Raw genomic sequence first — 115,343 nt, 5'->3', positions numbered from 1 at the left:
TTTGCCATCTTGTTGAGGGGCTTCTCGTCCCAGTACTGGGAGTGCGCGGGCATCATGTCGCCGCCAGAGCCCGGAACCCTCCCATCGGGAACGTTGAAGACCACGCCGCCGAAATCGTCGGAGACCGGGTCGGTTCCGTGAACGATCGAGTGATCGTCGAAAAGCTCCATGTAAGCCTTCGGATTGAGGGGAGCCAGGGGGCCTGCCGGGGGCGGGGCGAGATTGATGAGGTCATTCTTGGCCGTGGCCGCGAAGACATGGTCCGCCGGGATGTTCAGGTCCTTCGCGTGCTCCACGCCCACGCCCGGACTACCCACCATGATCGCGTTGTCGACCGGCAGGTCTATGTGGGTGCTCATCGTCTGGCCTGCCACCAAGGACCCATAGCTGTTGGCCTCCTCAACGCCCTGCAGGAAGTTGCCCAGCGGCTCCTCAGCCTTGGAGACGCGTCCGGAACCCCGGCCCCGTACCCGGACCACCAGCGTCCGGCCGACCCGGCCCCAGGCCTTGGCCCGTGGCGGCCTCAGCTTGTTCTCCTTCTCCTTCTCCGCACGCAGGCACCATCACATCGTCGTCCGCCGTTCTCCCCGCCTACTGCCGGAACGGCTCGCTGGAAGACCAGAAGTCAGAACGCTCCCGCGGCCTCAACTCCTCCGCCTTCGGCCCGCCGGGGTGTCCGGGCGTCCCCGTCGGATAGGTCATCGCGGAGTTCACGGCACAACTGAGCCCCGCGCTGACGGAGACGTTGCCGATGCTGCCGACGTCCAGGGAGACGGTGAATCCCTCAGCATCCCTGGCCCGGATCCGTGGCATGTCCTTGTCGGAGTTGACGTCGACGATCCGGAAGCCCTGCCGCTCCCAATATCGCTGGACGAGTCCCAACAGATTGCCGCGCCGCTGCTCGGAGACCACGGTGAGGATGTTCCTGCTGCGAGTGACGGTAGTGGTGCCGGTCGGCTCGTTGAGACCGGTGCTGCACGCCGCTTCCACGGGTGCACCGTAGGCCCATTTCACAGGCGGACGGATGGCCGCCAGCGTGCCGTCGAGAATCGTTTCCGAGCGCTGCCCAGCCTGCTGCATGTCCATCGTGGGTGCCTTCTGTTTCTTCTTTCCCTGACCCTCTGTGCCATTTTGCCCATCGCCGGCCCCACAGGCGGCGAGCGCCGCAACCATGAGCGCGCAGCCCACCAGCCATGCCCGTCCGAACACACCCGTCACCTCGGTGCCGCAGTCTGGATCTTGTCACCGTGGCCAGCCACGACGCTTGCGATGTTGTTCAGAGAATCGCCGCCTTCGACCGGGTCGAAGTAGATCGAATGTGCAGGCAAGTCTCCGGTCGCGAGCCCAGCGAGGCCTGTGTCCCTACCGGGGGCCACGCTGAAGTGATGGCCTCCGAAATGGTTGTCGGCGGGGTCTGTGCCAAACCAGTTCTTCTTAGGACCGTACTCGCTCCCCGGAGCGACGTACTCCAGAGGATTGGACGTGGGCAGGTTGGTTACCTGATCGTTCTCCGCCGCTCCGACATAGACGTGGCTGGCCCCCACCCCGAGGTCGGAAGCCTTGTCGACGCCGACGCCCGGGCTGCCGACAAGGACCACGTCGTCGGCTGGGATTCCGCCAGGTTGCTGGGTGGCCTGACCCACGGTCAAAGATCCGTATGAGTGCCCGATGGCCGTCACATGCGGTGAGCCGGATTCATGGGTGGCCCGAATACCGCTCAAGAAGCTGTCGTAGGCAGGGGCGCCGGCCTTGGCATCGCCCTCCCGCATCACGTCGGTAGCCGACCACTTGAGGCCATCCAACTGGGGTGCGTCGTAGCCGAGCCAGACGATAGAGGCAGTCGTGGTATCCGGGTACATCTTGTTCGCGGCGTGTGCCACGTTCCTGGCCCGGTCCACGTCCGATGACGCAAAATGTTCGCTCAGCTTAGTGTTCAGGCCCGGCACATACGCAGAGACGTTCTTCGAGGTGTCCGGATTGCCGAACGACACGATGGCACGGCCGTTGCCTTCCGAGCCAATGCCGAGGAGATACGGGCGGGGCTCCCGGCCCCGGTCCAGTTGCTGCTGGATGCCTTTCACACCATCGATCTTGTCTTTAAGTGCTGCCTCCTCGTCCCCGACCGCCCCGGCATAGTCAGCCTCCAAGCTGCTCAACAGCAGTGGCAGGTAAGTCCGATTGGCCTTGTCGCGGTCAACTGCTGGAATCCCGTCGCGGTTCCCAATCTGCTGCGGGTAGTCGTGGATCAGCTCGGCCTGCAGGCTGGGGGAGAGCCCCGCCCACCATTTCTGCACGGCCTCGGGTGAGGCCTTCTCTTGCGGCATTCCGAGCTCGGACAACAGCTCACTGTTGAGTCCATTCGCGGTCGCCAACTCCAGCAGGCCAGCGCTCCAGTCACCTTTGGCGCACCGTTTGGCGGCATCAGTGAAGAGCTTGATCGCCGCCGCGTATTCCTTGTCGGCTGCCTGCGCCGCACCTAGGGCATCGCCAATTCGGTCGGCGTATTCCTGGGCGTGAGCCACGTGGTCACGATTCATCATCGCCACGTCGCCCGGCGCCAGGTGGCTGGTGTCGATAGTCGGGGCGGTGACCGCACCATCGTCGGCGACCTTGTAACCAGCCTCCGTGGCGTCTGCAACGGCTTCCCTGAGCCGGCCCTGTTGGGCGGCGAGCTCCTCACCGCAGGCCCTCAGCACGGTACCCACACCATCGAGTTCTTGCTTGGCAACGTTCAGGTCACGCTGCATCCGGGCGAGCCGATCGGCGGCGGACTCGGCAGCCACCCCACCCCAGATCCCTTCCTGCGAGATAGGCCGGTGCAGATACTTGCCGAAATCACCTGCGTGAGTAGTGAAGCGCTCTGCGAGCTTGTCCCAGGCATCGCCGGCGTCGGTCAGCAGAAGCGGCTTGGCGTCACGGAGTTCCGAGACTCGCATGCGTCAGCTTCCTCCGTTCGCCAGCGGTGGCACCGTGAGTCCAGGAGCATAGGGGCCAGGGGAACCCTGAGTGTAGGGGCTGAGGCCAAGGAACGAATTGCGACGTTCCTGGTCCTCTCGGGCGAAGCCCTTACTGGAGTTGCTCACCGCATCCGCAGCGCCCCCCACCATCCCCGCCAAAGAACGAAGTGCCTTCGTCCATGCTTCCAGACAGTCATCGATCGCTCGAGCGGACTGAAAACCGGCCAGCCCGGCGACCGCCGCGTCTGTCGGTACGAACAGAGCCTTGATGTCTTCCGGTATGTCCTGGGCAACCTTGTGTGCAGCGTCACCCGCTTTCCGTACCTCGCCTGGTTCGATCCAGAACCCCTGCGTTCCGCCGCCGATCGGTGTGGACATACATACCCCCTCAGAATTTGAACATCCGTAGGCTAACCACAGGGTCCTCCTTGGCCCTGAGTATGCGTACTCAGGGCCAAGGAGGGCAGGGAACCATCCCGAGATCCATGGGATACCTGAACCAAGGACGATCGCTATTCTCAGTCGATCCGTCGACCGCCCTGCTGCCAAATCTCATCTGCCGACTGAAGGCTCACGGGAACAGCAAGAATTTCCGCATGGAATCAGCGCCCCGGCTCCCCGCCATATGGAGGGCCGCCATGCGGTGAGTTGGATCCAGGAGGGAGTGTGGAAGGCGCCCCGAAGTAAGGTGGCGTGGTCGGCTGGTGCGGGTTGGGATTCGGAAGATCGTACGTAGCCGCAGGCAACGCGGCTGCGGTATCGGAGCGCCGACGAGAGCGAACGACCAAGACACCGGCGATTACACCGATTAGCGCGATCACGCCAATGCCTAGTCCGATCCAGAGACCAGTGTTCCCGCTGCTGCCATCGGAAGCGGGGGCTGCTGCGCCCTGCTTGTTGGCGTCCGCTGAACCCCCGGTCGCCTTGGAGGGCTTGACGGAAGGACTGGGGCTCGGGCTTTCGGCCGCCGCGAGGTCGGGGAGCGGGTATACGTCGGGCGGGCCGGGGTCGCCCGGGGTCTTCAGGGCGATGCGGGGGCGGACCGCACCGTATCCGACGTAGTCGTCACGCTTCGCGCCACTCTTCGGCTTGCCGGCTGTGTTCAGCATGACGCGGAGGACCTGGTTGTTGGTCCAGTCAGGATGCTTGGACCAGATGAGGGCGGCAGAGGCGGACGCAATGGCGGTGGCGTCGCTGGTTCCGCTCGTCTTGCACAACTGTGTTCCGCCTGTGCAAGGGTGGACCATGTTGATTCCAGGGGCCGTGAAATCGATCTGCGGACCGTACTGAGACTCGTCAGTCTTCCTCGCGTCGCGGCCGAGGGCGCCAACGCCGACGACCCCAGGCGTACCAACCGGATATTCGATCAGGTTGGCCCCCTCACCGCTGTTACCTGCCGCCGCAAAGATCAACGATCCCTTGTCGAGTGCATACTTCACCGCATCTGTGAGCGCCTGTGAACCCGCCTGTGCGCCCAGTGAAATATTGATGACCTTTGCACCGCGCTCAACCGCATACCGAATCGCCACAGGGGCGGCCATGTTGAATTGCTCGTCAGCTTCTGCCTGATTAGCTCCGGCTCCAGGTTCAGGCATGCGAATTGGGAGAATCTTGGATCCCGGCGCAAGCCCGAAGGCCCCATTTCCTCCGTTGCTCTGCCCCGTTCCTGCAATCAATCCTGCCATGCTAGTGCCGTGACCGTCATTGTCTGTATGCTCGTCACCTCGGGCATTCTGCGCCAGGTCCTTTCCTTTGAGAACCTGGCCCAAAAGATCGGGATTCTCCGGGTCCACACCGCTGTCGATCACAGCAACGACGACACCCTTTCCCGTACTCGTCTTCCATATCTCGTCGGCTTTCATGGCATCGAGATGCCACTGCATGGAACGCGTGGAGTCGGCAAAGGCGGGCCCAGCAGAGCCACCCATCAGGAGTAGGCCCAGTGCGGCCGACACCATCGTTCGCCGCCGTGTGAGTCCCCTGTTCCTGATGCGCATCCGAGTCCTTAGTGAGTTAGTTGTCGATCAGTCGATGACCGGCGGGACAACGCGTCGACTGCCTTGCTGCCAGGTCTCATCGTCTTCGACCAGATAGTCCGGCCGGTCACCTTTCTCATCTCGCCCTGTCGTGTGCGCCCCAGAGCCTTTACGCATCGAGCCTTTTGAGGCTCCGCCCCTCACCAAGCCGGATCCTCCGGCAGTGAACGGGCGCGTGGTCCCGTGGCCCTGCTGTTGGCGACCACCAACCACGCCACCCGCCTCCCCGGCCAGTCGGCGACCGCTGCCGCCTGCATTTGGAGAGACTCCGGGACCGACGCCGCCGCCCATGCCTGGGGCGCGCCCCATGGGCGCTGTGCCGTGGGTGTTCTCGCTGCCGATGACCGTTCCACGAGGAATGCCAACAGTAGAGCGCCCTGGTCCTGGGGGTACAACGCGGCCACCGGTGATCCCGTTGGGCCCGGGGGCACGACCCACCGGCCCGGGGCCCAGCGGAGTCGCCCCCGGAGCAGACACTGACGGACGTGGCAGACCTGTCGCCCTGCCTCCTCCACTTGTGCTGCGTGGCGCGGAGGGGCTGATGTTGGGAGCTGGCGGAATGATGGCCGGCGTCAGCGAGGGAAGGCTGTCAGGCCTTGGCCCGGTTGGCGGCACTACTGGATTCGCGACTGGCGGAGGCAGAGTTTCCGGCAGCATGGCCACCCCGTCGATCCCCATGCCAACCGGTCTCGAGGCGGAGGGCGACGCTGTGTGGGGGGAGATGCCCACACTCCTGACGGGCGAGGTCACGTCAACTGGTGCTTCAGCGCTGCGCCCTGGTCCGAAGACGTGCGCCGTACCACTGGCAGGAGATCCAGGTCCGACATGCCCGCCCTCTTCCCCTGCATGCTTCTGGGTTGCGTACGGCGCCATGGACTCCGGCATCGCCGGAAACACCGGCTTCTCCAGAGAAGTCATCTGCGACGACGAGAAGGCGTACGTCTGCGACAGCCTCCGCATCTGCGCGGCCGCCTCTTCGCGGTTCTTCTTTCCGGACTCGATCAACGTCTCCGCGGACTTCTTCGCAACCGCCGAAGTATCCGGATCGTTCCGTGCCGCGAGAGCCGCCTCCAGGTTCGCCTGCGCACCCGCCTCCGTCCGGGGAATCGACGCCTGCGCCGACGCGACCGCGTTCGACGCCTCGCTGAGCCACTTGGAGACGCCCTCGCTGTAGTCCCCGAGGCGCAGCGTCGCATTGGCCAGATCCGCACTCCACGTGCGGAATGCATCAGCCCCTTTGCCCTTCCACTCCACCCACTGCGGGCGGACCTTCAGGTCCTCAGCGATCTTGCGGATCTCGGAAGCCGCTCCCACGAGACGATCCGCCGCGGCCTGGATCTCGCCGCTGCTGGCGTGGTCCAGCCACTCCAGCATCTCTTCGTGCGTCTTTTTGTCGAAATCCGTACCCATGACGCCGTCCCTCTCCCCGTCCCCGTCATCCGCCTGCAGAGCACATCAACGTCGGTGTCAGAAGTCAGCGCCACCGGACGTGTGCTTCTGCTCGGCCTTGTGGTGGGCATTCATGCTGCCCCGGATCGCGCGCATGCGATCTCGGACATCCAAGTCGACGTTCTCGTAGCCCTTGTGGGCTCCGAGGACAGCGATACTCATGCCCTCGATGGAGTCGGACAGCAGCTGGGACAGCTCCTCCAGCTCCTTGATGACCTTGGAGTACGAGCCGTGGAGGGTTTCGGCCTCCACCCACCCCTTCTTGCCCCCGCCGAACTTCTCCCGCCCCATCGTGTCCTCGCCGACCTTCCCAGGGCCAGCCGGAGAGGCCTTGAGGTCGTGGAGGAGTCCGTCGATGCGGTCGCGGAACTTCGTGAACGACGAGAGTTCGGTGAACAGTTCGCTCGCGGCGCCCGGGGAGATCGCCCCGGCTGCTCCTACGGCACCGATGACGTCCCATGGGTACGCCTGTGATTCCGCCCCCGGATCGCTCTGGCCCACAGTGCCCTCCCCCGATTGGCAACAGCCTTTTTTCGCTTCGGGGTTCACCTTAGCCAGCAGGGGTGACACGGTGCACCTCCGGGTTGCACCTGCAACCCGGATCACGCCATCCGTGCGGGGCTCAGGAGTTGGGGGCCGCCACCGCCGCCTGGGGTCTGATGGGGAGGCGGTTTATCGGGCGGCCGGTGGCTGCGCGTACGGCTGCGGCCACTGCGGCCGGGGACGTCACCACGGGGATCGCCGAGGCGGGCTTGGCGCCGAAGGGGGCCACCACGTCGCGCTCCTCGATGAGTTTGACGATGCGAATTTCGGGTGCGTCCAGGGCGGTCGGGAGCGCGTAGCCGGTGAGGTCGGGGTGGCGGATCAGGCCGCGGGCGCTGCGGAGGTTCTCGGTGAGGGCGGCGCCGATGCCCTGGGTGATGCCGGCCTCGATACGGGTCGTCAGCTGGGACGGGTTGAGGATCCGGCCGACGTCCTGGGCAATCGCCATCTCCACGACCCGGACGGAGCCGAGTTCGATGTCGACGTCCACCACCGCGCGGATCGCGCAGAAGGCGAGGCCGACGAAGGCGTCGCCCTGGCCGGATTCGTCGAGGGGTTCGGTCGGATGGGGGCGGCACTGGGCGGTGGCCCAGAGTTCCTTGCCGTCCATCGCTTCCGTGACCGTCGTGGACAGCACACCGTCGTACGAGGTGATCTTGCCGTCGGCGATCTGCAGCAGCTCCGTGGACATGCCGAACTTGTGGGCCAGGGGCTGGAGGAGCTGGGTGCGGACCATCTTGGCGGCGCGTTCCACCGCCCCGGCCGACACCCAGGTGTGGCGGCCGTGCGTCGCCGGACCCGCCGGGGGCTGGTCGGTGTCGACGGACGCCACGTGGACCTCTTCGATGCCCAGGGTCTCCTGGACGACCTGGCGGGCGAGGGTCGAGAAACCCTGGCCCGTCTCGACCGCCGCGCAGATGACCGTGGCGATGCCGTCGTGGACCCTGACCGTGGCCGTGGAGACCTCGTCGGCGCCCTCCGCGCCGAGCATGTGGACCATGCCGAGCGCGTAGCCGACCCCTCGGCGCACCGCACCGGGTTCGCCCGCGCCCTCGGGGCCGCCGGGCAGCAGCCAGTCGTCCTCCGGGGCGTCCTTGGGGAGGGCGGGGAGGGGGAAGTCCCGTACGGAGGTGAGGAGTTCGGAGACAGGTGCGGGGCAGGTCACCGTCTGGCCGGTGGGCAGGATGTCGCCGGTGGACAGGGCGTTGCGCAGGCGCAGTTCGGCCGGGTCGATGCCGAGCTTGGCGGCCAGCTTGTCCATCTGGCCCTCGTACGCCGCGCAGACCTGCATCGCGCCCTCGCCGCGCACATGGCCCGAGGGCGGGTTGTTCGTACGGACCGCCCAGCCCTCGATGAACGCGTGCGGGACGACGTACGGGCCGCAGGCGAACGCGACCGCCGCGGCCAGCGACTCGGACGACGAGTCGGCGTACGCGCCCGCGTCGAGGAGGATCTGCGCCTCGACCTTCACCAGCCGCCCGTCGGCGTCCGCGTGGTGGCGGTAGCGCAGCAGCGTCGGGTGGCGGTGGGAGTGGCCGAGGAAGGACTCCTCGCGGGTGGCGGCCAGTTTGACCGGGCAGCCGGTGCGCAGGGCGAGCAGGCCGAGCGGAAGCTGGAAGCCGGGTTCCTCGCGGTCGCCGGTCGCGCCGGGGACACCCGTGACGACGACCTTCACCCGGTCCGGTTCGAGACCGAAGCAGGCGGCGGCGAGATCGCGGTCGGTGTGCGGGTCGGTGGAGGCGGTGTAGATCTCCACCCCGCCGTCGGGACGGGGCACGGCGAGTCCGGCCTCGGCACCGATCGGGGCCGGGTCCTGACGGCCGATGCGGTACAGGCCCTCGACGACGACCTCGCCGGTGGCGTCCGGGTCCCCGTAGCGCAGCGGGATGTGGCGGATCAGATTGCCGTCGGGGTGCAGCGGTTCGGCGGCGAAGGCCTTCTCCGGGTCGGTGACCGGTTCGAGGACCTCGTACTCGACGGCGATGGCCGCGGCGGCGAGCCTGGCCGTGTCGGGATGGTCGGCGGCGACCGCGGCGATCGGCTCGCCGTGGTGGCGGACCAGGTCGGAGGCGAAGACCGGGCGGTCGACGACTCTGCGGCCGTACGAGCCCTCCCCCGGGATGTCCTCGTGCGTGATGACGGCCCGTACCCCCGTCATCTCGACGGCGGCCGAGGTGTCGATGGACAGGATGCGGGCGTGCGGGTGCGGGGAGCGGAGGACCGCCGCCCAGAGCAGGCCCTCGGCCCAGAGGTCGGCGGCGTACGGGAAGGTGCCCTCGGTCTTGGCGCGCGCGTCGGCGGGCGGCAGCGAGACGCCCAGGCCGAGTGCGGGCGGCTCGGTCTCGGGGCCTTCGGTCGCCGGGGTGGTGATCCGTGTGCTGGTCGCGTTGGCAGCGGTGGCTGCGTCGTTGCTCACGCCATGCCTCCGTCCTGCGGGTGCGACTGGACGCTACCGGCGCCGGGGGCCGCCTGGTGCGGGATGCGGGCCTCGTCGGGCTCCGGGGACGTGGAGTCCGACGAGGCGGGGTCGGTGGTCGCCTCGCGGCCTGCGACGACCTCGTTGACGGCGTCGAGGACGCCGCGGTAGCCGGAACAGCGGCAGAGGTTCCCACAGAGCGCCTGGCGCGTCTCCAACTCGCTGGGGGCGTGGTTGCCCTCCAGCAGATCGTGGACGGTCATGGCCATGCCGGGGATGCAGAAGCCGCACTGGACGGCGCCGCACTTGGCCAGGGCGCGCTGGACGTCGGACGGCTCGCCGTCCACGGCGAGGCCCTCGACCGTACGGACCTCGCTGCCGGCCGCGGTCGCCGCGGGGACCAGGCAGGAGGCGACCAGCCGGCCGTCCACCTGGACGTTGCACGCGCCGCACTCGCCCTGCGAGCAGCCGTCCTTGGCACCGGCGAGGCCGAGGCGCTCACGGAGCACGTAGAGGAGCGACTCGCCGATCCAGGCGTCGGTGACGGGGCGGTCGGCGCCGTTCACATGCAGGACGTAGGAGGCGGCGGGGTGATCGCTGGGGGCGCCGAGCAGCCCGGTATCGGCCTGCTCGGAATCGGCCTGCTCGGAATCGGCCCGCCCGGCTTCGACCGGCTCGGGTTCGACCGGCTCGGGTTCGACCGGCGGGAAATCTGGCGGCTGGGACTCGGCCGGTCGGGAGTCTGACGGTTGGGATTCCGGGGTGCCGGTGTCGGGCGGCCCGGATTCCGGGAACTCGGTGGCGGTGTCGGCGGCGGTGTCGGCGGCGACTTCGTGCGACTCGTCGAGGGCCGTCTCCGGTGGCTGTGCGGCCGGGTACGGCTCGGGCGCGGCCTCCGCCGGATGCTCGGAGGGAGCCTCGCCCGCGGCGGTGGCCGGGGCGGTGCCGGGGGCGATGGCGGGGGCCGTCCCCTGCGCGAGGTCCGCTCCGGGGACGGATACGGAGCCGTCCTCGACGGGCTCCGTCTCCGGTGCTGCTTCGGGGACCCGTGCCGCCTCGGGGGCCTGCTCGAATTCGGCTCCCGGCGCGTGCTCCGGCTCGATATCGGCCGGGGGCGCCGGTTCCACCACGAGCTCGGGCTCAGGACCGGGCTCCGCGGTGGGCTGCTGCGTCGCCCACGGTGCGGGCGCCCCGCCCGGCAGCGTGGCCGGCGGAGTGCGGTCCCCGTACCACTGGGCAGCCAGGGCCGAGGCGGCGAACTCGCCGGACTCCTCCGGGAGATCACCGTCGGCGACCGGGATCGTCCACTGACCGGTGTGGCCATCATGGTTGGAGTGGCCGGTGTGGCCATCATGGTTGGAGTGGCTGGCGTGGCCGGTGTGACCGGCGTGGTCAGCCTGGTCGGCTTGGCCCACGTGCCCCACGTGCCCCACGTGACCCACGTGGTCGGCCTGACCGTCCTGACCTGCCTGACCGGCCTGACCGTCCTGACCTGCCTGACCGGCCTGACCGGCCTGACCGGCCTGACCGGTGTGGACGCCGAACTCCGTGGACTCGGTGAAGTTCCACTGGCCCGTGGCCGCCGACGTCTCCCGGTACTGCTCCTGCGAGAACGGATCGTGAGGGGCCTGAGGGGCCTGAGGCCCATCAGGGGACTGCTGGTACTCGTACCCGTAGTCGTACGGGCCCTGCTGCTGGTTCGGGTCCGGCCAGTGCACCGTCCCGGGTGCCGGCTGCTCCGCTGCCGTGCCGCGCTCCTGCTGGCTCTGCGTCTGCACGACCCAGCTGCCCGTGGCCGACGGGTCGAGCCCGGCCGCCGGTGTCAGCGGCAGGATCATCGGCGGTACGTAGCCCTGGCCGGGCGCGGCCAGCGGGATGTTCGCCAGGTCCTCCGGCGGCAGGTGGACGAAGGCGGTCGCCTCGGCGTCGTACTCGCCGCCCTGCGGCGTCGGCTGCCAGCTCCCGTGCTGCAGGTGCTCCTGCTGCCCGTGCTGTTCGTTGTGGTCCTCGTTGCTCACGACAGTGCCCTCCCCAGCGCGCGTCGGGCCAGCGCGGCGACGGTCCGCCGCAGATGCAGTACGGCGGGGGGCAGCGGTGGCGCCTCTCCCCCGTCGGCGGGCGGTACCTGGTCCGGGATGCAGGCCGCGGCGACGTACTCGCCGAAGGCGGCCAGCGCGTCGGGAGCCAGGCCCCGTTCGCCGTCCCAGTCGATCAGTGAGGCGATCCAGCGCTCGGCCTCCAGCGGCCGCAGCGGCATCGGCGCGATGGCGCCCACCGCGCAGCGCACCCCGCGCCGGGCCGGGTCCAGGACGATCGCGACGGATGCGGTGGCCCGGCCGGGACCGGTGCGGCCGGTGGCCTTCAGGAAGACCTGGGGGGCGTGCAGCAGCGGGACCCGGACGAAGCCGATGAGTTCGGCGGGTTCGAGCATGTCGCGGCCGGCCAGCAGGTGCGAGACCGGAATCTCGCGGCGGGCGCCGCCCGGACCCGCGATGACCAGCTCGGCCTCCAGCGCGGCGAGCACCGGCAGGGCGTCGCCGGTCGGGGCCGCGGTGGCGATGTTGCCGCCGAGCGTTCCGGCGTTACGGATCTGGGGCGGGCCCGCGGCGCGTGCCGAGGCGGCCAGCGCGGGGATGAGGGCGGCGAAGTCGGGCCGCCCCATGCGTGCGTGGGTGAGTCCGGCGCCGAGCAGGGCGTGGCCGTCCTGGTAGTGCCAGCCGCGCAGCTCGCTGATCCGGCCGAGGCCGACCAGGCCGGAGGGGCGCAGCAGCCCCTTGTTGACGGCCGACATCAGGTCTGTACCGCCTGCCACGGGAACGGCGGCGGGCATGGCGCCGAGCGCCGCCACGGCCTCGTCGAGCGAGGCCGGCAGCGTCACGGACTGCGTCGCCTGCGGTGCGTGCGTGGTCAACCCAGCTGCCCCTTCCCGGTGTCCCGGCTGTCCGGCTGTTTCGCCGTACGGTACGTGCTCAAAGCCTGGACGTGGCAACTCTGGCACATCTTCGGATCGGACCGACGCGAGGGTCCGCGAAGGGCGCATCCATCCCTGATCAGGGGAATGTTCCCGTTTCGGCCTGCTTCGGTCCGCTTCGGCGCGGAGTGTGAATTGTGACTCTTCGCCACGCCTTGCCGTCGATTGTTCCGTTGCGGTGGCCGTTGCGGTGTTCCGTTCCGGCAGGGCGAGTTCCGGCAGGGCGAGTTCCGGACAAAAAACTGCCGGCCGGCACGCCCGCTTCGGGGTGCGCCGGCCGGAGTCCGGGTGCGGTCGGGATCACACGTTCGGCGGCGCGCCGTCGATGGGTCGTCCCAGCACACCGGGGCGCTGCTGCCGGGGCAACGGACCACTCGGCGGCCGGTAGTCGACACCGAGGGCGTCAAGCCGGGCGTAGTGCGTGGTCATTCGGCGCTCGAAGCCCGCGAAGTCCCGGTCGCCGGAGGCGGGCAGCGGCGACCAGGCGACCTCCGCGAACGCCGCGAGGCGCGGGAAGACCTGGTAGTCGACGCGGGCCCGGTTCTGCATCACCTCGGTCCAGACATTGGCCTGGGTGCCCAGGATGTGACGGGCCGCCTCCTCGGAGAGGCCCGCCGGCACGGGTTCGAAGCGGTAGACGTCCTCCAGGGTGCGGACGAAGCCGATGGGCATCGGCTCGTCGGGGCCGCCGTCCTGACGGTGGTCCAGGTACACGTGCTGCTCCGGGCACATGACGACGTCGTGGCCGGCCTCGGCGGCGGCCATGCCTCCGCCGTAACCCCGCCAGGACGACACGGCGGCGCCCGCCGGGAGGCCGCCCTCCAGGATCTCGTCCCAGCCGATCAGCCGGCGTCCGCGGGCGGTGAGCCAGGTGTCGAAGTGCCGGATGATCCAGGACTGCAGCTCGTCCTCGTTGGCCAGGCCGAATTCGTCGATCCGGGCCTGGGCGACCGGCGACTCCTTCCACTGGTCCTTGCGGCATTCGTCGCCGCCGATGTGGATGAACGGCGAGGTGGCGGCGGGGAAGAGGTCGAGCACCTCTTCGAGGACGCCTTCGAAGAAGCGCAGGGTGTTGTCAGTGGGGGCGAGTACGTTCGCGTTGATGCCCCAGGTGTCCCAGACGGAGAGGGTGGTGGTGTCGATGACGTCGGTGTTGCCCAGTTCGGGGTACGCGGCGATGGCGGCCTGCGAGTGGCCCGGTACGTCGATCTCGGGGACGACGCGGATATGCCGCTCGGCGGCGTACGCGACGATCTCGCGGATGTCGTCCTGCGTGTAGTAGCCGCCGTGCGGGGTCTCGTCCCACAGCTCGGACGCCCGGTGGCCGTGCTTGGTGCGGGGCCGCCAGGAGCCGATCCCGGTGAGCCGCGGGTAGCGCTTGATCTCGATGCGCCAGCCCTGGTCGTCGGTGAGGTGGAAGTGGAAGACGTTCAGCTTGTGCGCGGCGAGGAGGTCGAGATAGCGCAGGACGTCGTCCTTGGGCATGAAGTGCCGTGCCACGTCGAGCATCATGCCGCGCCAGGCGAAGCGGGGGCTGTCCTCGATGTCCGTGAAGGGGATCGTGCGCCGCGCGCCGGGGCTGACGGGCGCTCGGCGGAAGGCTTCGGGGCCCAGGAGCTGACGGAGGGTCTGCGCGCCCCAGAAGACCCCGGCGGGGCTGCCTCCGGTGATCTCGACGCTCCCGCCGGTGCCGGTGCTCAGGCGGTAGCCCTCCGGCTCCAGTGCCGGGTCGATGGCCAGCCGGACGGTGTTCGCGGCGGGCCGGCCGCTCGGGGCGGGCTCGCCGCCCGCGGCAGCCGGCTGCGGGGCGAGCGGCAGGCCGAAGGCGGCGCCGAGCGTGGTACGCAGCCAGCGTTCGGTGCTCTCCGTGCCGGGGGCCGCCGTGATGGTGGTGGACGGGTCGAGCCGGAAGCCGCACCGCCCTTCACCACCGACACGCACGGGTGCCGGAATCAGGTCGGCGATCGGGGCGGCAGTCCGGTCGGTGGTCGGGTCCATGTCCATGTCCATGGCGTCAGTCCTTTACCGCTCCGCCGAGTCCGGAGACCAGGCGGCGCTGTACGAGTACGAAGAAGACCAGCACGGGAATGGTCATCACCGTCGAGGCTGCCATGATCCCTCCCCAGTCGTTCTCATCGGGTTTGAAGAAGACCAGCAGCGCCATGGGAAGCGTCGACTGGGAGGTGTCGCTGATGATGAACGACTTCGCGAACAGGAAGTCGTTCCAGGTGGAGATGAACGAGAAGACGCTGGTCGCCACGAGGCCGGGGAAGACCAGCGGGAAGAGGATCTGCCACAGGAAGCGGGTGCGGCTCGCCCCGTCGATGTACGCGGCCTCCTCCAGCGCGTCCGGTACGGCCTTGACGAAGCCACGCAGCATCCAGATCGCGAACGGCAGCGAGAAGGCGAGGTGCGGCAGGATCAGCGAGCCGAGCGTGTTCAGCTGGCCGAAGTCCCGCATCAGGAAGAACAGCGGGATGGTCAGCGCCTCGACCGGCACCATCTGCGCGACCAGGAACATGATCAGCAGCGTGGTGCGGAAGCGGAACCTGAACCGGGTCACCGCCGTCGCCGCCAGGAAGGCGATCAGCGCGGAGGCGATGACGACCGTCCCGGCGACCAGCAGGCTGTTGAGGAAGTACCGCCCGAAGTCGTTCTGTTCGAAGACCCGGCGGAACGAGTCCAGGGACGGCGACAGCGTCCACGGGCGGGGGTCGGTGGACTGGATCTCGCCGGCCGGTTTGAGGGCGGAGAGCACCATCCAGTACAGCGGGAAGGCGACCGCGGCGGCGATCAGCAGGGCCGCGGCCTCGGCGGCCAGCCGGCCGGGCCGGCGGATGCGCAGCATGCTCCGCGCGCTCACAGTTCCTCCCCCTGGCGCCGCACCAGGCGCAGATGGACGAGCGTGACGGCCAGCAGGATCACCAGCATCACGACGCCGATCGCCGAGCCGAGGCTGTACTGCGAGGACGCGAACGCCTTCTGGTAGGCGTACACGTTGAGCACCAGGTTCTGGCCGGCGATGCCGCCGCCGTTGGTCATGACGTAGATCTGGGTGAAGACCTTGAAGTCCCAGATGATCGACTGGATGGTGACGACGACGAGGATCGGCCGCAGCATCGGGGCCATGACCGACCGCCAGATCCGCCACTGCGAGGCACCGTCCAGCGCCGCCGCCTCCAGCACCTCGGTGGGGATCGCCCGGATGCCCGCGTACACCGTCACCATGACGAACGGGAACGAGCACCACAGGACTTCCAGGAGCACCAGGGCGAAGGCGCTGTAGCGCCCGTACGTCCAGGAGAAGTCGCCCAGCCCCAGCACCCGGTTGACCGGGCCGAAGTCCGGGTCGAAGAGAAACACCCAGACGGTGGACCCGGTGATCGCCGGGGTCGCCCAGGCGCCGAGCGCGGCCATCATCAGCGCGAGCCGCGGCAGGGCCCGGATGCGGGTCAGCAGGACGGCGAGCGTGCAGCCGACGAGCAGGGTGGCCAGTACGCAGGTGGCGGCGAAGACCACGGTCGCCAGGAGCACCTGCCAGAACTGGCTGTCGCCGAAGAGCGTCGCGTAGTTCCCGAACCCCTGGAAGGTGGTCGGTTCACCGCCGCTGACCTGGGCCTGGGTGTACTCCAGGAAGGAGATCAGACCGAGTTGACAGATCGGGTAGACGAGCAGCCCGCCGAGGAGGACGAGTGCGGGCAGGAGATAGAGCCAGGGGGTCCAGCCGGAGCGGCGCGCGGGCGAGGCAGGGCGGCGCCGCCGGAGCGGGCGGGTGGAGGTGCCGCCCGCTCCCGACGTGCCGCCCGCTCCCGACGTGCCGCCCGCTCCGGACGCGCCGGGCGCTTTGTACGCCGTACTGTTCGCGGTCATGATCAGCCCGCGTCGGCGAACGCGGCGTCCATCTTCTTCGCCGCGTCGTCCGAGGCCTTCGCCACGTCCTTACGGCCGCTGACGATCTCCTGGAACATCGTCGGCAGGACCAGCGAGGAGTCGATCCGGCCCCAGCCGGGCGAGGCCGGGACGAACTTCGCCCCCGCGCCGAGCGTCTTGACGAACGGCTCGACGAACGGCTCCTTCTTCGCGGCCGCGGCCCGCACGTCGGTGTACGTCGGGAGGAAACCCATCGCGTCGAACATCTTCGTCTGCGTCCGCTTGCCGGTCAGGGACTTCATCAGGTCCACGGCGAGGGTGCGGTGCGAGCTGCTCTTCAGTACGCCGATGTTGTTCCCGCCCGCGAACGCGGGGGCGACGGAGCCCTCGGCGACACCGGGCAGCGGCACCACCGCGTACTTGCCCTTCACCGACCCCGCCTCGACGGCCGTGTGGCTGAAGTCGCCGCCGATCGCCATGGCGGCCTTGCCGGAGGCGAACGCGGTGACGGTCGCGTTGCCGCCCATGACCGCGCACTTGGCGGCCGGACAGTTGTCGTCGCCGAAGAGCGAGGTGTAGGCCTCGATGCCCTTGCGGGCCTTGTCGCTGTTGATGGCCGCCTGGTACGTACCGCCGCTCTCGTCGGCGAGTTCGCCGCCGGCCGCCCAGATGAACGGCATCGCGCCGTAGGTGTACGCGCCGCCGACCGCCAGTCCGTACAGGTCCGGCTTCTTCTTGTGGATCTTCTTCGCGGTGGAGATCAGCTCGGCCTGGGACTTGGGGGCCTCGATCCCCAGCTGCTCGAAGACGTCCGTGCGGTAGTACAGCGCCCGTACACCGACGAAGAGCGGGGCTCCGTAGATCTTGCCGCCGACCGTCACGGACTGCTTGGCGGTCGGGTCGGTGTCCTTGGCCTCGTCCCAGGCGGCGAACTCGGCGCTCACATCGGCGAGTCCGCCGTCCTTGACGTATCCGGCGGTGTCGGTGTTGCCGTACTCGATGAGGTCCGGGGCGCTCTTGGGGTCGTTGAACGCCGCCTTGATGCGCTGCGCCCGGGTGTCGACCGGTATGTACTCGATCTCGACCTCCGCGTCCCTGTGGGCCTTCTCGAAGTCGGCGACCGCCGCGTCGACGACCTGCTCCTTGGGCTTGTTGCCGACTTCCTGGAACAGCCAGACCCGCAGCGTGCCGGTCTTCTCGTCCCCCTTGGCTCCGGTGTCGGAGGTCTGCGGCGCACAGGCGGTGGCGGTGAGACCCGCCAGCACAAGCGCCGCGGCCGGGGCGGCAATTCGGGCAGACAGCTTCATCCGTGAACCCCTTACCGGTAGGCGTTGCAACATACGCAACATGCGTTTCGTTCTGCACAACTGGCAGGAGAGTAGGTGCGCACGCAGACGCCGACAAGTGGTCTCTACCACTCTGTGACCCGGGGAAGCAGTCCGTGCAACGCAAAGGGCCCCCGGGGCGCGCTTCAACGCGCGCCCCGGGGGCCCGAAGCAGTGGTCGCCGGACGGCTCCGGACTACTTCTTGTCCTTGCCGCCCTTGCCCTTGTCCTTGTCGCCACCGGCGCCCATGGACTCGTAGATCTCCTTGCACATGGGACAGACCGGGTACTTCTTGGGGTCGCGCCCCGGCACCCAGACCTTCCCGCACAGTGCGACCACGGGGGTGCCCTCCAGGGCACTCGCCATGATCTTGTCCTTCTGGACGTAATGGGCGTAGCGCTCGTGGTCGCCGTCGCCGTTCGACACCTGCGGCGTCGGCTCCACGAGGGTTCCGGTACCTGCCCCGCGCTCGGGCTCAAGAGTGCTCATAACCGCCAAGGGTACCGACAGCCCGGAGCTTCAGTTCAGCGAAGGGTCGTCCGGATACGTGGCGATCATCGCCAGTTCGCTGCGCTGACGGCGCAGGACCGCGCGCCAGAGGTGTTCCGGGCGCGGGGAGGAGACGTCCCCGGGCTCGGACTCGACCACGTACCAGGCGCCCTCGGTCAGTTCGGTCTCCAGCTGACCGGGTCCCCAGCCCGCGTACCCGGCGAAGATCCGCAGCGAGCCGAGCGCCGCGGCCAGCAGCTCCGGCGGCGCCTCCAGGTCCACCAGGCCGATCGCCCCGTACACCCGGCGCCAGCCGAGCGGCCCCTCGTCGCCGGGGATGACGGCCACGCCGAGCGCCGAGTCGAGCGAGACCGGGCCGCCCTGGAAGACGACGTCCGGTTCGCCGGTCAGGCCGGCCCAGGGCGTGAGGATGTCGACCACGCCGACCGGGGTCGGGCGGTTCAGGACCACACCGAGTGAGCCCTCCTCGTCGTGGTCGAGGAGCAGCACCACCGCGCGGTCGAAATTCGGGTCCGCGAGCGCGGGTGTGGCCACGAGCAGTCGCCCTGTGAGCGAGGACACCTCGGTCATGGCAGAAATGATCCCGCATCTTCGCTCCTTGCGGGGACCAAGTGGGCCGCCCGGTCCCCGGATGGGCCGCGGCGCAGCTCAGGGCGCACGGGTGCACGGGGAGCGCGCATTCCGGAGAACCATGCGGACGGTAACCCTCCGCAAGATCTGGAGAGCAGAGCGTGTTGTGGCGGATTCATGACGTTCGTACACCCCCTGTTCTCTTACGGAATGGGGGCAGTGGGCCATTACTCTTTCGTTTGGCCCCCTGCCCGACCACTCCGGAACGCGAGATTCATGACCGGCACAGACGATGTCCTGCTTGTCCACGGCGGAACCCCGCTCGAGGGCGAGATCCGCGTCAGAGGCGCCAAGAACCTGGTGCCGAAGGCAATGGTCGCCGCGCTGCTCGGCAGCGGGCCCAGCCGACTGCGCAACGTGCCCGACATCCGCGACGTGCGGGTGGTCCGGGGGCTGCTGCAGCTGCACGGTGTGACGGTCCGGCCCGGTGACGAGCCGGGCGAGCTCATCCTGGACCCGACCCATGTGGAGAGCGCGAACGTCGCCGACATCGATGCCCACGCGGGCTCGTCGCGCATCCCGATCCTCTTCTGCGGCCCGCTGCTGCACCGGCTCGGCCACGCGTTCATCCCGGGGCTCGGCGGCTGCGACATCGGCGGCCGGCCGATCGACTTCCACTTCGACGTGCTGCGGCAGTTCGGCGCGACCATCGAGAAGCGGGCGGACGGGCAGTACCTGGAGGCCCCGCAGCGGCTGCGCGGCACGAAGATCCGGCTGCCGTACCCGTCGGTGGGCTCCACCGAGCAGGTGCTGCTGACGGCGGTACTCGCCGAGGGCGTCACCGAGCTGTCCAACGCGGCCGTGGAGCCGGAGATCGAGGACCTCATCTGCGTACTGCAGAAGATGGGCGCGATCATCTCGATGGACACCGACCGGACGATCCGGATCACCGGTGTCGACCGGCTGGACGGTTATACGCACCGGGCGATCCCGGACCGCCTGGAGGCGGCCTCCTGGGCGTCCGCGGCGCTGGCCACCGAGGGCAACATCTACGTACGGGGCGCACAGCAGCGCTCGATGATGACGTTCCTCAACACCTTCCGCCGGGTCGGCGGCGCCTTCGAGATCGACGACGAGGGCATCCGCTTCTGGCACCCGGGCGGCGCGCTGAACGCCATCGCCCTGGAGACGGACGTGCACCCCGGCTTCCAGACCGACTGGCAGCAGCCGCTGGTGGTGGCGCTGACGCAGGCCTCGGGCCTGTCCATCGTCCACGAGACGGTGTACGAGTCGCGGCTCGGCTTCACCTCGGCGCTCAACCAGATGGGCGCGCACATCCAGCTCTACCGCGAGTGCCTGGGCGGCTCCGACTGCCGCTTCGGCCAGCGCAACTTCCTGCACTCGGCGGTCGTGTCCGGGCCGACGAAGCTGCAGGGCGCGGATCTGGTCATCCCGGACCTGCGCGGCGGTTTCTCGTACCTGATCGCCGCGCTGGCGGCGCAGGGCACGTCGCGGGTGCACGGCATCGACCTGATCAACCGCGGCTACGAGAACTTCATGGACAAGCTGGAGAAGCTGGGCGCGAAGGTGGAGCTGCCGGGCGGGGCGCTGGTCTGAGACCGGGCGCCGGACGGCTGCTGACGGGGGTTCGGGGCGCTGCCCCGGGCCCCCGTTTCCTTGCCGACCGGGCCCCGGCCCCTCGATACCGGGCCGTAGAGGCCCAGAACGGGGCCTCTCGGGCCGGTACACCGAAGGGCGGTCACCCTGGTGGGGTGACCGCCCTTCGTCGCGCCTGTGGGGCTTACTTACCCTTGGCGGCTTCCTTGAGCTTGGAGCCCGCGGAGACCTTCACGCTGTAGCCGGCCGGGATGTTGATCGGGTCGCCGGTCTGCGGGTTACGAGCGGTGCGAGCGGCACGGTGGGTGCGCTCGAAGGTCAGGAAGCCGGGGATGGTGACCTTCTCGTCGCCCTTGGCGACGATCTCACCGACGGTCTCGGCGAGGGCGGCCAGCACGGCGTCGGCGTCCTTGCGAGTCACCTCGGCGCGGTCGGCCAGGGCGGCCACCAGCTCACTGCGGTTCATGTTGTTACTCCCGTGTTCTTCTTGCCTGTGAGGCGTGAGATCGAAGCCGATGCTGCCAGGGCCCTCGGACAGTCCCCGGACCCGGGTCTGTCGTCAGACCCTCGCGCCCGATTACGCATCCTGCCCCCACCTGCGGCGGTAACGCCAATCCGGCACCCTCCGGAGTCACACGAAAAGCACCAGCGCCTCTTCGTGGTGACGTTCCGTCGACTCTCCGAAAGCGTTCCGCAGCGGTTGCGGGCCTCGGCGGGACGCGCCGCCCGCCCACCCTAAAGGGGCGTTTGGGGCGCCGCGACCCGCGACGCGCCGTAGTCCGGACCGACGTGCGGCGCCGGGGGCGCGGACGACGCCGGCAGGAGGCCTGCCGGGTCCTGCCGACGGAGGCGGGTCAGCCGAGGTCGCCCGAGGCCTTCGCGGTGCCGCCGGCCGCCCTCGCGGCGTCCCGGACGGCGCCGGCGACCGCGCCCGCGACCCGGTCGTTGAAGACCGACGGGATGATGTAGTTCGCGTTCAGCTCGTCCTCGGCGACCACGTCGGCGAGGGCGCGCGCCGCGGCGAGCATCATCTCCGTGTTGACGGTGCGGGACTGAGCGTCCAGCAGGCCGCGGAAGACACCCGGGAAGACCAGCACGTTGTTGATCTGGTTCGGGAAGTCGGAACGCCCGGTGGCGACAACTGCCGCCGTCTGACGTGCGATTGCCGGGTCCACTTCGGGGTCCGGGTTCGCGAGCGCGAACACGATCGCACCGTCGGCCATGGCGGCGACATCGGCGCCGTCCAGCACGTTCGGGGCGGAGACACCGATGAAGACGTCGGCGCCCACGACGGCCTGCTTGAGGGTGCCGGTCATGGACTCCGGGTTGGTGTTGTCGGCGATCCAGCGCAGCGGCGAGTCGGCGTCGGCGGAGACGAGGTCCTCACGGCCGGCGTGCACCACACCGTGGATGTCGGCGACGACGGCGTGCTTGACGCCGGCGGCGATGAGGAGCTTCAGGATGGCCGTGCCGGCCGCTCCGGCTCCGGACATGACGACCCGTACATCCCCGATTCCCTTGCCCACCACGCGAAGCGCGTTGGTCAACGCAGCCAGGACGACGATCGCGGTGCCGTGCTGGTCGTCGTGGAAGACCGGGATGTCCAGGGCCTCGCGCAGCCGTGCCTCGATCTCGAAGCAGCGGGGGGCGGAGATGTCCTCCAGGTTGATGCCCGCGAAGCCGGGGGCGATGGCCTTGACGATCTCGACGATGGCGTCGGTGTCCTGGGTGTCCAGGCAGATCGGCCAGGCGTCGATGCCGGCGAACCGCTTGAAGAGGGCCGCCTTGCCCTCCATCACCGGGAGGGCGGCCATCGGGCCGATGTTGCCGAGACCGAGCACGGCGGAGCCGTCCGTCACAACTGCGACGGAGTTGCGCTTGATGGTGAGGCGGCGGGCGTCCTCGGGGTTCTCGGCGATGGCCATGCAGACCCGGGCCACGCCCGGGGTGTAGATCATCGAGAGATCGTCACGGTTGCGGATGGGGTGCTTGGACGCCATCTCGATCTTGCCGCCGAGGTGCATCAGGAACGTACGGTCGGAGACCTTGCCCAGGACGACACCCTCGATGCCGCGCAGGCCCTCGACGATCTCGTCCGCGTGCGAGGTGGAGGTGGCCGCGATGGTGACGTCGATCCGCAGCTTCTCGTGACCGGAAGCGGTCACGTCGAGGCCGGTGACCGATCCGCCGGAGGACTCCACGGCCGTGGTGAGCTGGGAGACCGCTGTGCCGCTCGCGGGCACCTCCAGCCTGACCGTCATCGAGTACGAGACGCTGGGCGCCGTTGCCATGGCCGAGTCCTTCGCTTTCCTTAGCTTCATTGCCGCGTGACCGGGGCGCTCGCCTCGGACACGCTTCCCGATCGTCGCACCTACTGGCCGGTAGCCGGTAATGACTGCCACTCTTCGGAAAGCACTTTCCACCATACGAGATATGACCGCTTCAGCGGAACCCCCAACCGGCCCCGGCCGGATTCGGTACCGGCCATCGCGGAGAGGCGGGGCGCCCCCTGCGCGGGAACGGGGGCGCCCCCTGCGCGCGAACGGACTCCGCAAACAAGAACAGACCCGCGCCACCGGAAGGTGACGCGGGTCTGTCTTCTTGGTCGAACGGCACCGACCCGCCATGCTCGCCTCGCGGCAAGTGGTCGCTCGTAGCGACGAAGGTTGGGCCCGGGGGCTTGGATCGAGCCGGTGCCGACACCAGGCTAACAAAGACCCCGAAGAAGTGATTCCCCACAGCACAGGTTGACCCGAAAACAGTCCGCCCCGAGCGGCCCCGGGCCCTGTCCGACCCTGATCCGCCGGACAGGCCCCAGGTCCTCGCCGCCCCCGCCCGGCCCCGTCTCAGTCCCTCAACAGGTCCGGGACACCGTCCTCGTCGGGCAGGTCCCGCTCCCCCGAGACCACCGTCAGCTGCTGCGTCGCACGCGTCAACGCCACGTACAGCACCCGCAGGCCGGCCGGGGACTCGTCCGCGATCTCCGCGGGCGAGACGACCACCGTGGCGTCGTACTCCAGGCCCTTCGCCTCCAGGCTGCCCAGCGCCACCACCCGCTCGCCGAGCTCGGCGAGCCAGCCGCGGGCCTGGGCCCGGCGGTTCATCGCGACGACCACACCCACCGTGCCGTCGACCTCGGCGAGCAGCCGCCGCGCCTCCTCGCGCACCGAGGCGGCCAGATCGCCGTCCCGTACGGTCTCGAAGCGCGGCTTCACGCCGGTGGAGCGGACCGCGGCCGGTGACTCCATGCCGGGCATCGCCAGCGCCAGGACCTTGGAGGCCAGCTCGGCGATCTCCGCCGGGTTGCGGTAGTTGACGGTGAGGGTGAAGCGGCGGCGCGGCCGGTTGCCGAGCGCCTCGTCGCGCACGCGGGCGGCCTCGTCCGGGTCCGACCAGGAGGACTGCGCCGGGTCCCCGACGATCGTCCAGGTGGCGTGCCTGCCGCGGCGGCCGACCATCCGCCACTGCATGGGCGTGAGGTCCTGCGCCTCGTCGACGATGACGTGCGCGTACTCCGTACGCTCCGCCGCCAGCCGCTCGGCGCGCTCGCGCTGGGTCTCCTCGCGCTGCGGCATCAGCTCCTCCAGACCGGAGAGCTGGTCCAGCGGGTCGAGTTCGCGCTTCTTCTTCGGCCGGTGCGGTGTGCCGAGCAGCATCTGCAGCTCGTCGAGGATGGCCACGTCGTGCACGGACAGCGGCCCGTTCCCGTCGCGGTCGAGCCGCTTCAGGGAGCGGGCGAAGCGGCGCACCTCGCCCTGGTTGAGGACCCGGCGGGCCCAGCGGCCGAGCCGCTTCTCGTCGGCCATCGCGGCGAGCACCCCGCGCGGGGTGAGCTCGGGCCACCAGGCGTTCAGGAAGTCGAGGAAGTCCGTCTCGGTGGAGACGTCCTCGTCGAAGGAGGAGCGCAGTTCGGCGGCGAGCTCGGGGTCGGTGTAGCGGCCCCGGCCCGAGGACTTGTTCCACAGGGCGTCCAGGAGCATCCTGCGGGCGCGCGGGCGCAGCAGGTTGACCGGCGCGGTGCCGCCGAGGACGGACTGCCGGATGCGGTGCAGCTCGTCGGCGTTCAGCTCGACGCGGGCGCCGAACGCGACGACCCGCAGCCGGGTCGGGGTGGCGGGGGCCCGGTCGCCGGCTCCGTCCGCTCCGTCCGCCGCGTCGCCGAAGGACAGCTGGCCGTCCCGGTCCGCCGCCGCCCTGCGGGAGGTGCCGGGCTGTTCCAGCGCGCCGCGGGACGCCTTGCGCAGCACCTGGAGCATCCGCGATGAGCCCTTGATCCGGGCGACGGCGGGCTCGTCGTAGGTGGTGGCGCCCTCGACGCCGGCCGCCTCGTCGGAGAGCGAGCCGACCGCGCGGATCGCGACCTGCCCCTCCTCGCCCAGCGAGGGCAGCACGCCCTCGGTGTACGCGACCAGGAGCGGGGTCGGCGAGACGACGAGGATGCCGCCCGCGTAACGCCGCCGGTCCTGGTAGAGGAGGTACGCGGCACGGTGCAGGGCGACGGCCGTCTTGCCGGTGCCGGGGCCGCCGGAGACCTCGGTGACGGAGGCGGCGGGGGCCCGGATCACCAGGTCCTGTTCGGCCTGGATGGAGGAGACGATGTCCCGCATGGTGTGGCTGCGGGCCTGTCCGAGCGCCGCCATCAGGGCACCGTCGCCGATGACGGGCAGCTTGTCGCCGCCCAGGTAAGCGGTCAGCTCGGGGCGCATCAGGTCGTCCTCGACGCCGAGGACCTTGCGGCCCTTGGAGCGGATGACCCGGCGGCGTACGACCCTGCCGGGTTCCTTCGGCGTCGAGCGGTAGAACGGTGCGGCGGCCGGGGCGCGCCAGTCGATGACCAGCGGCGCGTAGTCGGAGTCGAGGACCCCGATCCGGCCGATGTGCAGCGTCTCCGCGATATCGGCCGAGTTGTCGTCGCGGACGGCGTCGTCGGCGGGTTCGACGGAGGTGTACGCGCCGTCCGGGCCGCGTTCGCCGTCCTTGCCGAGCAGCAGATCGATCCTTCCGAAGAGGAAGTCCTCGAACTCGCTGTTCAGCCGGTTGAGGTGGATTCCGGCCCGGAACACCTGGGCGTCGCGCTCGGCGAGCGCTCCCGGGGTACCGACCTGGCCGCGCTTGACGGCGTCATGCATGAGAAATTCCGCCTCGTGGATCTTCTCCTCAAGGCGGTGGTACACACGGTCGAGATGTTCCTGCTCGACACCGATTTCCCGGTCCCGCAACGAATCGACAGCGGCATCCTGCGCGGCCACCGAGGCCCCCTTCTGACGTGCATTGGGCAGCCGTCAACCTTATGCGAAGGGGGACCCACCGCGCACCTGCCACGCATATCGAAATGGTCCGCCGACGGTCTCGGTCAGGCATCGACCTCGACCAGCCGCCTGCCGTCGAACGTACGCACCTCGAAGTGGTCGATGTCGCCCCGGTCCATGGCCGCGCCGCCCTGGACACGGAGCGGGTATGTCGCGCCCGGGTGCCGGGAGTCCTCGATGCCGTATCCCCGCTCCGGTACGGACCAGGAGGTGACGACCTCCTCCTCGCCGGTCTTCGACACCGCGATCAGGCGGCATTTCCGCGGACCCGTGACATTCCTGAGCTCCAGCACGGTGCTGGTGCCCCAGGGCTTCCTCTCCATGCCGATCGTGGCGTCGGCCTTGGTGACGGGGTCCGTGGCCCGTACCTTCTCCGGCATGCGCCGGAGGGAGGTGACCTCGTCGGTGCCGGTGGGGTACGGGCCTGCCGCCCGCGTCGACGGGCCGTCGTTGCCGCTCGCCATGACCGCGACCACCGGGCCGCCGATGATCAGCGCCGCAGCCGCCGCCACCAGATACCCGGACCGGCGCCTGCGCCGGGCCCGCCCGGCCGCCACCTCGTCGACGAGCCGCTCCAGCACGCGGGGGCCGGGCGGGCCCGGTACGTACCGGACGGGGCGGGCGCCCGGCACGGCGGCCGGGGGCCCGGAGAGTGTCGCGAGCACGGGTTCCAGGCCGGCGAGCTCGTCGAGCCGGGCGGCGCACAGCTCGCAGCCGGCCAGATGCTCCTCGAAGGCGGATGCCTCGGCATCGTCGAGAACACCGAGGAGGTACGCACCGGCGGCGTCGTGCCCGGAGGGGGTGCGAGGGCTGGAGGGGGTGCGGGGGCTGGAGGGGGTGCGGGGACTGGAGGGGTTGTGGGGGCTGCGGGGGTTGGAAGGGACGGAGGGGGTGGGGGGGACGGAGGGGCCGGTCGGCCTGAGGCCGAAGGGCTCCCACTCGTGGTCGTCGTTCATGCCGTGATCCCCCTCTCCTCCAGGGCGAGCTTCATCGAACGCAGTGCGTAGAAGACCCGGGACCGTACCGTCCCGCTCGGGATGCCCAGCACATCGGCCGCCTCGTTGACCGTACGGCCCTTGAAGTAGGTCTCGACCAGGGCTTCCCGGTGCGCCGGGGTCAGATCGTCGAGCGCGTCGGAGAGCGTCATCAGCCACAACGCCTTGTCCATCTCGTCCTCCGCCGGAATGGCCTCCAGCGGCGAGGGATCGACCTCGGGCGGCCGGGCCTGCCGGCTGCGGTGGGCGTCGATGACGATGCGCCGGGCGACCGTCACCAGCCAGGGGCGGACCGATCCGGTGGCGCCGCCCAGCCGCCCGGCGTTCTTCCAGGCGCGGATGAGGGTTTCCTGCACCACGTCCTCGGCGCGCTGCCGGTCGCCGGCGACCAGGCGGAGCACGTACGCGAACAGCGGCCCGGCGTGTTCGCGGTAGAGCGCCCGCATCAGCTCCTCGTCCGGAACGGCGGAAGGCTCCGGGGGCGGGGACGAATGCGGCGGCGGATGCGGGGATGGGCGCGGCTCGTTGCGATGTCGAGCCCTGTGCGGACGGTCATCGGCCACGGCCGCTTCCTTGCGCACCCGCACCTCCCGGTCGGCCCTGTGGAGCTCTTCGGTCATCGAATACGGGGGCGGGCCGCGATCCGTTCAAAGCAGCCTCAGGATTCTTTACGGCACGGTCGCGTCCACCACCGGAACGGTCGCGTCCGGCACCGCCGCGGTCGCATCCGGCACCGCCGCGGTCGCATCCGGCACCGCCGCGCCCGCCGTTCGGCGCCGGTGCCTGGCCACCCGCTCGCGATTGCCGCACACCTCGCTGGAGCACCAGCGGCGACGGCGTCCGCGCGAGGTGTCCAGGTAGAAGCGGCGGCAGTTGTCGGCCTCGCAGCGGCGCAGCCCGGCCCGTGCCACGGGGTCGGTGAGGAGTTCCACGACGTCGCGGGCGACGGCGGCCAGCAGCGCCCCGCACTCGGGATCGGCGCTCAGCGTCCGTACCAGCTTGCCGCCCCTGCCGCGCACGGCCCGCAGCCCCGGCGGCGCCCCGGCGGCGAGCGCGTTGACCCGTTCCAGGGCGCTCCCGGCCCCGCGGCCGCCGAGCTCGGCCGTCAGCAGCCGGTCGACGCCGGTACGCAACTGCCGGAAGCGCACCACCCAGGACTCGTCCACGGCGTCGAGGCGGGTGCCGCCCGGTACGAGTCCGGCGGCGACCAGCCAGTCGGCGAGCCGCTCGGCGCCGTCGAGCAGTTCACATGCGCCGGTGGTCCCGATCCCGGTCGCCACCAGGTCGAGACAGGGCCGACCGGAGTCGAACCGCCAGTCGCACGAACTCTTGCCGGCCGCCATGCGCATGTCACCGCCTCGGGTCACCGGTGGGTCTCCCCCAGGGTGCCCCTCGCGGGGCCCACCCGGAACCCCTGCTGCCCCACGGGTCGTCGTGCGCGGGGCAGCCGTACGGTGGCCGGATGAGCGACGATCTCGGTACCACCGTCCTTTCGGCCGGCCCGCTGCTGCTCCGGCCCTGGCGGGCCGACGACGCCCCGGCCCTGGTCGAGGCGTACCGCGATCCCGCGATGCGCGCCATGCTGCTGACACAGGTCACGGACGAGGCGGGGGCAAAGCAGTGGCTGCGGGCGCAGCAGGAGGGCCGGGAGTCCGGCAGCCGCTTCGGTTTCGCGGTGGTGGACCGCGACCGCGGTGGTGCCCTGGTCGGCAGCGTGGCGCTCAAGTACCCCGCACCGGGCTCCGGCAGCGCGGAGGTCGGCTACTGGACGGCGGCGCCCGCCCGCGGCCGGGGGGTCGCGCCGCTGGCGCTCGGGGCGCTCGGCGACTGGGCGTTCGAGGTGTTCGCCGGGGACGGGCTGATGCGGCTGGAGCTGATGCACCAGCTGGGCAACGAGGCGTCCTGCCGGGTCGCGGAGAAGAGCGGGTACGGCTTCGTGGAGGTGCTTCCGGCGCGGCCGCCGTGGCCGCTGGACGGGCACCGGCATGTGCGCCTGCGTGCCGGGGGTGCCCGGTAATCGTCCACGGGTGTCCGGTGGCCGTCCATGGATGCCCGGTGGCCGCCCGTCCCCGGCCGGTCGCTCAGCCCGTCGGCGGACCGTCGTGCAGGATCCGCTGGAACAGGAAGTGGTCGCGCCACTCGCCGTTGATGTGGAGGTAGCGCGGGGCCGTCCCGTACTGCTCGAAGCCGCACTTGGCGAGCACCCGCTGCGAGGCGACGTTGTCCACCATCGTCCCCGCCTCGACCCGGTGCAGGCGCAGCCCGTCCCTGGCCACTTCGCAGATCCGCTGCACGGCGGTCGTGGCCAGACCGCGGCCCGTGTACTCGACATCGACCCAGTAACCGAGCGTCGCGCTGCGGAACGGCCCGAGCACGATGCTGTTCAGGTTGAACCCGCCGATCGCACGGTCCGCCTCGTCGGCGAGCACCCAGGGCATCCCACGCCCCGCGTCACGGTCCGCGAGCATCCCGGCCAGCCGCTCCCGCTGCCCCTGTTCGGTGTAGAAGGAGTCGGGCCGCACGGGCTCCCAGGGCTGCATGTACGCGCGGCTGCGGGTCAGCGAAACGGCGAGGGACTCGGCGTCGGCCTGGGCGGCGGGACGAAGTCGTACCTCCGCGTCGAGCCGGTGGATGTCTTGGATCATCCCCGCACGCTATCCCGGTGCGGTTCCGGCCCCACGGCCGGTGCGGTTCCGGCCCGCGCCTGCTCCGCGCCCCCTCACTGCGCCGTGTGCTCCCGCTCCGCCAGGGCCGCCAGCCGGTCGAAGGTGCGGATCAGCTCGGCGCGTCTGTCCTCCTTGTACTCCTGCTTGGGTCCCAGGTCGTCGATGGTCCGCTCCCACACGTCCATGAACTTCTTCTTCCAGCCCTCGACCACCGCCGCCTCCGGCACGCTCGCGCCGACGTGGCCCTGCTCCGCGATCAGGGACAGCAGCTCGACGTTGCACGGCACGGCGACGCCCCAGTATTCGTCGGCCTCCAGGACGACCGGGTCGTCGGCCATCGCCTCCTCGATCTCCGAGACGAGCCGTCCGGTGATGTCCGACAGATGATCCGCAGCCGTGTCACTGTCGAAATTCCCACTGCCCCAGGTACCCACGGGGCCCCCTTCCACTGGTCTTTCCATGGCCTTTCCCGCCTGCCTCCGTTCTAGCAGGGAGGACTGACAACGAGGACTGACAACAGAGTCGGCAAGGGGACCGGCAACGGGGCCCTAGCGGGCCGGACCGACCCCCGGACCGGCATCCGGGCCGTCCGTGGCCGCTGGGTCCAGCGCCAGCCGGTAGCCGCGTTTGACGACCGTCTGGATGAGGCGGGGCGCGCCCAGTGCCGTACGCAGCCTCGCCATGGCCGTCTCCACCGCGTGCTCGTCGGTGCCGCCGCCGGGCAGTGCGCGCAGCAGGTCGGCGCGGGCCACCACCCAGCCCGGCCGGCGGGCCAGGGCGTGCAGCAGCGCCATTCCGGCGGGCGGCACCGGGCGCGGTTCGCCGTCGACGATCACGGCGTGCCCCCGGATCTCGACCCGGTGTCCGGCGACCGGCAACGCGGGTGCCCTGGCGGGGAGTTCCTGGCAGAGCAGCTGGACGAGCGGGGCGAGCCGGAAGCGTTCCGGCTGGACGGTGTCGATGCCGCGGGCCTGCAGCGGCAGGGCGGTGACCGGTCCGACGCAGGCCACGAGGACGTCGTCGCGCAGCGCGCCCAGGAGTTCCGGGAGCAGTCCGCGTTTCTCGGCCCGGCCGAGCAGCGAGGTGGCGGCCGGGGCGCTGGTGAAGGTGAGCGCGTCCAGGTCGCGGGCGAGGGTGCTGTCGAGCAGCCGGTCGAGCGGGGCGATGTCCTCGGGGTCCGTCCAGCGGTAGACGGGTACGGAGAGGACCTCGGCGCCCGCGGCGCGCAGCGATTCGACGAAGCCGGGGAGGGGTTCGCCGTGCAGTTGGAGGGCGATGCGGCGACCCGCCACGCCCTCGTCCAGGAGCCGGTCCTGTACCTCGGCCAGGGACTCGGAGGCGGGTGACCACGCCTCGGTCAGCCCGGCGGCCCGGACGGCGCCCTTGACCTTGGGGCCGCGGGCCAGCAGTTCGGTACCGTGCAGGGCCTCCGGCAGCCGGTCGCCGAGGCCCCAGCCCCCGGCGGCCTCGACCCAGCCGCGGAAGCCGACCGCGGTGGTGGCGACGACCACGTCGGGGACGGTTTCGACGATTGCCCGGGTGGCGGCGAGGAGTTCGCCGTCGTCGGCGAGCGGCACGATCCGCAGGGCGGGCGCGTGCAGGACCGTGGCGCCCCGTCGTTCCAGCAGCGCGCCGAACTCCTCCGCGCGCCGTGCGGCGGTGACCCCGACGGTGAAGCCCGTGAGGGGCCCGTGCTGTTCGTCCTCGTGCATGTGGTCTTCCCGGCTCTCGTCCCGCTGCTGCCCGATGATGCCGAGGGGCGAGCCTGCCAATGATGCGTGACAGTGCTGGTTCACCCGTATTTCCCGCCCGTTACGTCACCTGACACCGAGCGGACACGATCCTGCCCCGACGCCGCTGAACAGCGACTTCCCGGCCACGGGTCCGGTGGGATCGGGTCCGGCGAAGGTATACGCGCGGTTGACGGCTCCCCGGTCGACGACCGGCGCGGTCAGCAGGGATTCACCATCAGGGACGCGTCGGGCCCGGGAAGCCAGCTGCCGCCGGGCCGGATCATCCAGCCTTCCTCGGCACCCAGTTGTTCCGCGGCTTCGCGCAGGGCGTCGAGGCCGGGGTGGCGCAGCCCCTTGCGCCAGACCAGCAGGAGCGGCGAGAGCGGCACGGGCCGGACCAGCGGTCGCACCACGGTGCCCGGAATCGGAGGGAAGTCGACAACGGCGAGCACCGGGTTCCGGGACTTGGCCATGACCCGCTGGAATTCGGCCACGCCTATCGCGAGCGGGGCGGGCGGCGCCAGTTCGATGCCCCATTCGGCGAAGAGCAGCCGGGCGAGGTCCGTCCACTCCTCCGTGCGCGGGTTCCCGGCGCCCGCGTAGACGGTCTCACCGGCCAGGTCGTCGAGCCCGACGGCCTCGCACGCGGCGAGCGGGTGGTCGTCGGGGAGCAGCACGGCCATCGGCTCGTACCGCACCGGCTGCACGCCCAGCCGCGCCCGTACCGCGGGGTCGAGTCCGGCGGCGCGGCCGAAGGAGACATCGAGCCGCCCGGCGAGGATCTCGTCCGCGGCCCAGGTCAGGCCGCTCTCGAAGCGCGCCATGAGTTCGCACGCCGGGGCCAGTTCCCGGGCGCGGGCGAGTACCCGGGCGGCGGCCATGCCGTCGGTGTTGAGGTCGACGAAGAGCGGCCGGGCCGCGGGGTCGGCGAAGGCCGCGGCGAGCTCGGCGTGCGCGTCCAGCACCCGTCGCGCGTAGGGCAGCAGCCGCTCGCCGTCGGCGGTGAGGGCGACCTGCCGGGTGGTCCTCACGAACAGCTCCGCGCCCAGCTCGCGCTCCAGCCTTCGGATATCGCGGCTCAGTGCCTGCTGGGCGATGTAGAGCCGGGCGGCGGCGCGGGTGAAGTGCAGTTCCTCGGCCACCGCGACGAAGGCGCGGAGCAGCCGGGGATCGGTGTGGGCGGTATGCGTCGGGGTGCCCGGATCGGCAGCGGAGGAGGCCACACCAGAATTTACAACACAGATGCGTCAATCGATACGGAGAAGGTGTTGGACCCCGGGGACCGAGCGCCCCGAGGCTTGGCCCATGCCGTACGAGAGAACCCCCGCCACCGCCCCCATGCTCGCCGTCTCCGGTGACCTGCTGGTCATCGCCCCGCGCACCACCCCCGCCCGGCGGGCGTCCACCAACCCGTACCGCAGGCTGCTCGCCACCCCGGGCGCCCGCGCCTTCACCGCGGGCAATCTGCTCGCCCGGCTGCCCATGGGGATGTTCAGCGTCAGCGCGGTCATCATGATCGCCGGTTCGCGCGGCTCGTACGCCCTGGCCGGAGCCGTCACGGCGACCGGACTCGCCGCCACGGCGGTGGTCGCCCCCTGGACGGCCCGGCTCGTCGACCGGTACGGACAGGCCAGGGTCGCGGTGCCCGCCACCGCAATCGCCGCGCTCGGCTCGCTGGCCCTGCTGCTCTGCGTGCACTACGGCGCCCCGACCTGGACCCTCTTCGCCTCCTACGCCGCGACCGCCACCACGCCCAACACCGGCGGGATGTCCCGGGCCCGGTGGGCCCATCTGCACCGGGGCGACCCGGCCGCCCTGCACACCGCGAACTCCTTCGAACAGGCCGCGGACGAACTCTGCTTCATGCTCGGCCCGGCCCTCGCCGCGCTGCTGTGCGCGGCGCTCTTCCCGGAGGCCGGAACACTCGTCGGGGCGGTCCTGCTGATGACCGGGGTACTGATCTTCGCCGCCCAGCGCGCCACCGAACCACCGGTGGCACCCCGCACCCACGCGGGCTCCCCGCTCCGTACCCGGGGCATGCCGGCCCTGCTCGCCGCCTTCCTCGCCACCGGCACGGTCTTCGGTGCGATGGAGGTCGTCACCATCGCCCACGCCGGGGGCGCGATCCTCGCCCTCCAGGCGGCCGGGTCGTGCGCGGCGGGGCTGCTCTACGGGTCGCTGCGCCCGGCCGCGGACATCCGTCGCCGGCTGCTGTTCTGCCTGACGGGGATGACGACGCTGATGTCCCTGCCCCTGCTCGCCGCCGCCTCGACCGACTCCCTGCTCGCCCTCGCCGGCGCACTGCTCCTGGCCGGCGCGGCGACGGCCCCGACCATGGTCACCGGCATGACCCTGGTGCAACGCCTCACCCCGGAGGGCCAGTTGAACGAGGGCATGACACTGGCCGTGACCGCTCTGCTGGGCGGCATCGCCGCGGGTTCGGCGACCGGCGGCTGGATGGTGGAGCACACGGGACAGGTGCCGGGGTACGTCGTACCGGTCTGCGCGGCGGCACTGGCACTGACCGTCGCGGCGGCCGGGGTCCGGACTCCCCAGAACCGATGACCGGCACAAGAACGAGGACCCCGTTGCCGGTGGGCAACGGGGTCCTCGTTCACATGGGAATTGTGGAGATGGCGGGAATCGAACCCGCGTCCAACGGTGCAGAATCAGGGCTTCTCCGTGTGCAGTTCGCTGCGCTTTTCTCAGCCCCGGAGATCACGCGAACAAGTCTCCGACGGGCTCAGCCACTGTTTGATTTCCTTCCAGGCCCCGTGACCGGGTCTAGAAGTTTAGATCCCTTGATGATGCCAGGATCCGGGTCGGGATCACCCCCGGGCTGACACTTCGCAAGTCGCTACTTAGGCAGCGAGGGCGAAGGAATCGCGCTTGGTGTTGGCGATTATTGGTTGCGACATATGGTTTACGAGATCATTGCCGCTTCCTCGACACGCTTCCCCTGCTTCGACATCCGCTGTCGAAACCGATCATCCCCATGTTGTTTTTTCAAATGCGCGCACCCGCTGTGGAGTGCAGTGCCATCGTACGTGACCAACGCGCGACGATGCCAGCCTATTCCTGCCGACGCCCGGCAGGACCCGGTCCTACGCGCTCCGCTGGCGCCTGCGCGCCGCCGAGATCGCGCGGTTGGTCTCCCTCGTGTCCTGCTTCTCGCGGAGGGTCTGGCGCTTGTCGTACTCCTTCTTGCCCTTGGCGAGCGCGATCTCGACCTTGACCCGGCCGTCCTTGAAGTACAGCGCGAGCGGCACGATCGTGTGGCCCGTCTCGCCCGACTTCGACTCCAGCTTGTCGATCTCGGCCCGGTGCATCAGCAGCTTGCGCTTCCGCTTGGCCGAGTGGTTGGTCCAGGTGCCCTGCACGTACTCGGGCACGTGGATGTTGTGCAGCCATGCCTCGCCCCTGTCGATCTGGACGAAGCCGTCCACCAGGGAGGCCCGGCCCAGCCGCAGCGACTTGACCTCGGTCCCCATGAGCACGAGGCCGCACTCGTAGGTGTCGAGGATGTGGTAGTCGTGCCGCGCCTTCTTGTTCTGCGCGATGAGCTTGCGCCCTGTGTCCTTTTCCTTAGCCATAGTGCGGCCATTTTCGCACTACGACCCACCCCCGAGGCCACTCAATACTGTCTCGGCCCGCTGCTCGGCCCCGGAGCCGACCGCGAGGTCCGGGGTGATGCCCCGGCCGTCGACGCCTCTGCCCGCCGGGGTGCGGTAGTGGCCGACGGTCAGCTCGGCCACCGAGCCGCCCGGGAGCTTGCTGGGCATCTGGACCGAACCCTTGCCGAAGGTCCGCGAGCCGACGGTGACGGCGCGGCCCCGGTCCTGGAGTGCGCCGGTGAGGAGCTCGGCGGCGCTCATCGTGCCGCCGTCGATCAGGACGACGAGGGGCCGGTCGGTGTCGCCGCCCGGCTGTGCGTAGAGGGCGCGCTGCTCACCGTGCACGTCGTACGTGGCGACCAGGCCGCCGTCCAGGAAGGCGGAGGCGGCGGTGACGGCCTCGGTGACCAGTCCGCCGGAGTTGCCGCGGAGGTCGAGGAGCACCCCGGCGTCCGACGGTGCGTCCCGGACCGCGTCACGGACCTTGGCGCCCGAGCCCCTGGTGAACGAGTCGACCTCGATCATGACGGCGCCGGACGGACCGGGGGGATCGGCGGAGTCGGAGTCGTCGGGAGAAGTGGAGGAGGCGGGACGGGTCGGTCCGATCCGTCGCACGGTCACGGCCTCGGTGGTGAGTCTGGCCCGGCGCAGCGCCTCGGTCCGCAGGCCCGAGCCGCGCTCGACCCCCAGGACGACGGTGCTGCCCGCGGCGGCCTCCGTACGGTCTCCGCGCAGCAGGGCGACGACCTCGGCGACGGGGCGCCGGTCGACCCGGTGGCCGTCGACCGTACGGAGCAGGTCGCCCGGCTCGATGCCGGCCCGGTCGGCCGGGCCGCCGGGCTGCACCCGGGCCACCTCGACCAGCCCGTCGGCGGAGCGCCTCGCGGCGATCCCGACGCCGGTGTACGAGCCGTCCAGGGCCTGCTCGAACTCCTCGTACTGCCGCTCGTCGTACACCGCGCCCCAGCGGTCGCCGCTGCGGCTGACGACCTCCGCGGCCGCCTCCTTGCCGGACTTGCCGTCGGCCACGGCTCGGGCGGCGGCGTCGGCCACCTCGTCGCGGTCGACGGTGGAGGCCACGGAACGGGTCGCGAAGTCCTCGGACTTCGTGCTGCCGCGCGGCAGCGCGCCGGTGACCGCTCCGGTGGCCAGCACGCTCGCGAAAACCAATGTCAGGGCAGCCCCGCGGCGCACGCCGCGGGGCCCGAAACACTGCGCGGGGCCCGACATGTCGCCGAGTCTAGGACAACGCCCCCTGGGCGCACGGCCGGTTGGCCGCGCGCCCAGGGGGCGCATGTCACACCTTGAGGTACTTGCGGAGTGCGAAGAGCGCGGCAACGGCGGGCATCAGCAGGCCGATTGCCAGGACCAGGGGCAGCTTGGTGAAGACCGCGTCCCAGCCGATGAAGTCGATCAGGTTCAGTTTGCTCTGGAGTGCCAGTCCGCCGTCGATCAGGAAGTACCGGCCGGCCAGCAGCATCACACAGGCCAGGACACCGCCGATGAGACCGGCGAACGCGGCCTCCATGATGAACGGCATCTGGATGTAGAAGCCGGAGGCACCGACGAGCCGCATGATGCCCGTCTCGCGCCGTCGGCTGAACGCGGACACGCGGACAGTGTTCACGATCAGCATCAGCGCAATGACCAGCATCAGCGCCATCACGAAGAGGGCGGCCACGTTCATGCCGTTCATCAGCTGGAAGAGGTTGTCCAGGATGCTTCTCTGGTCCTGGACGGACTGCACCCCGTCACGGCCGGCGAAGGCGGTGGCGACGACCTTGTACTTCTTCGGGTCGTGCAGCTTGACCCGGAACGACTCCTGCATCTGGTCCGGCGTGATGTTGCTCGCCATGGGCGAGTCGCCGAACTGGTCCTGATAGTGCTTGTACGCCTGGTCGGCCGACTCGTACGTGACCGTGTCGACGACGTCCATCTTGTGGAGGTCGCCCTCGATCTCCTTCTTCTGCTCCGCGGTCACAGCACCCTTGGCGCACTTCGGCGTCGAGGTCACATCGCTCTTGCTGCAGAGGAAGATCGAGACGTTGACCTTGTCGTACCAGTAGTCCTTCATCGTGCTGACCTGCTCGCGCATGAGCAGCGCGCCGCCGAACAGGGCGAGCGAGAGGGCGACGGAGACGACGACGGCGAAGGTCATCGTGAGGTTGCGACGGAGGCCGACGCCGATCTCCGACAGGACGAACTGGGCGCGCATGGCGTCCTTTCAGTGCTCGATGCTCAGTGCTGGTAGCCGTAGACGCCGCGGGCCTGGTCACGTACGAGACGGCCCTGCTCCAGCTCGATGACGCGCTTGCGCATCTGGTCGACGATGTTCTGGTCGTGGGTCGCCATGATCACGGTGGTGCCGGTCCGGTTGATCCGGTCCAGCAGCTTCATGATGCCGACGGAGGTCTGCGGGTCGAGGTTGCCGGTCGGCTCGTCCGCGATCAGCAGCATGGGGCGGTTCACGAACGCCCGCGCGATCGCCACGCGCTGCTGCTCACCACCGGAGAGCTCACCGGGCCTCCGGTCCTCCTTGCCGCCGAGGCCGACCAGGTCGAGAACCTGGGGCACCGCCTTGCGGATCTCACCGCGCGGCTTGCCGATGACCTCCTGCGCGAACGCCACGTTCTCCGCAACGGTCTTGTTGGGGAGGAGTCTGAAGTCCTGGAACACCGTGCCCAGCTGGCGGCGCATGTGCGGCACCTTCCAGTTGGACAGGCGCGCGAGGTCCTTGCCCAGGACGTGAACCATGCCCTGGCTGGCGCGCTCCTCGCGGAGGATGAGTCGCATGAAGGTGGACTTGCCGGAGCCGGATGAGCCCACCAGGAAGACGAACTCGCCCTTCTCGATATCGAGAGACACATCCCGTAGAGCGGGACGGCTCTGCTTCGGGTAGGTCTTGGAGACGTTGTCGAATCGGATCACGAATGCACCACGGTCGGCCGGGAGTAGGTGTGCGTGACCATACGCGAACCGGACTGAGGCGTGCAGGCGCGCGTCCGAGGATGGGTGATTTATGGCGGAACGGTACCGGCCGGAAGCGGGTCCGAAGTACGACGGAACGGGTGATCTCCGGCGGGCCGCGCCGAAATCCGCGCGAGCTGGCACAGTGGTAGGGGGAACGGTTGCGTTTCCATGAGCGTTGTGCGGAGACAGAGCGTATGCGGCTCCGCCGCGCGGGAGGAGGAAAGCGCATGACCTATGACCGACTGGTGTGCGCGAACTGCGCGGCGCCCGTCAACGAGGGCCGCTGCCCCGTCTGCCGGGCAAGCCGCGCGCGGCTGCAGCAGGAACAGGAGCAGGGAATGTTCGCCGGGCTGAACCCGGCGATGCTCGTGGCCCTGCTGGTGATGCTGCTGGGCGCGCTGGCACTGCTGGCGCACCAGACCGTGTAGCCGCGCGTCCCGCCTGTCGGCCCGCAGGCGCCGGTACGTGTACGTGGAGGGGCCCGGGATGCCGATCGGCACCCCGGGCCCCTCTGTGCGTAGCTGTGCAATTGTTACCGCGGGTGACCCTTAGGCGACCGTACGGCCGTTCATCAGGCGCGGCAGGATCCGGAAGCCGATGCCTCCGGCGATCATCGTCGCGGCGCCGACCAGCAGGAACGTGGTCTCGGCGGCACCGGTCTCGGCGAGCTCGTCCTTGCCCTTGCCCTGCTCGACCGGCTGGTTGCCGGCGGAGTCGGGGGTGGTGTTGTCCGCGCACTTCGCACCGTCGAGGTCGACGGTGCAGGTGTTGGCGTCGTCACCGCCGGTGGCGGAGCCTGTGGAGGCGTTACCGGTGGTACCGGACGAGCCGCTCCCGGAGGTGCCCGACGTACCCTCCGTGCCGGACGTGCCCGAGTTACCGGACGTACCCGACGTGCCGGAGTTACCCGACGTACCCGAGTTACCGGAAGAACCCTCCGTGCCCGAGTTACCCGACGTACCCGAGTTACCGGACGTACCCGACGTGCCGGAGTTACCCGACGTACCCGAGTTACCGGAAGAACCCTCCGTACCCGAGTTACCCGACGTACCCGACGTACCCGACGTGCCGGAGGTGCCCTCCGTACCCGACGTACCCTCGGTGCCGGAAGAACCCTCCGTACCCGACGTGCCGGAGGTGCCCTCCGTACCCGACGTACCCTCGGTGCCGGAAGAACCCTCCGTGCCCGACGTGCCGGAGGTGCCCTCCGTACCCGACGTACCCTCGGTGCCGGAAGAACCCTCCGTGCCCGACGTGCCGGTGCCAGACGTCTGTCCCTCGTCGACACCGCCCGGACCACCGCCGTCGGAATCGCCCTGCGGACCCTTGATGTCGGCGTCGATGCCCAGACCGCCCTCGTCGACCTCGGCCTTCGTGGACACGACGCCGAGGTCGACACCAATGCCGACCGCCGAAGCTGCACCGGCGGCGGTGAGCGAGGCGCCCGCGGCGATGACCGCGCCCGCGGCGATCCGCGCGACGCGGACTCGCGTCTTCTTCGTCATGTGCTGCTACCCCCAGTAGCTGTTCTCGTCAGTGGAGCAGCCATATGCGGGCCCCGGCTCTCCGGAGTTCGCTCCGAACGGCGCCACACAGAGCCGTGGTCATGCCGCCCGCCCCCGTTCACACCCGTCCCAGACATACGCATGCTGCCCTAGCACCCTGTCCACAGTTAAGGACTACGTCAAGGCCGTTCCGTGCAATATGCACTGGTTTGTTCGCAGTTGGCCTTCATTCGGAATCACGACTGTGACGCACTCACCACAGCTCCCGCGCAACCAGGAGCCCCAACTCCCCTTCGGGGCGGCCGGGTCATGAGGTCGCCCACGACGAAAACGGCGGTGCCGGAGACCCCGTGGGGTTTCCGGCACCGCCGTGAAAGCTTGTTTCTTCCTACTTCTCCCGCTGCTTGCGCCAGCGGATGCCCGCCTCCAGGAAGCCGTCGATCTCGCCGTTGAAGACCGCTTCCGGGTTGCCCATCTCGAACTCCGTACGCAGGTCCTTGACCATCTGGTACGGGTGCAGGACGTACGACCGCATCTGGTTGCCCCAGGAGTTGCCGCCATCGCCCTTGAGGGCGTCCATCTTGGCCTGCTCCTCCTGGCGGCGGCGCTCAAGGAGCTTCGCCTGGAGGACGTTCATCGCGGACGCCTTGTTCTGGATCTGCGAGCGCTCGTTCTGGCAGGAGACGACGATGCCGGTCGGGAGGTGGGTCAGACGGACCGCGGAGTCCGTGGTGTTGACGCCCTGACCACCGGGGCCCGAGGAGCGGTACACGTCCACGCGCAGCTCGGACTCGTCGATCTCGATGTGGTCGGTCGTCTCGACCACCGGCAGCACCTCGACGCCCGCGAAGGACGTCTGGCGGCGGCCCTGGTTGTCGAAGGGCGAGATCCGGACGAGCCGGTGGGTGCCCTGCTCGACGGAGAGCGTGCCGTAGGCGTACGGCACCTGGACGGCGAAGGTGGTCGACTTGATGCCGGCCTCTTCCGCGTACGACGTCTCGTAGACCTCGGTCTTGTAGCCGTGCCGCTCGGCCCAGCGGATGTACATGCGCTGGAGCTTCTCGGCGAAGTCGGCCGCGTCCACGCCGCCGGCCTCGGCCCGGATGTTGACCAGGGCCTCGCGGGAGTCGTACTCGCCGGACAGGAGAGTACGGACCTCCATCTCGTCCAGCGCCTTGCGGACGGAATCCAGCTCCGACTCCGCCTCGGCCAGGGCATCGGCGTCGCCCTCGTCCTGGGCGAGCTCGAAGAGGACTTCGAGATCGTCGATCCGGTTGCGGAGGGCCTCGGTCTTGCGGACCTCGGCCTGGAGGTGCGAAAGCTTGCTGGTGATCTTCTGCGCCGCCTCGGGGTCGTCCCAGAGGGAAGGCGCGGCCGCCTGCTCCTCGAGCGCGGCGATGTCCGCCCTCAGCGCATCCAGGTCCAGGACGGCCTCGATCGACCCCATGGTCGAGGAGAGGGACTTCAGCTCTTCGGAAATATCGACGACTGCCACGGGTCCAGCGTAACGGCTGTCGGCACGGACGTTCCTCGGGCCGCATGATCACGTCCCGGCGATCATGTGCGCGGCGCCCTCGCGGGCCCCCGGGTCAGGGCGTGCCCGGCGCCGAGTTCCCCGTGTCCTGGGCGGGTGCGCCCTCGTCGTCGCCGCTCAGCGCCAGCCAGCCGCCCACGCCCAGCGCCACCACCAGCACCAGGGCCGCGGCGCCCAGCGTGAGGCGGCGCTTGCGGACGGCGGCGGACTTGTTGCGGGCCGAGCCGGGGCGGGGCGTGCCCGGGGAACGGGGGGCCCTGGCCGTGCCGCGGGGGCCGCCGGAGAGTTCGTCGGGGGCCGGGACGCGCATGCTCGTGTGGGTGTCGCGGTTGGCGTCGGCGGACGATCCGGGCACCAGCGGGACCGCGCCGCGGCGGCGGGGCTCCTCGGGGGCGGGGGTGTACTGCTGCTCGTCGTACGTCTGGGGTTCCGGCTCGGCGTCCGGCTCGTCCACGTCGAGCGGCGGGATGCCGGCCAGCTGCGGGAGCTGCTCGCGCAGCCGGGCCGCGAGCTCGGAGGCGCGCAGCCGGGAGGCGGGGGCCTTGGCCAGGCACTGGACCAGGAGCTGCCAGAGCTCGTCGGGGATGCCGGGGAGCGGTACGACCGTCTCCGTGACGTGGCGGCGCAGGACGGCGCCGGGGTGTCCGCCGCCGAAGGGCGTGAAGCCGGCGAGGAGTTCGTACAGGACCGTGGCGAGGGCGTAGATGTCGACGGCGGCGCGCGGCGGCAGCCCCTCGACTATCTCGGGGGCCAGATAGTCCGGCGTACCGATGATCTTGGTGGCCTTGGTGCGGCGCGGGGTGTCGATCAGCTTGGCCACGCCGAAGTCGGTGAGCAGCGCCGGGTGCGAGTTGCCGGGTCCGAGCGGGCCCTCCATGTCGAGCAGGATGTTCTCCGGCTTGACGTCGCGGTGGACCACACCGGCGGCGTGTGCGGCGGCGAGGCCGTCGGCGACGTCCGCGATGATCGCCACGGCGGCCTCGGGCGCGAGGCGGCGTTCGCGGTCGAGGCGGGTGCGCAGGTCGGTGCCGCGTACCAGGTCCATGACCAGTGCCAGGTCGTTGCCGTCCACCACGAGGTCGCGGACGGCGACGACATGGGGATGGTCGAGACCGAGCAGGGCGGTGCGCTCCTGGACGAAGCGGCCGACGAGTTCCTGGTCGGACGCGAGGTCCTCGCGGAGCAGCTTGATGGCCACCGGGCCCTCGGGCCCTTCGCCGAGCCAGACCGTGCCGGCGCTGCCGCGCCCCAGGATCTGGTGTGCGGTGTACCGGCTGCCGATATTCCGTGCCAAGACTGCTCCCTCAGCGGCTGGCGATGGACCGTCGCTCATGACCCCCGGTCGACAAAGTTACGCGTCGGCCGGGGGGTTGAGTGCCCGGGATGGTGCCAACCTTCACTTCCGCGGGCGATATGCGGTGGAAACTGGCCCGCGGAAGTCGATATAGCTACAGAGTTGATGGTGGTGCGGCTGCTCAGGGGTTGGTGTTGCCGCCGCCGTCGCTGCTGCCGCCCAGTTTCGAGATCCAGTCGGTGACGGTGGAGACCGTGTCGCTGATCGCCTGCCAGTAGCTCTTGCCCTGGCCGATCCAGTCCTGCAACGGGGTCAGTTCCCAGATCAGCCAGCCCGCGACGAACAGCAGCACCACGGTGAACAGACAGCCCTTGAGGCAGCCGAGGCCGGGGATCCTCATCGGGTTGGCGCTGCGCTGCCTCGGCTCGCGGGGCTGACGCGGGGCCGGCGGCTGGGGCGCCACCGGCTGCTGCGGGGGCGCGTACTGCTGGCGCTGGGGCTGCTGTTGGGGCTGTGGCTGGTACTGCTGCTGGTGGTGCTGGGGGTACTGCTGTTGCTGCGGCTGCTGGTACTGCTGATGCTGCAAAGGCGGCTGCCGCCGCTGTGGCTGCTGTGGCTGCTGTGGCTGGGCGCGCTGGGGGCGGCGGCGCAGCGGGTCCTGGCCCGGGTCGAGGTACTGGACCTGGGTCTGCTCGTTGCGGTCGCGGGCCGCCTGGAGCTGGGACTGCCAGGGGTGCGGCCCCTCGGGCTGCGGAGAGCCGTCCGGACGCGGCGGCACGGGCGGCATGACCGAGGTCGGGTCGGCGTGCCCGCCCGCGCCCTGGCCCTGGCCGGGGGTGTGCTGCATGAGGCTGGTGGCGGCGTTGGGGTCGTACGAGCCCGCGTTGCTCGGCAGCACCTGCGTCGGGTCCGCCGCGCCGGGGGTCTGCGGAACGGCCGCGGGCGCCGGATCGGGTGCGAGCAGGGCGCCCACGCCGTCGGCCGCGGCGATCTGGGCGGAACTGGCGTGCACGCCGATGCCCTCCGCGACGACGCGCAGGCCGCGGGCCAGGTTCTCGGCGCTGGGCCGCCGGTCGGGGTCCTTGCTCAGGCAGCGCTCTATCACCGTCCACAGCGGGGCCGGGACGGTGCTGGGGCGGCGGGGCTCCTCGCTGAGGTGCCGGTGCAGCACTTCGAGGGCGGTGCCGCCGGCGAACGGCGGGCGGCCGGTGACCAGCTCGTACAGCAGGATGCCCGCGCCGTAGATGTCGACGGCGGAGGTCTGCGGGCGGCCCTCGGCGGACTCGGGCGCCACGTAGGCGGGCGTGCCGACGAACTCGTGGGTCCGGGTGAGCCCCGGGGAGTCGGCCAGGCGCGCGATGCCGAAGTCGGTGAGCATCGGGTGCATCTGGCCGTCGCGCTCGTCGAGCAGGACGTTGGCGGGCTTCAGGTCGCGGTGGACGACGCCGTCGGCATGGCTGGCGGCGAGCGCGTCGGCGATCTGCGCGGTGAGCAGTGCGGCGGCGACCGGGGTGAGCGGGCCGTTCTCGCGGAGGTAGCGGTGCAGGTCGGGGCCGTCGACCAGGTCCATGACGAGGGCGAGGAGGTCGCCCTCGACAACCAGGTCGCGGGTGCGCACGATGTTCTCGTGGGTGAGCCGGAGCAGCACGGAGCGCTCACGCAGGAACCGCATCACGACATCGGCGTCGTTGGCGAGCTCCTCCTTCAGGACCTTGATCGCCACGGTCTCGCCGGGCTCGCCGGCGACGGCCGCCTCGGCGCCCGCGGTCTCCCGCTGGCGGGCACGCCAGACGGTGCCCGTGGCGCCGCGTCCCAGCGGCTCCTCCAGGAGGTACTTGCTGCCTACCGGCCGCACGTCATGCGCTCCCTGCAGATCGTGGTGATTGCGGTGCTCCCGGATCCGCCCGGGAGTTCCGCCTACTCTAGGGCCTGTCCGGCGGGGCCAGGCAGCTCCGTCCGGTTGCCTTCGTCGCCCTGTCCGCCGTTGGCCGGATGCCGCCCCGAGGAGGCACCGGCCGGTCGTGGGACAAGACGCTCACATCGGACGGATGGTTGCCGCACTCATGTGCGACGAACCGTTTCGGACGCCCATCCGGAACGGTTCCGTCCCCGTGGACGACGTTCCAAGCAGGCACTTATGGGCGCACAGCCGACGTTTCAAGATCACTTAGCGGTGACCCCCGGGCGTGTTGTCGGTGGCAGGTGCGAGGATGCCTCCAGCACGGAACTGTGGGGTCGGGAGCCCTGCGGCACGTGACGAACCTGTACCGGACGACGCGTCCGTGTCGGGTGGGGGGAATCACAGGGCGTTTCCCCTGCCCGGCGCCCCGCGCAGAAGGGACCGCTGACGGCGATGCAGATCCGGCTGACCGTCCTCGCGCCGCGCAGCGGCCAGACCCCGGCGCGCGCGTGCGACGTGCTGGTCACCGCCCCGTCGGGGACGGCGCTCGCCACCGTGGCGTCCAACCTGGCCGCGGCCGTCCTGGGGCCCGACGGCTCGCTCGGCAGCGGCGCGGTGGTGCTGTTCGCCGGGCGCGAGCGGCTCGACGCCCAGCGGTGCGCGCTGGGCGAACCACCGCTGGTGGACGGAGCGATGCTCTCGCTCCAGGTCCCGGGCGAGGACGAGGCGGTGGACGACGCCGTCCCGGCGCGGCTGCACGTGGTCGCGGGGCCGGACGCGGGCGGGGTCCACCTGCTGCACGGCGGCCGGATCCGGATCGGCCGCTCCGCCGACGCGGACGTCCCGCTCGACGACCCCGATGTGTCCCGGCTGCACTGCGCGGTGACGGTCTCCGCCGACGGCCAGGTCTCGGTGGCCGACCTCGGCTCCACCAACGGCACCCTGCTCGACGGTACGGAGGTCCGCGACCGCCCGGTCAGGCTGAAGCCCGGTGCGCTGCTGCGGCTCGGCGAGTCCGCGCTCCGGCTGACCTCCGGCGCGCCCGCGCCGACGCTGGCGACGGCCCCGGACGGCGAGGGTCATCTGCGGGTGTCCGGCACGGCCTGCGCCGACGACGGCTCCGGTCACGGATACGCCCCGGCGGTCTCCCCCGGCCCCGGGCCCGTCCCCCACGAGGACTCCGGCACCGGTCACGCGTACGGGAGCGACGACGGGCGGACCGGTGCCCACCGGGCGTCCTCCTCCGGGCACCCCGCCCCCGTCCCGGACGACGGGACGCCGCGACGGGGCGGGATAGGCGCCTGGGCGCGCAGACTCGCGGGCAACAGGGGCGAGCCCGTGCACGAGGCGACGCCCGACGGCGCGGGCGCGGCCGAGCCGCCGTTCCCGGCCGCCCCGGCGCCGTCGGGGGCCGCCGCGCAGAGCGTCTGGCCCGACCCGGCGGCCGTGCTGCTGACCGCGCTCGGCCCCGGCCCCCGGCTGTGGGAGCGCGGCACCGCCCACCCCGAGGCGCTCGTGGTGCGCCTCGGGACGACGGACCGGGCCGAGCTGCCCGCCGTGCCGGTGACGGTGGGGCTGCGGGAGGCCGGTTCGCTCGGGCTCGCCGGGCCGCGGACCCGGCTGGCCGGACTCGCCCGTGCCACGGTGGCGCAGCTCGCCGCGCTGCACTCCCCCGCCGATCTGGAGATCGTCCTGATCAGCACGGACCGCGCCCGCGGCGCGGACGAGCGCAGGCGCGAGTGGGCCTGGCTCGGCTGGCTGCCCCATCTGCGGCCGATGCACGGCCAGGACTGTCGGCTGCTCCTCGCGTACGACCGCGACCAGGCCACCGCCCGCGTGACGGAGCTGGCGCGCCGGCTGGACGACGGTCCGCTCGGGCCCGGCTGGGCGAGCCTGGACCGCAGTACGGTCACCGAGGCCGCGGAGCGGTACACGGGTCCCTACACCGTGGTGATCCTCGACGGCGACCCGGGCTCGGCGGCGCTGCGCGAGAACACCGCCCGGCTGGCCGCCGCCGGTGCCGCGGCCGGCATCCATCTGATCTGTCTGGCCGAGACCCCGGCCGCCACACCCACCTCACCGGTCGCGGCGACCTACGAGGCCGCCTGCCACGCCTCGATCGCGTTCCGCGAGTGCGGGGCGGTGGCGATGCTCAGCGGCGACGTGGCGACGGCCCTGCGGCTGCTGCGGACGGCGGACGGCCGGGCCGCGGGCCGCGGCACGGTCGCCGCGGTGGACGCGGTGTCGGCGCACTGGGCCGAGCGGTTCGGGCGGGCGCTGGCCCCGTTGCGTACGGAGGGTTCGGCCACGGCCCACGGCCGATCGGCGTCGGCCTCGCTGCCGGCCACCGCCCGTCTGCTGGACGAGCTGGGCCTGGCCCGTGCCACCCCGGCCTCCCTGATGGCCCGTTGGGCCTCGACCGCGGACAACCAGCCCGGCGCCACGGTGCGCGGCTCGGGCCGCTGGACGGGCGGACCGGCGGGCGGCGGCGCGGACGACGGCGCCGATGCGGGCACCCGCGGTTCGGGCCGTACCGAGTACCCGCGCGGCGCGGGTCCCCGCGTGGGCGCCCAGCGCACGGGCGGATACGCCCCCGGCTCCGGCCGCACCCCCTACCCCGGCAGCGAGAACGCCACCCACATCGGCACCCCGGGCCACCCCCTCGCCCCCGACGACGGCCACGACACCCCCGGCTCCGGCCGCATCCCGTACCCGGACTCGGGCCGTACCCCGTACCCCGACTCCGGGCGCACCCCTTATCCCGGCGGTTCCGCGGGCCGGGCCGGCGGGCAGCGGTACGGCAGTTCGCCCGGGGACACCCCGAGTTCGCGGACCGTTCCCGGGACCGGTACCGGTTCCTGGGCCGGTGGTGGTGACCGCACCGGTGCCGGCGACGTCCAGGGCGCCGACAGTCTCCGTTCCGCCGGGTCCGGGCGCGGCTCGAACCGGGTCAGCGGGCCGCGCGGCGGCGACACTCCCCGGGTCGCCGCGCGAGGCGCCGAGAGCGCCGGGGCGGCAGCGGACGCGGGCGCCGACCCGGACACCGGCACACCCGCCGCCCCCGCGGCCGTCGGGCGGCCCGTGGTGGTGCTCGGCGCCGGCCCCCGGGGCGCGGTCAGCGTGGATCTGGCGGAGGAGGGCCCCCACCTCCTCATCGAGGGACCGGCCGGCAGCGGACGCACGGAGCTGCTGCGGGCCGTCGCCGCCTCGCTCGCCGCGGCGGCCCGGCCCGACCTGCTGGGCATCCTGCTGGTCGACGGCGCGGGCGGCGACCGCGGCGAGGGCCTTCGCCCCTGTACCGAGCTCCCGCACGCGTTCACGCACCTGGTGGCCTCCGATCCGGTGCGGATGCGGGAGTTCGCCCAGGCGCTGGGCGGTGAGCTGAAGCGCCGCGCCGAGCTGCTCGGCCCGTACGACTTCACCGAATGGCACCACCGGCACGAGGTGGCGCGGCAGATGGTCGGCCAGCGCCCGCCGACCACCGCGGAGCAGCGCGGTGACGTGGACGCCCCGATGAGCGGGACGCTCCGGCTGCGCCCCGCCGCCCGCTCCTCGGACCCCGGGCCGTCCCCGCTGCCCCGGCTCGTCGTCCTGGTCGACGACTTCGACGCGCTGGTCGCCCCGGCGCTCGGCAGCCCCGGCCGCCCCGCCGCGGGTTCGGTGGTGCGGGCCCTGGAGGCGGTGGCGAGGGAGGGCGGCCGGCTGGGCGTCCACCTGGTCGCGGCGTCCGCCCGCCCGGACCGTACGGAAGACACGGACCTGGCCCACGGGGCCCGGCTGCGCATCGTGCTGGACGCACCGGTGGTCCCGCCGTCGCCGGAGGGCCCGGCGCCCGGACGGGGCAGGCTCGGGCATCCGGACGGCCGGGTGACGCCGTTCCAGGGCGGCCGGGTGACCGGTCGCATCCCGCGCACCGCCACCCTGCGGCCCACCGTCGTGCCGCTGGAGTGGGAGCGGATGGGCGATCCGCCGACCCGGCGCCCGGTCCGTGAGCTGGGCAACGGACCGACCGACCTGGCGCTGCTGGCCAGTGCGCTGGAGCGGGCGGCCCGTTCGGTGAACGCCGAGCCGATAGCCCCGTTCGGGCCCGTCCACTCCTGAGGGAGACCGGGTCCGGACATCCACTGACATCACGTCACGAGCCCATCACGATCAAGGAGTTGACACGAGAAGCGGTATTGCGGCGTCCGTACACCGGGCGTAGGACTGTGCGCACACAACGATGTGAGAGACGGGGAAGCAATGCGCACAACCCTTCGGATCAGCAGGGCCGCCGCGGTGTTCACCGCCGTCGGCGCACTGGCCCTCACCGGTTGCAGTGACGACGGCGGAAAGGACAAGCCGGACAAGAGCTCGGGGAGCGGCAAGGGGAGCCCTTCCAGCGTCGCGCTGCCCAAGCTGGACGGCGAGAAGCTCTCGGTCGCGGCCGTCTGGACCGGTGCCGAGCAGGCCAACTTCGTCAAGGTCCTCAAGGAGTTCGAGAACCGCACGGGCGCGAAGGTCACCTTCGTCCCGGCGCAGGACCCGATCGTCAACTTCCTCGGTACGAAGATCGCGGGAGGTCAGCCGCCGGACGTCGCGATGATCCCGCAGGTCGGCGCGATCCAGCAGGCCGCCCAGAAGAAGTGGGCGAAGCCGGCCGGCCCCGAGGCCAAGGCCCAGCTGGCCAAGAACTACTCGAAGGTCTGGCAGGACCTCGGCGCGGTCGACGGCACCCAGTACGGCGTCTACTTCAAGGCCGCCAACAAGTCCCTGATCTGGTACAACGCCAAGGCGTTCGAGAACGCGGGCGCGGCCGAGCCGAAGACCTGGAAGGACTTCCTGAAGACGGCCGAGACGGTCTCCGCATCGGGTGTCACCCCGGTCTCGGTCGGCGGCGCGGACGGCTGGACGCTGACCGACTGGTTCGAGAACATCTACCTCTCCCAGGCCGGTCCGGAGAAGTACGACCAGCTGGCCCAGCACAAGATCAAGTGGACGGACCCGTCCGTCAAGGACGCGCTGACCACGCTCGCGCAGCTCTTCGGCAAGCCCTCGCTGATCGCAGGCGGCGCCGACGGCGCCCTGCAGACGGAGTTCCCCGCCTCGGTCACCCAGACGTTCACCGGCGGTGACCAGCCCAAGGCCGCGATGGTCTTCGAGGGCGACTTCGTGGGCGTCAACATCGCGCAGACGAAGTCGAAGATCGGGACGGACGCCAAGGTGTTCCCGTTCCCGGCGGTCGGCGCCGAGTCCCCCGTCGTGACCGGCGGCGACGCCGCGGTGGCGCTGAAGGACGGCAAGGGCGCCCAGGCCCTGCTGACCTGGCTGGCCTCCGCCGACGCCGCGAAGATCATGGCCGAGCAGGGCGGGTTCATCTCGCCGAACAAGACCCTGGACGCCTCCGCGTACCCGAACGAGGTGCAGCGCACGATGGCGCAGGCGCTGATCTCGGCCGGTGACTCCGTCCGGTTCGACATGTCCGACCAGGCGCCGCAGTCGTTCGGCGGGACGCCCGGCAAGGGCGAATGGAAGACCCTCCAGGACTTCCTGAAGAACCCGAAGGACATCGCGGGGACTCAAGCGAAGCTGGAGTCCGACGCGGCCAAGGCGTACAAGAGCTGACGGGATGACGACAGCCGCAGCGGGGGGCGCCGACGCGGTGCCCCCCGCCGACAAGCAATCGTCCGCGGAGCCGTCGGTGCCCGCGCCCAGGAAGCCGTCCGACCCGCTGTCCGGCGGCCCGGGACGCAGCCGCCGGAGCGTGACCGGCACCCGCCGGCTCTTCGCGGCCCTCTTCCTGGCACCCGCGCTGGTGCTGCTGGGCGCGCTCGTGGTCTATCCGATCGTGTACTCCGTCTACCGGTCGTTCCTCGACCAGGCGGGTACGGGCTTCGCCGGACTCGACAACTACAAGGCGCTGTTCACGGACGACACCATCCGTACGGCGGTCAAGAACAACGCGATCTGGGTCGTGCTCGCGCCGACGGTCTCCACGGCCCTCGGGCTGATCTTCGCGGTGCTCACGGAGCGGATCCGCTGGGGCACGGCGTTCAAGCTGGTCGTCTTCATGCCGATGGCGATCTCCATGCTCGCCGCCGGCATCATCTTCCGGCTGGTGTACGACGCCGCTCCGGAGCGCGGGGTCGCCAACGCCGTATGGGTGGGTGTGCACGACACGTTCTCCGAGTCGGCGGGATACCCGAAGGCACATCCGCTGCCCGTCCACCCCCTCAGGGCGGGCGACGGTGGTTCCTTCGTCACCAAGGCGCCGGTACGGGCCGGGCAGCCCGTGCAACTGCCGCTGGTCGGTGTGATTCCGGCGAACATGCCGAAGGACGCGAAGCCCGCGAAGGCCGCCGCGGCGGCGGACGGCGAGATCACCGGCACCGCGTGGCTGGACTTCACCAAGGGCGGTGGCGGGCGGCCCAATGTCATCGACGCCAAGGAGCTGGGGCTCAAGGGCCTCAAGGTCGAGGCGGTCAAGGACGGCAAGGTGGTCGCCTCGGCGACGGCGGCGGCGGACGGTACGTTCACACTGCCCGCGTCGGCGGACGGCGCCGGACTCCGGCTCCCCGCCTCGAACTTCAAGGAGCCGTACAACGGCGTCGAGTGGCTCGGCCCGACCCTCGTCACCCCCGGGATCATCGGTTCCTACGTCTGGATGTGGGCCGGGTTCGCGATGGTGCTGATCGCGGCGGGGCTCGCGGGGCTGCCCCGTGAACTCCTCGAAGCGGCCCGGGTGGACGGCGCGAACGAGTGGCAGGTGTTCCGCCGGATCACGGTGCCGATGCTCGCGCCCGTGCTCGTGGTGGTGCTGGTCACGCTGATGATCAACGTGCTGAAGATCTTCGACCTGGTCTTCATCATCGCGCCGGGTTCCTCGCAGGACGACGCGAACGTGCTGGCGCTCCAGCTCTACCGGTCCTCGTTCGGCACGGACGCGGACCTCGGGATCGGCAGCGCCATCGCCGTACTCCTGCTGCTGCTGGTACTCCCGGTGATGTACGTCAACATCCGCCGGATCCGGAAGGAGAGGCGCCGATGACGACAGCGTCGACCACGGCCACGAGCACGACGGCCGAAGACGTTCCGGTGAAGGCCGAGCGGTCCCTCGGCGCACGCCTCGCCGCCCGCGCCGGCGGCGGTGCGATGCGGATCTTCCTCGTGCTGGTGGGCCTGTTCTGGCTGATGCCGACGATCGGTCTGCTGCTGTCCTCGCTGCGCGGCGCGGACGACATCGCGGCGACCGGCTGGTGGAAGGTCTTCACGGCCCCGTCCCAGCTCACCTTCGACAACTACTCCCGGCTGCTGGACAATTCGACGATCACCCACTCCCTCCTGAGCACGGTCATGATCACCGTCCCGGCGACCGTCCTGGTCGTCGTGATCGGTTCACTGGCCGGGTACGCCTTCGCCTGGATGGAGTTCCCCGGCCGCGACTGGTGGTTCCTGGTGGTCGTGGGGCTGCTGGTGGTCCCGGTGCAGGTCGCCCTGGTCCCGGTCTCCAAGCTCTTCGGTGCGGTCGGGATCTTCGAGACGACCTTCGGCGTGGTCATCTTCCACACGGCCTTCGGTCTGCCCTTCGCGATCTTCCTGCTGCGGAACTTCTTCGCGGAGATCCCGAGGGAGCTGCTGGAGGCGGCCCGGCTCGACGGGGCGGGCGAGATCCGGCTCTTCACCCGGGTCGTGATGCCGCTGGGCGGTCCGGCAATCGCCTCGCTCGGGATCTTCCAGTTCCTCTGGGTCTGGAACGACATGCTGGTCGCGCTGATCTTCGCCGACTCGGACTCGCCGCCGATCACGGTGGCCCTCCAGCAGCAGGTCAGACAGTTCGGCAACAACATCGACGTGCTGGCGCCCGGCGCCTTCGTGTCGATGGTGATTCCGCTGGCGGTCTTCTTCGCCTTCCAGCGCCAGTTCGTCTCCGGCGTGATGGCGGGCGCGGTGAAGTGAGCCGCGAGCGAGCGGTGGCGTAATGCGCACGGCTGTACGTCAACACGGGGCGGGGTTACCCATCACGGCAACCCCGCCCCACCTGCCATTTCGTGGATTTGCCACGTTTTGACGTAACCCGGTCACTCCATGGGGCGTTTGCGGACCACCCGCCCGCGCAGCGAACGACCCATGGATGTGTTGTGCCCCGGTTCAGTGTCATCGTGCCCGCGTACCGGGTTCAGGCGTATCTGCACGAGAGCCTGGACTCGGTGCTCACCCAGTCCTTCGAGGACTTCGAGCTCATCGCCGTGGACGACTGCTCACCGGACGCCTGCGGCACCGTCATCGACGAGTTCGCCGCCCGCGACCGCCGGGTGCGGGCCCTGCACCTGCCGGAGAACGTGGGCCTGGGCCGGGCCCGTAACGCGGGGATCGCGCAGGCCACCGGCGACTACCTGGTCTTCCTGGACGGCGACGACACCCTGACCCCCGGCGCCCTGCGGGCCGTCGCCGACCGGATCGGGGCGGCCGGGGAACCGGACGTACTGGTCTACGACTACGCCCGGACGTACTGGACGGGCGAGAGCGTGCGCAACAGCTACGCCGAGCATCTCGCCGAGACCGGCCCGCCCGCCTTCACGCTCGCCGACCGGCCCGCCCTGCTGAAGGTGCTGATGGTCGTCTGGAACAAGGCGTACCGCCGCGCGTTCGTCCAGGCCGAGGGGTTCACCTTTCCGCCCGGCTACTACGAGGACACGCCCTGGACCTACCCGGTACTGATGGCCGCCGGCTCGATCGCGGTCCTCGACCGGGTGTGCGTGGGCTACCGGCAGCGGCGCCGGGGCAACATCCTGTCCACCACCAGCCGCAGCCACTTCGACATCTTCGAGCAGTACGACCGGGTCTTCGCGTTCATCGATGCCCGCCCCCCGCTCGCCCGCTGGCGGCCGGTGATCTTCCGCAGGATGCTCGACCACTTCTCCACGCTGTTCACCACCCGGGGGCGACTGCCGCGCGGCGGGCACGGCGAGTTCCTGCGCCGGGCCCGCGCCCACTGCCGCCGCTACCGGACCCCGGGCGCCCCCGTCCCGCTCCGCGCCCGGCTGCGCCACGGCCTGATCCGGCTGGGCGCCCACCGCACGTACCGTGCGCTGTGGAGCGCGCAGGCGCTCTGCGGCCGGCTGCGCCGGACCGCCGCGGCGGTCCGGCGGACGGTGCGAGCGGTCGCGCTCCAGGCCTACTACCGCGTCCAGTTGACGCTGCCCGTCCAGGCGGACCGGGCGGTGTTCGCCGCGTACTGGCACCGCGGCTACGCCTGCAATCCGGCGGCGATCGAGGCGAAGGCCCGCGAGCTCGTCCCCGGGCTGCGGACCGCCTGGATCTGCCGCCCCGAGGACGCGCACACCGTGCCGACCGCGACCCGCGGCCTCACCCCCGGGACGTACGGCTACTGGCGGGCACTGGCCCGCTCCCGATACCTGGTGAACAACGTCAACTTCGACCGGCGGCTGGTCAAGCGGCGCGGCCAGGTGCTGCTCCAGACCCACCACGGCACCCCGCTCAAGACCATGGGTCTCGACCTCCAGGACCGTCCGGCGGCGGCCCGCGCGACGGACTTCGGCCGGCTGCTGGCCAATGTCGACAAGTGGGACTTCTCCCTCTCGGCGAACCAGCACTCCACCCTCGTCTGGGAGAAGGCCTACCCGTCGGCCTCCGCGAACTGCGTGACGCTGGAGTACGGGTACCCGCGCAATGACGTCTACCAGCGGGCCACCGCCGACGACGTGGCGCGGCTGCGCGAGCTGATCGGCATCCCGGAGGGCCGGGTGGCCCTGCTGTACGCGCCCACCCACCGGGACTACCGCCGCGCCCAGTGCCCCGCTCTCGATCTGGCGCGCGTGCTGCGGGTCCTGGGTCCGGGCTACGTGGTCCTGACCCGCACGCACTACTCGTACGACGCCCCGATGGACCGCGAACCGCACCCCCGGATCATCGACGTCAGCGGCCATCCCTCCGTCGAATCGCTCGCGCTCGCCTCGGACGCGCTGATCACGGACTACTCCTCGCTGATGTTCGACTACGCCAATCTGGACCGGCCCGTCGTCCTCCACTGCGGCGACCGCGAGGCGTACGAAGCGGCCCGCGGCACCTACTTCGATCTGCACTCCTGCCCGCCCGGCGCCATCGCGCACAGCGAGGACGAACTGCTCGATGTCTTCGCCACCGGCCACTGGTGCGGCGCCCGTTCCGCCCAGCTGCGGGCGGCGTTCCGGGCGCGCTTTTGCCCGTACGACGACGGGCTCGCGGCGGAGCGGGTGGTGCGCCGGGTCTTCCTCGGCGACACCGCCGTGCAGCCGCCCGCGATTCCGCCGGAGCGGCGGAGTCCCGCGCCGGCGGCGGGGAACCCGGCGCGGTTCCCGGCCCCCGCACCGGCCACCGCCGCGGTGCCCGGTGACCGGCAGGCGTCCGCGGACCTCGGCCTCGCCGGTGCCCGGCCCACCAACCACCCCTGAGCGCGCCGTAGATCCGTCAGGCCCGTCGAATCCGCTGGATCCGTGTCCGAGAAAGAGCCCGTATGCCCCGGCTGAGTGTCATCGTCCCCGTCCGTCGTGCCCGAGGCCAGCTGCGCGAGTGCCTGGAGTCGGTGCTCACCCAGTCGTTCACGGACATCGAGGTGATCGGGGTCGACGACGGGGCGCCGGACGGTTCGGGGCTGCTGTTCGACGAGTTCGCCTCCCGGGACTGCCGGGTGCAGGCCATCCATCTGCCGCCGGGCGCCGGTGCGGACGGGCGGCGCAATGCCGGGGCCGAGCGGGCCCTCGGGGACTACCTCCTCTTCCTGGAGGGCGACTTCGTCCACCTGCCGGGCGCCCTCCAGGCCGTCGCCGACCGCCTGGACGCGACCGGTGACCCCGAGCTGCTGCTGTTCGGCCACCACCGGCGGCCCTTCCGCGGCCGCCCCCGGCCGACCCGTTCGCTGGAGCTGCTCGGCGGGCTGCCCGAGGGCCGGCTCACCCTCGCCGAGCACCCCGTACTGCTGGACATCGCGCCGGTCTCCTGGAACCGCGCCGTGCGCCGCACCCTCCACGAGAGCGAGAAGCTGAGCTTCGGTCCCGGGCAGCACGGGGAGCGGATGTACGCGTTCCAGACCCTCGCCGCCGCCGAGTCCGTCGCCGTGCTCGCCACCCCCTGCGTCGAGCACCGCGGCCGGCGCCGGCCGCCCGGGGCCGACGCGGCGGAACCGGCGGACGGCTCGGCACCGCACCAGCTCGTGGAGGCGTACGCCGCCCTGATGGAGTTCGTGCGGGACCGGCCGCCACTGGCTCCCGTACGGACCCTGCTCTTCGAGCGGGCGGTCCAGGAACTCCTTGCCGGATACCCGTCGGTGACCCGGCGGCGCAGGCGCTACGTACGCTCCGTGGCGGCGTTCCACCGTGCGCACCGGCCCGGGGAGCACCGCTTCCCGGGCGGCGCCCAGGGGCTTCGGCCCCGGCTGATGGGCGGCGGCCGGTATGCCGCGCTCGGTGCGCTCGACACGGTGCTGGCCCTGCGCCGGAGCCTGCGGGCGGCACCCGGCGCGGTCCGGGCGCGGGCCGGACGCAGCCTCCCCGGGCACTACTACTGGTGGCAGCGAAGGCTCCCGCTGGACGGCGGGCTCGCCGTCTACGCGGCCTACTGGAACCGCGGGTTGAGCTGCAATCCGGAGGCGATCTTCCGCAAGGCCCGGGAGCTGGCCCCGCAGGTGCGCGGGGTGTGGGTGGTGTCGCGGAACCAGGTGGGCTCGGTGCCCGAGGGCGTCGACCACGTGGTGCCGGGGACCCGCCGCTACTGGCAGGTGCTGGCGCGGGCCACGTACTTCTTCAACAACGTCAACTTCCCCGACCACCTGGTCAAGCGCCCCGGCCAGGTCCATGTGATGACGCATCACGGCACCCCGCTGAAGATCATGGGGCTCGATCAGCAGAACTACCCGGCGGCGGCCCAGGGGCTGAACTTCGACCGGCTGCTCCAGCGCGTGGACCGATGGGACTGGAGCGTCTCCGCCAATCCGCACTCCACCGAGGTGTGGGCCCGCGCCTATCCGAACGCGGCGCGGTCCCTCGAATCGGGCTATCCGCGCAATGACGCCCTTTCGACGACTCCGGGCGACCGGATCACGGCGATCCGCCGGGACCTCGGTGTCCGGCCCGGACAGCGCGCCATCCTGTACGCGCCGACGCATCGCGACTACGAGACGGCGTTCACCAGCCGGCTCGATCTGGCCCGGTTCTGCGAGGCGCTGGGCCCGGAGTCGGTGGTGCTGGTCCGCGCCCATTACTTCTACGAGGGTGCCGGGCTGCCGGACCACCCCTCGCTCATCGATGTCTGCGAGCATCCGCGGATCGAGGAGCTGTGCCTGGCGGCGGACGCGCTGGTGACGGACTACTCGTCGGTGATGTTCGACTACGCCCATCTGGACCGGCCGATCGTGGTGCACGCCCCCGACTGGGAGACGTACCGCACGGTCCGGGGGGTCTGTTTCGATCTGTTGTCCGGTGCGCCCGGCGACACCCCCGGGGCGATCTCCACGACCACGGACGGGCTGGCCCGGATCTTCCTCGACGGCAGCTGGCGGAGCCCGGAGAACGAGGCGCTGCGGGCCGCGTTCCGGGCCCGGTTCTGTCCGTACGGCGACGGCCGGGCCGCGGAGCGGGTGGTGCGGCAGGTGCTGCTGGGCGAGACGGAACCGGTCGTCGGACGGGCCTGAGGGGCAGCCCGTCCGACGGCGGCGCTCTCAGCCCTGCCGGCCCGCCATCACCGTGACGAGGCCGATGACCACGAGCAGCGAGCCGCCCCAGGTCCACATCGAGGTCCGCTCGTGCAGCACGGTCGCCCCGGCCAGCACGATCAGCAGATACCCGAGGGCGTTGAACGGATAGGCGATGGACAGCGGCACCTTGGCCAGGGTCGCCATCCAGGCGAGGGCGGACACCGCGAAGACCACCAGGCCCAGGACGACCCAGGGGCTGGTCGCGGCGCGCAGGGCGATGGATCCGCCGCCGTGCCCCGCGGCGGCCGCGGCGCTCTTCATCCCGTGCTTGAGCATGATCTGGCCGCCCGCCGACGAGAACACGGCGAACAGCAGCAGCATCAGACTGGGGAGGGTCAAGACCTTGCTCCTGACTGCGGCGGCCGGGGATTCCGACTCCGGGGTGGGGGTGGGACGGGGGACGGCGGCCTCAGACGCCGACCCGGTCGGCAGGGGCGTACTGTCGGTTGAGGATGTCCTGTACATCGACGTGCTCTCCAGCGATGATCGTCTCGGCCGCATGCGGGGTGAGCAGTGCGACGTGCTGATAGCCGAACAGCGTCGGCCGGATCCGGGTGAGCAGTTTCGACACTCCGCCCAGGACCGCGGGGAGCGGTCCGCCGCCGAGCAGCGCCCAGAACGGGGCCCCGGTCGACGCGATGTCGAGGACGTCGTAGCCCGCGTCCCTGACCGTGCGGCGCAGGCTGGCCCGGGTGAAGAAGCGCAGATGCGTTTCGTCGAGAATGCCGCGCCGGTCGTAGCCGAAGACTCCGAGCGCGACCCGCAGCCGTGAGTACCAGTGGCTGAAGTTCGGTACGGAGAGCAGCACATGGCCGCCGGGCCTCAGCACCTCGGCGACCTCGGCGAGCACCCGCTCGGGGCGGGAGAGGTGCTCGATGACGTCGCCGGCCACCACGTAGTCGTAGTCGGCGCCGATCTCGACCGGCAGCCCCTCCTCCAGGTTGGCGAGGTGGAAGTGGGTGCACTTCTCGCGTACGCCGGGGACCTCGATGTAGTCCACGCCCGTCACCTCGTGGCCGAGGGCTTCGAGGCGCTGGGCGAACAGGCCGCCCGAGCAGCCGAGGTCGAGGACGCGGCCGGGCGGGAGGCTGCGCATCTTCTCCAGGATGACGGCGTGCGAGGAGCCGTCGCCCTCCTTGAACGCGTACTCGACGGGCTTGGGGATCCAGCCGCAGGTGCCGAATCCCTTGACGGCGAGCCGGTATTCGAGGACGTCCTTGACGACGTCCTTCGCGTACTTCATGCCGTTGACGTAGCAGATCTCGTCGCCGTAGTAGGTGGGGACGGGGATCTCCTTGATCCGCATCCCCTCGTTGAGCAGCTGGACGATGATCTGGGTGTCGAAGTCGAACGCGTCGGTGTTCCGGTGGATCGGCAGCTTCTTGAGTGCCGCGACGCTGTAGGCGCGGTATCCGGAGTGGAATTCGGTGAGCTGCGATCCGAGAAGGGTGTTCTCCAGGCGGGTGAGAATGCGGTTGCCGAGCCATTTGTACATCGGCATGCCGCCCTTGAGCGCGGATCCGGATTTCATCATCCGCGACCCGAAGACGGCCTCGCATTCGCCGCGTTCGATCGGCGCGACCATGTCGGGCAGGAATTCCGGGGCGTACTGTCCGTCGCCGTGCAGCAGCACGATGATGTCCAGTCCGTGTTCGGCGGCCAGCGCGTATCCGGCCTTCTGGTTTCCGCCGTATCCGAGGTTCTTGGTGTGCCGCATCACCACGGTCCGCGGCATTCCCTCCGTCTGCGACCAGCGGCAGCCCGCGGTGAAGGTCGCATCATGGCTCGCGTCGTCGAGAATGAGGACTTCGGCGACCTTGGACCGGAAGTCCACCGGAATGCGGTCGAGGGTCCTCTCCAGCGTCGTCTCGGCGTTGTACGCGACCACCAGGATGCCGATCCTGGGGCTCGGGCTTTCCTTCACGGGGCGTTCTCCAGTTGCGCTCGGTGCTTGGTGCTCGGGGGCGGTCAGTTGGTGGCGGAACCGGTGGGCTGACAGGTGCGGGGCGCCATGAGCGGGGTCCCCTCGACGGGGGGCCGTCCGGGCGGGTCCGATCGCATGGCGAGGATCTTGCGGATTCCGCTGCCGAGACCCACGGCGAGAACCACCCAGCCGGCCTCGCCGAGGTGCAGCACCGTTTCGCTCCAGCGCACGGCGGAGCGTCCCTGGTAGCCGAGGACCGCCGTCAGGCCGAGCAGGCAGCTGTACGCGGCGCCCTCCCAGAACCCGACGACGAACAGCCCGGCGGCGGCCCAGGTCAGGTACTGCAGCGCGGACGCGGTGGAGAGCAGCAGCAGGAGGCTCATCGTGACGGCGACGACGACGGGCAGCTGCGCGGGCCGCAGCCAGGCGAGCCAGACCCCGGCCGCCACGCAGGCCAGCACGAAGAAGAAGTGGCCGTCGCCCTCGATGTAGGTGATGAAGGACTGCGGCAGGCCGAACATGTCGGCGAAGCGGACGAGTCCCCAGAGCCGGTAGCCGCCGCCCGCGTACTCCAGCACGTTCTGCTTGAGGTTCTCCGGCACGGTCACCAGGACCGGCCCCCAGACGAGGGCGACCAGGGCGGCGAACCCGGCGGAGAAGCGGACGAACGCCGGCCGGCCCGCCCGCAGCGCGACGAGGAACAGCGCCGGGATCACCACCACGGGGATGAACTTGATGCTGATCGAGAGCGCGGCGGCCACCCCGGCGGCCAGCGGTGCCTTCCGGTCGACGAGCAGATGGGCGGCGGCCAGGGCGAAGGTGATGGCGACCGCGTCGGTGTTGCCGTGATAGCCGGAGGTGGCGATCAGCACGGGGCTGACGGCCACGCCCACACCGCAGGCGACGGCGGCGCCGAGGGAAGCGCGCCGGCGCACGATCTCGAACACGATGAGCGCGCAGAAGAAGTCGGCGATCGAGGCGGGCGATCTGATCAGCGTTCCGAACGGGATGCCGAGTTCGGAGAGTTCATTGAGGCCGAGAAGCATCCAGCCGGCCAGTGGCGGGTGGTTGTAGACGGGCAGTCCCGGCAGCGGCTGTTCGTAAATCCGAATGGGCCCGTAACGCACGATCGCCTTTGCGAAACCATGAAAGATTCGCACGTCGGCCGGGCCCGGCATATTCGCCGCGATCAGCATTCGGGTGAGAAGACCCGCAGCCGCGGCAATGAGCACCGCCGCCCTTGCGCGTGGCACGTCCCAGGTTTCGCATCGCATTCGGATACCCATGAAAGCAGAACGTAGCAACCGGAAGACGCTGAGCAACGCAACGATGACCGCACTTGTATGGACCATTACTTGAATGCGCTGCATATTCGCGCAAACATTCGCACCTTTGGATCACTCGAACGGTTCAGGGAGGGCGCGGTGACTCCGGTCCCTTCGCCCGGCCGGGGGCGGCACCGGCCGGGCGGCGCGGATTACAGCATTCGGTCGACCACGCCCGCCGCCGCGTGCCCGTCGTCCAGGTCGCAGAAGTCCCGGCGGAATGCCGCGTACGCCTGCGCGTGTCCCGCGGTGGCCCGCTCCGGGTCGCGCAGCGCCTCGACGAGTCCGGTGGAACCGGGGATCAGCGGGCCGGGGGCGCGGGCCTCGAAGTCGAAGGAGAAGCCGCGCAGGGTGTCTCGGTAGTGCGCCAGGTCGTGGGTGTGGAAGAGCATCGGGCGGCCGGTCTGGGCGAAGTCGAACATCAGCGAGGAGTAGTCGGTGACCAGGGCGTCGCTGATCAGCATCAGCTCGCCGACGTCCCCGTAGCGCGAGACGTCCCGCACGAAGCCGCTGCCGCTGTCCGGGAGGCGGTCGGTCACCAGGTAGTGGCGGCGCACCAACAGGACGGTGTCCGGGCCGAGTTCGCGTTCGGCGGCGGCCAGGTCGAGTTGCAGGCCGAGGGCGTAACGGCCACCGCCGCGCGGCTGGTCCTCGCGCCAGGTCGGCGCGTACAGCACGATCCGCCTGCCCTCGGGGACCGCGAGCCGCTCCCGCACCGCTGCGGCGACCTTGGCCCGGTCCGGGGCGTGGAACAGGTCGTTGCGGGGGTAGCCGCACTCCAGGACCTCGCCCCGGTAGCCGAACGAGCGCCTCAGGACGGGGGTGGAGAAGCTGTTCGGGGAGACCAGGAAGCTCCACTGGCGGGCGCGCTGCTCGATGGTGGCGATGTAGGAGGCGTTGGCCCGCGCGGTGCCCGCGAGGTCGAGACCGATGCGCTTGAGCGGGGTGCCGTGCCAGGTCTGGACGACGCACTGGCCCTCGCGCCGCTCGAACCACTCCGGGAGCTGGGTGTTGGTGACGACGTACCGGCTGCGGGCCAGCGCCTCGTGCCAGGCGGCGGAGCCGTGCTCGACGGCCGTGGCGCCCGCCGGGACCCGGGCCTGCTGGTCGCGCACCACCCACAGCTGCTCCAGCTCGGCGCCCCGCCGGACCACTTCCTCGTGGATCGCGCGCGGCGAGTCGGAGTACTGGCGGCCGTCGAAGCTGCTGTACAGCACCGTGTCGCGCAGCGGTGCGGTGCGCCGGGTCCGGTACCCGTCGCGCAGCAGCCGCTCGCCGCGCGGGCCGCGTTCCCCGGCGGTGAGCACCGACGCGCAGTTGATCAGCAACTGGTCGTGGAAGCGCCGCTCGACGATGTACGTCCGGCCGGCGAGGGTGCGGGCGGCGGGCAGGGTGCGGTGGAGGGCGGCCGGGATGCGCAGCGGGGCGTCGTCCGCCTCGTCCCGGGCGCCCTGCTCGCGGAGGAAGAGGTACCAGTTCCCCTGGCCCAGCGGCAGTTTCCCGCCGGGGCCCTCGACGGCGTCCGGCCGGAGCGCGGCCCTGAACCGCCGGGCGTCGGCGGCCCCGGAGAGGGTGAGGGGGAGGACGGCCTCCTCGCCGTGTCCGCTGTGCCTGGCCACCAGCTCGACGGGCCGTTCCGGGAGGCCGGGGAAGCCGCCCTCCAGGAGGAGCTGTCCGTCCTCCGTCCAGGTCGCCAGGTCGACGGCGGGCTGTACCGTACGGTCGCTGATCAGCAGATTGCCGCGGGAGCTGGCGGTGAGACCGAGTTCGCGCCGTTCGTCGCCGCTCCCGGCCAGCGGGTAGCGGCCCGGCAGTACCGGCCCCGGCACGTCGACCGGCGTCCGGCGCCCGTCCGGTCCGACGAGGTGCAGGCTGTACGGGACCTGGGCGCGCCCCGCCCCCCGTGCCGTGTCCGGCCGGGCTTCGGCGAAGGCGCCGAGCGGGATGTCCGCGGTGAACCGCCGCCATCCCGCCGCCGAGGGCACGGCCCCCTGGTGCACCGTCACCGGACAGTCGAAGGAGGTGTCGGAGGGGCGGTGGGTCAGCGCGAGGCGCAGCGGCCCCTTGCCGAGGCGGTCGCGGATCATCCCGTCGATGACCACGGTGGCGGTTCCGTCGCCGGTGTCGCCCGCGCGGTGCGTCTCGAAGCGGGCGTCGATCCGCTCGGCGTGCAGCACCAGCTTGCCGCCGTCGAAGGCGGGCACGATCCGGTGGTCGCCGTCGGGGCGGTGCACGGGCGGCGGAGCGGCCGCCTCGTCCGTGGAGAGCTCGGAGCGGCGCAGCATGCCGTGTCCGGCGATGCCGATCTCCGGGCGCCAGGTGAGCCGTTCGAGGCTGCCGCGCGGGTCGATGCGGAGCCTGGCCGGGTCGACGACGGTCTCGAAGCCCGACCGGTCGTAGTCGTGCAGGCTCTGCCGGGACCGGGCGGTGGCCTCCGGCTCGTCGACCGTACGCAGCCGCAGCGGCACCACGTGCCGGCGCCCGGCCCGCAGCCAGCCCGCCCGGAACTCGGCGGCGCGCGAGCCGGCGGGCAGGTTGCGGATGTACGCGTACCCCTTGAGGTGCAGCTTGCCGCCCTGCCAGTAGGCGTCCCGCAGCCGGGCGGTGAGCGGCAGGTCCCGGTCGCTCACCCGCAGCACCGGGCGCGGCACCGGCCGGGTGACGGCCGGGAAGGAGGCGCTGCGGCGGCGCACGCCCCGTACCGCGAACGCGCCCGGCTCGGCCTTGTCGAAGGCGATCAGGTCCAGCAGTTCGTCGGTCCGCCGTTCGCGCACGAGGTGCCACATCAGGCGCAGCCGCAGCGGCAGCGCGTCGAGGACCGCCGGGTCGACCTGGTCGGTGAACTCGTTGGCGTACGTGGCGAAGGCACGCCGGTACTCCTCGTCGCCGTCGGGCAGCGCCTCCATGAAGTACCAGAGGTCGTTGGCGAGCACATGCGACTCGTACCGACGTTTGTCGTCGGCGCTGCGGTGCTCGTCGAGGAAGGCGGAGACGCCCAGCACGTGCGAGACCCGGTCCTGGACGCCGCGGACGACGGCGCGGCGGGTGGTGATCGAGCCCGGCCGGTCGCGCCAGTGGTAGACGGCGTCCTTCAGCACGTCGACGGAGCGGGCCAGGAAGTGGGCGGGCAGGACGACCGGGATGTCCTCGTAGAGGGCGCCGACCGGGAAGGCGAAGGCGTGCTCGTCCCAGAAGGACCGGCGGAAGACCTTGTTGCAGGCGATCCGGTCGGCGGCCAGGTCCCAGTCCCGGGAGATGTGGGTGCGCAGCCGGGTGGTCGCCATGGGCTTGCGGAAGTTGGGCGACTGCTGGAGCCGGCCGCCGGTCCGCAGCCGCAGCACATTGCCGGACGCGAGGTCCGAGCCGGTCTCGTCCAGGGCACCGGCGAGGAGTTCGTACGCGCGGGGCGGGAGCACGTCGTCGCTGTCGACGAAGGCGAGATGGCGGGCGCCCGGGTCGCAGTTGCGGACCCCGGTGTTGCGGGCGTGGCCGAGCCCGCCGTTCTCCTGGCTCACCAGCCGGAACCTGCCGTCCTGTTCGGCGAACTCGGCGGCCAGGGCCGCGCTGTCGTCGGTGGACCCGTCGTCGACCATCACCACCTCCAGGTCGGTCATGGTCTGCTCCGCGAGGGACTTCAGGCAGTCCGTCAGGTAGAGCTCGACGTTGTGGACGGGTACGACGACACTGAGCCGTGGCGACATGTTGAGCACGTCCGTTCATCGGGGCCTGGTTGGCCGTATGGCTCAACCCCGTGACGGGCCGGGGGTCACCGGTCGCGGTCTCTCCCGAACGGGTGACATCGGCTGTGCCCCGGTTGCCGCCCGGCCCCGCTCCGCGTCGCCCGGGAACCCCGTCCCGATCGGGATCCTCCTCTCGCCCAGGAACAGCCGGCGCACCACGCGCTCGGCCGCGTGCCCGTCGTCGTACGGGCAGAAGCGCTCCCGGAACGCCGCCCGCAGCCGGGTCGTCCGCGCCGAACGCCACTCACCGGTCCTGAACAGCTCCAGCAGCTCGTCCTCGGTGGTGGCGACGGCGCCCGGGGTGTCGCCGGGACGTCCCGAGAGCAGGTCGAAGTAGGTGCCGCGCGAGGCCCGGTAGGCGGCCCAGTCCGGGGCGTGGCTGATGATCGGACGGTCCAGGCAGGCGTAGTCGAACATCAGCGACGAGTAGTCGGTGATCAACGCGTCGGAGACCAGGCAGAGTTCCTCGACGGAGGGGTGTTCCGTCACGTCCACCACCCGGGCTCCGGCCGGCCGGGCCGCGCCGCCGTAGAAGTAGTGCGCGCGGACCAGCACCACGTACTGCGGGCCGAGTTCGCGGGCCAGGCGTTCCAGGTCGAGCTGGGGGACGAAGCCCTTGCGGTAGTCGCGGTGGGTGGGCGCGTACAGCAGCACGGTCCGGTCCGGGTCGAGGGAGAGTTGCCGCCGGATCGCGGCGGTCCGCTCCGGGGTGGCGGTGAAGAAGATGTCGTTGCGCGGGTAGCCGAGGTTCAGATGCTCGTACCCGGAGGGGTAGACCCGGTCCCAGATCTCGGTGGTGTGGGGGTTGGCGGAGAGGGAGAAGTCCCACTGGTCGGCGTGGGCGACGATCTTCTCGAAGCTGATGCCGTTGGTGAGGGCCGGGTAGCCGCGCTGGTCCAGGCCCATGGTCTTCAACGGGGTGCCGTGGTGGGTCTGGAGGTAGCACTGGCCGGGGCGCTTGGTGAAGCCGCCGGGGAAGCTGGAGTTGTTGATCAGGTACGTGGCGGTGGCCATGACCCGCCAGTAGGCGAGGGACCCCTCGATGACGTACGGGGTGCCGGCCGGCAGGCGGTCGCGGTGCCGGGAGGAGACGGCCCAGACGCCCTGGACGTGCGGGGCGAGTTCGAGGGCCTTGGCGTGGATCGCGGCCGGGTTGCAGGCGACCCCGCGGTTCCAGTAGGCGCCGTACACCGCGAGGTTCGGGTCCAGCGGGCGCAGCAGGTCGGCGCGGTAGACGGCGCGGGTGAGGCCGGCCCGGAGCGTCCTCCTGCCGCGGACCAGGGCGGCCCGGGTGCGGGTGCGGCCGGTCCCGGCGGCCTCCCGGACGCGGCGGACGGGGTAGCTGCCGGGGAGTGCGGCGGCGCGGTGGAAGGCGGCGCGGTCGCCGGGGGCGATCCGGCCGGGGTCGTCGAGGACGGCGAGCAGGTGGCGGGTGCGCGTTGCCCGGATCCGGGGGTCGTCGCCGGTCTCGGCGAGCAGCCGCCGGTACGCGTCCAGGATCGCGAAGTGGTGGCGGCCCGGCGTGGTGGCGGGGGTGCCGGAGCGACGGACCCGGTGGCGGACGCAGACCCGGTCGAGGGTGTCGAGCGTGCCGGCGTCGGCGGCGAGGAGGGTGGCCCGGTGGACGGGGAGCACGTCCGCGTAGGGGCCGTCGGTGAAGCGGAGCCCGTGCCCGGTCCAGAAAGCGCGGCGGAAGAGCCGCGGGACGGCGGTGGAGAGGCCGTCGGCCGCGGGGCCGGACCCCGTCGGCCGCGGGGCCGAGACCTCGCCCCACCAGTCGACGCGGTCGTGTCCGAGGAGGAGGACATCCGGATCGCTCGCGGCCAGCCGGCCGGTGATCGCCGCCAGTGCGCCCGGTCGCAGCAGGTCGTCGCCGTCGAGGAAGAGCAGATACCGTCCGCGCGCCACGGCCGCCCCGGCGTTGCGGGCCGGGCCCGCGCCGAGGTGCTCGGGAAGGGTGATCACCCTGACCCGGGGGTCGCGCCGCGCGAACTCGGCGGCGATCCGCGCGCCGCCGTCCCGGGACCCGTCGTCCACGACGAGCAGCTCCGGCTCACCGGGAACCTGGCCGAGCACGGACTCGCAGGTCGCCCGGAGGTAGCCCTGAACCCGGTGGACGGGCACGACAACACTGAGAAGCATGGCAGCCGAGGGTAATCGCGCCGTCACCGTGCGCCGAACCCGTGTTCACCCGTTCGGGGCAGTCCCGGTGACCCGGGGCGTCCGCCCCGGTTGACCGGGCATGAAGCCGCGCCTCAGTGTCGTCGTCCCGGTCCACAACGTCGAGGACTATCTGGAGGACTGCCTGCGCTCGGTGGCCGAGCAGTCGGTCACCGACATCGAGGTGGTCCTCGTGGACGACGGCTCGACGGACAGCAGTACGGCCATCGCCGAGGACTTCGCCGCCCGCGACCGCCGCTTCCGCTTCGTGCGCCGCCCCAACGGGGGGCTGAGCGCGGCCCGCAACACGGGGGTGCGGCACACCACGCCGGACGTGCCGTACCTGGCGTTCGTCGACAGCGACGACATCGTCGTCCACGACGCCTACGCGCGGATGCTGGGCTCGCTGGAGTCGACCGGCTCCGACCTCGCGACCGGCAATGTGTGGCGGCTGAACGAGCAGGGTCGCCAGCAGGCCTGGCAGTACCGGTGGCTGACCGGCACCCGGGCGCGCACCCACATCAGCCGCGATCCGCGGCTGCTCGCCGACCGGGTCGCCTGGAACAAGGTGTTCCGGCGCTCCTTCTGGGACCGGCACGCCTTCACCTTCCCGGAGGGGAAGCTCTACGAGGACACCCCGGTGATGATCCCGGCGCACTACCTCGCCGGCTCGGTGGACGTGCTGCACGAGCACGTCTACTACTGGCGGGTGCGGGAGGGTTCGATCACCCGGCGTCGTACGGACGTGGCCGGCGTACGGGACCGGATCGCGGCGTGCGAGCAGGTCAGCGCGTTCCTCGCGGGCCGGGGCAAAGTGGCGAACGGCGGTGCGCGGCGCCGCTACGACCTCTCGTGCCTGCGCGACGACTTCGTGTACTTCCTGGAGGGGCTCGCCCTGGGCGGACCCGGGTACCGGGAGGCGTTCATGGCGGACGCCGGGGCGTTCCTGGACCGGATGGAGCGGATGGACGGGGCGGGCCGCGCGGACCGGGCCGTGGCCCACGAGCTGCCGGCGGAGCTGCGGATCAAGTGGCGGCTGGTGAAGGAGCGCCGGCTTCCGGAGCTGCTGGAGGTGCTCGCCTTCGAACGGGCCAACGGCGCCGGGACGTTCACGGTCGGCGGCGTGCCGGGGCGGCGGCAGGGCGGTTTCCCCGGCATCCCGGACACCACCCGCCTGGCCCGTGCCGATCTCCCGGCCGTGGCACGGCTGCTGGAGGCGCGGTGGAGCGATGACGGGAAGCTGCGGCTGCGCGGTTACGCGTACATCCGCAATCTGCCGGCCGCGACGCCACGCCACTCGCTGAAGGTGGGCATGGTGCGGGCGGCCGGCGGACAGCAGCTGCGGACGGTGCCGGTACGCGGCGTGCCCGCGCCCGAGGCGACCGTCGACTCCGGCCAGCAGGTGCACGGTTACGACCATTCCGGCTTCGAGATGACCCTCGACCCGCGCCGGCTGCGGCCCGGCAGCTGGCTGGTGGGGATGATGGTGGCCGCCCAGGGCACGGTCCGCCGGGTGGCGGTGCGCGCCGTGGAGGCGGGGGCCGTCCAGCCGCTCGTCCACGACCTGGGCGACGGACGGCGGGCGGTGCTCGACTACCGGGGCGGGCGGCTCCGGCTGAATCTGGCGGAGCTGCCCGCCCGCTGCGAGACCCACCGCTTCGGCGAGGACCTGGAGCTGACGGGCCGGCTGTACGGGAGTGCCCGGCCGAAGGCCCTGGTGCTGACCTGCGACGGGGTGACGGACCAGGAGTTCGGCCACCCCGTCGAATGCCGGCCGGACGGCCGCTTCACGGTACGGATCCCGCTCGCCGATCTCGCCGGGATGGCGGCCGCGCCACCGGCGCCGCACCGGGCGCCGCGCGAGGTCGAGCCGGAGCCCGGCGGGCGGTGGCGGGCGCGGCTGGTCATGGCCGACGGATCCCGGGTACCGCTCGCGGCGGCCGGGGAGTCGGCTCCGCCGGTCGTGGCCGACGCGGCGGGCGAGCTGGTGCTGGACCTGAGCGGGCAGCCGTTCGTGGACGGGGCCGTGTGGACGCCGGACGGTGCGCTGCGGGTGGAGGGGGTGACCGGCGCCGGTACGGGCGTACGGCAGGACAAGGGCCCGGACCGTCTCGTCCTGCGGCACGAGACGCTGCGCGAGACGGTGTCGGTGCCCGTCACCCACGACGAGCGGCGCGCGCGGGGAGCGCGCGGCGAGGCCCGCGAAGGGGGCGGCGGGGGGTGCCGCTTCTCCGCGTTCCTGGCGCCGTCGGTGGCGGCCGGGCTGCACGAGGGCCGCTGGGACGCCTATCTGGGCGGCCGGCCGGTCCGGGTGCTGACCTCGCTCGCCGCCCGGCTGCCGTTTCGCGGAAGCGTCCCGGTCGCCGCGGCCCCCGTGCCCGGCCGGGAGTTCGCCCTGGACCGCCGGTCCGGCGACCGGCTGACCGTACTGGCCGGACCGGTGCTCGCGCCCGCCGAACGCGGCGCGTACCGCCGGGCCGAACTGCGCGCCGGGCACTATCCGGCCCGGCGCGTAATGCCGCTGCGGGACGCGGTCCTCTACACGGGCGGCGACTCGCCGCGCGCCGTCCACGCCGAACTCCTGCGCCGGGGGGTGGAGTCGGAGCACCTCTGGGTCACCGACGGAGTCCACGGACACGTCCCGCCCACCGCCGTCCCGGTCGTCGAGCACAGCGCCGCCTGGTACGAGGCGCTGGCGCGGTCCCGCCGCATCGTCACCGCCGAGCAGCTGCCCGAGTGGTTCGAGCGCCGCCCCGGCCAGACCGTCGTGCAGACCTGGCACGGCACCCCGCTCGGCCGCTTCGGCACGGATCTGGACGGCACCCTGTACGCCGACCACCAGGAGCTCGCCACGCTGGCGCACCGCTCGGCCCAGTGGTCCGTCCTGGTCTCCCCCAGCAGCCACTCCACCCCGCTGCTGCGGCGCGCGCTCGGGTACCGGGGCGAGGTCCTGGAGGCGGGCTCCCCCGCCAACGACCTGCTCTTCTCGGCCGACCGCGCCAAGACCGCGGAGCGGGTACGGCACAGGCTCGGCATCCCGGACGGCCGCCGGGTCGTGCTGTACGCGCCGACCTACCGCGACCAGCTGGCCCACCCCTCCGGCACCGACGAACGGCCCCGCTACCGCTGGGACCCGGCGCTGGACCCGGCCGCACTGGCGCGGTCCATCGGTGACGTCCACACGGTGCTGGTGCGCCGCCATCCCCGGGTGACCGGGAGCGTGCCGCAGCGGCCGGGCGTACGCGACGTGTCGGCGCACCCGGACACGGCGGAGCTGCTGCTGATCGCCGATGTGCTGGTCACGGACTACGCGGGCCTGATGTTCGACTTCGCGCACACGGGCCGCCCGATGCTCTTCCACACCCACGACCTGGAGCACTACCGCGACACGGTGCGCGGTTTCTGCCTGGACTTCGAGAGCCGGGCGCCGGGCCCGCTGCTCGCCGACGCGGACGAGATCGCGGTGTGCCTGCGGGACACGGGCACCCTGGACGCCTCGTCGGCCCGGCACGCGGCGGCGTACGAGAGCTTCCGCCGGGACTTCTGCGACCTGGACGACGGCGGGGCGGCGGCCCGGGTCGCGGACCGGCTGCTGGCCGAGGGCTAGCGGCTGTCGCTCAGGCCGCTTCGAGGGCGGCGACCGCGGAGGCCGCCAGGTCGTCGAGGTAGCCCTTGGGCAGCGGGGCGCGGACGACGGCGAGCCGCCAGTAGAGCGGGCCGACGATCAGGTCCAGCGCCCGGTCCGGGTCGCTGCCCTCGGGCAGCTCGCCGCGGGCCACGGCGTCCCGTACGACCACGGCGGCGATGCCCTGCTGCGGGTCCAGCAGGGCGGCCTTGATCGTGTCGGAGATCTCCGGGTTGCGGGCCGCCTCGACCAGGAGGTCCGGGATGACCTGCGAGGCGACGGGGTGGCGCAGGGCGTAGGAGGCGAGTTCGAGCACCGCCCGGACGTCCCCGTACAGCGAACCGGTGGCCGGAGCCGGCATGCCCTGGACCGCGACGGCGGACACCAGGTCGAGGACCAGGGCCAGCTTGGACTTCCAGCGGCGGTACACGGCGGTCTTGCCGACGCCCGCGCGCCGCGCGATCCCCTCCATCGACATCCGGGCGAAGCCCACCGCGGCCAGCTCCTCGAAGACGGCGCCGCGAATCGCATCGGTGACGTCCTCGCGCAGCACGGCGGCTCCGGCGGGGACACGGCGGCGGGTTCCCGGGTCGGTGGTCATGGCCGAATCATAGTCCGTAACGACGAAACGGTTGCGTTGCGACGCGGATGCGTCCTACCCTCGGCGTTGCGACGATACGGTCCCGTTCCGTCGATTCGCGTTCCTTGCCCTCCCGTCGAAAGCGATCGTGGTGAGCCAGACAGCAACCCCAGCGGCCCCGGCCGACACCCCTGCCGGTGCGCCCTTCCCGGTGTACGCACCGGGCGAGCTCGCCGCGCTCGCCGCCCGGCACGGACTGACGATGAGCGGGGCCCGGCCCTCACTGGTGGCGTACATCCGGCAGCTGTGGGGACGCCGGCACTTCATCACGGCGTTCGCCACCGCCAAGCTGACCGCCCAGTACAGCCAGGCGAAGCTCGGCCAGATCTGGCAGATCATGACGCCGCTGCTGAACGCGACGGTCTACTACTTCATCTTCGGCGTCCTGATGAACACCAAGCGCAACGTCGAGGACTTCGTGCCGTTCCTCGTCACCGGCGTCTTCATCTGGACCTTCACCAGCAGCTCGATCACCGCGGGCACCCGTGCGATCAGCGGCAATCTGGGGCTCGTCCGGGCGCTGCACTTCCCGCGCGCCTCGCTGCCGATCGCCCTGGCCCTGCAACAGCTCCAGCAGCTGCTGTTCTCGCTGGGCGCGCTGGTGCTGATCCTGGTGGGGTTCGGGCAGTTCCCCAGGCCGTCCTGGCTGCTGGCCGTCCCGGCGCTGCTCCTGCAGGCCGTGTTCAACACCGGTGTCTCCATGGTGGTGGCGCGGCTGGCCGCCCGGACGCCGGACATCGCCCAGCTGATGCCGTTCATCCTGCGCACCTGGATGTACGCGTCCGGGGTCATGTGGAGCGTGGACACGATGCTCAAGGGCGAACGGGTTCCGCACTTCGTGATGGTGATGCTGGAGTGCAATCCGGCCGCCGTCTTCATCGATCTGATGCGATTCGCGCTCATCGACAGCTTCGGCGCGTCCCACCTCCCGCCGCATGTGTGGGCCATCGCCGCGGGCTGGGCACTGGTGTGCGGGGTCGGCGGATTCGTGTACTTCTGGCAGGCGGAGGAGCGGTACGGACGTGGCTGACGACATGGCTGACAACAACGAGCGGGTACCGACCGTCGTCGTGGACGACGTCCACATCACGTACAAGGTCAACGGCGCCCGCACCGGAAAGGGCAGCGCCACCTCGGCGCTGAGCCGGATCGTCTCGCGCCGGCAGGCCCCCGGGGTGCGCGAGGTGCACGCCGTGAAGGGGGTGAGCTTCGCGGCGTACAAGGGCGAGGCCATCGGCCTGATCGGCTCCAACGGCTCGGGGAAGTCGACCCTGCTCAAGGCCATCGCCGGCCTGCTGCCCGCCACGAAGGGCCGGGTGCACACCCAGGGCCAGCCCTCGCTGCTCGGGGTGAACGCCGCGCTGATGAGCGATCTGACCGGCGAGCGCAACGTGGTGCTCGGCGGCCTCGCGATGGGCATGACGCGCGCCCAGATCCGCGAGCGCTACGAGGGCATCGTCGACTTCTCCGGCATCAACGAGAAGGGCGACTTCATCACCCTGCCGATGCGCACGTACTCCTCCGGCATGGGCGCCCGGCTGCGCTTCTCGATCGCGGCCGCCAAGAGCCACGACGTCCTCCTGATCGACGAGGCGCTGTCCACCGGCGACGCCAGGTTCCAGCGGCGCAGCAAGGAACGGATCATCGAGCTGCGCAAGGAGGCCGGCACGGTCTTCCTGGTCAGCCACAGCAACAAGTCGATCACCGAGACCTGCGACCGGGCGATCTGGCTGGAGGCGGGAACGCTGCGGATGGACGGTCCGGCGGACGAGGTCGTGGCGGCGTACGAGAAGTTCACCTCCGGCAAGAAGTAGGGCGCGGCGGCGTACGAGGAGTTCGCCCCCGGCAAGAAGCAGGGCGCGGCGGCCGGGGCGATAAACTCCCCTGCCGCACCACGGGGTTGCGTTCGAACCGCTCAGGGGGGCACATGCAGGACGGCGTACCGGGACCGCTGCGGGCGGACGATCCGCGGGAGATCTCCGGCTACGCCCTGCGGGCCCGGGTGGGCGAGGGCGGGATGGGCACCGTCTATCTCTCGCACACCCGGGGCGGCCAGCCCGTGGCCCTGAAGGTGATCCGCCGGGAGTACGCGCAGGACCCGGAGTTCCGGGTGCGGTTCGCCCGTGAGGTGGCCGCGGCCCGCCGGGTCTCCGGGTACCACCTGGTGCCCGTCGTCGACCACGACACCGAGGGGCCGCGGCCCTGGCTCGCCACCCACTACGTCCCCGGCCTGCCGCTGGACGCCGTCCTCGGCGCGCACGGACCGCTGCCGACGGCCGCGGTGCTCCGGCTGACCGGCGCTCTCGCCCGCGCGCTGGACGCCGTCCACACCGCCGGGGTCATCCACCGCGACATCAAGCCCGGCAATCTGCTGCTCGCCGCGAGCGGCCCCTGGCTGCTCGACTTCGGGATCGCACGGGCGGCCGGCACCCGGACCCTCACCACGGCGGGGCGGCTGATCGGCAGCCCGAAGAACATGTCGCCCGAGCACGCGCTGGGCCGAAGGCTCACCCCCGCGTCCGATGTGTTCGCGCTCGGGCTGCTGGCCGCCGAGGCCGCCACCGGGCAGCATCCTTACGGCCGGGGCCACGGCCTCGCCGTCGCCGCCCGGATCGCGGGCACCGACCGCGAACCCCCTCGCCTGGACCATCACCCGCAGCCGCTGCGGCAGTTGCTCCAAAGCTGCCTGTCCGCCCGGCCCGAGGAGCGCCCCGCCGCCCGCGAGGTCGCCGAGCTGTGCGAGCAGGCGCTCGGCGAGGACGGCGGACCGGGGCCGCGGAACTTCACCGGCTGGCTGCCGGACCCGGTGGCGTCGGCCGTGGCCCGGATCGAGGCGGCGACGCGGCCCCGCCCGTCCTCGTACACCCCCACCTATGTGCCGACCGTGCGTGACCCCTCGGCCGCCGACCGGCCCCATCGGTCGCGCCGAACGTCCGGCCCCCAATGATGAATTGACGGCCCGCCACCTGTCGTAGGCTCCATCCGGTCAGATTTCGGTCATGCGAGCGGGGGAGGCTCCCATCAGTACCGGCACGGGCGACATACTCACACCTCTGGGACCGGACGATCCGCGCGAGGCCGCCGGATACCGGCTGCTCGCCCGCATCGGCGAGGGCGGCATGGGGACCGTCTACCTCTCGCACACCCGCGGTGGCCAGGCCGTCGCGCTGAAGCTGATCCGCCGCGAGTTCGGCGACGATCCCGAGTTCCGCCGCCGGTTCGAGCAGGAGGTGCAGGCCGCCCGCCGGGTGCAGGGCTACCACCTGGTGCCGGTGGTCGACCACGACACCTCCGGCCAACAGCCCTGGCTCGCCTCGGCGTTCGTGCCCGGCATGTCGCTGCAAGCGGCGCTGACGGACCACGGGCCGCTGCCGCTGCCCACGGTCTTCCGGCTCATCGGCTGTACGGCCCGAGCGCTCACCGCCATCCACGCGGCCGGGGTCGTCCACCGCGATCTGAAGCCCGGCAACATCCTGCTCGGGGCGAGCGGCCCGTACGTCATCGACTTCGGGATCGCCCGCGCCGCCGACGCCACCCAGCTCACCCGCAGCGGCGGGCTGATCGGAACCCCGCAGTTCATGTCGCCCGAGCACGCGCTCGGGGAGCAGGTCGGACCGGCCACCGACGTCTTCTCGCTCGGTCTGATCGCGGCGCTCGCGGCGACCGGCCGTCATCCGTACGGAACGGGCGGGGCGATGACCGTCGCCGCCCAGATCGCCAACACCGAGCACCGGCCGCCCCGGCTCGACGGCTATCCGCCGGAGCTGCGCCCGCTGCTGGAACGCTGCCTGGCCGCGGATCCGCGAGCGCGCATCGGCACCACCGAACTCGCCGCCCTGTGCGAGCAGTCGGCGGGCCGGCCGCTGAGCGAATCGGCCGGCTGGCTGCCGGAGCCGCTCGCCGCGGAGATCGCCCGCCGCGAGCAGGCCGCGCAGCTGCCCCCGCCGCCGGCGGGCCCGGCGGCGGCACCCACGTACCCACCGAACACGGACCTGTCGCCGACCGGCGCCACCGCCCCCGCCGACCCGGTGCCGCCGGGCGCGCAGACCGGATTCGCGACGACCGCGCCGCACCGGCCGCCCGCGCACACCCTGTCGCACCAGCCGCCCACCCAGGCCCCGCCGCAGCCCGGCCACCCCACCGTGTCGCCGCCGGTGCCCGGCCCGGCACCGGCGACCGCTCCCGCCCCGAAGTCCCGGGGGCCGGTGCGGGTCGCGGTGGCCGCCGGGGTCGCGCTGCTGCTGGTCGCGGGGACGTGGGTGATCGCCACCCACGGCAACGACAAGGACGGCGGCACCACGGACGCCGACGACTCGCACAGCGACCGGCCCTCGCAGCCGGAGCCCGATCCGAAACCGTCGGACTCCACCTCGTCCGGATCGTCCGGATCGTCCGCGCAGCAGAGCAGCTACAAGGTGATCTTCAAGGACCGGCCGTTCGCGCTGCGGGCACCCGCCGAGCCGAGTGTCATCGGAGTCGATCTCGACGAACCACGGATCTCGGGCCCCAGCGAATTCACCGACAGCGACGACGAGCTGGAGCTGAGCGAGGTGTCGGGCGGCAGCTGGACATTCCGTACGCCGGCGGGCAAGAGCACCGGAGCCACCCCCGAACAGTGCCTCCAGGGCTCGCAGTCCGACGTACTGCCGTCCGAGATCAGGGAGAAGGAACTCCAGCGCGGCCAGACCCTGCCGGTGGGCACCCGGCTGTGCACGGTGACGTCCGACGGCAATCTCGCCATGCTGAAGATCACCAAGGTGGAGAAGCGCGCCACCAACGATCTGCCGGACTACTTCACCGAACTCACCCTGTGGCAGCAGTAGGCACACCGCCGCTGCGGCTCCACAGCCGCAGCAGTACCCGCTCCCGCGACTCCCCCGCCGCCAGCAGCGCCGCCGCCCGCGACCAGGTGGCGGCGGGCAGCCCGTGAGCGGTGATCATCCGGTGGAGCACGGGAGAGGGGCCGGGCAGCATCAGCAGTTCGCCGAGCAGCCGGGCGTCGGCGGGCGGTGCGTCGGTGGCGAGGACCAGGTCGAGCGCGTCCGGGCCGAAGCGCTCCACCAGCGCGAGCCCGTCCTCGCCCGCCGCGAGTAGCCACGGGGTGAGCCGGCCGCTCTGCCCGCCGTGCCGCTCCCGCTGCTCCACCAGCAGCCGCAGCACCCGCTCCCCCGCCGGGCCCGCCAGCAGCGGCAGCCAGCGCGGGCCCCAGACGGTGAGGGCGTCGGCGGCGCCCGGCAGCCGTTGTTCGACGACGCCCGCGGTGACGGCGACGCGCGGCCCGAACCGGACGCCGGCGGTCAGCACGGCCTCCAGCGAGGGTGGCGCCAGCACCCCGGTGAGCGGGGTGAGCCCGGCGAGGGTGCGGCGCTGTTCGGGGCTGAGCCGCAACCGGTCGGCGAACTGCTGGGCGATCACCCCGAGTCCCTCGCGCAGGAGGGTCCGCAGGGCGTCGCCCGGGTCCGGGGCGGCGAGGATCATCGGGAGTTCGCGACGGGCCCGCGGGTCGAGTACGGCCTCGGGCTCCGCGGCGTACAGGTCGAGGAGCGCGGCGCGCTGCCCCGGGCTGCCGAGGCCGGCGAGCAGGGGCAGCAGGGCGGGGGTGGCCAGCAGCGACTCCAGCACGGGCGCGGCCGTCCCGGGCGCGCCGAGCACCGCCTCGGTGACCCGGCGCCCCAGCCCCGTGCCGTCCACCGCCCAGTCGCGGATCTTACCGGGGCGCTCCACCACATTGCCGACGATCCAGCCCAGCGCCTTGCCCCGGCCGAGTTGCCGCCGCGACCACTCGACGGCCGCCGCGGTGGCGAACGGGCCCGCCTGCTCGCTCTCGTAACCCCGCTGCTGGAAGGCGACCAGCACCTCGTCGAGCGGGCGCCGCAGCCCTTCCGCGTATCCGCCGAGGATGCTCATCGCCCGTTGGTCCAGGCCGAGTTCATGGGCGTGCCGCAGTCCCTCGGTGCCGAGTTCGGCGAGGGCGTCCGCCGGATCGGGGAAGGCGGCGACGATCTCGGCGATGTCGAGGTCGCCCTGTTCGGCGAGCCAGCGGGCGGCGAGCAGCGGGTGCGCGCAGACGGTGGCCCAGTGCTCGGGTCCGGTGCCGAGCAGGGCGCGTACCGCGTCGGCTCCCGGGACCTGTGCGTCGGCGGCGATCCTCAGCAGCACCCGGGCGTCGACGGTGCCCGCCGGGTCCTGGGCGGCGATCTGGACCCAGCCGAGGCCGAGGGCGCCGAGGTGTTCGGGCTGGCGCAGCCCGTCGAGGAGCATCCGCCACATCTGCGGGGTGTAGCGGGACAGGAGGTCCAGGTCGTCGCCCTGGAGGTGCGGGCCGAGCAGTTCGAGCAGCTCGGGGTCCTCCAGCCGTCCGGCGAGGAACTGGAGGCTGGGCGCCGGGATCTCGGAGAGCACCGCGACCAGCGTGTCGTCCATCGAGGCGACGGCCGCGGCGAGCCTGGCGGGGTCGACCTCGGTGACGGCGGTGCACAGCCGCCCGTAGAGACCGACCCGGCGGATGCCGGGGCGCTCGCGCAGGGCGTCCTCCATCGGCAGCGCCCCGGCGGCGACGGGACGGTCCGGGTCGAAGACCGTCGCGAGCCGGGTGGCGACGGGGAGCAGCCGGCGGGCGGCCTCGTCGTAGAGGTCCTCGGCGGCGGGGCCCAGCAGCGCGGACATCAGGCAGTCGCGGAAGACGGAGCCGGGCACGCCGGACAGGGCGGCGACCAGGCGCCGCATCCGGGCCTCGTCGAGCAGCCGGTTCTGCTTGCGCATGCCGGGGGCGTTCTGCCGGGCGCGCACCGCGACGAGCAGTTCGGTGTTGGTGCCGAAGCAGTCGGTCATCTGGTCCAGGAGCTTGCCGCGCTGGCGGGGCGGCAGCTGGTCGGCGCCGCCCAGCGCCAGGGTCCAGCCCGCCGCGAAGGTCCGCCGCCGCATCGCCTGGCCGCCGACGCCGCCGAGGAGTTCGGCGGAGTAGGCGTCCATGTCCCGGTCGGTGAGGTAGGGCAGCTGGTCGGCGGGGCGGCCCGCGATGCGCGGTACGGCGCCCGCGAGGTCGTCCGGGTCGACGCGCTGGGCGCGCCCGCCGCGCACCGCCTCGATCCGCCGCAGGTCCTCAGCCCCGATCCGGCCCGCGACGACGAGCCGGGCCCGGGGCGCGGCGGCGGCGGCCCGGCAGACCTGGGCGGCGAAGTCCTTGGGGTTCAGCAGCACCCAGCCGGCGCCGGAGAGCAGGGTGGCGGTACGGGTACCCAGGCGCCGCTGCTCGAACGCGGCCAGCGCGATCACCTTGGGCCCGTGGTCGTGGAGCAGGCCCAGGCGCAGCACCTCGGGGTTGATGTCGAGGCGGTTGCCGCCGCCGGAGTCCTGGGCGGCGTCGTCGTACACGAGCAGCGCCTCGGCCTCCGCGAAGTCGCGCAGTGCGCGGGCCTCCTCCTCGTGCCGGGCGGCGCGGGCCAGGGTGTCGGCGAGCTGTCCGGGGCGCAGCGCGGGCACCCGCTGGAATCCGGCGGCCGACAGATAGCCGCCGAGGTCGGCGGGGCCGTGCACCGGGCCCCAGGCGGCGGGCGGCAGTCCGCAGGCCATCCAGCCGGCCAGCCGGGTCAGGGCGCGCAGCTGCACCTCCCGCCAGCGCACCGCGGTGTCCTGGCCGGTGGCGGAGGCGGGCGGGAGGTCCTCGCCGAGCAGGAGCGCGCTGGGCAGCGACATGCCCTGTGGCCCAGGCATCCGGCCCTCGGACGGTACGTAGCCGTGCCGGCCGAGACCGACGAGGGCGAGCGAGCCGGAGTTGAGGACGAGGTGGTCCGGGGAGAGCTCCAGCGGGGTGAATCCGGCGTGTGCCATGTCGTCCAGGGCGCGGCCGAGCGGGACGAGGGTGTGCAGCGCCTCGGCGGGGGTCCAGCGGTGGCCTGCGGCGAGCATGGTGTCGAGGTCGTCGCGTTCGCGCAGCGCGTGCAGCGGTACGGAGGAGGCGCCGGGCGACCATGCCGTGACGAGGGCGGGCGGCAGTCCGGGGTGGTCGACGATGTCCAGGAGGGCGGGGGTGACGGGGCTGCCGGTCGCGAGGAGGGCGGCGGCCCGGCCCCGCTGTTTGCGGTTCGGGAAGACCCGCAGCGCACCGTACGCGTCGGCGTCCTCGTCCTTCACCAGCCGGGTGGCCCGGACGGCCGCGCCGGCCGAGGAGCGCAGATGGCCGGGGCGCAGCTGGACGGTGTGCGGCTCCCAGACGCGGCCGGAGCGGCCGGGGATGCGGGTGAGCAGCCCGGTGAGCGGGGCATTGGCTCCGGTACGGCGGGGCATCGCGGCTCCCGGCTGGTTCATCGGTGCTCCCCCAGGGCGCGGAGCGCGGACTGCAGGGCCGTGGCGCTGCGGGCGCGGGCGAGGTCGGTCCTGACCCGGTCGACGGTGGCCAGCCGGAACTTCTTCGCCGACAGGCAGGTGGTGAGGGCGTTGGTGAGGATCGGCCCGTAGCGCAGACCGGCGATGAAGCGGCGGGCCGGGGCGCTGACGTCGAAGTCCTCCGCGTACAGCTCGCGCGCCTGCCGGTCGGTGAGCCTGCGCAGCGCGGCGGCGTGGGCGAGGGTGGCGCCCAGCATGTAGATGTCGAACCGCTCGGAGGCCGGGGCGAGTTCGGAGGGTTCGTCGGTGCCTTCGGCGGAGGGCGGGGCGTAGGCCCTCGTGGTGGTGCGGATGCGGTCGCCGATCTGGACGGCGGCGTCGTAGTCGATGAGCACGTACCGGGCGGGCGGCCCGAGGACGAGGATGTTCTCCGGTTTGATGTCGGCGTGGATCCAGCCCTTGGAGTGCTCGTCCCCGTTGTGCCGGTCGGCGTGGAGCGCGGCGAGGGTGTTGCACAACTGCTCGGCCAGGTCGAGGAGTTGCTCGGGCTTGAAGCGGCGGTGCGATGCGGCCCGCTCGTCGATCTCCTCCTGGAGGGTGCGTGAGACGCCGCCGTGGTGCGTGCGTGAGACGCCGCCGTAGTGCCCGATGAACTGCTGCACCACGAAGCTCTCGTACGGCACCTCGCCCGGCATGCCGCCGCCCGGCCGCCCGCCGTGCCTGCCGTCGGCGAGCAGGGAGGGGGACGGCTGGGACTCGACGCTGATCACGACGGGGCACTGCTGGGTGAGCTGTGCGGCCTGCCGGGCGGCCCGCAGCCCCTGGTCGCGCTGTTTCTTCTGCTCGCCCAGCGCTCCGTGGACGCTGCGCGGGTCGTCGAGGTCCGACTGCGACCACCACATGCCCTTGATCACCACGTCGCCGCCGGACCAGCGGTCCTCGGCGAGTACGGCGTACCCCTGGCCCGCACCGGCGAGCAGGCGCTTGGTGCGGAAGCGGCCGTCCTCGCCGTAGGCCTCGGGGAGCCAGGCCAGCCGGGGCGAGCCCAGGGCGTCGGGATGCTCGGCGTGCACCCAGCAGGGCTGGAACGGGGTCACCTGGCGTACTCGCTTCCGGGCTCGTCACCGGTCCGGGCCCCGTTGCTGATGCGCAGCCGTACGGTGCCGGGGCCCAGGTGGAGTTCGTCGCCGTCCTCCAGCGCGTACGGCGTTCCGGCGGCCAGCCGGGCGGTGCGCGGCAGTCCGTCGAAGTCGAGCTCCGGGTTGAGGAAGGAGGCGTTGTTCTCGGGCAGATGCTCGGCGAGCGGTCTGCCGTCGTCGTCGAGGAAGATCCGCAGATGGGCCCGGCTGATCTCGGCCGCCCGGTCGGCGCCGAGCCCTTCGGTGACATCGGTGGCCCCGGGGCGGCTGCGCGAGGCCCGGCCCAGTGTCAGCCCCTGCGACGGCACCGTGACGGTCGCCCGGACCGTGTAGCCGTGTTGCACGGTGACCAGGACCGGACCGGCGTCCAGCCCCTCGGGCACCGGCGGTTCGACGACGACCTCGACCGCCTCGTAGCCGCACGAGCGGCAGAACCAGCGGTTGCCGTCCTTGTTGACCTGACGCGGCAGCAGCACCGTGCCGCGGCGCAGACAGGTGCCCGCCGGATCGGTGCAGCGGAAGCGTTCCTCGGCGTCCTCGCGCAGCAGCCCGGCCTTGTCGAGCTTGTGGAGCCGGTCGCGTTCGATCTCCTCGTCGGTGGCGACCCCGAGGTGGCGCGGGCTGAGCAGGACCCGGCCGTGCACCCAGCGCGCCGACCAGACCCGGGAGTTGTTGCCCTGCAGCCAGGCGTGCTCCCGGCGGGCGAAGCGGAAGTTGTCGCTGGAGACGATGGCCGACCCGAACTGCGTGGCGAGCGCGAGGATCCGGTCGTCGGCGTCCCCCTGGTGGACCTCGAGCCACTGCTCGCGCTCGGCCTGCCTCACCAGATGCTGTTCGTCGAGGAACGGGCGGACGGTGGCGTCGAGCACGGCTATCGCGGTGGTGCCCGGGTGTTCACGCAGCCAGGCGTCCCGTACCCCGACGACCCGGGAGAAGGGCCAGGGCCGCTTCCTGGTCGCGGCGACGTTCGAGGCGTCGATGATGACGCCGGGCACGCTCACCGCGGCCCCCGGCCCGGCGGCGGTTCGGTGGGGGCGCCGGGCGGAAGGGTGGGCGGGCCACCGTACGTACCACTGCCGGTGCCGTACGTTCCACTTCCGCTTCCGTACGTTCCGCTGCCGCTGCCGTACGTTCCGCTGCTGTACGTACCGCTGCCGTACGCGGGGCCGTACTCGCCCTCGTCGTCGTCATCGTCGTCGAGGCTCTGCTGCCGGCGCCGGGCCCGGATCTCGTCCGGCGTCTCGACCGGGATCTGCTGGAACCAGTCCCGCTTGGACTTCGTGGAGCTGCGGCTGGATGCCGCCCGTGCCTCGTTCGCCACGTCCTTCGGGTCGAGTCCGTCCCGCAGACCGCCGCTCGCCCGCTGATAGGCGGCGGCCAGATCGGGGTCGGGGATGCGCCGGGCGCGCTCCACGCCCTCCTGGTAGATCCGCTCGCGCTCGGCCTTCGAGGCGGCTGCCGCGATCCGGCCGTTGATCTCCCGGTCCAGCTCGATGGCGTCGATCTGCCGCTTGAGGTCGGGCTGCAGGATCGGCGACATGGGGTTGTCGACCGTGCGCAGCGCGATCTGGCCGGGAGCGAGCTGCCGTGCCTCGCGTCCCGTGCCGATGGAACCGGTCGCCTTCAGCACGGGCATCGGACCGGCGCTGATCCGCTCGGGCGCACGCAGTCTGAGCGCGTACAGCGGCTGTCCCTCCTCCCCGGCGCCGATCGCGCCGAGCTTCAGCCGCACCCGGCTGGGCCGCCGCCCGCCGCCGTCCGCGAGCGCGCCGTCGACCCGGCGGCGGGTCGGGTCGAGCTGGTAGACGCCGAGCACGGGGAAGCTCGGATTGATCTCCAGGGACAGTTCGCCGCTGCCCGCCACCACGTCCCTGCCGAAGGCCGCGAACCTGGCGGTGATCTGCTTCATCGCCTCGGCGGCACCGGCGCGGGAGGCGACGTGCTCGGGCAGCCCGGTCGGCGCGAGGCGTTCGAGGAGCCCGAAGTCGGCGCCCGCGCCGATGCCGATGACATCGGTGTGCAGCTCGCGGTCGGCGGCGTCGCGGGCGAGGGCGGCGAGCCGGCCGGGGTCGGTCTCGCCGAAGTTCGGGATGCCGTCGCTGAACAGCACCACCCGGCGCGAGGCGGCCCGCTGCTGATCGAGCTGCTGGTACGCGCGCAGCAGCGCGCCCTCGATGTTGGTCCAGCGGCGCTCGTCCTCGATGTTGCCGTTCCACCGGCCGCGGCGCTGGAGCTCCCCCGCCGTGCCGGAGAAACGCACTCCGGTGTTCTGCGCGAAGGTCAGCACCTCGACGTGGGCGCCGCGCGGCAGTGCGGCGACCAGCTCCCGCACCCCGGCCTCGGCGACCTGCTTGCGGCTCGGGTCGTCGGGGTTGTCCGGGTCGGCGAACTGGTCGGTGCTCGAATCGGCCCTGATCTCCATGGAGTAGCTGTCGTCGATGGCGATGACATAGGCGACGCCCTCGACGACGCGGTCGCCCCGGCCCAGCTCGCGCGGGGCGATCAGGACGGTGAACTCCTCGCCGAGGTGCACCTCCTGCCGGTCCGCGGTGATCTTGATGTCCTCGGTGGTCATCGGTCCTTCGCCTCCCCCACCGCGCACACCAGCGCGGTCGCGTTGTCCCAGCCGCCGAGAGCCTCGGCCCGTTGCACCAGCGCGGCGGCGAGCGCGGGTGCGGTCGGTCTGCCGGACGCGTCGAGCTGTGCGGTCAGTTCCGCGAGCACGGCGCCGAACCACCGGTCCCGTTCCGGTTCGCTCGCCCCGTCCGAGGCGAGCAGCAGCAGATCCCCGGGGGCGACCCGGAACGTCCGGTGGGCCCAGCGGGCCGTACCGCCGCCGAGGAAGGAGACGAGCTGCGACTCCTCGCCCTCGGCATCGGCCGAGATCCGCAACCGTTCCGCGAACCCGGTGTGAGCGGGCGTCAGCTTCCATGCGGCATACGGGATTTCTCCCGCCGGTACGCGCACGGGCCGGATCAGCCAGGCCTCGGCGTCGCCCACCGACACGACGGACGCCGTGCCGTCGGGCCGCACGGTGGCGAGGACCGCGGCCGCGCTGCCGACGGCGGTGGCCCGCCCGACGGCGGCGTCCAGCTCGGCGATCAGCTCGGCGGGCGAGTCGGCTCCCGCAAGAGCATCGACAGGGGAATCGGTGAGGGAGTCGCCCGACAGCGCGCCCCCGGTGGCCTCCTCCTCCAGCCGCCACCGCCGTACCGCCTGCTCCAGCGCCGCGCGCGCGGCCGTGCCGCCCGAGCCGTCGCCGTCGCCGGTCACCCCGTCGAAGACCGCGCACCGCAGCACCCCGCTCGGCCCGGTCAGCGCTCCCGCGGTGTCCTCGTTGTCGGTGGCCGGATCGCCCTTGGCCTTGCGCGAGCCGACCGCGCTCTCCCGGTAGCAGAGCGTGGAGACACCGTCCGGCGCACGCCGGTCGAGCGCCTCGTGCAGCGGGGCGAGCCCGGCGGCGACCCCGTGGCGCAGTTCGTGCCCGAGGAGCCGGCGGCAGACCGCGTCCAGCCCCGGCGGGAAGTTCCCGGCGAACACGTCGAGCATCTGGAGCGCGTCCCGCAGATCCAGGCACGGCCGTTCGGCGACGGCGTCCACCAGCGCCCTGACCAGCGCCCGCCGGTCCCTGAGCTGCGGCGCCCCGTGCTGCGCGCCCTCCCTGCGCTCGCGCGGGCGGATCCGTCCGTCGAGGTCGTACCGGGGCAGCGCGGCCACCTGCCACCCCTCGTACGCGTCATGCCGCACGGACTCGGCGACCAGGCTTCCGGGCCCCGCCAGATCGAGCGCCGCGTCCACCGCCCGCCACAGTCCGGGCAGGGCCGCGACGAGTTCCTCGCGGTCCAGGCTGTGCGCGTCGACCACGCTGTCGCGGAGGGTCGGGGCCAGCGCCTGCGACCACTCCACTCTGATCTCCGGCAGCGCGACGGCACCGGACTCCGTTACGTCTGCGGGCAGTTCCACGCTCATGTCCCCCTCGGGCCCGCTTGATCACGCCCGCCGCCGGCGCGCCGACGGCGGTCCAGTACATGCCGCAGGACGCCCGCCTGCTCGGCCCTCGCCAGCTCGCCGCTCAGCCGGGCGACCTCCGCCTCGGCCCGCTGGGCGCGCTCCTGCCACTGCCACACCGCCTGGGCGACCTCGTCGCGGGCCGTCCTGACCTGCTGCTCGGCGTATTCCTGGGCGCGCTGCGCGGCCTCCTGCGCCCGCTGCTCGCGCTGAGCGGCCCGCTGTTCGGCGGCCTCCGCCCGTTCCCGCACCTCCGCCTTGGCGTCGGCGAGTTCCCGCTCGGCGCGCCGGGCTTCGGCCTCGACGTCGGCCCGGACCCGGGCGCGCTCCTCCGCCTGCGCGCGATGCAGCAGGGCGTCGAGATCGGGGCCCTGCCCGACCGGAAACACCCCGGCCCGGTCGGGCGCGGCGGCGGTGTACGGCTCGGGGTCCGCGTACAGCTCGGCCACCGGGGTCGCGGTGCCGATGGGCGGTTCGGCGAGGGCCAGCGGTACGAGTCGCACGGTGAGCGCGGCCGGATCGACCACCGTCACCGGCCGCCAGCCGCCGAACCCGTCCGTGGCCGCGTCCCCGTCCTCGCCCGGCACCACGGCCACCCGGCAGCCCGAGCCGAGCACGGCGTCCGCCCCGTCGACCTGCGCCCACAGGGTCTCCCCGGCCGTCAGCAGCGAGGCGGCGACCTCCGGGGAGGGGACCGGAACGCCGTACGGTCGCGGAGCGGGCGGCGGCGCGGAGGGCGGCGGCGGTGGCGCGCCGCCCGCCGCCGGTGTCTCGTCGGCGAAGCTGCCCCAGCCGTCGTCCCCGGCGCCCGCCCCGGACGGGGCGTGGTCGGGCGGTGGCGGCGGAGACTGCCCCGACGGCGTCTCGTCGATGAACGAACCCCAATCCGACACGCAAACGCCCCCACGTTCTCGTCCCTGCCGTCCCACGGCCCCCGTTCACACCTGCCTGCCGGAACCCGGGGGCCACCGAGGACGTCAATATAGTTGCACCGCACCAGGATTGACATATCGTCAACTCCTGTTCAGGGACTTCCGGGAAGGCGACCTCCGATGGAGAACCACCTCACCACGGACTTCGGTGCAGCCTGCTTCCTGGTGGATCTGTCCAACGTCGTGCGCAACCGCACGCTGGGCGAGCCCGGTGCACGCTCGCTGCGCCGGCTGCGGCTCCTCGTGGAGGCCGCCGAGGAGCTCGCCCGGGATCCGGACGTCAAGCTGTATCTGGTCGCCGACGCCAGCCTGCGGCTCGGCGGACGACGGGAGTTCACCGATCCCGCCGACATCCGGCTGCTCGGCCGCTGGGTGGACCGCGGCCTGGTCGAGGAGCTGCCGGACGCCGACGACCGCCTGCTCGAACTGTGCGCGTACACCGGCATCCCCGTCATCACCGGCGACCGTTTCCGCGGCCATCGCGAGTCGCACCCCTGGCTCCAGGGCAATACGGACGACTTCCTGGAGCCGGTCCCGGCCCGCGGCGGCAAGGTCCGGCTGGTCCCCGTCGACATGGGGGTGGCCAGCGCGCTGGACATCTCCAGGAAGATGGAGGAGGACGTGCTGAAGAAGATGGGTCTGCTGGGCCCGCACCGCAGCCCCCGCTTCGACGTGGTCAGCCGCAACTGGCGCTGCGAGGACCGCCGTTGCACCCTCTACGACACCCACAAGGGCAGCGCCGCCCTGCTGCCGCGCGTCCTCAGGGGCGTACCCCACTGCCAGAGCCACGGCACCCCGCTGGTCGACGACGGCCCACGCACCGCGACCGTCCAGCTGAAGCTCCTGGTGGAGGGCGATGTGAAGGCCCGGTTCACCCTGGAGGACGGCACGAACGTGAAGGTGGGCAGGGCGCCCGGTGAGGGCGGCATAGCCCTGCACGGCCTGATCCCGGAGCGCCGCACCGCCGGCCTCAGCCGCGCCCATGTCGAGCTGCGGGTGACCGGCGGCATCGTCCACGTACGCGACCACAGCACCTACGGCACCCGGTGGCGCTCGACGGCCGGGAAATCGGGTCCGGGCCCGTGGAAGAAGCTCGGCGCGGCCGAGCGGCAGTACCACGGCGGGGACGAACTCGAACTGGTCGAGGGCGTGGTCCTGGCCCGCAGCGGCCGCCGCTTCCCGACCGAACTGGCCCAGGAATGGCAACGCCGCCAACCGCCCCCGCCGGACGCGGCGGGCGAAACCCGCATGTACTGACGCCGGGGTCCGCGCACCTCGCGGCAACGGGTCCACGCACCTCGCGGCAACAGGAAAGGGAGGCGGCCACCGGAAGACCCGGCGACCGCCTCCCCTCCCGACCGGCTAGGCGTGCGTACGGAGCAGCGTGCGCATCGTCCGCATCGCGACCGACAGATTCGCCAGGTCGAAGGCGTCCGACCCCCGGATCTCCTCAAGGGTGGAGCGGGACCGCGTCAGGATCGCCGCGTTCTTCTCCTCCCACGCCTCGAACCGCTCCTGCGGCGTCGAGGTCCCGTTGCCCGCCGACAGCACATCCGCGGTGAGCGCGGCGTGCGCGGCGTACAGGTCCTCGCGGATGGAGGCGCGGGCCATGGACTGCCAGCGGTCGGCCCGCGGCAGCTCGATGATCCGGTCCATCAGCTGGGTGATACCCAGCCGGTCCGCGAGGTCGTAGTACACCTCGGCGACGGAGAGCGGGTCCTTGCCCGTGCGCTCCGCGATCGCCACGATGTCCAGCGCCGGGAAGGCGGAGGAGAATCCGGCGACCCGCTGGGCCAGCTCGCCCGGGACGCCCGCCTCGGTGAGCTCGTCCAGGATCGACTGGTACCACTCCAGGTCGGCACCCATCAGCATCTTGGGCAGCTCGGCCCAGACCTGGTCGACACCCGCCTTGAAGAAGTCGATCGTCCCGGCGATCTCCAGCGGCTGCGGCCGGTTGCCGAGCAGCCAGCGCGAACCGCGCTCGACGAGCCGGCGCGAGTGCAGCCGGATCCGGGTCTGCACATCGGCGGCGACCTGGTTGTCGAGCGCCTCGACGGCGTCCCACACCTGGCCGAGGCCGAAGATCTCGCGGGCCGCGAACTGCGCCCGCACGATCTCCTCGATCGAGGCACCGGTCTCTTCCCGCAGCCGGTGCAGGAAGGTCGAACCACCGCTGTTCACGGTGTCGTTGACCAGGACCGTGGTGATGATCTCGCGCCGCAGCGCGTGTCCGTCGACCGCCTCGGGGAACTGCTCGCGCAGTTGCTGCGGGAAGTAGGCGTGCAGCAGCTTCTGCAGGTGCTCGTCGTCCGGCAGGCTGGTCCGGATCAGCTCCCGGGCCGCGGTGATCTTCGTGTACGCGAGCAGCACGGCCAGCTCGGGCTGGCTGAGCCCCTTGCCGGCGTTGAGCAGCTCACGGATCTGGCGGTCGTTGGGCAGGAACTCCAGCCCGCGGTCGAGGTCCCCGTCACGGCCCAGCCTGCGCATGAAGCGCTGGTGGGCGTGGAGCAGCGAGGGGGACTGGGACGTGGCGTTGGCGAGCGCGACGTTCTGCGCGTAGTTGTTGCGCAGGACGAGGCGGCCGATCTCGTCGGTCATCTCGGCGAGCAGCTTGTTGCGCTGCTTGACGGTCATGTCGCCGTCCCGGACCAGGCCGTTGAGCAGGATCTTGATGTTCACCTCGTGGTCGGAGGTGTCCACACCGGCGCTGTTGTCGATCGCGTCGGTGTTGATCCGGCCGCCGCCCCGGGCGAACTCGATCCGGCCGAGCTGGGTGGCGCCCAGGTTGCCGCCCTCGCCGACGACCTTGGCCCGCAGGTCCTCGCCGTTGACGCGGATCGCGTCGTTGGCCTTGTCGCCGACGTCCGCGTTCGACTCGGCGGAGGACTTGATGTACGTACCGATGCCGCCGTTCCACAGCAGGTCCACGGGGGCCTTGAGGATGGTCTGCATCAGCTCGGCGGGCGTCATCTTGGTGACACCCGGCTCGATGCCGAGCGCCTCGCGGACGTGCGCGTTGATCGGGATGGACTTGGCGCTGCGCGGGTGGACGCCGCCGCCCGCGGAGAGCAGGTCCTTGTTGTAGTCGGCCCAGGAGCTGCGCGGCAGGTCGAACAGGCGGCGCCGCTCGGCGTACGAGGTGGCGGCGTCCGGGGTCGGGTCGATGAAGATGTGCCGGTGGTCGAAGGCCGCGACGAGCCGGATGTGCTCGGAGAGCAGCATGCCGTTGCCGAACACGTCACCGGACATGTCACCGACGCCGACGACGGTGAAGTCCTCGGTCTGGGTGTCGTGGCCCAGCTCGCGGAAGTGCCGCTTGACGGACTCCCAGGCGCCGCGGGCGGTGATGCCCATGCCCTTGTGGTCGTAGCCCGCGGAGCCGCCGGAGGCGAAGGCGTCGCCGAGCCAGAAGCCGTACCCGACGGCGACCTCGTTGGCGATGTCGGAGAAGCTCGCGGTGCCCTTGTCGGCGGCGACGACCAGGTAGGTGTCGTCCTCGTCGTGCCGGACGACGTCCTTGGGCGGCACGACCTCGCCGGCCACCATGTTGTCGGTGATGTCGAGCAGCGCCGAGATGAAGGTGCGGTACGAGGCGATGCCCTCGGCCATCCAGGCGTCACGGTCGACGGCCGGGTCCGGGAGCTGCTTGGCGACGAATCCGCCCTTGGCGCCGACCGGCACGATGACGGTGTTCTTCACCATCTGTGCCTTGACCAGGCCGAGGATCTCCGTACGGAAGTCCTCGCGCCGGTCCGACCAGCGCAGACCGCCTCGGGCGACCTTGCCGAAGCGCAGGTGCACGCCCTCGACGCGCGGCGAGTAGACCCAGATCTCGAAGGCCGGGCGGGGCGCCGGCAGATCCGGGATGGACTGCGGGTCGAACTTCATCGAGACGTACGGATGCGGCTTGCCGTTGTCCGCCCGCTGGAAGAAATTGGTGCGCAGGGTGGCCTTGATGACGGTCAGGAAGGACCGCAGGATGCGGTCCTCGTCGAGCGAGGCGACCTGGTCCAGGGCCCCGTCCAGCTCTTCGAGGAGGCCGTCGGTCAGCTCGGTGCCGGCGTTCTGCCGCTCCGGGGACATCCGGGCCTCGAAGAGCGAGACCAGCAGCCGGGTGGTGTGGACGTTGTTGCGGAGCGTGCTCTCCATGTAGTCCTGGCTGAACGTCGACCCGGCCTGGCGCAGGTACTTCGCGTACGCGCGCAGCACCATCGCCTGGCGCCAGCTCAGACCGGCGCCCAGCACCAGCGAGTTGAAGCCGTCGTTCTCGGCCTCACCGGTCCACACGGCGGCGAAGGCGTCCTGGAAGCGGTCGCGGGCGTCGTCGGCGAGATAGTTGCCGTTGCCGTTGGTCTGCGGCATCCGGAGCCCGAAGTCGTAGATCCAGGCGTGCGTACGGTCCGCGCAGCGCAGCTCGTACGGACGCTCGTCGACGACCTCGACGCCGAGCCGCTGGAGGGCAGGGAGCACGGCGGAGAGGGAGACCTGCTCGCCGGTCCGGTAGATCTTGAAGCGGCGCTCGCCGGGGGAGGCGCCGACCGGCTCGTACAGGCTGAGGGCGAAGTCGTTCTCGTCCTGCTTGAGCGCTTCGAGGTGGACCAGGTCGGCCACGGCGGAGCGCGGCGTGTGGTCGGCCTTGTAGCCCTCGGGGAACGAGTGGCCGTACTGGCGCAGCAGCTCGGCGGCGCGCTCCTCGCCGCACTCGGCGCCCAGCGCCTCCTGGAAGCCGTCGGCCCAGGAGCGGGCGGCCTCGACGAGCCGGGCCTCGATGCGGTCGGCCTCGGCGTCGGTGAGGTCGGGCAGCTCGGTGCCGGGTGCGACGCGGACGACGAAGTGCAGCCGGGAGAGGATCGACTCGGTGTTCCAGGCGGTGAAGTCGACGCTGGTGCCGCCCAGTTCCTCCTTGAGGATGTCGATCAGGCGGAGCCGCACACCGGTGGTGTAGCGGTCGCGCGGCAGGTAGACGATCGCGGAGTAGTAGCGCCCGTACTCGTCCTGGCGCAGGTAGAGCCGCAGCCGGCGGCGCTCCTGGAGGTACAGCACGGAGGTGACGACGGAGCGCAGCTGGTCGACGGGCGTCTGGAAGAGCTCGTCGCGCGGGTACGTCTCCAGGATCTGCAGCAGGTCGCGGCCGTCGTGGCTGTTGGGCGAGAAGCCCGCGCCCTCCAGCACCTCGGCGACCTTGCGGCGGATGACGGGCACCCGGCGCACGGACTCGGTGTAGGCGGCGGAGGAGAACAGTCCGAGGAAGCGGCGCTCGCCGATGACGTTGCCGTCCGCGTCGAACTTCTTCACGCCGACGTAGTCGAGGTAGCTGGGGCGGTGGACGGTCGACCGGCTGTTGGCCTTGGTGAGGACGAGGAGCTTGCGCTCACGGGCCTTGGCCCGTGCGTCGGCGGGCAGCCGGTCGAAGGACGGGCTCACGGGGTGCGCCTCGTCGACGCTGTGGTGCGGGTCGGAGCGCAGGATGCCGAGGCCGGTACCGGGGACGGCGGCCAGCGAGTCGGTGTCCTTCAGCTCGTACTCGCGGTAGCCGAGGAAGGTGAAGTGATCGGCGGCGAGCCAGCGCAGCAGCTCCCTGGCCTCGTTCACCTCTTCGTCGGCGAGGTCGTCGAGCGGCTCACCGGGCAGGTCGTCGGCGATGCGCAGCGCGGCGTCACGCATCTTGTCCCAGTCCTCGACGGTCTCCCGTACGTCGGACAGCACGCGCAGCAGGTCGGCGGCGATCTGCTGGAGGTCGGCGCGGTCGGTCTCGCGGTCGATCTCGACGTGGATCCAGGACTCGACGAGCGCGTCGTGCGGCAGCTCGTTCTTCGCGTCCTTGGCGCCCGCGCCGCCCTTGCGGCCCTGCGGGCCCCCTGCGATGCCGTTGCCCTCGGCGAGGACCTCGATGAGCTTGCCGGTGACGTCGCGGCGTACGACGACCTGCGGGTGGATCACGACATGGATGCCGCGCCCCTGCCGGGACAGCTCATTGGTGACGGAGTCGACCAGGAACGGCATGTCGTCGGTGACGACCTCGATGACCGTGTGGCTGCACGTCCAGCCGTTCTCCTCGACGGTCGGGGTGTGCACCCGGACGTTCGCCGTGCCCTGCGGGCGCGTCTCGGCGAGGCGGTAGTGGGAGGAGGCGGCACCGAAGACGTCCACGGGGTCGCGGCCCGCGATGTCCTCCGGAGCGGTGTGCAGGTAGTAACGCTGGAGGTAGGAGAGGAGCACGTCCTGTCCGGGACGCTCCTGCTCGGCCCCGGCGGCCGCAACACGCACCCGGGAGGTACCTCCCGGGCCACCGACACCACCGCCTGGGCTGTTGTCAGCTACCTTGGCGGCCCGTGCGAGCAGCTCGGCCTTGGCTTCGTCCAGCTTGGTCTGCATGTCCTCTGGCTCCTGTCACGCGCCGTTGCGAGACGTAGGTGAAAAAGACGACGTACCGCCACGACACGGGGTTTCCGGTCTGAGTCGACGCTATGCCGCTATGAGAGACGCCCGGGACCATATTGGCCATTCTTGGCAGTCGGACCGGGCTGTGGGAATCAGCGACGGCCCGGGTGCTGTGGCACTCCGGGCGCAGGCCGGGGGCTTCGCTGCCCCCGAGGCGTATCGCGCTGATCACGGGGTCCAGGCTATATCGCCCCACCCCGTGACCGTCACGAGCCGTTTGTGTAAAAAGATGGACCCGAACTTTGACACTCTGGACAGCGCGCGGGTCCGTGATGTCGCACTCTGGTAGTCGGAACAGGCCGACGAACCGTGGGAGCCCCGCCATGGCACCGAAGATCCTGATCGTCACCGGCGACGCCGCCGAGTCCCTGGAAGTCCTCTATCCGTACCAGCGGCTGCGCGAGGAGGGTTACGACGTCCACATCGCGGCCCCCGCCCGCAAGACGCTCCGCTTCGTGGTCCACGACTTCGAGCCCGGCTTCGACACGTACACCGAGAAGCCCGGCTATACCTGGCCCGCCGACCTGGCCTTCTCCGAGGTCGACGCCGGGGACTACGTGGCGCTGGTCGTCCCGGGAGGCCGGGCGCCCGAGTACCTGCGCAACGACGCCGAGCTCCGCAAGATCCTCAAGGCCTTCTTCGACTCGGACCGGCCGGTGGCCCAGATCTGCCACGGCCCGCTGATGACGGCAGCGGTCGGCGCGCTGGCCGGCCGGCATGTCACCGCCTACCCCGCGCTGGAGCTCGACATGCAGACGGCGGGCGCCACCTTCGAGGACCACGAGGCGGTGGTCGACGGCACTCTGGTCTCGTCCCGGGCATGGCCGGACCACTCGGCGTGGATGCGCGAATTCCTGAAGGTCCTCCGCACAAAGGCCCCGGTCACCAACTGACCCGTCCGGCCGCCTCGCCGCTCCCTCTTCACCCTCCGCCCCGGTCCGATGGCTGCCACCCGATGCGCCGCCACCCGATCACCACTATCGGATAGCGTCCATGGGATAGCGGCCATCGGATCGCCGCCATCCGATCGCCGCTATCCGGCCATCTGCTCGGCGAGCTGCGCGGCCTCGGCCAGGCTGTCCACCACCGGCACCCCGGCCGCCGCCAGGCTGGCCCTGCTGTGCGATCCGCCGGTGTAGAGCACGGCCTTCGCACCGACATGGGCCGCGGCCACGGCGTCGTCCACCGCATCGCCGATGACCACCGTGTGCTCGGCGGATATCCCGTCCAGGGCGGCGATGTGCCGCTCCATGTGCTGGGCCTTGCTGCCGCCGGAAGGCCCGGTACGGCCGTCGACCCGCACGAAGCGCCGCTCGATGCCGTACCCCCGCACCACGGGGACCAGCTGGTCGTGCCCGTACATGCTCAGGAGCGACTGGCTGCGCCCGGCCAGCTGCCACTGCGTGAGCAGCTCCTCGGCGCCTTCGGTGAGCCCGCAGGCGGCCCGCTGCTCGGTGTAGTACCGGTGGAAGATCCCGTCCATCCGCTCCCACTCGGCCTCCGTGGGCAGCCTGCCCATCAGCCGTTCGTAGAAGCGGGGTATCGGGATGCAGTACATCTCGCGGTACTGCTCAAGCGTGATCGGCTCCAGGCCGACCTCGCCGAACGCGGCGTTCGTCGCGCCGACGACCGCGTCGTTGTCGTCGAGCAGTGTGCCGTTCCAGTCCCAGACCAGATGAGTGCGGTGCTTCCCATGCGTCCCCATGCATAGAAAGTACCCGCCGCCTGCGACACCCGTTCGAAGTCGGCCCGGTCCGCTCCCGGCCTCCCCGGGCCCCGGCCTCTCCCCTTCAGCCGATCAGGTTCTTCAGCCGATCAGGTTCGGAATCTCCTGGATGCCGAACCACAGCAGCTCATGGTCCTCGGCGCCGTCCACGGTGAACTGCGCGTCGTCGTCACCGAGGTCCGCCGCCCCCAGCGCCGCGGCCGCCGCCGTGACGTCCTTCTCCGCGTCGTCCGCGTCGACATGCACCGCGGCGGCCTTGGCGAGCGCCACGGGGGAAGCGATCCGCACCTCGCCGAGCGAGGACGGGTCGAAACTGTGGTCCGGGTCGGCGACGGCCGCGCCGTCCGATACCTCGACGGCCACGACGACGCGCCTGCGCACCGCGTCGGGGTTCTGCGCGATCATGCGCAGCGAGGCGGAGGCGGCCCGGTTGAGCGCCGCGTACTCCAGTTCCTCGATGTCGTCCGAGACATACCACTCGCGCAGTGCGGGGGTCACCGCGTACGCGGTCAGCGGACCGGGGCCGATTTCGCCCGCCCGGTGCGCCGCTGCGAGACCGGACAGGGTCAGGGGGACGTACACGCGCATGGCCGGGTCGCTTTCGTAGTCGGAAACGCCCTCAGGATACGTGCGACGTCCCCCTTTGGGGTCACGTGCACCGATACCCCGCCGTCCACCCGGCAACCGCCCCTCACCCTCCCTGCGCCCGTCTCACGCCCCGCCCGGCAGCGGACGCATCACCCGGATAGGTGATTCCTCCCGATCGCTCCCGGCACCCCGCCGCCGCTTGCGGCCGCCTCGACCGTCACCGTAGAAGGTCCCCAGCAGAAGTTACCGCCCGGTATTCGGCCGGGCCTCTGAAGCACGGGGGCGATGATCGATGAGCACGAACAGGACCCGGCCCACTGGACGACGCGACCAGCGCAGGCCCGAAGCCGTACCACCGCAGCGCGCCCGGACTCCCCGGCGCGTCCGCCCGCACCACTGGTTCGCCGAGCGCCTCCTGGCGGTCCTCAGCGGCCAGCGCCCGGTGCACTGGATGCTCGGACACACCATCGGCGAGGCCTACGACCAGCTGGCCGAACTGGCCCCGCGCACCCCCCTCAGGGCCCGCGGCGCCCGCCCCGTCATCCGCATGTGCCACGGCGCCCAACCGGCTCCGGGGGTGGTGGAGGCCTGCGCAAGCATCGCGGCGGGCGAACAGGTACGGGCGATGGCCTTCCGCCTGGAACAGGGCACCGACCTCCGCTGGCGCTGCTCAGCGGTGGAACTCGGCGACGAGCACCTACAAACGGCCCCAACCCGCTAGCGCGCCCGCCCGGGAAACGGAGCGCCGCGGCGTCCGGCATGCGAGCGTGCGTGCCGGACGCCGCGAAGCAGGCAGAACTTACGGCACAGGGCCGGGCAGGGCCGGGTCGGGCAGGTGGCCACCCCGGACGGTGGCGGCGGGCAGTGTCGACTCGACGCGGGGGAACCGGTGGGACGGCGTGGGCGTCCGGAGGGGCATGGACGAGGATTCCGCCTCCGTGAGGCAACCACCCAGGATGTCGACATCCTGGCAGGTGTGCACACCCGGGCCCGGACCGCGTACTACACCGCGGGCGGCATGCCCGATGAGCAGCTCGCCGACCCAGCCGCGCGGGCGGTGCGGCGCGATGCCTGGGCGCGGGTGCTCGCCACATCGACGCGGACCACGCTGTGCGCGGAGGACCCGGGCGGAACGGTGGTCGGCCTGCTCACCGCCGGCCCGCCGCACCGCGAGGAACTCGACGCCGCGACGCACTATGAGCTGTACCAGATCGGAGTGCTGCCGCACGCCTGGGACATGGGGTGGGCGGGGCCCTGCATCGGGAGTTCATCCTGCGGACTGCAGCCGCCGGGTGCGCCGAGGGCGTGCTGGAGTGCTGGGCGTCCAACACTCGCGCGCAGCGCTTCTACGCCCGTCACGGCTGGCAGCCGGACGGTGCGCGCCGTCCGGGGCCGATGGACAGCGACTACGTCCGGCTGCGGCTGAAGGTCGATCCCGCCAACCATGCAGCAGCCGGTAGAGCCGGCTGCAGATCAGGGTCACCATTGCGGCGGCGACCCAGCACCGGAAGCAGTTGAACAGGGTTCGCCAGGGTCCTGCCGCACTGCCCGGAACTGCTGACTGTTTCGAACCAAGCACGTGACAGGGCACTGTCCGAAGTGCTGTACAGCTACTGCCCAAACTCAGGCTCTGGCTCAACTTCTGTGATGCCGGCCTGTCGATCGCAAGGACGGCGCGTCGGACGCGGGAAACCAGCAGGTCAGCGGGATCGCCCCGAATCGGGTACGGGCGGGAGCGACGTACCACCACAGAAGTTGAGCCAGAGCCCAAACTCATGGGCAGAGCCACTCACAACAGCTTCCAGCGCTCAGACGCCAAGAAGTGGGACGAGCGAGGCGGGCAGCGCGGGCAGCGCGGGCAGCGCGGGCAGCGCGGGCAGCGCGGGCAACAGGCCCCGGAACCTGGACTCCCGTTCTCAGTAGTACAGCGTCAAGAGCAGACCCGCCCGGACCCCGTTCCAGCCTCTTCCAGCCCGATGGCGCTCAAGCAACGAAACCAACGGGACCCCCGAGCCACGTTCCTCTCCCCAGCCCTCTTTCTTCCACTCCCTCTCCTCAACCCACCGCCCCCTACCCGGCCACACCGGCTCTCCCCCTCCTGCCCCGTCTCACCCTCTAGGCCTCTCCAGGCCCCTCTCAGCTCTCCGGCCCGCCTCAGCCCTCCCCGACCTCCCACCCAGCAACCTCCGCCCTCTCCAGCCCCCTCCCGGCCCCTGCGGTCACCTCTCAGCCCCTCCCCCGCTTCCTCCATCCATCCCCGGCCCTTTCTGGCCCACCGGACCCCGCCGCCCCTCTCAGCCCCTCAGGCGATCGAGGAGCAGCGGTCCGGGGCAGAGCCCCGCATACCCCCCAGCCCCTCAAGCAATCGAAGAGCAACAGTCCCGGGCAGAGCCTCACGTACACCCCCTGCTCCTCAAGCAATCGAAGAGCAACAGCCCTCGGGCAGCACCCCCACGTACACCCAGCCCCTCCGGCGTTTGAGGAGCGGGGTCCGGGGCAGCGCCCCGGTTTCGGGAAGGGGCGGGGAGGGGCAGGCCCCGCGCAGCGGCCCACCCACCCACGCCACGCAACCCCACCCACCCCAACCCCCAAGCACCCCACCCGCACGGACCCCACGCGTCCCCTCACACCTCACACACCCCACACACCCCCGCGCCCCCACAGGCCCAAACCCCAAAACGCCGGGGCCGGACGCCCAAACCACGCGCCCGACCCCGGCTACAACCCCACTACAGCCCGACCACCGCAACGACGTCCACCGACGTCACCGGCACCCGCGCCTCCCGCACCGGCACCAGCACCAGCACCAGCTACTTCTTACGGCGCCGCCCGCCCCCACCATTCTTCTGGGCCTTGCGCCGCTCCGCCCTGGTCAGCCCGTCGGACTCGGACCCGGCCGTACCGTCACCGTTGGAGAAGTCGCCCTCGACGACCCCGCCCTCCCCGTCCACCGTGGGAGCGGAGAAGTGCAGCCGGTCCGGACGCTGCGGAGCTTCGAGCCCCTTGGCCCGGATCTCCGGACGCGCCGCCGGCACGGCGTCCTCCTTGGCCAGCGAGGTCCGCTCGGCCTCGTCCTGCACCGGCACCTCCTCGACCTGCTGCTCGACCTGAACCTCCAGGTTGAACAGGTAGCCGACGGACTCCTCCTTGATGCCTTCCATCATGGCGTTGAACATGTCGAAGCCCTCGCGCTGGTACTCGACCAGCGGGTCCTTCTGCGCCATGGCACGGAGGCCGATGCCCTCCTGGAGGTAGTCCATCTCGTAGAGGTGCTCGCGCCACTTGCGGTCCAGGACGGACAGCACCACACGCCGCTCCAGCTCACGCATGATGTCCGAGCCGAGCTGCTTCTCGCGCTCGTCGTACTGCTCGTGGATGTCGTCCTTGATGGACTCGCCGATGAACTCGGCCGTGATCCCGGCCCGGTCGCCGGCCGCCTCCTCCAGCTCGTCGACGGTGACCTTCACCGGGTAGAGCTGCTTGAACGCGCCCCACAGCCGGTCCAGGTCCCACTCCTCCGCGAAGCCCTCGGCAGTCTCCTGGCGGATGTAGTCGTCGATCGTGTCGTCCATGAAATGGCGGATCTGGTCCTGCAGATCCTCGCCCTCCAGGACCCGGCGACGCTCGCCGTAGATGACCTCACGCTGCCGGTTGAGCACCTCGTCGTACTTCAGGACGTTCTTCCGCGTCTCGAAGTTCTGCTGCTCGACCTGCGACTGGGCCGACGCGATCGCCCGCGTCACCATCTTGTTCTCGATCGGCACATCGTCCGGCACATTGGCCATCGACATGACGCGCTCGACCATCTGCGCCTTGAACAAACGCATCAGGTCGTCGCCGAGCGACAGGTAGAAGCGGGACTCGCCCGGGTCGCCCTGACGGCCGGAACGACCGCGCAGCTGGTTGTCGATACGCCGCGACTCATGCCGCTCGGTGCCGAGCACGTACAGCCCGCCGAGCTCCTTGACCTCTTCGAACTCCGCCTTGACGGCCTGCTCGGCCTTCTCCAGCGCGGCGGGCAGCGCGGCCGCCCACTCCTCGACGTGCTCGACGGGGTCGAGGCCGCGCTGGCGCAGCTCCGCCTCGGCGAGGTCGTCGGGGTTGCCGCCGAGCTTGATGTCGGTGCCTCGTCCGGCCATGTTCGTCGCGACCGTGACCGCGCCCTTGCGGCCGGCCTGGGCAACGATCGTCGCCTCACGGTCGTGCTGCTTGGCGTTGAGGACCTCGTGCTGGACACCACGCTTGGAGAGCTGCTGCGAGAGGTACTCGGACTTCTCGACCGAGGTGGTGCCGACGAGGATCGGCTGCCCCTTCTCGTGCTTCTCGGCGATGTCGTCGACGACCGCGGCGAACTTCGCGACCTCGGTACGGTAGATCAGGTCCGACTGGTCGGCACGGACCATCGGCCGGTTGGTCGGGATCGGCACCACACCGAGCTTGTAGATCTGGTGGAACTCGGCGGCCTCGGTCATCGCCGTACCGGTCATGCCGGAGAGCTTGCTGTAGAGGCGGAAGAAGTTCTGCAGGGTGATCGTGGCGAGCGTCTGGTTCTCGTCCTTGATGTCCACCCCTTCCTTCGCCTCGATCGCCTGGTGCATGCCCTCGTTGTAGCGGCGACCGGCGAGGATACGGCCGGTGTGCTCGTCGACGATCATGACTTCGCCGTCGATGACGACGTAGTCCTTGTCCTTCTTGAAGAGTTCCTTGGCCTTGATGGCGTTGTTGAGGTACCCGACGAGCGGGGTGTTCACCGACTCGTAGAGGTTCTCGATACCGAGCCAGTCCTCGACCTTCGAGACACCGGGCTCGTGGATGGCGACGGTCCGCTTCTTCTCGTCGACCTCGTAGTCGCCGGTCTCCTCGATGCCCTTGAGCGGGTTGCCCGCCTCGCCCTTGGTCAGCCGCGTCACCAGCTTGGCGAAGTCGCCGTACCACTTGGTGGCCTGGTCGGCGGGGCCGGAGATGATCAGCGGCGTACGGGCCTCGTCGACGAGGATCGAGTCGACCTCGTCGACCACGGCGAAGTTGTGGCCGCGCTGGACGAGTTCGTCGGCGGACCACGCCATGTTGTCACGGAGGTAGTCGAAGCCGAACTCGTTGTTCGTGCCGTACGTGATGTCGCAGGCGTACTGCTCACGGCGCTGGGCCGGCGTCATGTTGGCGATGATGCAGCCGACGGTGAGGCCGAGGAACTTGTGAACGCGGCCCATCAGTTCGGAGTCGCGCTCGGCCAGATAGTCATTGACCGTGATCAGGTGCACGCCCTTGCCGGAGAGCGCGTTGAGATACGTCGGCAGGGTGCCGACGAGGGTCTTGCCCTCGCCGGTCTTCATCTCGGCCACATAGCCGAGGTGGAGCGCTGCGCCGCCCATCATCTGAACGTCGTAGTGGCGCTGTCCGAGGACCCGCTTGGCGGCCTCACGGACGGTCGCGAATGCCTCGGGGAGCAGGTCGTCCAGGCTCTCGCCGTCCGCGTACCGTTCCTTGTACTCGTCGGTGAGCGCCCGCAGCTCGGCGTCGGAGAGGTTGACGAAGTCCTCTTCGATGGAGCTGACCTGGTCCGCGATGCGGTGCAGTTTGCGCAGGATCTTGCCTTCGCCTGCACGCATGAGCTTGTTGAAGACGGACACTGAGGCTGGTCTCCTTGCCGGTCGGGCCTGGCACTGGGTCGTGTTACGGACACTGGCGCGGGCACGGCAGGTGGGCCCCACCGCAACGGCCATCGTAAGCGAGGACCCCGCCGCGCCGGGAGGGCCGCCGCCGCGTTGGCCCCGCTGTCCCCTCCGAGTCAACGGCCGGGGAGCGCCGAAGGTGCCGGGAAGTCCGAAAAGTGTTCGCTTCACGAGCGGCGCCTCACCAGAATCCGCACATGGAGCCGATCACCCTCACCAGCGACCGTCTGCTGCTGCGCCCCTTCGGCCGCGGCGATACGGACGCGATCCACGCCGCCTGTCAGGACCCCGACATCCAACGGTGGACGGTCGTGCCCTCCCCGTACAGCCGCGCCGACGCGGAACTCTTCGCGGAAAAGCTCTCTCCTGGCGGCTGGCACGACGACTCCATGTACAACTTCGCGGTGGTCCTGCGCGAGAGCGGGGCCCTGGCCGGCGCCCTCGGCATCAACCGCCGCAATCTTCCGGGCACGTACGAGGTGGGGTTCTGGACCGCCCGGGAGCACCGGGGCCGCGGCTACACGGCGGAGGCGGTGCTGGCCGCCGCCCGCTGGACCTTCACCGCACTCGGCGGCGACCGGCTGGAGTGGCGCGCCGAGGTGGGCAACGTCCCCTCGCGTGCCGTGGCGCTGAGGGCGGGATTCCGGATGGAGGGCGAACAGCGGTCGGGTCTGTTCAACAAGGGAGTACGGCGCGACACCTGGATCGGTGCGCTGCTCCCTTCCGATCTCGGCCTGCCGGGCACCCACGCCTATCTGCCCGCCCCCTGACCCCTCCGGGGTCTGCCGCCGGTCTCCGGTCCCGACGGATCGCGATCCCCATGGACTCCACGACTCCTCGGCCGGCTGTCAGTGCCTGCCTCTAGGGTGCGAGGCATGACGTCTGTGCCGCCTCCCGCCGTTGAACTCTCCGCCGACCAGGCGCGCAGGATCGCCCTGCGCGCCCAGGGCTTCCTCGGCGCCCCGGACCGCCGGTCCGGGGTTCCGGGCGTGCTGCGGCATCTCGGCGCCGTACAGCTCGACACGATCTCGGTGCTCGCGCGATCACACGAACTGATTCCGTACGCGCGCCTCGGCTCGGTCGGCCGGCGCACCGTCGAGGAGGCGTACTGGTCGGGTGGCCGTACCTTCGAGTACTGGTCGCACGCGGCCTGCATCCTGCCGGTCGAGGAGTGGCCGCACTTCGCCTTCCGCCGCCGCGCCTACCGCTCGCGCCCGCACTGGCACCACGACCTGCCGGACGGCGCCTACGAGACGGTGATCAAGCAGCTGCGCGCCGAGGGCCCGCTGACGGCGACGGAGCTGGGCGGCGCGAAGAACGGCGGGGAGTGGTGGGACTGGTCGGCGTCGAAGGTCGCCGTCGAGCGCGCGCTGATGTACGGCGAGGTGGTGTGCACCGAGCGCCGCAGCTGGAAGCGGGTGTACGACCTCGCCGAACGGGCCCTGCCCGACGACGTGCTGCACGACGATCTGGACGACACCGAGTGCCTGCGCCGGCTGGTCGCCCTCGCGGGACAGTCCCTGGGGGTGGGCACCCGGGCGGACATCGCGGACTACCACCGGCTGAAGGGTGAGCAGTTCGACGCGGTGGTGGCGGACTCCGGACTGGTTCCGGTGACGGTGCGGGGCTGGGCGAAGCCGGCCTGGGCGGACCCGGCGGCGCTGGCCTCGGAGCCGCGCGGGCGGCATCGTACGACGCTGCTGTCGCCGTTCGACTCACTGGTCTGGGAGCGGGCGCGCACCGAGCGGATCTTCGGTTTCACCCACCGCCTGGAGGCCTACGTCCCCAAGCCCAAGCGGGTCCACGGATACTTCGCGATGCCGCTGCTGGCGGGCGGAAAGCTGCAGGGCCGCGTCGACCCGGCGCGCGAGGGCAGCACGCTGGTCGCCCGGCAGGTGTCGTTGGCGAACGGGAAGGCCGTGGTGCAGATGGCCGAGGCGCTGGTGGAGGCCGCGTCCTGGGTCGGCTGTACGGACGTCCGGCTGGAGCGGGTCGACGCACCGGAACTGCGCGGACCGCTCGCTCAGGAAATCGCCCGCGCCCTGGCCTGAGCCCGCATTCCCCTGCCCTCACCCGCCCCTTTGCCGGACCGGGCCTTTACCCGGCGTTAGGCTCTTCCGTCCCGCTGTCCCGCCGCCCTGTCGCATCCTGCCCTGTCCGGCGCGTCTCCGGGCAGGTCACCTGATCTCCAGGATCTTCTCCCGCATGGCATAGACCACGGCTTCCATCCTGGAGTGCAGCTGCAACTTCTCCAGAATGTTGCGGACGTGGTTCTTCACGGTGTTCTCGGAAATGAACAGTTCCTTCGCGATATCGCGATTGTTCATGCCCGTTGCAACGAGTTTGAGGACTTCGAGTTCCCGGTCGGTGAGCCGCGGCGCAGGTACCAGCCGGCGCTCGTCGGTCCGCTGGATCATCGACTTGAACTCGGTGAGCAGTTTGGACGCCATGGAGGGGCTGATCTGGGACTGCCCGTCCGCGACCGCACGAATGGCCGTGGCCACCTCGTCCGTGGAGATCTCCTTGAGGAGATAACCGGTGGCTCCGGCCTTGATCGCGTCGTAGAGGTCGGCCTCCTCGTCGCTGATCGTCAGCATGATGATCTTCGCACTGGGGGCCACCTCCTTGATGGAGGTGCAGGCCTCGATGCCACCGCGCTTGGGCATCCGTACGTCCATCAGCACGATGTCGGGGAGCAGATCGGCGGCCTTGTCGACCGCCTCCGACCCGTCACCCGCCTCGCCGACGACCTGGATGTCCTCCTCCTGGGCGAGGACGATCTCCAGGCCTCTGCGGAAGAGCGCGTGGTCGTCCACCACAAGGACCCTGATCGGCTCCTTGCGGAAACCGCTGTCCGCGCCGGTGCCGGCACCGGCGATGTCGTCGGCATCATTCGCATCACACACGGGCCCGAAGGTGTCCGCCATCGTTCCTCCCCCTGAAGGCCGTGGCCTGAAGTACACACTGTCCGCCAACGGCAGTTCACAGAGCACCGATTGGCTTGGGACGCCATGATTCCATGCCTGGACGTCAGAACGGTGATCGTGTGGTCTCACGCGGGTGCCCCTGGGGGCGCACAGGCACTCCAGGGGCACCGCGGAAGGGTGGCGTCAGCCGCCGAGCGCACCGCCCGCGCCGCCCGCCTCGTCGGCGGCCAGCGGGTCGGTCCTCAGGTGGATGACACCGTAGTCATAGGCATGCCGTCGGTAGACGACACTGGGTTCCTTGGTCTCGGAGTCGACGAACAGATAGAAGTCGTGCCCGACCAGTTCCATCTCGTAGAGCGCCTGGTCGAGCGCCATCGGTGCGGCGACATGCGTCTTCTCGCGCATCACCAGCGGACCCTCGCCCTGAATCTCCAGCGAGCCGAACCTGGTAGTGGGCACGGACTCGGTCGACTCATTGGCGATCAGGTCGCCCTCGCCGTTGAACGACGCCGCACCCGGCACGGTCTCGGCGACCTCGGCAGCGGGAATCCGGCCATTGCCACGGCGGCTGTAGCGCTTGTCGTGCTGCTTGCGCAGCCGCGCCTCCAGCTTGCCGGTGGCCAGGTCCAGCGCTGCGTACGGGTCGCCTGCGGCCGCTTCCGCCCGGATGACCGGACCACGCGAGCGGAGCGTGATCTCCACCCGGTCGGAACGGTCGGCCTGACGGGGGTTCGGCTCCTTGGACACCTCGACGTCGAGGCTGATCACCTTGCCGTCGAACTTCTGGATCTTGTCCAGCTTCAGTTTCTCGGCCACGTGCTTGCGGAACCGCTCGGGCACCTCGGTCTTGCGGCCCTTGACGACGATGTCCACGCAGAACTCCGTTCCCGGATCGCTCCGCTCAGGGGCGGAGCATCTCCCTTTTGCACCAGGCCCCGGTGACAACCGGAGCCGCGGACTCGGTGACTTCCACCTCCTCCTCCCCCATCGGTGAGGACTCCACCCCACCGAATTCCAGCTTCTGGACTACCGGTGTGTTGCCTGCCCGAAACCTGGCGGTGCATTCATCGAGGTCCGGCATTCACCATTCCTCACAACCGAACATAGCCTGCCTGGCCGGATGTCGGCACCCGCTACTCGCACGTACCTCCGATCGGGCTGTTTTCCCTACTCATTACCTGCAACGATGCAGGTTCATTGACAGTTCCGGTTTATTTCGAAGGCCGACGGAGATACTGCGACAACGGCCGCCTGCCCGCTGCCGGGGGCAGCACCCTCGTGCCCGCACGCCGCCCCCACCGCCCGAGCCGCCTCGGTGAGCGAGGCTCCTGTCGTCAGGAGGTCGTCCACCAGCACCACCCGTCCGGCCGCAAGCAGTCGCTCGCCCCCGGCCACGACCTCCAGCGCCCCCGCCAGATTCACCTGCCGCTGACGGGCGCCCAGCCCCGCCTGGTCGGCCACCGCGCGTCGCTGCCGAAGCACCGCGACCACCTGGGCCCGGGTGCCGCCGCGTCTCAGCTCGCCTGCCGCGGCCAGCGCGATCCGGCGCGTCGGATCATGGCCTCGCGCCGCCACCGCACACCGCGCCGACGGCACGGGCACGAGCAGCAGCGGGCCGACAACACCCACTTGCCCCGTCCCGGCCCGTACGGCCCCCGCCAGAGCCTTGCCGAGCGCTCCGGCCAGCCCCAGCTCACCCCGTTCCTTATGGGCCAGCAGCACGGCACGTACCGCGTTCTCGTACGCGGCGGCCGCGTGCACCACCGGCAGGCCCACAGGTTCCGGGACGGGCCTCACCCGGCGCGGCACCCCGCCGTGGAGCTCCGCACCGCATTCCTCGCACAGCTCCACGCGCGGCCTGCCGCAGCCACCGCAGGACACCGGCAGCACCAGGCCGGAGATCTCCCGCCACCACCCCCTCATGACTCCACTGTGCTCTTCCCGGAGCGAGCGGGCCACCCCTGTGGAAAACGCGGAACGGGCCCTGCGATTCTCAGCCCGGGTAGACCAGCGACGAGCCTTCCTTGACCACCGTCTGCCAGTTGTCACCGGGCGACAGCTTCACGATCCCGTCGCTGGACGTGGCAGCCATCAGCGGAAGCTGCTCGTCGTCCGCCGCCGCGACCGACGACACCTGGTTCACACCCGGCAGCACACCCGATGCGGACGTCGAACCGTCCGCCTGCACGTAGCGCACCTGCTGCACGCCGCCCTGCTCCTTGCCGACCACCACGAGGCGGCTGCGGCCCGACCACGACATCGCAGTCACATCCGTCAGCTGCGGCGCGGCCTGACGCAGCTCCACCACCGACACCTGCTGCTCCGATGCCGGCCCGCGCCGCTCGATCCGGCCGATCTTCAGCGTGTTGCGGCCGTCCTGGGTCACCAGCAGGGCGATCCGCACTCCGTCCGCGGACATGCGCAACGCCTCGATCCGCCCGCCGCCCAGGTCGGGCACGGCGACCTCCTGGGGCTTGCCGGTACCACCGGCCAGCCGCAGCAGTCTGGGCTTGTCGAGATCCCGGTCGGCCACCCACAGGTCACCCCGCCCGTCCCAGCTCGGGGTCGACAGACGGTGCTTCGCGTCGTGGGCACCGCTGGTCACCGAGGCCGGGGGAAGCTCACCGTCCGAGACGATGGACGACACATAGAGAGACGCCCCGTCGTGCGAGACCGCCGCCGCCGACTGCTCGTCCCTGGCCACACCGACCGCGCCCATCCGCACCGGCCCGTCACCGAGCGGACCGGCCACCGTCTCCGGGGTTCCACTGCCCTTGGTGCTGCCGGGAATTCGTTCCACATGCCCCTTGGCATCGACGAAGTACTGGCTGTCCGGACCGCTCGACGAACCGTCAGGGGCGAACTCCTCCGCCTGATCCGCCCCGAGCAGGCACAACGGGGAGCCGTCGGAGCGCTGCAGCTCGACCTGCTCGACCCGTGCGGACGTCAGATCCCTCAGGGTGTAGAGGATCTGCGAGGCCATCATGCGACAGGAACGCTGCCCGACACCGTCCGCCTTCTTGTCGAGCGGGACCTTCAGTACGTTGCGGTCGTCGGGTGCCAGCGAGGTGACGCCTTTCTTCAGCGCCGTACCGCGAGGGAACCGGGATGCGACCACCGGCCGCAGCCAGTTGGTCGGCCCCGCGAGGAGACTGCGGACGGACTGTGTCACGGTGTCCATCCCCGTGACGGGATCCGTCCGGCTGCGGAGATAGACGGGGTCGGCGACCAGGGTCGACTGCACCTCTGGCCGTCCCGTCGCGAAGTAGTACTTGTTGACGGAGCGGTAGAGACGCTTGAAGTCCGACTGCCCGAGCAGAAGACCGTCCGGCACGAGGTCGATCCGCCACTCCTTGCCGTCGGGCCCGTTCTCCTTCACCAGATGCAGGGTCTGGTTGTAGTCGGTGGGCGCGAGCGGCTGATAGGCGCTCTCGGCGTCGACCGTCGCCACCTTCTCACCGGTCAGGGTGTAGGTGACCTCGGTGATGTTGCGGTCGCTGTCGCGCAGCGGCCGGTCGTTCCTGTTCGGCGCGTTGGTGAGCACGGTGGTGAACGCGTTCGGCTTCCATGTCTCGGCCGCCTTCTTCGTCAGGTACTGACGGGTCGTCCTGAAGCGCGGGTCATCACTGGTCATGGACTCCAGGAAGCCGTCGACCACCTCGTTGGGGGTGGCGTTGTCACGCGGCGCGACGGCGTACACCTGCACCTGGGAGTCGCCGGGCTGCGAGGCGTCGACGGCCTTGACATCCCCGGCGACGGGCATCGAGCCGCACGCGGACAGCAGCACCACACCGCATCCGAGCAGCGCGAACAGTCCCAGCACGCGTCCATGGCCGTCCCTGCGACGGTCAGTGCCCACGATTCGCGTCCCCCCGCTCCGGGTCCTGCACCGCAGTGTCGAATTCGCCGCCCGACCGGTCCTCGGCATGGCGCGCGACCACCCGTGCGCCGCTCCCCGGCAGGGCTGCCGGATGCACCGAGGCCGGCGCCGTCCGTGGAGCCGCAGGCGTGCGGGACGGCACGGGCAGTGCGGACCTGTCATTGCCGCCGGGCTGGGCCGGCACAGCCGTCAGCCGGTGCTCGCTCCCGGTCTTCGGTGCGGTCGCGGCCCGCTCACGGTTCTCCCGGTTGCTACGGGAGTCCTCGGGCTCCAGCGGTATCGGTGATCCGCGCAGCGGCTCGTCCGCCGTGCGCGGCAGAGTCAGACGGAACTGCGAACCGCCGCCGGGCTCGCCCCATGCCTGCAGCCACCCGCCGTGCAGCCGGGCGTCCTCCACCGCGATGGAAAGCCCGAGACCGGTACCACCGGTCGTCCGCGCGCGGGCCGGGTCCGCCCGCCAGAACCGGTTGAACACCCGCGTCGCCTCGCCCGGCTTGAGCCCCACTCCGTAGTCCCGGACGGCCACGGCGACCGCGCCTCCGGCCACCCCCATCCGCACCACGACGTCGCGGCCCTCACCGTGTTCGACGGCGTTGACCACAAGGTTGCGCAGCACGCGCTCGACGCGCCGTGCGTCGGCCTCCGCGATCACCGGCTGCTCGTCGCCGACCACCCGGATCCGGGTGCCCTTGCGCTCGGCCAGCGGCTCGGCCCCGCCGATCACCCGCCGTACGACCTGCCGCAGATCTATCGGCTCCGCCTCCAGCGCCGCGGCGCCCGCGTCGAACCGGCTGATCTCCAGCAGATCGGAGAGCAGCGACTCGAACCGGTCGAGCTGGTCCCCGAGCAGCTCCGCGGAGCGGGCCGTCACCGGATCGAAGTCGATGCGGGCCTCATGGATGACATCGGCGGCCATCCGCACGGTCGTCAGCGGTGTCCTCAGCTCGTGGGAGACATCGGAGACGAAGCGCCGCTGCATCCGGGAGAGCTCCTCCAGCTGCTGGATCTTCAGCTGCAGGTTCTGCGCCATCTTGTTGAAGGCCTCACCGAGCCGGGCGATGTCGTCCTCGCCGGTGACCTTCATCCGTTCCTGGAGCCTGCCGGCGGAAAGCCGCTCGGCGATACCGGCCGCCATGCGTACCGGCGTGACGACCTGCCGCACCACGAACCAGGCGATGGCCCCGAGCAGCACGACAACGAAGAGTCCCGCGGTCGCCAGCGTGCCCTTGATCAGCGTCAGCGACTTCTCCTCCTGCGTCAGCGGGAAGAGGTAATAGAGCTGGTACGGGTTGTGGTCGATGTCGTAGAGCCGCTTGCCCACGACGAGTCCGGGCTGCGGCTGCTGCCCGTTCGCGTACTGGATCTCGGAGTACGTCTGGTACGCCCCGGGCCCCTTGTTCACGGCGTCCCGCAGGCTCTGCGGAATGCTCACCGCCTCCACGCTGCCCGAGCCGCGCGGGGCACGGGTCCCCTCGTCGGCACTGAGCGCCACCACGTTGAAGGCGTTCTTTCCGCCGCTGGCGAGCTGGTCGACGAGCTCGGTCCGCCAGGAGTTGTTGGCAGTGGTGCCGTCCGTCGTGTCGCCGCCCTGGCCACCGGGGGTGAGCGGGGCGTTCGCCTTCTCCTGGGCTGCGGCGAAACCGCCGGCCGCCTGCGTCTGAGCAGCCTTGCCCTTGGCGTCGAGCAGGCCGTTGCGCACCTGCCCGATCACCACCAGCCCGAGGAGCAGCACCACACCGAGCGACATGAGCAGCGTGCCCGCGACGACCCGCAGCTGGAGGTTGCGCCGCCAGAGCCGTACGGCGGGCAACAGCGGACGCCGCACCCAACGCATCAGCAATCGCGGCACAGGACCGCCGGGCGCCCGGTCGTGGAACAACCGGCCGCCCTGCAGGAGGCGCCCCATCTGGAACGCCTTGTGTCCTGGACCGGCAGCCCGCTCCGCACGGGCTCCCGGCTCCCCGGGCTGCGGAGCAGCGCTACTCGGGGGCATCTCAGCTCGGTCCGGCCTTGTAACCGACCCCTCGGACGGTCACCACGATCTCCGGGCGCTCCGGGTCCTTCTCCACCTTGGAACGCAGCCGCTGGACATGCACATTCACCAGCCGGGTGTCGGCGGCGTGGCGGTATCCCCACACCTGCTCGAGCAGCACCTCACGGGTGAAGACCTGCCACGGCTTACGGGCGAGCGCGACCAGCAGGTCGAACTCCAGCGGGGTGAGGGCGATCGACTGCCCCTCCCGCTTCACCGAGTGACCGGCCACATCGATGACCAGGTCCCCGATGGCCAGCTGCTCCGGCGCCGGTTCCTCGGACCTCCGCAGACGTGCCCTGATCCGGGCAACCAACTCCTTAGGTTTGAACGGCTTGACGATGTAGTCGTCGGCCCCGGACTCCAGACCCACCACCACGTCAACCGTGTCGCTCTTGGCAGTGAGCATGACGATCGGCACACCGGACTCGGCCCTGATCAACCTGCAGACCTCGATGCCGTCCCTACCGGGCAGCATGAGATCCAGCAGGACCAGGTCCGGCTTGGCCTCACGAAATGCGGCAAGTGCCTTGTCGCCGTCCGCTACGAACGACGGCTCGAACCCTTCACCACGCAGCACAATCCCGAGCATCTCGGCCAGTGCGGTGTCGTCGTCGACGACAAGGACGCGTCCCTTCATAATCGACATCATCCCATTAGCTAATCGTTACCTGCGATGATCTGGCACACAGCTCTGCCAGTCCGACCCCCGTGACCGGGGAAATTGCACCCTCCTCCGTGACGATCGCGGTGACCAACTCCGGCGGCGTGACATCGAACGCGGGGTTGTACGCGGGGGTTCCCACCGGTGCCACGAGCAGTCCACCGGCATCCGCGCCCGCCACGCCGACCCGCAGCAATGTGAGCTCCGTCACTTCGATCGCCGGTCGCTGCTCAACGATGATCGACGCTCCGTCCGCGGTGTCCAGATCCACGGTCGTCGTCGGCGCGACCACGATGAACGGTATGTGGTGGTACTTCGCGAGCACCGCCAGCGGATAGCTCCCCACCTTGTTCGCCACCGCCCCGTCGGCGGCGATGCGGTCCGCCCCGATGAGCACGGCATCCACCTCCCCCGCAGCGAACAACGAACCTGCAGCGTTGTCCGTGAGCAGGCTGTACGGCATGCCGTTGCGCGCCGCCTCGTACGCCGTCAGCCTGGCCCCCTGCAACAGCGGACGCGTCTCGTCCACCCACAGCCGCCGCAGCCGCCCCTCCCGGTGCGCCCCGAGCGCCACCGCGAAGGCAGTGCCCTCACCACCGGAGACCAGGGCCCCCGTATTGCAGTGCGTCAGCAGGCGGTGCCCACCGCCTGCTGGCAGCAGCTCGTCCAGCAGGGCAAGGCCGTGCCGAGCCATGCGCCCACTGGCCTCGGCGTCCTCCCGGTGCAGCGCCCTGGCCTCGGCCAGCGCCACGGCCGCGGCCCGCTCCGGATCCGCCCCCTTCCCGACGGCCTCCCGATATGCCCCGACGGCCCGCCGCACCCCGTATCCGAGATTCACCGCGGTGGGCCGCGCCCGCTCCAGCAGCTCCGCGGCCACCGCCACGTCGTCTCCCCGCACGGCCGCGAGAGCCACCCCATAGGCCCCCGCGATCCCCAGCAGCGGGGCACCACGCACCGCCAGCGTCCGGATCGCCCGCACCAGAGCAGGCACATCGGTGCACACCAGCGCGGCTTCCTCCGTCGGCAGCCGCGTCTGGTCGAGGAGCACCAGTGCGGGACCTTCCGGAGGCTCGGCCCAGCGAAGTACGGGAAGCGCGGGGGGCTCGATGCCCACCGGCGGTTGCGCGTCCTGATCAGCCATCTGCCCAGTCTGCCCGGTGAGCCACCCACAAATGAAGGTACGAAGGAGATCGAGCGCCCGGCCCATACCGGAGCAGCGCGTGGCACGATGGCTGCCAACCTGCCGCCCCGATGAGCGGACAGGACCATGAAGGAGCGAGAATGAACGACACTCCGGGCTGGGCCTCGCCCGGATCTGCCCCCTCCGAGGGTCAGGGCGCCGATGTCCCCCGGCCCTCCGAGCCCGTCGACGGCAGCGGCCCGGCAGGGAACTGGTCTCCCACGCAGCCGCCCCCAGAGCAGTGGTCCCCACCGAGCATTCCCGGCACAGGTCCTGGCGCACGGCCCTCCGCCGCGGGCTGGGGCGGCGGACCGCAGGGCCCCGGCTGGGGGCAGCCGCCCTTCGCGGCCAAGCCCGGTGTCATCCCGCTCCGGCCTCTCGGCGTCGGCGAGATCCTCGACGGTGCGGTCTCCACGATGCGCGCCCATTGGCGCACGGTCCTCGGCATCACACTCACCGTGTCCGTGATCGCCCAGATCGCGATCATCCTCGTGGAACGTTTCCTGCTGCCGGAACCTACGCAGATCGATCCGAACGCCACCGGCACGGAAGCGCTGCGGCAGGCCGCCGACTCTGCCCAGTCGACAGTGTTCAACAGCGTGCCGTCCATGCTCATCACCATGATCGCCACGCTGATCACGACATCTGTGCTGACCGTGGTGATCAGCCGCTCGGTGCTGGGCCGCCCCGTGACGCTCTCCGACGCCTGGACCGAGGCCCGGCCCCGGCTTCCCCAACTGCTGGGCCTGACCCTGCTGGTGGCCCTGATCAGCGCCGCCATCATGGCGGTCGGCCTGCTCCCGGGCATGCTCACCGGATCGGCCGCGGGTGCCGGACTCGTCCTCATCGGATTCACGGCCGCGTTCGCCGTCGTCATCTGGCTGATGGTCCGCTTCTGCCTCGCCTCGCCGGCCCTGATGCTGGAGCGGCAGTCGATCATCACCTCCATGCGCCGTTCCGCGAAGCTCGTCAGGGGTGCCTGGTGGCGAACCTTCGGCATCCTGGCGCTGACCGGGCTGCTGACGCTCATCGTGGCCGTGGTCATCGCCATTCCGTTCGGCGTCATCGCGATGGCCGTGGACGGCGACGGAATCGGCTCCGCCCTCACGAACAGCTCCACAGACTTCGGCTGGCCGTTCCTGATCGTCTCCGGCATCGGCCAGGTGATCGTCACGACGATCACGTACCCGCTCTCCGCCGGCGTGATGGCACTGCTCTACATCGATCAGCGCATCCGCCGCGAGGCACTCGACCTCGAACTCGCCCGCGCAGCGGGCCTGCCCGGATACGACACCAGGAGCTGATGCCGTGTCGGGGGCGGGGGGCACCACAGCAGTACGGCTACTGATCCACTCGAGCGGCGACATACCCGTGGACACTCCACGTGTCCCCGCCCGCGAGGCCGCGAAGCACGAACTGTCCAAACCGATGTACCACGAGAACGATCCCAACCTCCTCCAGCAGGGCCTCGACAAGCTCTGGGGCTGGATCGGCGATCTCCTGGGCACCGCCTCCAGCGCCGCGCCCGGCGGCCCGGTCGGTCTTGTCGTGCTCGTACTGGTCGTCACAGGCCTGGTCGCCGCACTCTGGTGGCGGCTGGGCACTCCGAGCCGCACCGTGCGCTCCTCGGACGCCCTTTTCGACGACAGCCCCCGCAGCGCGGCCGAACACCGGAAGGCCGCCGAGGCCCACGCCGCCGCCCGACGCTGGAACGAGGCGGTCCAGGAACGGATGCGCGCCATCGTCCGCTCCCTGGAGGAGCGCGCCCTGCTCGACCCCCGCCCCGGGCGCACCGCCGACGAGGCCGCCGCCGAAGCAGGCCGCCCGCTGCCCGCACACGCGACGCGACTCCACGCTGCCGCCCGAGAATTCGACGACGTCACATACGGCGGCCGTACCGTCGACCAGCAGGCATATCTGGCCGTACGAGCTCTGGACCTCGATCTCGAAACCGCCAAGCCTCTCCTGACAACCGCGGCCCAGGGGGCAGTCGAATGACCGGGGTCACCGCTGTCTCCACCTCGGCGGCCCTCACCCCTCACCAGATCTGGGTCCGCATCCGCGGTCTGCTCCTCGCCCTCCTCGTACTCGTCGCCTCCGGTATCGCTCTGGCAACCGTCCGCTCCGGTGACCAGCACGGCCGCCTCGACCCTCGCTCCGCCGACCGCTACGGCAGCCGGGCCGTCGCCGAACTCCTTGAGGAACGCGGCGTCTCCGTTCACGTGGTCACCACGCTCGACGACGCCACCGCCAAGGTCGGCCCCGACACCACGTTGCTCGTCGCCTCCCCCAATCTGCTGGCACCGCGCCAGCAGAGCGAACTCCGTGCCGCGACCGAGAACTCGGCCGGTCGCACGGTCCTCCTCGCGGCCGGCCCGCCCTCCGTGCGCACGCTGGTCCCAGGTGTCACGGCGGAGTCCGCCGGCCCCGTAGCCCCCCGCGCCCCCGCATGCTCCCTGCCCGCCGCCCGCAGCGCCGGCGACATCGAAACGGGAGGCTTCCGCTACGCCTCGGACGGACCCGGCACCATCGGCTGCTTCCCGAGCGGCGGCCTTCCCACCGTGCTCCTGGTCGAACAGGGCGCGGGCGACACCGTGCTCCTCGGTTCCCCCGACCTTCTCCTCAACGACAGGCTCGCCAACCAGGGAAACGCATCCCTGGCGCTGCAACTTCTCGGTTCCCGCCCGCATCTGATCTGGTACCTCCCCTCGCTCGCTGATTCATCCGGTGCCACCGAGAACGGGGGCACCGGTGGTGACGACGCCCCTGACAGCCGCAGCTTCGCCGACCTGGTCCCCCGGGGCTGGTTGTGGGGCACGCTGCAACTCGCACTGGCCGCTGTGCTCGCCGCCGTCTGGCGTGCCCGTCGTCTGGGCCCCCTGGTGTCCGAGCGACTGCCCGTGGCCATCCGGGCCTCCGAATCCACCGAGGGCCGGGCCCGCCTCTATCGCAAGACGAACGCTCGCGACCGGGCCGCCGACTCGCTGCGTTCCGCCACCCGCACCCGCATCGCCCCACTCATCGGCGTCTCCCCACGCGACGCCCACTCCCCCTCAACACTTGTTCCTGCCGTTTCCGCCCGCCTGAGCAGCACTGACGACAGCCTCCAAACCCTGCTCTTCGGACCCGCCCCGTCCGACGACGCCGCTCTCGTCCACCTGGCAGACCAACTCGACACCCTCGAAAGAGAGGTACGCACGCCATGAGCGCCCCGCCCCCAGTGCCCGCCGAGACCACCGAGCCCTTCGGGAACGGCGACACAGCCCGCGCATCCCTGGAAGCGCTGCGCTCAGAGATCGCCAAGGCCGTGGTCGGCCAGGACCCGACCGTCACCGGACTCGTCGTCGCTCTGCTCTGCCGTGGCCACGTCCTCCTCGAAGGCGTCCCCGGAGTGGCCAAGACCCTCCTGGTCCGGGCTCTCGCCGCCTCACTCGAACTCGACACCAAGCGCGTTCAGTTCACCCCCGATCTGATGCCCAGCGATGTCACCGGCTCGCTGGTCTACGACGCCCGCACAGCCGAGTTCTCCTTCCAGCCCGGCCCTGTCTTCACCAATCTGCTTCTCGCCGACGAGATCAACCGCACCCCTCCCAAGACGCAGTCCTCCCTCCTGGAAGCCATGGAAGAGCGCCAGGTCACCGTCGACGGAACCCCCCGGTCGCTGCCCGACCCCTTCCTCGTGGCCGCCACGCAGAATCCCGTCGAATACGAGGGCACCTACCCTCTCCCCGAGGCCCAACTGGATCGGTTTCTCCTGAAACTGACGGTGCCCCTGCCCTCGCGGGAAGAGGAGATCAGCGTCCTCACCCGTCATTCCGACGGCTTCAATCCACGTGACCTCAAGTCAGCCGGCATACGCCCCGTCGCCGGCCCCGCCGACCTGGAAGCCGCCCGCAACGCGGTCGCCCGGACCAAGGTCTCTCCCGAGATCGCCGGTTACGTCGTCGATATCTGTCGTGCCACGCGTGAATCCCCCTCGCTATCCCTCGGCGCCTCTCCCCGAGGCGCCACCGCCCTGCTGTCGACCGCCCGCGCCTGGGCCTGGCTCACCGGCCGCGACTACGTCATTCCGGATGACGTGAAGGCCCTGGCACTCCCCACACTTCGCCATCGCATCCAACTGCGGCCCGAGGCGGAGATGGAGGGTGTCACCCCCGACTCCGTCATCACAGCCGTCCTCGCCCACGTCCCCGTACCCCGATGAGGCGGTGACCGTGGCCCTCACCGGACGTACCGCCTTGCTGGCCGCCCTGGGGTCACTCCCTGTAGGCATCCTGGACCCCAGCTGGACCGGAATGCTGGCAGTCAACGCACCGCTCTCTTTGGCAATTCTCTGCGACTATGCCCTGGCTGCACCAGTGCGAACGCTTCAGTTCACCCGATCCGGTGACACAAGCGTTCGACTTGGCGAAACCGCCGAAGTGCAACTCACCGTAACCAATCCTTCCCGTCGCAGACTGCGGGCACACCTTCGTGACGCCTGGCCACCCAGCAGCTGGCCCACCGGTACGGAACAGACTTCCTCGCGACACACACTTGCGGTCCCGGCAGGCGAACGCCGTCGGCTGACCACCGTCCTGAGACCGACACGGCGGGGTGACCGCCGAGCCGAGCGCATCACCGTCCGCTCGTTCGGACCTCTGGGGCTTGCCGCCCGACAAGGGAATCACCAGGTCCCATGGACAGTGCGGGTCCTGCCTCCCTTCACCAGCCGGAAGCACCTGCCGTCCCGCCTCGCCAGACTCCGCGAACTCGACGGCCGCACCAGTGTCCTCACCCGTGGCGAAGGCACGGAGTTCGACAGCCTGCGTGCGTACGTGCCCGGCGACGACACCCGCTCCATCGACTGGCGGGCCACTGCACGTCAGTCCGCCGTCGCAGTGCGCACATGGCGCCCCGAGCGGGACCGTCACATCCTCGTCGTCCTGGACACCGGCCGTACCTCGGCAGGGCGTGTCGGGGACGTGCCCCGTCTCGACGCCTCTCTGGACGCGGCCCTGCTACTCACGGCACTTGCCACTCGTGCGGGGGACCGCGTGGATCTACTGGCCTACGACCGTCGCGTCCGCGCACAGGTGCAGGGCCGGTCCGCGGGAGAGGTCCTGTCGGCCATGGTGAACGCGCTGGCGCCCATCGAGCCGGCCCTCATGGAAACAGATGCCCGAGGTCTCGTCGCTGCCGTGCTCGCCGGCGCGCCTCGTCGCTCCCTGATCGTGCTTCTCACCGGTCTGGACGCAGCCCCCGTGGAAGAAGGTCTGCTCCCTGTACTCCGTCGTCTGACCCAGCGCCATACCGTGCTGGTGGCTTCCGTGGCGGACCCGCACGTCGAGCAGATGGCGGGCGCAAGAGGCACAGTGGACGCAATCTACGAAGCTGCCGCGGGCGCACAGGCCCAAGCAAGGCGACTCCGCACCGCAGAACAGCTCCAACGGCACGGCGCGGTGGTTGTCGACGCCACTCCTGACAACCTCGCCCCTGCTCTCGCCGATGCCTACCTCGCCCTCAAGGGAGCGGGTCGGCTCTGACTCATCCCGCCGCCACGAACCAAGCCATCCGCAAGGAAAGGGGCTTCCGAGCCGGCCGTAAACGCAGAAAAGCCCCGTGCCACAAGGGCACGGGGCTTTCCCGTAAAAGGAGTTCGGCGGCGTCCTACTCTCCCACAGGGTCCCCCCTGCAGTACCATCGGCGCTGAAAGGCTTAGCTTCCGGGTTCGGAATGTAACCGGGCGTTTCCCTAACGCAATGACCACCGAAACACTATGAAATTAACCAACACCGGAAAAACACGGCCGTTCGTTATTTCAGAACTAACACAGTGGACGCGAGCAACTGAGGACAAGCCCTCGGCCTATTAGTACCAGTCAGCTCCACCCGTTACCGGGCTTCCACATCTGGCCTATCAAC

Annotated in this window: 83 protein-coding genes, 2 rRNA genes and 1 other RNA gene (1 of these 86 running past the window's edge); 27 read left to right on the top strand and 59 right to left on the bottom strand. The window is 71.1% G+C overall.

What is annotated here, in order from left to right:
- The 5 genes from ACFV8T_RS02905 to mycP all read right to left on the bottom strand — a co-directional run.
- A protein-coding gene (locus ACFV8T_RS02905; protein ID WP_385323813.1) for an alpha/beta hydrolase crosses the window boundary here: on the bottom strand, positions 1–479 show its 5' portion. It extends 25 nt beyond the left edge of the window; 479 of the gene's 504 nt are visible here — the first part of the coding sequence; the start codon lies at positions 477–479; its stop codon lies beyond the left edge, outside the window.
- Between the two features lie 112 nt (positions 480–591).
- Positions 592–1,209 carry a hypothetical protein gene (locus ACFV8T_RS02900; protein WP_385323810.1) on the bottom strand — a complete coding sequence of 206 codons (618 nt, stop codon included), beginning with the start codon at positions 1,207–1,209 and terminating at the stop codon, positions 592–594.
- Between the two features lie 5 nt (positions 1,210–1,214).
- The gene (locus ACFV8T_RS02895) at positions 1,215–2,936 is read right to left on the bottom strand and encodes an alpha/beta hydrolase (protein WP_385323808.1); all 1,722 of its coding nucleotides are present in this window, start codon (positions 2,934–2,936) and stop codon (positions 1,215–1,217) included.
- Between the two features lie 3 nt (positions 2,937–2,939).
- A complete protein-coding gene (locus ACFV8T_RS02890; protein ID WP_385323805.1) occupies positions 2,940–3,335 on the bottom strand; it encodes a hypothetical protein in 396 nt (131 codons plus the stop codon).
- A 224-nt stretch (positions 3,336–3,559) separates the two neighbouring features.
- Entirely contained in the window at positions 3,560–4,954 is a 1,395-nt protein-coding gene (gene mycP, locus ACFV8T_RS02885; protein WP_385323802.1) for a type VII secretion-associated serine protease mycosin, read from the bottom strand.
- A 910-nt stretch (positions 4,955–5,864) separates the two neighbouring features.
- Between mycP and ACFV8T_RS02880 the strand changes: the two genes are divergently transcribed.
- Positions 5,865–6,167: a hypothetical protein gene (locus ACFV8T_RS02880; RefSeq protein WP_385323800.1), complete on the top strand. Its 303-nt coding sequence runs from the start codon at positions 5,865–5,867 to the stop codon at positions 6,165–6,167.
- 293 nt (positions 6,168–6,460) lie between these two features.
- On the opposite strand, the gene ACFV8T_RS02875 is transcribed toward ACFV8T_RS02880, so the two are convergent.
- From ACFV8T_RS02875 to ACFV8T_RS02830, 10 genes are all read right to left on the bottom strand, one after another.
- Positions 6,461–6,943: a hypothetical protein gene (locus ACFV8T_RS02875; protein WP_385323797.1), complete on the bottom strand. Its 483-nt coding sequence runs from the start codon at positions 6,941–6,943 to the stop codon at positions 6,461–6,463.
- A gap of 121 nt (positions 6,944–7,064) precedes the next feature.
- Positions 7,065–9,401 (bottom strand): xanthine dehydrogenase family protein molybdopterin-binding subunit, encoded by a 2,337-nt coding sequence (locus ACFV8T_RS02870; RefSeq protein ID WP_385323796.1) that lies wholly within the window; start codon positions 9,399–9,401, stop codon positions 7,065–7,067.
- A complete protein-coding gene (locus ACFV8T_RS02865; RefSeq protein ID WP_385323793.1) occupies positions 9,398–11,419 on the bottom strand; it encodes a 2Fe-2S iron-sulfur cluster-binding protein in 2,022 nt (673 codons plus the stop codon). The genes ACFV8T_RS02870 and ACFV8T_RS02865 overlap by 4 nt, the downstream gene beginning before the upstream one ends.
- On the bottom strand, positions 11,416–12,312 hold the full coding sequence (locus tag ACFV8T_RS02860) for an FAD binding domain-containing protein (RefSeq protein ID WP_385323791.1): 897 nt from the start codon (positions 12,310–12,312) through the stop codon (positions 11,416–11,418). The genes ACFV8T_RS02865 and ACFV8T_RS02860 overlap by 4 nt, the downstream gene beginning before the upstream one ends.
- A gap of 360 nt (positions 12,313–12,672) precedes the next feature.
- Complete coding sequence (locus ACFV8T_RS02855) at positions 12,673–14,382, bottom strand: beta-N-acetylhexosaminidase (RefSeq protein ID WP_385323788.1); 1,710 nt, start codon at positions 14,380–14,382, stop codon at positions 12,673–12,675.
- 4 nt (positions 14,383–14,386) lie between these two features.
- Positions 14,387–15,235: a carbohydrate ABC transporter permease gene (locus ACFV8T_RS02850; RefSeq protein ID WP_266418593.1), complete on the bottom strand. Its 849-nt coding sequence runs from the start codon at positions 15,233–15,235 to the stop codon at positions 14,387–14,389.
- On the bottom strand, positions 15,232–16,242 hold the full coding sequence (locus tag ACFV8T_RS02845; RefSeq protein WP_385323785.1) for a carbohydrate ABC transporter permease: 1,011 nt from the start codon (positions 16,240–16,242) through the stop codon (positions 15,232–15,234). Before ACFV8T_RS02845 ends, ACFV8T_RS02850 begins: the two co-directional genes overlap by 4 nt.
- 2 nt (positions 16,243–16,244) lie before the next feature.
- The gene (locus ACFV8T_RS02840; protein WP_385323782.1) at positions 16,245–17,549 is read right to left on the bottom strand and encodes an extracellular solute-binding protein; all 1,305 of its coding nucleotides are present in this window, start codon (positions 17,547–17,549) and stop codon (positions 16,245–16,247) included.
- Positions 17,550–17,763: 214 nt separating this feature from the next.
- Positions 17,764–18,057 carry a DUF3039 domain-containing protein gene (locus tag ACFV8T_RS02835; RefSeq protein ID WP_072484142.1) on the bottom strand — a complete coding sequence of 98 codons (294 nt, stop codon included), beginning with the start codon at positions 18,055–18,057 and terminating at the stop codon, positions 17,764–17,766.
- Between the two features lie 30 nt (positions 18,058–18,087).
- A complete protein-coding gene (locus ACFV8T_RS02830; RefSeq protein ID WP_266418587.1) occupies positions 18,088–18,648 on the bottom strand; it encodes a YqgE/AlgH family protein in 561 nt (186 codons plus the stop codon).
- Positions 18,649–18,924: 276 nt separating this feature from the next.
- On the opposite strand from ACFV8T_RS02830, the gene murA reads away from it, so the two are divergent.
- Positions 18,925–20,265 carry a UDP-N-acetylglucosamine 1-carboxyvinyltransferase gene (murA, locus tag ACFV8T_RS02825; RefSeq protein WP_385323780.1) on the top strand — a complete coding sequence of 447 codons (1,341 nt, stop codon included), beginning with the start codon at positions 18,925–18,927 and terminating at the stop codon, positions 20,263–20,265.
- A gap of 184 nt (positions 20,266–20,449) precedes the next feature.
- On the opposite strand, the gene ACFV8T_RS02820 is transcribed toward murA, so the two are convergent.
- The 6 genes from ACFV8T_RS02820 to ACFV8T_RS02795 all read right to left on the bottom strand — a co-directional run bounded on the left by ACFV8T_RS02820 (position 20,450) and on the right by ACFV8T_RS02795 (position 27,912).
- Positions 20,450–20,731: an HU family DNA-binding protein gene (locus ACFV8T_RS02820; protein WP_003968811.1), complete on the bottom strand. Its 282-nt coding sequence runs from the start codon at positions 20,729–20,731 to the stop codon at positions 20,450–20,452.
- A gap of 388 nt (positions 20,732–21,119) precedes the next feature.
- Positions 21,120–22,556, bottom strand: coding sequence for an NAD-dependent malic enzyme (locus ACFV8T_RS02815; protein WP_266418583.1), 1,437 nt, complete (start codon positions 22,554–22,556; stop codon positions 21,120–21,122).
- A gap of 555 nt (positions 22,557–23,111) precedes the next feature.
- Positions 23,112–25,514: a HelD family protein gene (locus tag ACFV8T_RS02810; protein ID WP_385323777.1), complete on the bottom strand. Its 2,403-nt coding sequence runs from the start codon at positions 25,512–25,514 to the stop codon at positions 23,112–23,114.
- 104 nt (positions 25,515–25,618) lie between these two features.
- Positions 25,619–26,530, bottom strand: coding sequence for an anti-sigma factor family protein (locus ACFV8T_RS02805; protein ID WP_385323774.1), 912 nt, complete (start codon positions 26,528–26,530; stop codon positions 25,619–25,621).
- Positions 26,527–27,156 (bottom strand): sigma-70 family RNA polymerase sigma factor, encoded by a 630-nt coding sequence (locus ACFV8T_RS02800; protein ID WP_385324734.1) that lies wholly within the window; start codon positions 27,154–27,156, stop codon positions 26,527–26,529. The genes ACFV8T_RS02805 and ACFV8T_RS02800 overlap by 4 nt, the downstream gene beginning before the upstream one ends.
- An 81-nt stretch (positions 27,157–27,237) precedes the next feature.
- On the bottom strand, positions 27,238–27,912 hold the full coding sequence (locus ACFV8T_RS02795) for a CGNR zinc finger domain-containing protein (RefSeq protein ID WP_385324731.1): 675 nt from the start codon (positions 27,910–27,912) through the stop codon (positions 27,238–27,240).
- A gap of 119 nt (positions 27,913–28,031) precedes the next feature.
- Between ACFV8T_RS02795 and ACFV8T_RS02790 the strand changes: the two genes are divergently transcribed.
- Positions 28,032–28,586: a GNAT family N-acetyltransferase gene (locus ACFV8T_RS02790; protein WP_385323771.1), complete on the top strand. Its 555-nt coding sequence runs from the start codon at positions 28,032–28,034 to the stop codon at positions 28,584–28,586.
- A 64-nt stretch (positions 28,587–28,650) separates the two neighbouring features.
- On the opposite strand, the gene ACFV8T_RS02785 is transcribed toward ACFV8T_RS02790, so the two are convergent.
- The 4 genes from ACFV8T_RS02785 to ACFV8T_RS02770 all read right to left on the bottom strand — a co-directional run bounded on the left by ACFV8T_RS02785 (position 28,651) and on the right by ACFV8T_RS02770 (position 32,191).
- Entirely contained in the window at positions 28,651–29,214 is a 564-nt protein-coding gene (locus ACFV8T_RS02785) for a GNAT family N-acetyltransferase (protein WP_385323768.1), read from the bottom strand.
- 74 nt (positions 29,215–29,288) lie between these two features.
- A complete protein-coding gene (locus tag ACFV8T_RS02780; protein WP_385323765.1) occupies positions 29,289–29,669 on the bottom strand; it encodes a DUF4259 domain-containing protein in 381 nt (126 codons plus the stop codon).
- 114 nt (positions 29,670–29,783) lie between these two features.
- Positions 29,784–30,947, bottom strand: a complete 1,164-nt coding sequence (locus tag ACFV8T_RS02775) for a uroporphyrinogen-III synthase (RefSeq protein WP_385324728.1) — start codon at positions 30,945–30,947, stop codon at positions 29,784–29,786.
- A gap of 239 nt (positions 30,948–31,186) precedes the next feature.
- On the bottom strand, positions 31,187–32,191 hold the full coding sequence (locus ACFV8T_RS02770) for a LysR family transcriptional regulator (protein ID WP_385323762.1): 1,005 nt from the start codon (positions 32,189–32,191) through the stop codon (positions 31,187–31,189).
- 82 nt (positions 32,192–32,273) lie between these two features.
- Between ACFV8T_RS02770 and ACFV8T_RS02765 the strand changes: the two genes are divergently transcribed.
- Positions 32,274–33,533, top strand: a complete 1,260-nt coding sequence (locus ACFV8T_RS02765; protein ID WP_385323760.1) for an MFS transporter — start codon at positions 32,274–32,276, stop codon at positions 33,531–33,533.
- A 60-nt stretch (positions 33,534–33,593) separates the two neighbouring features.
- Here the strand turns inward: ACFV8T_RS02765 and ssrA are convergent.
- The 5 genes from ssrA to ftsE all read right to left on the bottom strand — a co-directional run bounded on the left by ssrA (position 33,594) and on the right by ftsE (position 37,510).
- Positions 33,594–33,963: a transfer-messenger RNA gene (gene ssrA / locus ACFV8T_RS02760) on the bottom strand.
- A gap of 109 nt (positions 33,964–34,072) precedes the next feature.
- Complete coding sequence (gene smpB, locus ACFV8T_RS02755; protein WP_124723236.1) at positions 34,073–34,561, bottom strand: SsrA-binding protein SmpB; 489 nt, start codon at positions 34,559–34,561, stop codon at positions 34,073–34,075.
- An 18-nt stretch (positions 34,562–34,579) separates the two neighbouring features.
- Positions 34,580–35,812, bottom strand: a complete 1,233-nt coding sequence (locus tag ACFV8T_RS02750) for a S41 family peptidase (RefSeq protein WP_385323758.1) — start codon at positions 35,810–35,812, stop codon at positions 34,580–34,582.
- Between the two features lie 67 nt (positions 35,813–35,879).
- Positions 35,880–36,797 (bottom strand): permease-like cell division protein FtsX, encoded by a 918-nt coding sequence (gene ftsX / locus ACFV8T_RS02745; protein ID WP_385323756.1) that lies wholly within the window; start codon positions 36,795–36,797, stop codon positions 35,880–35,882.
- A gap of 23 nt (positions 36,798–36,820) precedes the next feature.
- Complete coding sequence (gene ftsE / locus ACFV8T_RS02740) at positions 36,821–37,510, bottom strand: cell division ATP-binding protein FtsE (RefSeq protein ID WP_266746501.1); 690 nt, start codon at positions 37,508–37,510, stop codon at positions 36,821–36,823.
- A 269-nt stretch (positions 37,511–37,779) separates the two neighbouring features.
- Between ftsE and ACFV8T_RS02735 the strand changes: the two genes are divergently transcribed.
- Positions 37,780–37,980, top strand: coding sequence for a hypothetical protein (locus ACFV8T_RS02735; RefSeq protein WP_385323753.1), 201 nt, complete (start codon positions 37,780–37,782; stop codon positions 37,978–37,980).
- Positions 37,981–38,100: 120 nt separating this feature from the next.
- On the opposite strand, the gene ACFV8T_RS02730 is transcribed toward ACFV8T_RS02735, so the two are convergent.
- From ACFV8T_RS02730 to ACFV8T_RS02715, 4 genes are all read right to left on the bottom strand, one after another.
- Positions 38,101–39,057: a hypothetical protein gene (locus tag ACFV8T_RS02730; protein WP_385323751.1), complete on the bottom strand. Its 957-nt coding sequence runs from the start codon at positions 39,055–39,057 to the stop codon at positions 38,101–38,103.
- A gap of 388 nt (positions 39,058–39,445) precedes the next feature.
- On the bottom strand, positions 39,446–40,552 hold the full coding sequence (gene prfB / locus ACFV8T_RS02725) for a peptide chain release factor 2 (protein WP_385323749.1): 1,107 nt from the start codon (positions 40,550–40,552) through the stop codon (positions 39,446–39,448).
- A 94-nt stretch (positions 40,553–40,646) separates the two neighbouring features.
- Positions 40,647–41,885: a serine/threonine-protein kinase gene (locus ACFV8T_RS02720; RefSeq protein WP_385323747.1), complete on the bottom strand. Its 1,239-nt coding sequence runs from the start codon at positions 41,883–41,885 to the stop codon at positions 40,647–40,649.
- Between the two features lie 181 nt (positions 41,886–42,066).
- A complete protein-coding gene (locus ACFV8T_RS02715; RefSeq protein WP_385323745.1) occupies positions 42,067–43,740 on the bottom strand; it encodes a serine/threonine-protein kinase in 1,674 nt (557 codons plus the stop codon).
- 498 nt (positions 43,741–44,238) lie between these two features.
- On the opposite strand from ACFV8T_RS02715, the gene ACFV8T_RS02710 reads away from it, so the two are divergent.
- The 6 genes from ACFV8T_RS02710 (at position 44,239) to ACFV8T_RS02685 (ending at position 56,449) form a co-directional block, all read left to right on the top strand.
- Complete coding sequence (locus ACFV8T_RS02710; RefSeq protein WP_385323742.1) at positions 44,239–47,886, top strand: FHA domain-containing protein; 3,648 nt, start codon at positions 44,239–44,241, stop codon at positions 47,884–47,886.
- Between the two features lie 141 nt (positions 47,887–48,027).
- Positions 48,028–49,389: an ABC transporter substrate-binding protein gene (locus ACFV8T_RS02705; protein ID WP_385323740.1), complete on the top strand. Its 1,362-nt coding sequence runs from the start codon at positions 48,028–48,030 to the stop codon at positions 49,387–49,389.
- A 4-nt stretch (positions 49,390–49,393) separates the two neighbouring features.
- A complete protein-coding gene (locus ACFV8T_RS02700) occupies positions 49,394–50,812 on the top strand; it encodes a carbohydrate ABC transporter permease (RefSeq protein WP_385323737.1) in 1,419 nt (472 codons plus the stop codon).
- On the top strand, positions 50,809–51,720 hold the full coding sequence (locus ACFV8T_RS02695; RefSeq protein WP_266418545.1) for a carbohydrate ABC transporter permease: 912 nt from the start codon (positions 50,809–50,811) through the stop codon (positions 51,718–51,720). Before ACFV8T_RS02700 ends, ACFV8T_RS02695 begins: the two co-directional genes overlap by 4 nt.
- Positions 51,721–51,902: 182 nt before the next feature.
- Positions 51,903–54,215: a CDP-glycerol glycerophosphotransferase family protein gene (locus tag ACFV8T_RS02690; RefSeq protein ID WP_385323734.1), complete on the top strand. Its 2,313-nt coding sequence runs from the start codon at positions 51,903–51,905 to the stop codon at positions 54,213–54,215.
- 62 nt (positions 54,216–54,277) lie between these two features.
- Positions 54,278–56,449 carry a CDP-glycerol glycerophosphotransferase family protein gene (locus ACFV8T_RS02685; protein ID WP_385323731.1) on the top strand — a complete coding sequence of 724 codons (2,172 nt, stop codon included), beginning with the start codon at positions 54,278–54,280 and terminating at the stop codon, positions 56,447–56,449.
- 27 nt (positions 56,450–56,476) lie between these two features.
- Here the strand turns inward: ACFV8T_RS02685 and ACFV8T_RS02680 are convergent, their stop codons facing one another.
- The 5 genes from ACFV8T_RS02680 to ACFV8T_RS02660 form a co-directional block, all read right to left on the bottom strand.
- Positions 56,477–56,851, bottom strand: a complete 375-nt coding sequence (locus ACFV8T_RS02680) for a hypothetical protein (RefSeq protein WP_385323729.1) — start codon at positions 56,849–56,851, stop codon at positions 56,477–56,479.
- Between the two features lie 70 nt (positions 56,852–56,921).
- On the bottom strand, positions 56,922–58,436 hold the full coding sequence (locus ACFV8T_RS02675) for a methyltransferase domain-containing protein (RefSeq protein ID WP_385323727.1): 1,515 nt from the start codon (positions 58,434–58,436) through the stop codon (positions 56,922–56,924).
- 44 nt (positions 58,437–58,480) lie between these two features.
- Positions 58,481–59,563 carry a hypothetical protein gene (locus tag ACFV8T_RS02670; RefSeq protein WP_385323724.1) on the bottom strand — a complete coding sequence of 361 codons (1,083 nt, stop codon included), beginning with the start codon at positions 59,561–59,563 and terminating at the stop codon, positions 58,481–58,483.
- A 350-nt stretch (positions 59,564–59,913) separates the two neighbouring features.
- Positions 59,914–63,462, bottom strand: coding sequence for a CDP-glycerol glycerophosphotransferase family protein (locus tag ACFV8T_RS02665; RefSeq protein ID WP_385324726.1), 3,549 nt, complete (start codon positions 63,460–63,462; stop codon positions 59,914–59,916).
- A 42-nt stretch (positions 63,463–63,504) separates the two neighbouring features.
- Complete coding sequence (locus tag ACFV8T_RS02660) at positions 63,505–65,643, bottom strand: CDP-glycerol glycerophosphotransferase family protein (protein WP_385323722.1); 2,139 nt, start codon at positions 65,641–65,643, stop codon at positions 63,505–63,507.
- Between the two features lie 100 nt (positions 65,644–65,743).
- Here ACFV8T_RS02660 and ACFV8T_RS02655 point away from each other — a divergent pair, with 100 nt between their 5' ends.
- Positions 65,744–69,268 (top strand): CDP-glycerol glycerophosphotransferase family protein, encoded by a 3,525-nt coding sequence (locus tag ACFV8T_RS02655; RefSeq protein WP_385323720.1) that lies wholly within the window; start codon positions 65,744–65,746, stop codon positions 69,266–69,268.
- Between the two features lie 10 nt (positions 69,269–69,278).
- Here ACFV8T_RS02655 and ACFV8T_RS02650 read toward each other — a convergent pair whose 3' ends face one another.
- Positions 69,279–69,887, bottom strand: coding sequence for a TetR/AcrR family transcriptional regulator (locus tag ACFV8T_RS02650; protein WP_385323718.1), 609 nt, complete (start codon positions 69,885–69,887; stop codon positions 69,279–69,281).
- A 127-nt stretch (positions 69,888–70,014) separates the two neighbouring features.
- On the opposite strand from ACFV8T_RS02650, the gene ACFV8T_RS02645 reads away from it, so the two are divergent.
- From ACFV8T_RS02645 to ACFV8T_RS02630, 4 genes are all read left to right on the top strand, one after another.
- Positions 70,015–70,956: an ABC transporter permease gene (locus ACFV8T_RS02645; protein WP_385323717.1), complete on the top strand. Its 942-nt coding sequence runs from the start codon at positions 70,015–70,017 to the stop codon at positions 70,954–70,956.
- Between the two features lie 4 nt (positions 70,957–70,960).
- Positions 70,961–71,740, top strand: a complete 780-nt coding sequence (locus ACFV8T_RS02640) for an ABC transporter ATP-binding protein (RefSeq protein ID WP_266425804.1) — start codon at positions 70,961–70,963, stop codon at positions 71,738–71,740.
- Positions 71,741–71,853: 113 nt separating this feature from the next.
- Positions 71,854–72,873 (top strand): serine/threonine-protein kinase, encoded by a 1,020-nt coding sequence (locus ACFV8T_RS02635; protein ID WP_385323715.1) that lies wholly within the window; start codon positions 71,854–71,856, stop codon positions 72,871–72,873.
- 52 nt (positions 72,874–72,925) lie between these two features.
- A complete protein-coding gene (locus ACFV8T_RS02630) occupies positions 72,926–74,749 on the top strand; it encodes a serine/threonine-protein kinase (protein ID WP_385323712.1) in 1,824 nt (607 codons plus the stop codon).
- On the opposite strand, the gene ACFV8T_RS02625 is transcribed toward ACFV8T_RS02630, so the two are convergent.
- The 6 genes from ACFV8T_RS02625 to ACFV8T_RS02600 are packed head-to-tail and all read right to left on the bottom strand — an operon-like array spanning position 74,730 to position 84,291.
- Positions 74,730–78,233, bottom strand: coding sequence for a hypothetical protein (locus tag ACFV8T_RS02625; protein ID WP_385323710.1), 3,504 nt, complete (start codon positions 78,231–78,233; stop codon positions 74,730–74,732). The genes ACFV8T_RS02630 and ACFV8T_RS02625 overlap by 20 nt on opposite strands.
- Complete coding sequence (locus ACFV8T_RS02620) at positions 78,230–79,348, bottom strand: hypothetical protein (protein ID WP_385323707.1); 1,119 nt, start codon at positions 79,346–79,348, stop codon at positions 78,230–78,232. The genes ACFV8T_RS02625 and ACFV8T_RS02620 overlap by 4 nt, the downstream gene beginning before the upstream one ends.
- Positions 79,345–80,391: a hypothetical protein gene (locus tag ACFV8T_RS02615; protein ID WP_385323705.1), complete on the bottom strand. Its 1,047-nt coding sequence runs from the start codon at positions 80,389–80,391 to the stop codon at positions 79,345–79,347. The genes ACFV8T_RS02620 and ACFV8T_RS02615 overlap by 4 nt, the downstream gene beginning before the upstream one ends.
- Positions 80,388–81,965 (bottom strand): VWA domain-containing protein, encoded by a 1,578-nt coding sequence (locus ACFV8T_RS02610; RefSeq protein ID WP_385323703.1) that lies wholly within the window; start codon positions 81,963–81,965, stop codon positions 80,388–80,390. The genes ACFV8T_RS02615 and ACFV8T_RS02610 overlap by 4 nt, the downstream gene beginning before the upstream one ends.
- Positions 81,962–83,359 (bottom strand): hypothetical protein, encoded by a 1,398-nt coding sequence (locus tag ACFV8T_RS02605; protein WP_385323700.1) that lies wholly within the window; start codon positions 83,357–83,359, stop codon positions 81,962–81,964. Before ACFV8T_RS02605 ends, ACFV8T_RS02610 begins: the two co-directional genes overlap by 4 nt.
- Complete coding sequence (locus tag ACFV8T_RS02600; RefSeq protein WP_385323698.1) at positions 83,356–84,291, bottom strand: hypothetical protein; 936 nt, start codon at positions 84,289–84,291, stop codon at positions 83,356–83,358. Before ACFV8T_RS02600 ends, ACFV8T_RS02605 begins: the two co-directional genes overlap by 4 nt.
- 159 nt (positions 84,292–84,450) lie before the next feature.
- On the opposite strand from ACFV8T_RS02600, the gene ACFV8T_RS02595 reads away from it, so the two are divergent.
- A complete protein-coding gene (locus ACFV8T_RS02595) occupies positions 84,451–85,587 on the top strand; it encodes an FHA domain-containing protein (RefSeq protein ID WP_385323697.1) in 1,137 nt (378 codons plus the stop codon).
- A 105-nt stretch (positions 85,588–85,692) separates the two neighbouring features.
- On the opposite strand, the gene ACFV8T_RS02590 is transcribed toward ACFV8T_RS02595, so the two are convergent.
- Complete coding sequence (locus ACFV8T_RS02590) at positions 85,693–90,705, bottom strand: NAD-glutamate dehydrogenase (RefSeq protein ID WP_385323694.1); 5,013 nt, start codon at positions 90,703–90,705, stop codon at positions 85,693–85,695.
- Between the two features lie 389 nt (positions 90,706–91,094).
- Here ACFV8T_RS02590 and ACFV8T_RS02585 point away from each other — a divergent pair, with 389 nt between their 5' ends.
- Entirely contained in the window at positions 91,095–91,664 is a 570-nt protein-coding gene (locus ACFV8T_RS02585; RefSeq protein ID WP_385323692.1) for a DJ-1/PfpI family protein, read from the top strand.
- A 140-nt stretch (positions 91,665–91,804) separates the two neighbouring features.
- Here ACFV8T_RS02585 and ACFV8T_RS02580 read toward each other — a convergent pair whose 3' ends face one another.
- Complete coding sequence (locus ACFV8T_RS02580) at positions 91,805–92,476, bottom strand: HAD family hydrolase (protein WP_385323689.1); 672 nt, start codon at positions 92,474–92,476, stop codon at positions 91,805–91,807.
- Positions 92,477–92,578: 102 nt separating this feature from the next.
- Entirely contained in the window at positions 92,579–93,085 is a 507-nt protein-coding gene (locus tag ACFV8T_RS02575; protein ID WP_385323686.1) for a DUF6912 family protein, read from the bottom strand.
- Between the two features lie 292 nt (positions 93,086–93,377).
- Here ACFV8T_RS02575 and ACFV8T_RS02570 point away from each other — a divergent pair, with 292 nt between their 5' ends.
- The gene (locus tag ACFV8T_RS02570) at positions 93,378–93,806 is read left to right on the top strand and encodes an Rv3235 family protein (protein WP_385323685.1); all 429 of its coding nucleotides are present in this window, start codon (positions 93,378–93,380) and stop codon (positions 93,804–93,806) included.
- A 255-nt stretch (positions 93,807–94,061) separates the two neighbouring features.
- Complete coding sequence (locus ACFV8T_RS02565) at positions 94,062–94,511, top strand: hypothetical protein (RefSeq protein ID WP_385323683.1); 450 nt, start codon at positions 94,062–94,064, stop codon at positions 94,509–94,511.
- A 1,384-nt stretch (positions 94,512–95,895) separates the two neighbouring features.
- On the opposite strand, the gene secA is transcribed toward ACFV8T_RS02565, so the two are convergent.
- Entirely contained in the window at positions 95,896–98,715 is a 2,820-nt protein-coding gene (gene secA / locus ACFV8T_RS02560; protein WP_385323680.1) for a preprotein translocase subunit SecA, read from the bottom strand.
- A gap of 239 nt (positions 98,716–98,954) precedes the next feature.
- Between secA and ACFV8T_RS02555 the strand changes: the two genes are divergently transcribed.
- Entirely contained in the window at positions 98,955–99,527 is a 573-nt protein-coding gene (locus ACFV8T_RS02555; protein WP_385323678.1) for a GNAT family N-acetyltransferase, read from the top strand.
- A 105-nt stretch (positions 99,528–99,632) separates the two neighbouring features.
- The gene (locus tag ACFV8T_RS02550) at positions 99,633–100,808 is read left to right on the top strand and encodes a winged helix-turn-helix domain-containing protein (protein WP_385323676.1); all 1,176 of its coding nucleotides are present in this window, start codon (positions 99,633–99,635) and stop codon (positions 100,806–100,808) included.
- Positions 100,809–100,934: 126 nt separating this feature from the next.
- On the opposite strand, the gene ACFV8T_RS02545 is transcribed toward ACFV8T_RS02550, so the two are convergent.
- From ACFV8T_RS02545 to mtnA, 7 genes are all read right to left on the bottom strand, one after another.
- Positions 100,935–101,684: a response regulator gene (locus tag ACFV8T_RS02545; RefSeq protein ID WP_385323673.1), complete on the bottom strand. Its 750-nt coding sequence runs from the start codon at positions 101,682–101,684 to the stop codon at positions 100,935–100,937.
- A gap of 183 nt (positions 101,685–101,867) precedes the next feature.
- A complete protein-coding gene (gene hpf, locus ACFV8T_RS02540; RefSeq protein WP_385323671.1) occupies positions 101,868–102,557 on the bottom strand; it encodes a ribosome hibernation-promoting factor, HPF/YfiA family in 690 nt (229 codons plus the stop codon).
- A 321-nt stretch (positions 102,558–102,878) separates the two neighbouring features.
- Entirely contained in the window at positions 102,879–103,607 is a 729-nt protein-coding gene (locus tag ACFV8T_RS02535) for a ComF family protein (RefSeq protein WP_385323669.1), read from the bottom strand.
- A 70-nt stretch (positions 103,608–103,677) separates the two neighbouring features.
- A complete protein-coding gene (locus tag ACFV8T_RS02530; RefSeq protein WP_385323667.1) occupies positions 103,678–105,543 on the bottom strand; it encodes an LpqB family beta-propeller domain-containing protein in 1,866 nt (621 codons plus the stop codon).
- Positions 105,533–107,557 (bottom strand): MtrAB system histidine kinase MtrB, encoded by a 2,025-nt coding sequence (mtrB, locus tag ACFV8T_RS02525; RefSeq protein ID WP_385323665.1) that lies wholly within the window; start codon positions 107,555–107,557, stop codon positions 105,533–105,535. The genes ACFV8T_RS02530 and mtrB overlap by 11 nt, the downstream gene beginning before the upstream one ends.
- A gap of 1 nt (position 107,558) precedes the next feature.
- Positions 107,559–108,248: a two-component system response regulator MtrA gene (gene mtrA / locus ACFV8T_RS02520; protein WP_187438793.1), complete on the bottom strand. Its 690-nt coding sequence runs from the start codon at positions 108,246–108,248 to the stop codon at positions 107,559–107,561.
- Positions 108,249–108,252: 4 nt separating this feature from the next.
- Positions 108,253–109,401 carry an S-methyl-5-thioribose-1-phosphate isomerase gene (gene mtnA, locus ACFV8T_RS02515; protein WP_385323662.1) on the bottom strand — a complete coding sequence of 383 codons (1,149 nt, stop codon included), beginning with the start codon at positions 109,399–109,401 and terminating at the stop codon, positions 108,253–108,255.
- A 140-nt stretch (positions 109,402–109,541) separates the two neighbouring features.
- On the opposite strand from mtnA, the gene ACFV8T_RS02510 reads away from it, so the two are divergent.
- Genes ACFV8T_RS02510 through ACFV8T_RS02490 form a run of 5 tightly spaced genes read left to right on the top strand, consistent with a single transcriptional unit; the run spans position 109,542 to position 114,965 of the window.
- Positions 109,542–110,744: a hypothetical protein gene (locus ACFV8T_RS02510; RefSeq protein ID WP_385323660.1), complete on the top strand. Its 1,203-nt coding sequence runs from the start codon at positions 109,542–109,544 to the stop codon at positions 110,742–110,744.
- Positions 110,745–110,748: 4 nt separating this feature from the next.
- The gene (locus tag ACFV8T_RS02505; RefSeq protein WP_385323657.1) at positions 110,749–111,438 is read left to right on the top strand and encodes a DUF4129 domain-containing protein; all 690 of its coding nucleotides are present in this window, start codon (positions 110,749–110,751) and stop codon (positions 111,436–111,438) included.
- Positions 111,435–112,646, top strand: a complete 1,212-nt coding sequence (locus ACFV8T_RS02500) for a DUF4350 domain-containing protein (protein WP_385323654.1) — start codon at positions 111,435–111,437, stop codon at positions 112,644–112,646. Before ACFV8T_RS02505 ends, ACFV8T_RS02500 begins: the two co-directional genes overlap by 4 nt.
- Positions 112,643–113,644, top strand: a complete 1,002-nt coding sequence (locus ACFV8T_RS02495; RefSeq protein ID WP_385323652.1) for an AAA family ATPase — start codon at positions 112,643–112,645, stop codon at positions 113,642–113,644. Before ACFV8T_RS02500 ends, ACFV8T_RS02495 begins: the two co-directional genes overlap by 4 nt.
- A 10-nt stretch (positions 113,645–113,654) precedes the next feature.
- On the top strand, positions 113,655–114,965 hold the full coding sequence (locus ACFV8T_RS02490; RefSeq protein WP_385324724.1) for a DUF58 domain-containing protein: 1,311 nt from the start codon (positions 113,655–113,657) through the stop codon (positions 114,963–114,965).
- A gap of 111 nt (positions 114,966–115,076) precedes the next feature.
- On the opposite strand, the gene rrf is transcribed toward ACFV8T_RS02490, so the two are convergent.
- A 5S ribosomal RNA gene (gene rrf, locus ACFV8T_RS02485) occupies positions 115,077–115,193 on the bottom strand.
- Positions 115,194–115,270: 77 nt separating this feature from the next.
- A 23S ribosomal RNA gene (locus ACFV8T_RS02480) occupies positions 115,271–115,343 on the bottom strand; the annotation flags it as partial.

Source organism: Streptomyces sp. NPDC059832, assembly GCF_042731715.1.
Taxonomy (GTDB): domain Bacteria; phylum Actinomycetota; class Actinomycetes; order Streptomycetales; family Streptomycetaceae; genus Streptomyces.
This window is presented reverse-complemented; position numbering and strand designations above follow the sequence as displayed.

Coding starts and splice junctions, on each gene's coding strand:
- ACFV8T_RS02895 (WP_385323808.1), bottom strand. CDS start 2,936: ATGCGAGTCTCGGAACTCCGTGACGCCAAGCCGCTTCTGCTGACCGAC.
- ACFV8T_RS02890 (WP_385323805.1), bottom strand. CDS start 3,335: ATGTCCACACCGATCGGCGGCGGAACGCAGGGGTTCTGGATCGAACCA.
- mycP (WP_385323802.1), bottom strand. CDS start 4,954: ATGCGCATCAGGAACAGGGGACTCACACGGCGGCGAACGATGGTGTCG.
- ACFV8T_RS02880 (WP_385323800.1), top strand. CDS start 5,865: ATGGACTCCGGCATCGCCGGAAACACCGGCTTCTCCAGAGAAGTCATC.
- ACFV8T_RS02855 (WP_385323788.1), bottom strand. CDS start 14,382: ATGGACATGGACATGGACCCGACCACCGACCGGACTGCCGCCCCGATC.
- ACFV8T_RS02845 (WP_385323785.1), bottom strand. CDS start 16,242: ATGACCGCGAACAGTACGGCGTACAAAGCGCCCGGCGCGTCCGGAGCG.
- ACFV8T_RS02840 (WP_385323782.1), bottom strand. CDS start 17,549: ATGAAGCTGTCTGCCCGAATTGCCGCCCCGGCCGCGGCGCTTGTGCTG.
- ACFV8T_RS02835 (WP_072484142.1), bottom strand. CDS start 18,057: ATGAGCACTCTTGAGCCCGAGCGCGGGGCAGGTACCGGAACCCTCGTG.
- ACFV8T_RS02830 (WP_266418587.1), bottom strand. CDS start 18,648: ATGACCGAGGTGTCCTCGCTCACAGGGCGACTGCTCGTGGCCACACCC.
- murA (WP_385323780.1), top strand. CDS start 18,925: ATGACCGGCACAGACGATGTCCTGCTTGTCCACGGCGGAACCCCGCTC.
- ACFV8T_RS02820 (WP_003968811.1), bottom strand. CDS start 20,731: ATGAACCGCAGTGAGCTGGTGGCCGCCCTGGCCGACCGCGCCGAGGTG.
- ACFV8T_RS02815 (WP_266418583.1), bottom strand. CDS start 22,556: ATGGCAACGGCGCCCAGCGTCTCGTACTCGATGACGGTCAGGCTGGAG.
- ACFV8T_RS02805 (WP_385323774.1), bottom strand. CDS start 26,530: ATGAACGACGACCACGAGTGGGAGCCCTTCGGCCTCAGGCCGACCGGC.
- ACFV8T_RS02795 (WP_385324731.1), bottom strand. CDS start 27,912: ATGGCGGCCGGCAAGAGTTCGTGCGACTGGCGGTTCGACTCCGGTCGG.
- ACFV8T_RS02790 (WP_385323771.1), top strand. CDS start 28,032: ATGAGCGACGATCTCGGTACCACCGTCCTTTCGGCCGGCCCGCTGCTG.
- ACFV8T_RS02785 (WP_385323768.1), bottom strand. CDS start 29,214: ATGATCCAAGACATCCACCGGCTCGACGCGGAGGTACGACTTCGTCCC.
- ACFV8T_RS02775 (WP_385324728.1), bottom strand. CDS start 30,947: ATGCACGAGGACGAACAGCACGGGCCCCTCACGGGCTTCACCGTCGGG.
- ACFV8T_RS02765 (WP_385323760.1), top strand. CDS start 32,274: ATGCCGTACGAGAGAACCCCCGCCACCGCCCCCATGCTCGCCGTCTCC.
- smpB (WP_124723236.1), bottom strand. CDS start 34,561: ATGGCTAAGGAAAAGGACACAGGGCGCAAGCTCATCGCGCAGAACAAG.
- ACFV8T_RS02750 (WP_385323758.1), bottom strand. CDS start 35,812: ATGTCGGGCCCCGCGCAGTGTTTCGGGCCCCGCGGCGTGCGCCGCGGG.
- ftsX (WP_385323756.1), bottom strand. CDS start 36,797: ATGCGCGCCCAGTTCGTCCTGTCGGAGATCGGCGTCGGCCTCCGTCGC.
- ACFV8T_RS02735 (WP_385323753.1), top strand. CDS start 37,780: ATGACCTATGACCGACTGGTGTGCGCGAACTGCGCGGCGCCCGTCAAC.
- ACFV8T_RS02730 (WP_385323751.1), bottom strand. CDS start 39,057: ATGACGAAGAAGACGCGAGTCCGCGTCGCGCGGATCGCCGCGGGCGCG.
- ACFV8T_RS02710 (WP_385323742.1), top strand. CDS start 44,239: ATGCAGATCCGGCTGACCGTCCTCGCGCCGCGCAGCGGCCAGACCCCG.
- ACFV8T_RS02705 (WP_385323740.1), top strand. CDS start 48,028: ATGCGCACAACCCTTCGGATCAGCAGGGCCGCCGCGGTGTTCACCGCC.
- ACFV8T_RS02700 (WP_385323737.1), top strand. CDS start 49,394: ATGACGACAGCCGCAGCGGGGGGCGCCGACGCGGTGCCCCCCGCCGAC.
- ACFV8T_RS02695 (WP_266418545.1), top strand. CDS start 50,809: ATGACGACAGCGTCGACCACGGCCACGAGCACGACGGCCGAAGACGTT.
- ACFV8T_RS02685 (WP_385323731.1), top strand. CDS start 54,278: ATGCCCCGGCTGAGTGTCATCGTCCCCGTCCGTCGTGCCCGAGGCCAG.
- ACFV8T_RS02665 (WP_385324726.1), bottom strand. CDS start 63,462: ATGTCGCCACGGCTCAGTGTCGTCGTACCCGTCCACAACGTCGAGCTC.
- ACFV8T_RS02660 (WP_385323722.1), bottom strand. CDS start 65,643: ATGCTTCTCAGTGTTGTCGTGCCCGTCCACCGGGTTCAGGGCTACCTC.
- ACFV8T_RS02655 (WP_385323720.1), top strand. CDS start 65,744: ATGAAGCCGCGCCTCAGTGTCGTCGTCCCGGTCCACAACGTCGAGGAC.
- ACFV8T_RS02650 (WP_385323718.1), bottom strand. CDS start 69,887: ATGACCACCGACCCGGGAACCCGCCGCCGTGTCCCCGCCGGAGCCGCC.
- ACFV8T_RS02640 (WP_266425804.1), top strand. CDS start 70,961: ATGGCTGACAACAACGAGCGGGTACCGACCGTCGTCGTGGACGACGTC.
- ACFV8T_RS02635 (WP_385323715.1), top strand. CDS start 71,854: ATGCAGGACGGCGTACCGGGACCGCTGCGGGCGGACGATCCGCGGGAG.
- ACFV8T_RS02630 (WP_385323712.1), top strand. CDS start 72,926: ATGCGAGCGGGGGAGGCTCCCATCAGTACCGGCACGGGCGACATACTC.
- ACFV8T_RS02625 (WP_385323710.1), bottom strand. CDS start 78,233: ATGAACCAGCCGGGAGCCGCGATGCCCCGCCGTACCGGAGCCAATGCC.
- ACFV8T_RS02610 (WP_385323703.1), bottom strand. CDS start 81,965: ATGACCACCGAGGACATCAAGATCACCGCGGACCGGCAGGAGGTGCAC.
- ACFV8T_RS02605 (WP_385323700.1), bottom strand. CDS start 83,359: ATGAGCGTGGAACTGCCCGCAGACGTAACGGAGTCCGGTGCCGTCGCG.
- ACFV8T_RS02595 (WP_385323697.1), top strand. CDS start 84,451: ATGGAGAACCACCTCACCACGGACTTCGGTGCAGCCTGCTTCCTGGTG.
- ACFV8T_RS02590 (WP_385323694.1), bottom strand. CDS start 90,705: ATGCAGACCAAGCTGGACGAAGCCAAGGCCGAGCTGCTCGCACGGGCC.
- ACFV8T_RS02585 (WP_385323692.1), top strand. CDS start 91,095: ATGGCACCGAAGATCCTGATCGTCACCGGCGACGCCGCCGAGTCCCTG.
- ACFV8T_RS02580 (WP_385323689.1), bottom strand. CDS start 92,476: ATGGGGACGCATGGGAAGCACCGCACTCATCTGGTCTGGGACTGGAAC.
- ACFV8T_RS02575 (WP_385323686.1), bottom strand. CDS start 93,085: ATGCGCGTGTACGTCCCCCTGACCCTGTCCGGTCTCGCAGCGGCGCAC.
- ACFV8T_RS02570 (WP_385323685.1), top strand. CDS start 93,378: ATGAGCACGAACAGGACCCGGCCCACTGGACGACGCGACCAGCGCAGG.
- ACFV8T_RS02555 (WP_385323678.1), top strand. CDS start 98,955: ATGGAGCCGATCACCCTCACCAGCGACCGTCTGCTGCTGCGCCCCTTC.
- ACFV8T_RS02550 (WP_385323676.1), top strand. CDS start 99,633: ATGACGTCTGTGCCGCCTCCCGCCGTTGAACTCTCCGCCGACCAGGCG.
- ACFV8T_RS02545 (WP_385323673.1), bottom strand. CDS start 101,684: ATGGCGGACACCTTCGGGCCCGTGTGTGATGCGAATGATGCCGACGAC.
- ACFV8T_RS02535 (WP_385323669.1), bottom strand. CDS start 103,607: ATGAGGGGGTGGTGGCGGGAGATCTCCGGCCTGGTGCTGCCGGTGTCC.
- mtrB (WP_385323665.1), bottom strand. CDS start 107,557: ATGCCCCCGAGTAGCGCTGCTCCGCAGCCCGGGGAGCCGGGAGCCCGT.
- mtrA (WP_187438793.1), bottom strand. CDS start 108,248: ATGATGTCGATTATGAAGGGACGCGTCCTTGTCGTCGACGACGACACC.
- mtnA (WP_385323662.1), bottom strand. CDS start 109,401: ATGGCTGATCAGGACGCGCAACCGCCGGTGGGCATCGAGCCCCCCGCG.
- ACFV8T_RS02510 (WP_385323660.1), top strand. CDS start 109,542: ATGAACGACACTCCGGGCTGGGCCTCGCCCGGATCTGCCCCCTCCGAG.
- ACFV8T_RS02500 (WP_385323654.1), top strand. CDS start 111,435: ATGACCGGGGTCACCGCTGTCTCCACCTCGGCGGCCCTCACCCCTCAC.
- ACFV8T_RS02495 (WP_385323652.1), top strand. CDS start 112,643: ATGAGCGCCCCGCCCCCAGTGCCCGCCGAGACCACCGAGCCCTTCGGG.